The organism is Bernardetia sp. Wsw4-3y2 (assembly GCF_037126295.1).
In the GTDB taxonomy this organism is placed as follows: domain Bacteria; phylum Bacteroidota; class Bacteroidia; order Cytophagales; family Bernardetiaceae; genus Bernardetia.
This window is the reverse complement of sequence record NZ_CP147017.1, coordinates 519,042-634,384: the sequence shown is the minus strand read 5'-3', so window position 1 is coordinate 634,384 and position 115,343 is coordinate 519,042. Positions and strand designations below refer to the sequence as shown.

Here is a 115,343-nt window from a genome sequence, read left to right as displayed (position 1 = left end):
CGACCTGTTCAGGATTGCGACGATACGAATCAATAATTCCAGTTACTTTTCCGATAATATCAGTTGATTGGCTAATACTTCCCACAAAAACTTTTACAAGCCAATTCTTGAAGCCCGATTCTACATTATTTGTAAAGGTTTGGTCAATCAAAATTTCTAATTCTCTTTGGCGAGAATAGAGCCAACCAATGACTTTTACCAAAATGGCAGGAAACTGATGAGCAAAGAATTTTTCTAAAGTTACTTTTGTAGTTGCATCTAAGAGTTCGAAAATTGTTTTCTCTTCTTTTTCTAATGTATTTATCAAGAAATCAGAAAAGACATCAATAATTTTTATTCCTTCTTCGGTTTCTAAAATGGATTGCAAACGCTGTAAAATTTCTTTTACCAAATGCTGTGCTTTTTCTTCTCCTAAAATATCTAGTAAGCGTTTTTTAGAAATTCGTTCAGCTAGATTGGTAACCAGTTCTTCAATTTCTAATTCTTCAAAAGTCTGATTGATAAGATTTTCTATTGGTTTTTTGTGCTGTGCTTCTAATAAAAGATGTAAATCGGCAGTCAAAAAATGCAATTCATCTTTAATCGTTTTTTGTAAATCTTGATGAATAAAAGACGAAATAGATTCATTTCCAATCTCATCTGAAAAATCACGCACCAATTTTTCTAAACTTCTCCATTCCGAAACACCAGCCATCAATTCGCTGACAATATTTTTACTTACACTTTGCCATTGCTCGTCTGAAATAGCATCGCCTAAAGTCGTTTCTTTTGAAAGATGAAGTAAAAAAGGTTCTAGCATTTGAGGCAAATTACTTTTTGCTTGTTCTCTAATTACGTTTGTTGTTTCCTTAAACTTAGGAATGTCTTGCAGCGTAAAATTTTCAGAAACAGAACTCGCTAGTTTGGTTTCAATATAGGTTTGAACTGTTTTTTGAAGTGCTTTTTTAAATTCTTCGTTTTCTACTTGTGGCAGCAGCGTTTTATGATTCAAAATATCACGTTCGACGAGTTTACTGATATTCAAGACAAATTCATGATGCGTTTTTAGGAAAATTCCTCCCAAGCCAAAACGTTTTCTAAAAAGCATCTGAATTGCCAAATCGTTTGTGATATATCCCACAAATGCGCCTGTGAGTGCTTTTGCTGCGTAAGTAAGTCCGACCATATAAATGTATCAAACCTATAAGGTTTTTAAAAACCTTATAGGTTTAGGTTAAAAAATTATTTTAATATAATAAGAACGTAAAAAATAGATTTGTGTTTTTTTTGAATGAAAATGATGTCATTGGTGGGGACACCAACAACGGCGAGAGAAAGTTATGTCGCTCATAAGCATACAAGCAACAGTGCATTATTTATGAAAATAAATCATCTTTATTAGCTTCTATATGTTCTTTTGTAAATTCTGTAACAATTATCTTATCAGGCTCATCATTCATACCCACAAAATAGACTTCTAATTTTTCGCCTAAATTATAAATTTTATCATCCATATAATCAGAATATTTTCCAAAACATATATTTTTTATAGCTGGTAATCTAAGCAAAGCAGGAAATTCTTTTCCAATATCCAAAAAAACACCAAAGGGAGCTTTTATAAAAATAGTTCCTATAAAAGAATCGTATTCTTGAAGTTCATTTTTAATTTTATCCCAAAGAATTTGTTTTTCTTCTTTAGTATAATTTTCTACTCTTGCATAGACTTCTTTTGCTAGTTCTTCGTCTATTTTCCATTGATTACTCATAATATTTTATTTTACCCAAAATTTACTCAAAAAAAAACTCTCTACATAATTTTTTGATTTTGTAGAGGTTTAAATAGAAATTATGGTAATCAATAAAAATAAACTGTCTTTAACTCTATTCCTTATCAATTTTTTTGATAATCTTTATATTCGGATTGATAGCTGAGACTGAAACTTGTTTTTCGCCTTCCAAAACATAAAATAAATAAGAACTGTTTTGCCCAACTACATAAAGTTCTTTTACCATATCATTCGTAAAAGTAACACTATAATTTGCTTCAATATCTTGTGTTTGTATTCTCTTACTTATTTTTTGCCCTCGCCCTACTCCCAATCCTATAAACATACAGAATACAAACATAAATATAAAAGGTATTCCTTTGTTTTCTTTTATTGAATCAATTCCTTTATCAGCTTTTTCTATATTACCTGTTAAATTATACCATTTTTTTAGTCTATATTTTTGATGAAACTTTGGTAGAAACTTTGTTACATAGAAATAGGAAAATACAATTACAACAATAAATACAGAAAATAATAACAAACTGTTAGTAAGAATATTTATAGGACTCAAAAGAATATCCGAAATATCCGAATAACTTAGAATATCTACATCCAAAAAACGAAAGTAAATCACATCACTAATTATTCCCAAAACAATCAGATAAATATAACCAAGTGATAAATATTCTTGTAAAGTAAGTTTTTCTTTTAGCATAATTTTTAGATTTTAAAATGAATTTTGAAACTTAAAATTAAATATAAAAACCCTAATTCCCTGTATTAATAAAACAGAAAATTAGGGTTTATTTATCAAAACAAGAAAATAGCCTTACTTATCCAAATACTTCGCATACGTACTCAAATCTTTATCTCCTCTACCTGAAAGATTAATAATGACTATTTTTTTATCAAAATCTTTATCGTCTTCTTTCAAATTATTTAAGACTGCTAAGGCATGAGCTGATTCTATAGCTGGAATAATTCCTTCTAAGAGAGCTAATTCTTTGCCTGCTTGCATCGCTTCATCATCTGTAACGGCATAAAACTTTGCTCGCTTGCTATCTGCCAGATGTGCGTGTAACGCTCCAATACCTGGATAATCCAAGCCTGCTGAAATAGAATAAGGTTCTACTACTTGTCCGTCTAAGGTTTGCATCAAAAGTGTTTTGCTTCCATGAAGAACTCCTAATGTTCCACAAGCTATTGTTGCAGCCGTTTCTCCACTAGAAATTCCCATTCCTGCTGCTTCTGCTCCAATAAGTTGAACATCTTTTTCGGCAATATAATGATAAAATGCTCCTGCTGCATTGCTTCCACCACCTACGCAAGCAATGACATAATCTGGGTTAGGTGTTCCTTCTTTTTCTGTAAGTTGATTTCTCATTTCCTCACTAATCACAGACTGAAACCAAGCCACCATTTCAGGATATGGATGAGGACCAACAACAGAACCAATAATATAATGTGTATCTACTGGATTATTTATCCAATAACGCATTGCTTCATTTGTTGCATCTTTCAATGTTTTGCTACCTGAAAGAGCTGGACGAACTTCTGCACCCAACATTTTCATTCGTGCTACGTTGGGTTGCTGTCTTTCAATATCTATTTCGCCCATAAAAACGATACATTCCATTCCCATTAGAGCGCAAACTGTTGCTGTTGCTACTCCATGTTGTCCTGCACCTGTTTCTGCTACGATTTTATTTTTACCTAATTTTTTAGCTAAAAGAACTTGTCCGACAGTATTATTTACCTTGTGTGCGCCTGTGTGATTGAGGTCTTCACGTTTTAAATAGATTTTTGCGCCATATTTTTCTGACAAACGTTTAGCAAGGTATAAAGGTGTAGGTCTACCTACATAGTCTCTTAATAGGTATTGAAATTCCTTCTTAAATTCTTCATCAGATTGTAGAGCATAATAGGCTTTCTGAATTTCTTCGATATTTGGATATAACATTTCTGGAATATATGCGCCTCCAAATTGCCCATAATATCCACGCTCATCAGCTATTTTGGAGCGTAAGATGGTTTTTTCTATATTTTTATTTTCTGTGTTTTTTATGCTAGATTCTGCTTGATTTATCATTATTGCGTATATTCTTGGGGAGAAAGTAGGTTGATTTTAAAATAAATTGATTGTCTTCCTAAATCGTTTTCTATTAAATTTTGTCAATCTTGACCTAAATTTACAAACTATTCTTTACTTTATTTTCTTCTATAAGCAATCTGTTATCAATTTATGTTTGGAGGACACTGATAATTATTTCTTATGATACATTTTTTTGCAAAAATGATGAAGGTAGGAATTATTCTTCTTCTGTAATCTCTTCTTTCTGATTTCTTTTCTGACGAATTTCTTCGACCAATTCTTCTATAATAAGAGGATAATAAAGATGTTCTAATGCATGGATTTTGTGAGCAAGTATTTCGGCTGTGTCTTTGGGTTCTATTTGTACTTTTTCTTGAAAAATAATTTGCCCTTCATCGTACTCTTCATTTACCATGTGAATCGTAATTCCCGATTGCGTTTCCTTATTTTTTATAACAGCTCTATGTACATTATCTCCATACATTCCCTTTCCTCCATATTTTGGCAAAAGAGCAGGGTGAATATTAACTATTTGGTTTGGAAAAGCCTGTACAAAACTAGAAGGGATGAGCCACATAAAACCAGCCAACACAATTAAATCAATTTCTTTACACTGTAAAAATTGAAGTACACTTCCTGTTTTATAAAGTTCATTTTTTTCAAAAACAGCAACTTCTACGCCTAATCGTTTTGCTCTTTCGATAACAAAAGCATTTGCATTATTGGACAAAACCACAAAAGACACGTCTTTTTGTAATTTAAAGTGTTCGATAATTTTTGCAGCATTTGAGCCATTACCTGAAGCAAAAATAGCAATTTGAATCATAAAAATTAAAAGTGCAAGCTAGTATAAAGTATAAACAATACGAAGTAAAGTTATTTAATAAATTTGAGAAGTCGTTTTATATTAGTGAGCTGAAAATAATGAGCCAAACTATAAAATAGAACCAAGCAATGAGTGTGTCTTATTGGTTACGGATAGAATTAGTTTTTGTTTGATTTTGAAACTACAAAACTATAAAAAAAACTTGTATTTTATGATTATTATTTGACTGAATAACGTATTGATGAAAAAACTAAAAAAAAGAACAAAAAAAAGTCTTGTAGAAAACTCCACAAGACTTTTTTAATAAATGGCGGTCTGGACGGGACTCGAACCCGCGACCCCATGCGTGACAGGCATGTATTCTAACCAACTGAACTACCAAACCATTTTTTGACTTTACTTTTTAAAGAAATTCTAAAAAAAATAAAAAAGTAACTAGTTAAAAACTATTCTGAATTAGCGGTCTGGACGGGACTCGAACCCGCGACCCCATGCGTGACAGGCATGTATTCTAACCAACTGAACTACCAAACCGTTTGTGTTTGCTTTTCAGAATATCTCTTGTTTTTAATTAGAGTTCAAATATACAAACTTGAATTTTAAAAAAAAAGTTCATTTGAAATTAAATTAAAAAATGTTTTTATTAGTTTGTTTTGTATTCTTCTTTTAAGAATTGTCAAAAACACCTCGTTCTTTTCCCGAAGTGCGATGCAAAGGTAAGACAGTATTTTTGATTTTACAAGTGATTTATATAAAAAAAAGTGTTTTTTTTAATGAATTGAGAATGATTTTAATAAAAGGTGTTGATAATCAATAATTTATAAATTGATATTTTTTGTTTTTTTTTAATCTCAAGCTGAAATTACATTTTAAATTGCTTTCAAACTCATATCTAGACTTTGATAAGAATGTGTAAGTGCACCAACAGATATAGAATCTACTCCTGTTTTTGAAATTTCTCTTACTGTTTCTAAAGTAATTCCACCAGAAGCCTCACTCATTATTTTTTTGTTGGAAGTAGCATTAAAATCATTTATTAATGAAATAGCTTCTTTCATCATTTCATTAGACATGTTATCTAACATCAAAAAATCAATTGGCTTATCTTTTTTACTAACTTCTAAAACCTGTTTTACTTCTTCTAAATTTCTTGTTTCGATTTCTATTTTTAAGTCTTTATTATTGATTTTACAATAATTTTGAGATGATTGTATTGCTTTTTCAATTCCTCCTGCATAATCTACATGATTATCTTTGAGCATTATCATATCAAAAAGTCCGTACCGGTGGTTTGTTCCTCCTCCGATTTTGACAGCCCATTTTTCAGTAATTCTAGAATTAGGAGTAGTTTTGCGAGTATCTAAAATTTTGGTTTGACTGCCTTTTACTGCTTCCACAAATTGATTAGTTAATGTAGCAATTCCACTCATTCTCTGCATACAATTTAAAACTAATCGCTCTGCTGTTAAGATAGATTGGGCATTTCCTTCTACAATAAAAGCAATATCTCCATGGTTTATTTTGTCTCCATCATTTAAGAATATATTTAATTTTAGATTTTTGTCTACTTTAGCAAAAATAAGTTTTGCCAGTTCTATTCCTGCTAAAATTCCATTACCTTTGATAAGCAAGTGGGCTTTTTTTTGTGCTGTGGAAGGAACAGAAGAAAGTGTAGAGTGGTCGCCATCTGCGATGTCTTCTTTTAGAGCAAGTGTTATGAATTGATCTAGAGATTCTGGAGTAAGATAATTGTACACTGTATTTATGTTTTTTTGGAGAAAGAAATTTTATAAAAATAGCTTCGTGTATTTTATACACAAATAAAGCTATTTTTCATGACATAATCAAAAATAGGTAAGAATTAATTTTATGAATCCAATAATTTGTTGATAATCAATTGTTTTGACCCCATAGTTTATTGCGATTTTTCTGTAAAATATTTTCTTTAAAAGAAAAATTCACAAAAAAATAAAATCATTTTAGGTTTTTGTTCGTTTAATAAATACGATTTTGTTTTAAAGAAATTCGTTAGTTTTACTGTTTACTAATTTATGTTTTAAGTATTCAGATTATTTTATAGCATTTAATTTTACGCTCATGAAAACATTTATATTTTCTTCTCTTTCTAAATTTACAACATCTAAAAAAATTATAGGCACACTTGCCTGTTGTGTATTTTTAGGGTTAGGAGGAAATTCTGTGTTTGCTCAAAATAATCTACATATAAAACTCCCTTATGATCCTCATGATAATCCTGTGATTTGGGCGCAATTGCAAAAAACTCCTTTAGATTCTTTGTTATGGCAAAAATATGTACACAAACAATGGACAGATATGCCTTTGAAGCAGCGTTTGCAAGTAAAACTATGGATTCAAGAAATGTGGTTAAATAAATTGAATGGAAACACAAATGAATTGATAGCAAGTACAACACAAACAAAGCCTGAAAAGAGCAAAAAAGAAAAAACAGAAATTAAAAAGACAGACAACACGACTGCTACTCAAGTTACAAAGGTTGAAAAAACAATAGCAGAAGAAAAAGATGAATCTATTTCTAAAGAAATAACAACTTCTACCAAGTCACTTAGTAAGTCTCAAAAAATAAATGAGTTGCTTGCAAAGCCAGAAGTAAAAAGTTTTATAAAAGATTTAGAAGAATCATTTTTGGCAGAATCTACAGAAATGGAAGAATTAAAAGAAAATCTATATGAAAATTTCTTTATTTTAGAAGCTGTCTTGGCAGATGAATTTGAAGTATTGGGAGCTGATTATGTTTTTTATAAACAAAAATACCCAAAAGGAAATTATAGTGAGTCTCGTTGGATGATGGAAAAAGAACAGGAACTCAAAGAGCTTAAAACTCAAAAACTTGAAGAAGTCAAGCAGGCTTTCTTAGAACGACAAATCAATTAGACTACACCAAAACAGCATAAATAGTACAATTTCTTATTAGAATAAGTAGATTTTTAATTTATTTTTTAATAAAAAACCTGATTAATTCATTATTTTTCAGGTGTTTATGTAATTTTTGGTTTATTACATAAAAATAATGCAAATGTGTAAAATAGAGTAGCAAAATAGAATTCTGTGTCAAATAGTTTGTTTGCTAACTTTTCTCTCTATTTTCTGACATGGGGATTTTCAGTCCTTTATTGTTTTATCAAAAACATTCTGTACTTTTATAGTTGTATAGACAATTGTTCTGCATTTGACTGTATAAACAAATTAATCTATCCTAAATCTATTACTTTTTATATTTTACCACTATGCCTATACTTAATTCTACCTTAGACCCTAATTTGAATGCTTTTTCAAAGTTTATGTTTTCTTTCACATTTTTAGTTTTGCTTTTTTTAGTTGGAGCAGTAGATGCCCAAAATGTAGAGAAAGACCCAATGAATAAACCAGATGTTTGGCAAAAACTTCAACATAATCCTAACGACCAAGTTCTTTGGGAAATGTATATAGGAAAAAAAATACAAGATTTTACAGACGAAGATAATGATAAAGTGGCTACTTGGCAAGAACAATTAATGGTTTTACAGTCTGAACATGCAGATGTAATCATTACTTCAAAAGCAGATACAGATGCTGCTGATGAGGAAATATTAAGAGATATGCAAGTAAGTGATTGGAAAAATTTGGAAGAGGTAGTGATGAGTACAGGTTCGGAAATACAAGAAATGCGTCAGAATATAGATGCTAATTTTGCTCTTTTAGAAGATTTATATGCAGAGTCTTTTGAAGAACAAGGATTAAAATATGTTGCTTATAATGAAGTGCATCCAGATGGAAAATATTCAAAAACAGCTTGGGTAGAAGCACAAGAAGCAAAACTACGTGAGGCTAAAATGGTGGAGTTACAAGCTCTACGCAAACAAATTAAAAAGAACTAATTATTTTGTTTACACTTATTTGATTTCTTATTGATTTAGTAATTTTTGAAACAAAAACAGTTAATAAATAGTAGTAGTAGTGCATATTAAAGTTGAAAAACTTAATTTTGCATACCTACTAACAAAAGAGTAATAAAAGTATTGTATTAATTTTTAATTAATTACTTCAGATACTGCTTATTTTTAAGTTAGTGATAGGTAAATTTGGTGATTCAAAAACATCGGTAATCTTTTACCGATGTTTTTTTTTGTTCAAATTTTATACTTCCAAAAACCTCAAAATCTCTTCATAAACTATATCTAATTCTTGGTCTGTAATAATATAAGGGGGAATTATATAGATAACATTTCCTAAAGGACGAAGCAAAATATTTCTATCTAAGAAGTAATTATAAATATTTTTGCGCCATTCATTAAAATAAGAAGTTTGTTCTTCTGTTTTGAGTTCTAAAGCGAAAATTGTCCCACAAGTTCGAACTTCTAAAACTCTGCTTTTTAATTTTTTATTGGAATTTGTTTGTTTTGCAAAGTAAATATGTTTTTCTGCAATTCGTTTTCTATTTTTAAAGCATTCATCACTCAACAAAATCTCTAAACTAGCATTTGCAGCAGCACAAGCAATCGGATTTCCTGTATAAGAATGACCGTGAAAAAAAGTTTTTAAAATATCATTATCATAAAAAGGTTGTGCAACTTCTTTGGTGCAAAGCGTAACAGCCAAAGGTAAAAAACCTCCAGTAATTCCTTTTGAAAGACAAATTAAATCAGGTTTTTCTTTTAAATATTCAGAGGCAAAAAGATAGTCTGTTCTGCCAAAACCTGTCATTATCTCATCAGCAATACAAAATGTATTTTTATTGTGGGCTAATTTTATAAGCTCGTCCAAATGTTTGGGAGAATAAGTTTGCATTCCTCCTGCGCCTTGAATAATTGGCTCAAAAATAAAAGCAGCCACTTCTTCACTTTCCAAAATCTGTGTAAATCTTTCTTTAACTTCTGACCAGTTTTTTTGTGTGGGGCGTGGAATAAATTCTACATCAAAAAGCAAAGGATTGAAAGGAGCATTAAAAGGCGTTCTGTCACAAACTGCCATTGCACCAAAAGTATCTCCATGATAAGCTCCTTCTATAGCAATTATTTTTGTTCTATTTGCGTCTTTATTTCTATTATGAAAGTGTTGCAGACAAATCTTTAAAGCGACTTCAATAGCCGTTGAGCCATCATCTGAAAAAAATACTTTATTCATTGAAGGTAATAAGTCAATCAAACTTTGGGCTAATTTTTCGGCTGGTTGATGTGTAAAACCTGCAAAAATAACGTGTTCCAAACTATGCGCTTGCTCTGAAATAGCAGTTGCAATTTTTTTGTTTGCGTGTCCGTGAATATTTACCCACCACGAAGAAACGGCATCAAGAATTTTGCGCTCATCTTTTGTATAAATATAAATTCCATCTGCTTTTACAATCTCTAAAGGGTCGTAGCCTTCGGCAAGTGGCGTGAAAGGATGCCAGATATTATCAGTCATTGAATTAGTAATTTGTGTTTTTATACAAAACTACTCATACTGTTTTAGAAATGCGATATAAATTTGGAATCAAATTGTACGATTTAAAATTTTAGACTATCTTTAATCTGAATTTAGATTGAAAAATAAGTCGTTTATAAAATGGATAAGGTTAAAAAGCTTATTGAAGCAAACTTAGATAATAAAAGTCAAGAATTAAATCTCACTTGCTGTAATCTTACAGGTAGGGAGAAAGTATTAGAAGCTTTAAAATATTTAGAACACTTGAAGAGTCTTAATTTGAATAATAATCAGATTTCAGATATTTCATTTCTTAAAGAATTAAAACAAGTAAAAAGCATTTATTTAAGCAATAATCAGATTGTGGATATTTCAGTTTTAAAAAAATCAAATCAAGTACAAAATTTAGTTTTAAGTAGAAATCAAATTTCAGATATTTCAGTTTTAAAAGAGCTAAAACAATTAAAAGTTCTTAGTTTATGGGATAATCAAATTACAAATATTTCATTTTTGAAACCATTAAATGAATTAGAAAGGTTATACTTGAATAATAATCGAATTTCAGATATTTCAGTTTTAAAAGAGTTAAATCAATTACAAAGTCTTGACTTAGGTAAAAATCCAACTTTAAATATTTTTGTTCTAGAAGAGCTAAAAAAACTACAAGATCTTAACTTACAAAGCAACCAAATTTCAGATATATCATTTTTAAAGGAACTAAATCAATTACAAGAACTTTACTTAGATGAAAATCAAATCTCGGACATTTCAGCTTTAAAAGAGCTAAGACAATTACAGTATTTATATCTACAAAAAAATCAAATTTCACATATTTCTCTAGATGTTATTAATCAACTGTTTAAATTGAAAGAACTAAATTTGAGTAGAAACCCAATAAAAAATATTCCAAGGAAAGTATTTGATAAAGAGGAAAATGTACTTGAAGAAATAAAAGATTACTTAAGGTTTATAGAGGAAATATAGATTTTTATAAAAAAATAGAAATGAGTCTTACAAGATCAATTAAAATAAAGCTACTTACAAATCATTCTTGTTTATCCAAATTTATGAAAGATTTTTCTGAAAATGTTTGGACAATGAAAAGTTGGAATAACACATATGTTTCTACTCCTTTAAATGATAACGGGATGTTTGACTATCAAGAGTTCGAGACAATTCAAGAAGTATTTGAAATTTTGGATGAAAGTGAAAAAAATAAGCAAACAACAGCTTTATCTGTCTATCATCCAATAACTCAAGAAGATTTTGGTTTACATATCAATTTTATAGATTATAAATACAGTTCTCAAAATAGTTACGAGTTAAATTTTGTTTTTGCAGCAGAAAAGCGATTAAAAGATTCTCCAAGACACACAGACTTTAGTTATTATTTGAATGAGTTACTTCCAAGATTAGAAAAAATAGGTTGTGGTATATATGAAATTGAATGTTCTGACTTTTAAAAGTTAAATAATTTATCTACTCCAACAGTTTGCAAATCAATAAAAATACTCTTACCTTTGCAGTTCTGAAAAAAACCATAGTTGATTGTAAATGAGGATAGAATTGTATCAAATTCACTACTCAAAAAACTACAACTATCTTTTTCAGACGTTGCTAAACTTATTTTAAATTTTATTCTAGCACGCTGCTTAAATTCCTCACCTACGATATAGTTCATATTTTTATAAATATAGATAATACTAGGCTTAGGAGTGTTTGAAGAACAGACTGGCAGAGTTTCAGTTTTGTTCCAATAGACTTTTAGAGAAGAACAGTATTTAAGTGGTCTAAACATTTGTTTCAGAAATGCCTACTATTCAACAATTAGTTCGCAAGGGACGCAAAGAAATCATTAAAAAATCGAAATCTCCAGCGTTGGACTCTTGTCCTCAAAAACGTGGAGTTTGTACTCGTGTTTATACGACTACACCAAAGAAACCAAACTCAGCAATGCGTAAAGTTTCTAAAGTTCGTTTGTCTAATGGTATCGAAGTTATTGCATACATCCCAGGCGAAGGACACAATCTTCAAGAACACTCAATCGTACTTGTACGTGGTGGTCGTGTAAAAGACTTACCAGGTGTTCGTTATCATATCGTTCGTGGTGCTTTAGATACCTCTGGAGTTCAAGGTCGTAAGCAATCACGCTCAAAATATGGTGCAAAACGCCCTAAACCAGGTGCTGCACCAGAGCCAACTAAAAAGAAAAAATAATTTGAGTAATCAATAATTGAAAGAGATATTTGAAATTAGAAATATACTGTATTTCGGTTTTAATTTATCACTTATCATTTATCACTTATAATTATTATTTCAGATTGTTTCCTTTTTTAAAATTTTATAAAAACCTTGAGATAACTCATGAGAAAGCATAAACCAAAAAAGCGAGATATTCTTCCTGACCCAAAATTTGGCGATACAGTAGTAACTAAGTTTGTAAATAACTTAATGTACTCTGGAAAGAAGAGTTTAGCTTATGATATTTTCTATGGCGCATTGGAGCGTATAGAAGAAAAAATGAAAAAAGAAGATCCATCTGTAAATGGATTAGAAATTTTCAAAAAAGCATTGACTAATGTAACACCAGGTGTTGAAGTTAAAAGTCGTCGTGTAGGTGGAGCAACATTCCAAGTACCGACAGAAGTTCGTCCAGAGCGTAAAATGTCTTTGGGTATGAAATGGCTTATCAATTTCTCTCGTCGTCGTAACGAACGCAACATGACTGACCGTTTGGCTGCCGAATTTATGGCTGCTGCAAAAGGTGAAGGTGCTGCTGTTAAACGTAAAGACGATACACACCGTATGGCAGAAGCGAACAAAGCGTTCTCTCACTTCCGTTTCTAAACTAACTGATACTTTTGAAGTATCGTTTGTTTATAACAAAATGGAATTAAAGCCATTTACAAATGGTTTGGATAATTACGAATTAAAAATTAAAAATTACGACTTTATTATGATTGATGGTTGGTATTTTTGTCTTTTAATGAGATTACGAAACATTATATTTTGTATATCTGAATTAGACTAATTTATCTAAACTAAATCTTAATCCGTAATTTTTAATTCATAATTCGTAATTTTTTATAACCATTTGTTAATCAACTACATCAAGCCTTTAGAATAGTGATAATTGAAATAAATTTCGTACTTTTGTGCGAGCTTATTCAAACAGACTTATTTATTCTCACTTGATATAGCAATACTACTAATAAATAGAAGTTTTCTATCTCATTATACATTTAGTTACAATGTCTAAAAAAGACCTAAAATTCCGTCGAAATATTGGCATCATGGCTCACATTGATGCTGGAAAAACAACCACTACAGAGCGTATTCTCTACTACACAGGTATTAGCCACAAAATTGGTGAAGTACATGATGGAGCTGCGACTATGGACTGGATGGAGCAAGAGCAAGAGCGTGGTATCACTATTACGTCGGCTGCTACAACAACAAGCTGGAAATACCCTACTGACGATAAAAGTTTGGATATTGATGGTTTGACAAATTCGTATCAAATTAACATCATCGATACTCCTGGTCACGTTGATTTTACTGTAGAAGTAGAACGTTCACTTAGAGTTTTGGATGGTGCAGTTGCTCTTTTCTGTGCAGTTTCTGGGGTTGAGCCTCAATCTGAAACTGTTTGGAGACAAGCAGATAAATATGGTGTTCCACGTATCTGTTTTGTAAACAAAATGGATAGAGCTGGCGCAGACTTTTTCAATGCTATTAAAGATATCAAAGCTACTTTAGGTGCAAATGCAGTTCCTCTTCAAATTCCAATTGGAGCAGAAGACAAATTTGTAGGTGTAGTAGATTTGATCGAAAAGCGTGCTATCGTTTGGGAAGACGAAACTCAAGGTATGTCTTTCCACACTATTGATATTCCTGAAGATATGAAAGCTGATGTTGAAGAATATCGCAACAATCTTTTGGAAGAAGTAGCTGTAATGGATGAGGATTTGTTCATGAAATATGATGAAGATCCAGATTCAATTACTCCTGACGAAATCCGTAGAGCAGTTCGTAAAGCTGTAATGGCAATGACGATTTTCCCTGTATTCTGTGGTAGTGCTTTCAAAAATAAAGGTGTTCAGGCTGTTCTTGATGCTGCGTGTGCTTATCTTCCTTCTCCTCTTGATTTGCCACCAGTTACTGGTACAAATCCTGATACAGGAAAAGAAGAAGTACGTCAGCCAAATGAAGACGAGCCTTTTACAGCACTTGCATTTAAGATTGCTACTGACCCTTTTGTAGGTCGTCTTTGTTTTATGCGTGTTTATGCAGGTTCTTTGGACGCAGGTTCTTATATCTTGAATAACCGTACAGGTAAAAAAGAGCGTATTTCTCGTTTGATGCAAATGCACTCTAACAAACAAAATCCTATTGATAGAGTAGGTGCTGGTGATATTTGTGCAGGTGTTGGTTTTAAAGAAATCAAAACTGGTGATACACTTACATCAGAAAAAAATCCATTAGTTTTGGAAGAACTTACGTTCCCAGAACCAGTAATTGGATATGCTATTGAGCCTAAAAAACAAGCTGACCAAGACAAACTTGCTTTAGCTATTACCAAACTTGTTGAGGAAGACCCTACTCTTCGTGTAAATACAGACGAAGAAACAGGACAAACTATCATCAGAGGAATGGGCGAGCTTCACCTTGAGATTATCATGGACAGAATGAAGCGTGAGTTTAAAGTAGAAGTAAATCAAGGTGCTCCACAGGTTGCTTATAAAGAGGCGTTCACTAACAATGTTGAACACCGTGAAGTTTATAAAAAGCAGTCAGGTGGTAAAGGTAAATTTGCTGATGTTCAGTTTGAAATCGGACCAGCAGAAGATCCAGAAAACCAAAAAGAAGGTGTTCTTGAATTCGTTGATGAGATTAAAGGTGGTGTAATTCCTAAAGAATTCGTTCCTGCAATCAAGAAAGGATTTGAGGAAGCAATGAAAAATGGTGTACTTGCAGGCTTCCCAGTTGTGGGTATGCGTGTACGTGTATTCTTTGGTTCATTCCACAGTGTCGATTCAGATGCTATTTCTTTTGAAATGGCAGCTCGTATGGGTTATAAAGAAGCAGGTAAAAGAGCAGGTGCAAAAATTCTTGAGCCAATCATGGACGTAGAAGTTGTTTGTCCTGAAGAATTTACTGGTTCTGTAATCGGTGACTTGAACCGTCGTCGTGGTATGCCTAAAGGTCAGCAAATGAAAGGTACTGGCGTTGTAATCAAAGCAGACGTTCCATTGTCGGAATTGTTTGGTTATGTTACTTCACTTCGTACAATCACTTCTGGTCGTGGTGCTGCTTCACTTACGTTCTCTCACTATTCAGAAGTGCCAAACAACGTTGCAGAAAAAGTTATTGCAGATGTTAAAGGCATGAAAGCTAACTAAAGAATAATTACGAATTAAAAATTACGAATTACGAATATAAATATTGATTACCAATTAATTAAAAGTTGAAAGGTAAAAGGTTATTTAATTGGTATTCCTAATCCATTTTAATTTGGAATCTATATATTTACTATTTCAGTAAAGATTTGGTTTAGACTTTAAAGCAATTACGAATTATCAGTTAAAAATGAAACTACTAATTTGTATTCATTTTTAATTGATAATTAGCTTCGCTGCTTTTGCACATCGTAATTGAATAAGGTTTGAATAATGAAAAATAACTTTATTTTTATACAAGTCTTTCAAAACAAAACGATTAAACTCCTACGAGTATGTCACAAAAAATTAGAATCAAATTAAAATCTTACGACCATAATTTGGTTGATAAGTCAGCTGAGAAAATTGTTAAGGCTGTCAAAAATACAGGTGCAGTTGTTAGTGGGCCAATTCCATTGCCTACTAAAAAAGAAAAATTTACTGTACTTCGTTCTCCTCACGTAAACAAGAAAGCTCGTGAGCAGTTCCAACTTTGTACTTACAAACGCCTTATCGACATTCATTCTAGCAGCCCAAAGACGGTTGATGCTTTGATGAAATTAGAACTAGCTTCTGGTGTTGATGTAGAGATTAAAGTGTAATTTTTGACTTGGCGTTTATGGAAACATAACCAACAAGATAAGATTTTATAAAAAAGCATTTTCTTACTAAATTTAGGTTTGGTTGGGAAATGCTTTTTTTGCATATGAAATAGAATTATGGGTAAACAAGAAAATATAAATAGAATTTACGAAGTTTTTGAAAAATATACACTTAATGGAAAGTTAGATGCTTGCCCTTGTGGCTGTATTTCTGAAAAGGATGAAAATAAACTGTATTCAAGGAATTTAAAAAAACTCACAGAAGATGATTTAGCTTATTATGCAAGAAAAGCAATAACTACTTGGGGAAATATATTTGACTACAAAGACTTTTTACCTAGAGTTTTAGAAATTTATAGTCAAAAAGGAAATTCTGGTTTGATAGATTTGGGAGCGATTTATAATAAATTAGAATATGGAAATTGGAGAGAATGGGAAGAAGGAGAGCAAATCATTATAATGAATTTTGTAAAGAGTTGTTGGATAGAATCTGTAAATCAAAAATTAAATAATGACATATATTCGGATCTAACTGATTTTTCATGTTTTTTTAGTCAACAAGAACTCATAGAGTTATGGAATTACCCAACTAATAAAATTGCATTAAGAAATTTTGTAAATTATTTTTATCATAATGGAAATTATTTTATTAGAAAGCATTGTGAAACAGAATTAGCACATCTTTTAAGCAAGCCCAATTTAATAAAAGAATTAGAAAAAGAGTTTTTTAGAATAGAATCAAAAGATGAAGAATATTCTAGTGAAATATCGGTTGTTTTACAATTGATAGAAAGTATAGGCAATTAATTTAAGAGTTAGGAAATACTTTTTGTTTCAACAATTTTAACATTACAATCAATGACAAAATCTGAAAGATTCGAAGGATGTATAATTGGGGGAGCAATTGGAGATGCTTTTGGAAGTGGGTATGAGAATCAATTTAAAGAAAAAGAAGATGTTATTTATTTTTATGGAAAACCAGAAGTTAAAGAGCCTAAATGGAGAATAACTGACGATACACAATTAACTTTGGCAACTATCGAAACTATGACTGCAAATGAAAAGCTAACACCTGAACTATTAGCAAAGCAGTTTCTCAAGTATTATAAGCAAAGAAAAATAAGAGGAATTGGGGCAAGCACTTTGAAAGCATTAAGAGAATTAGAAGTTGGAGGGCATTGGAGTCAAGTAGGACGAAGAGGAGAATATGCAGCAGGAAATGGAGCAGCTATGAGAATAGCACCCATTGCATTCAAAGAAAATGTTACAAATCTTGAAATTAGAGATCTTTGTATAATTACTCACAACAACGATGAAGCATATATTGGAGCAAAAAGTGTGATAATTGCCATTAGAGAAATACTAAATGGAAATTGGATAGGAGAAACAAATTTGATTGAATTGATAATAGAGCAAATTCCAGATACAAGAGTTAGAGACAGATTAATTGAAATCAATGGAATAAAGAATCTTAAAGAAATTGGGCAAATTGGTAACAGTGGATATGTCGTAGATTCAGTTCCTTTAGCTATCGCAGCTGCAAATAAAGTTCAAGAAATTGGAATTGAAGAAATGTATTTGCAACTAATTGAAATTGGAGGAGACACAGATACAAATTGCTCAATTGCTGGACAAATTGCAGGTACACTAATTGGGATAAATGGAATGCCTAAAAAATTGATAAATAACTTAAAACAGTTGAATGAATATGAATGGATTGAAACGACAATCAATAAATTAATAAAAAAAGAAAATTGGGTCTGATAATCTACAAAAAAATAAATTATAAACTACAAGAAACTAGTTGCTGTTAATATCAATAATCTTTGCTAAATTACAAATACACTACGAAGTTGTTTAAGAATGTTTTTTTCTAGTTCTGGCAAATATTAAAGTAAAGGCTAAATAGTGTAAACTTTGCCACGTATGAATTTTAGTTTCGTACCTCATAATTAAGGCTTTGAAAGCATCTAACCACGCATTAGTTCTTTCAATAACGAATCTCAATTCATACATTTCTTCATCTTTAAATGGTTGATTATCAAGGTCTTTTTTATTTCTTTTATTAAAATCTATATTATCTACAATATCTAAATGATTACAAAAAGAACGAAAGGCTTGTGTATCAAAGGCTGCATCAGCATTGAGAAAAATTCCTCCTTCTCTAATTTGAGAAGCATTCAAATCATCTATCATAGATTGCATATTTTTTTCAAGTTCAAAAGCATCGTGATGATTGCCTGCTCTTGGAACAGACATCGCTACTGGAATACCATTTTTATCCGTTAGAAAAAGTGCATTGGTTGTTTTTCCTGCTTTTCTTTTGGAATATCCAATACCTTCTCCTCCTCGTTTAGCTGAAGTGTGGCTGCCGTCTAGCTGACAAATAGAAAAATCTAATTCTCCACGATAATCTTCTAAATACTTGATCCATAATTTCTTCCAACTTCCTAATTTTGACCATTTATTATAATGGTAATATACTGTATTCCAGCGAATTGATAAGTTTCCGAAAAATTGTTTCATAGGAAGTTCTCGCCATTGACTCCCTGATTTTAAGCGATACACAATGGCTTGGATAATACGCCAAAGAGCTACTTTTATACGACGACCTTTTGTAAATTGATGTAAATAAGGTAAAATATTTTCGGTTATAAATTTTTTTGATAAGTTTACGTACATAGAGGGAAAAATAGTTAGATTGAAAATGTGATGATTTACAAGTATAACTATTTTGACCTCTTTTTAAAAAAATAAATCACCATTCTTAAACAAGTTCTACTAAAAAAACAGAATGATGGAACACAAAACAAATGTCAATTATAACAAAGAGCTTATAAGATTACAAAGAGAACTCGTCAAACTTCAATTTTGGGTAAAAGAAAAAGGCTTAAAAGTAGCCATTATTTTTGAAGGAAGAGATGCAGCAGGAAAAGGAGGAGCAATAAAAAGAATTTCGCAAACTCTAAACCCTCGTTTTTGTAAGGTAATAGCATTAGACAAACCCAACGACAGAGAAGTTACACAATGGTATTTTCAACGATATGTTTCTCACTTGCCAGCAGCAGGAGAAATTGCTTTATTTGATAGGAGTTGGTATAACCGTGCAGGAGTAGAACGTGTGATGGGTTTTTGTACCGAAGAAGAATACCAAGAATTTTTGCGTTCGTGTCCAGAATTTGAAAATATGCTGATTCGTTCAGGTATTATTTTGATAAAATATTGGTTTTCGGTAAGTCCAGAAAAACAAAAAGAACGCTTCGAAGAACGCACCGAAACACCTAGAAAAAGATGGAAACTAAGTGGGATGGATTTGAAGGGACGAGAAAGATGGCACGAATACTCACAGGCAAAAGATATAATGTTTGCTCACACAGACACCAAAACCTCACCTTGGAATGTTATTGATTCTGACCATAAAAAATCAGCTCGTCTGAATTGTATCAGTCATATTTTGAGTCAGATAGAATATGAAGACGTTTTGCCAAAAGCTGTTCCGATTCCAGATATTGATGAAACAAGTAATTATGTAAGAACGCCGATTGATGAACAGAAATTTGTACCTAAGGTTTATGTGAAGGGGAGTTTTGAGTAAAAGAAATATTGTGCAGATTTGAAATGACAACAATATTATAGTTTTAACAAATTCTACAATAGTTTGTGTTTTTGTGTAATTTTATTCATAATTCATCATTTACCATTCATAATTTTAAAATGCCCACTCTACCACAACAAATTCTAAAAAAATATTGGGGTTACGATGCTTTTCGTGCTATGCAGGAAGAAATTATCGATTCTGTTATAGAGGGAAAAGACACGCTTGCACTTTTGCCGACAGGTGGAGGAAAATCGATTTGTTTTCAAGTTCCTGCCATGGCTTTGGAAGGAGTTTGTATTGTTGTTACACCACTTATTGCGCTGATGAAAGACCAAGTAGAACAGCTTTCTAGGCGTGGAATTTCTGCAAAAGCTATTTATTCGGGAATGTCAAAGCGAGAAATTGATATTACTTTAGATAATTGTGTCTATAATAAAAATGTAAAATTTCTCTATCTTTCTCCTGAAAGGCTCAAAACAGATTTGTTTCAACAGCGAGTAGCAAGAATGAATGTTTGTTTGTTGGCGATTGATGAGGCGCATTGTATTTCTCAATGGGGTTACAATTTCCGTCCTGCTTACTTGGAAATTGCAGCCATTAGAGAACGCATTCCAAATGTTCCTTGTATTGCCCTTACAGCTACGGCTACTCTACAAGTTCGTCAAGATATTCAAGATAAGTTAGAATTTAGAGAGGGAAGTAGTAATAAAAGTCAAGTTTTTACAAAGAGTTTTGCTAGAGAAAACTTATCGTATTCGACTTTTTTGGAGGAAAACAAAAACCAAAAAATGCTACAAATCTTGAATAATGTAAAAGGAACAGGAATTATTTATGTCAGAAATAGAAAAAAATGCAAAGAAATTGCGCTTTGGTTACGTAGCCAAAAGATTTCTGCCGATTTTTATCATGCAGGACTCACACACGCACAACGTAATCACGTACAAGAATCTTGGATAAACAATAAAATTCGTGTCATTGCAGCAACAAATGCTTTTGGAATGGGAATCGATAAACCAGATGTTCGCACTGTTATTCATACCGATTTGCCAGACTCATTAGAAGCCTATTATCAAGAAGCAGGACGAGCAGGAAGAGATGAAAAAAAGGCGTATGGAATTGCGCTTTTTGATAAAAGTGACTTGATAAATTTAGAAAAACGAACAAAACAAGCGCATCCAGAAAAAGAAATTATTAAAAAAGTCTATCAAGCCTTAGCCAATTATTTCAAAATTGCTGTGGGAAGTTTTCCAATGGAAAGTTTTGATTTTGATATGGATGAATTTTTTCGTCGTTTTTCTATTCCCTACATAGAAACCTACAATTCTATCAAAATACTAGAAGAACAAGGCTTTTTGCAGCTTTCGGAGAGTTTTTATACACCTTCCAAAATTTGGATAAAGGTAGATAATGCCACGCTTTATAACTTTCAAATTGCAAATCAAAAATCAGATACAGTTATTAAAGCAATTTTGAGAGCCTATGGAGGAGCTTTTCAGCAGTTTATTTCTATTTCTGAACAAAATTTAGCTAAGTTTTTGAATATGTCAAAAATGGATGTTACAGCACAACTCAATTATTTAGCTCAGCAAAATATTATTGATTATCAACCTCAAAAAGATGTTCCTCAGCTTTCTTTTCTGACAGCTCGGCACAATGCAAATGATTTGCCTTTAGATTTGGAGCTTTTGGAAACACGAAAAAAGGAAGCTCTGCAAAAAGCCTATTCAGTTATTAATTATGTTAGCAATGACATGCGCTGTCGAACACAAATTTTACTTCATTATTTTGGAGAAAAAACTGATGAAATTTGTGGAGTTTGTGATAACTGTATTCAAAACAAAAAAGCATTAAGTTTTTCAAATCAAAATCAGAAAAGCGAAGATTTAAAGACACAGATTTTAGAAAAAATAGCTACTGATTCAGTTCCTATTTACAAACTAACAAATCATTTTTTGAATATTGATGGAAAAGTGCTAGGAAAGACAATTCAAGAAATGGTAGCTGTTGGAACAATTGGATATGATAAAGTGGGGAATTTGGTTAGGAAATAAATAGCAATTACGAATTAAAAATTACGAATTGAAAGTTTAATTCATTGATTTTTAAAGACTTGCCGATTAAAGAATAGTAATTTAATTTCTATTCCTAAGACGTTTTACCTCAAAATATAATTTATTTCTACTTCAAGGCTAGGTAAGACGGTAGAAGAAACTGTATCATTTATACCATAAAAACCTTCTACTTCGTACTTTCCTTTAGAAGGATTTAAAATATTTTTCTGAATTGTTTTTTCTGTTGGTCGTATAAGCCAATATTCTAACACTCCGTTTTCGGCATAAATTGCATATTTTTCAATAACATCACGATTTGCATTGGCTGCACTTTTTTCAGATACAATTTCAATAATTAGCTCGGGTGCGCCATTACAACCTTTATCATCTAGTTTTTCTAAATCACAGATTACGCACAAGTCTGGCTGCACAACTGTATAAATTTCTTTATCTGTTTTGCCTATTCTTTTCTCTAAACTCTCATTCGGATTTCTCAAAAGACGTACATCAAAAGGTGCTGCATACGCCTTACATTCCAAATGATTATTTTCTATACAATCTATCAAAACTTTGCTGAAAAGAATAGAAATTTCTTGATGCGAACGAGAAGGCGCAGACATAGGCATAATTTTACCTTTTATCAACTCTACAAACTCCTCAAATTGCCACGTCAAATAATCTGCATACGAATACGTTTTATTAAAGTCTAGTTGGTCAAGTGAAGTAATCATAATCTATTTTGTTTATTCTAGTTATTTTAGAGAATCATAATCTATCAAAAATACGTAATTTAAAGTAATTCTGTTATTTACTTTACCAAACAATACTAAACTATCTTCTTACAAAGGTTCAAAATCAACTCTTCCATTCTTTCATAACAACCAAACTCTGTAAAATTATAATTTTCTTTTGGTAGTTCTAATTTATTCTCTTCCAAAAAAGTAATATTAAAGTCATTTTGAGCCAATTTTATTAAATATAAAACAAATTGACGCAAACGCTCATCTTTCGAATCTTTTAAATGACGCTGATAATAATTTCTAAAATTATTTGATTCTGAAATAAAATCTTCCATTCCAGTATAAAACAAAAACAATAATTTTATCCAAATTCGGATGATATTATATCCTGTTTTATCTTTTGTAATTGGTTCGTCGGGAAGTTGTAAGAGTAGATTTTTTCTATAAAAATTAGGTGTGAATTTTTTTACTAGTTTTGGGTCTTTGTCTTCTAAAATCAAAAATAAATAGGCTTCACGCAATCTCCACGAAGATTTGTCCCATTTATCAAGCCTTTCAAATTGTGGCGTTTCAACAACTTCTAATAAAATAAGAGCAGCTTGCTTGTAACCGTGTTTGGGTTCGTTTATTTTTAAAAGTGTATCAAAATAAAGCTCTTGAATCTTAAATTTATTAAAGGCTTGATACGTTGTGAGTTTGGTTGCCTTTTTTATTAATTGTAAGGCTTGTGAAAATTCTCCTGCATAACGATAAGTATAAATTTGGGCAATCAAAAGTTCTAAATTGCGTGTGGGCGTATTTAGATGAGGATAAGTCTGAAAATGTTCTTGCCAATCGTTTGTGTTTTTTTGCAAATCTTCTAGTTTGGGTTGGCTTTGTAAAAGACGAGTATTTCTAAAGCGAAAACCATATAATTTGGCAAGTGGATGTGTGTTTTTTTCGTTTTGCTCAGATTTTTTATAATATTTTTCAGTTAGTTTTTCGGCTGCGTATGCTTCTGCTTCCCATTCAGAATATTGTCCGATAAAAAATTTGGTTTTAGCCTGCATCACTTCCCAATAGCTTTTTAGATTATCCAAAAAAATCATTTCTTCTCTCAACTCTTGGGCTTCCAACGTATATTTTTCGGTTTCATTGGCAAATCCTTTTAAGGCATAAATAGTACGAAGTTTACGTACACATTCCCATTCTGTTTCTATCAAATGATATTCTTTTGCCTTTTGGCGAACTCTTTCAATTATTTTTTCGGCATTATGATATACATTTTGAATGAGTAATTTATCTGCAATAATCAAATACTGATTTGCTAAAAACTTGGTTTCTTCTTGATTAAAAATATCTTTTCGTTTGCTTTTTCGTATCTTTTTTTCAACCTCCAAGTCACTAGAAAGCAGAAGCTCAAAAAGTTTGTTGATTAAATTTCTTTTGAGCATCAGATAACGCTTATCAGAAGGCGAAGTTTCATATAAAAAATGAGAAGCCTCTTCATCACTTTGAATAATTCCTTTTGAGACAGCATCAAAGAGTTTTCTCATTTTGGAATCTCTAGGCAAAACTTGGTCTAAAGATTTGAGAGGATATTTGGAAAGAATAAAAGCGAGTTCAAGGAGTAAATCCATTTTTTTTTAATTTCTAGATTGCTTGTAGAGATACAAATATTATCAAAGTAGAGTTGATTTTAGGGCAAAATTAATGAATATGAATTCTGAATTAATTAAAAAACACAAAATTAAATAGTTGTTAATGTTAAAATCGCTTTACTATTATGTTGTTTTTTATCAAAATTGAAAAATAATAATATGCGATTTAATTAACAATTTGTTCACACAAAATTCAGTAATTATTTTCTATACTAATTAAAAAAAAAGTTACTTGAAGTCTTTTGAGTGTATTTTAAGCTATTTTTTACTTTACAAAGTTCGCATTAACTTCTTAGTAATCAACCCTTTTACTATGAACAAATTAATAACAAAACTTTACGAATTTATCTCATACCTCTAATAAAATATTCAAATTCTTACATAAAAATCACTTTACTATCTTAACTGTTTTTTGATTGCAAGCGCAAAGCAAAGGGACTAGTTTTGGGAATATTAGAATTACAAAAAACATTTTCATAATTCTTATATCCCTTTTACTATAAAAATTTATTTACAAAGTTCCCTTTCCCTTTTCAAAAATGACTAAGAATTTACACTTTCAATTTATCTCTGTTTTATTAATTTTTATTGGCTTTACTTTTTCTGTACAAGCACAAACACCACCTCCTTCTAATCTATCTGGTTCTGCTTTAAGAACTTGGTACAAACAAAATTATCATGATGGAAAACACAATACTTTAGGCTATTCTACAGCAAGAAGATATATGTACAACAATATTGATAATAAAAATAACTCAATTACCTGTGTTTATTCAGGTTTTGTACAGCCTTGGACGTATGGAGGAACAGGCACAAACCCAATGCCTATCAACTGTGAACATACAGTGCCTCAAAGTTTCTTTGGAAAAGCTGAACCAATGGTTTCAGATATTCATCATTTGTTTCCTACTTATGTAGATTGGAATGGTACACGCTCAAATTATCCGTTTGCAGAAATAAATGATTCTCAAACTGAAAAATGGATGTATAATTCTTCACAACAAACTTCTGTTCCCAACTCAAATATCAATGCGTATAGCGAATATGCAAATCAAACATTTGAGCCTCGTGAAGACCAAAAAGGAAATACTGCTCGTGCAATTTTCTATTTTTATACCATGTATCCAACACAAGCAGGTTCAATGAGTCAAGTTGCAGATATTAATGTTTTGTATCAATGGCATTTGTCTGACCCAGTTGATGCTGCTGAAATAGACAGAAATAATAAAATCGAACAATATCAAGGCGACCGTAATCCATATATTGATTATCCTCAAACAGTAGCAATTGCTTGGAATTTATCTGGTGGTGGAACAGGTGGAGGAGACACAGGTGGAGATACTGGAGGTGGAACGCCACCAACAGGTTCAGAACTGTTTATCTCTGAATATATTGAAGGTTCTTCTAACAATAAAGGTTTAGAAATCTATAATCCAACTTCTTCTTCGGTTAGTCTTTCTTCTTATTCTATTCAAAAACAATCAAATGGTTCTGGAAGCTGGGGTTCTCAACTTTCATTAAGTGGTAGTTTGGCAGCAGGTCAGACGTATGTAATCGTTTATTCTTCGGCTTCTTCGACACTTAAAGCAAAAGCTAATTTAGTGACTTCTTCCAGTGCAGTTACTTTTAATGGAAATGATGCTGTTGCACTCTTTAAAAATAATTCTTTGATTGATGGTGTTGGTGTTTTTAATAGTTCGGCTACTTTTGGAGCAAATGTTACTTTGGTTCGAAAACCTACTGTAACAACTGGAAATACAACTTACACGACTTCTGAATGGACTTCATATTCACAAGATACATTTACTCATACAGGAAATCATACTATGAGTGGTGGTTCAACTGGAGGAGGAGATACAGGAGGTGGAAATACTTCTGCTCCAACAGGTTATTGTTCATCAAAAGGAAATAGTGTTGCCGATGAATGGATTCAACGAGTAGTTTTTGGTTCAATCAATAATACCTCGGGTTCGAATGGTGGGTACAGAGATTATACAAATCTTAGCACAACAGTAAGCAAAGGTAGTAGTCAAACAATTACTATTTATCCTGCTTGGTCTGGAACAATTTATAATGAGGCTTATACAGTCTTTATTGACTGGAATAGAGATGGCGATTTTAATGATAGCAATGAAACAGTTTATTCTCGTTCGGCTGGAAATGCTTCTTCTGTAAGTGGTACAATTAGCGTTCCTTCAACGGCTTCAACTGGAACTACTCGTATGCGTGTTGCGATGAAATACAATGCAAATTCTTCTTCTTGTGAAACATTTAGTTATGGCGAAGTAGAAGATTATCATATCCATGTTACAGGAACGGCAAAAATTTCTGCTGGTAATAATAATGATAAAAAAAATGAAGAAACGACAATTCAAAATACAGTAAATGAATTTAAAATCTTCCCAAATCCGACTACTCAAGACGCAAAACTTCAAGTATCAGTTATTGAATCTCAAGATGTAGTTGTTCGTATATTTAATACGCAAGGAAAAGAAGTTTCATTTCAAACTATTTTTGTAAATGGAAATGAAGAAATTACTTTACCTACCAATCGTTTGAAAACAGGACTTTATATTGTAGAAATTACAGGAAAAGATTTTCGTTTCACAAATAGAGTGGTTAAAAATTAAGTAATAGCAATTAATTTTAGTGGATTATAAACGCCTTACTTTTTTGAAGTGAGGCGTTTTTCTTGTGCTATTATTTTTATTGAAATTTTTTTTTCAAAAAATAAGGTTTGAATTTCTGCTAACAGTCTCTTATCTTGCCTTATTATTTTAGATCTATTTCATACAACAAATTTTAATTTCTTTTTTGTGGGTCAGCGTACTACTATTATTACTATTTTGAGTGTTTTTGGGCTTACACTCTTTCTTATTTTTCTTTTTTTGATACAAAAAGCTGCTTGGCAACAAGAAAATGAGGCTTTAAATTCAGAATTAGATAGCCTTAGAACCAGTAGTCAAAATTTGGCTTTGGAGTTTGAGGAAAAAGTAGAACAAAGACGCATTTCAGATTCACTGATGCACCGAAAAGTATACGATAATTATTTTGATGCCTACGATGCTCAAAATTTTAGATTGTATGCACTCTATAAAGATTCGGAAAGAAGATATGGTTCTTCGTCTAATTTGGCTCGTGCTTTTAATATTGAAAATTCGGAATCTATAAAAAGTAGTTCTGTTTTGGGTGAAATGTGGTATATTGTTCCTATCAAGGGCGTGCATTTTGTAGAAAAAAAACAAACTTGGACAAGCATTGCCAAAAAATATTATCACAATTTAAACGATTCTAGCCTACTCAAAACGTTTAATAAGGAACTGAAGCCCAATCGTTTTGTAATTGTGCCTTTTAATTAACTAAATAGAGTTTTGAGACTGTTTATACGTAATTTTTAATTTTTAATTGGTTCTAATGGATACGATTTATACCGATAATCAAATTATTTTTATCTCTTCTCTTGTTCCTGCTTATGCAGTTATTGGAGTAGGTTTTTTTTGTGTCTTTATAGGACTTATATTTTTTAGGAAAATATATAAAAAAATACGTTTTTTTTGGTTGATTTTTGGTCTTACTTTAATGGCTTTAGGAGTAATGGATTTGAAAGTGGGCAAAACAAAGAAAGTAATAATAGACAAAGAACAGTCAGCACTCATAGTTTTGGAACGCAAATATTTTGGTGAAGAAGTCAAGACATCAATTCCTTTCGATAACTTTAGTCATATTGAAGTGATGCGTGATTGGACAATCCGACAAGGAAAACTATTTTCTAGAGAAGAACTTACGCTCAGTATTTCGCTAGTCCGTTGGGGATTGCAACCCATTGAATTAGGAATTTATAGTGAAAAAACGGTTTTGAAAGATTTAGTGAACAAGCTTCGAACAACTGTTTCCTTTCCTGTCCATTTGGTTAGCAATCCAGAAGATAAAAGTTATGCAAATTTTTCTAGGCAGTTTCTCAATGCTGATAATGTCGAAATTGCTTATGCATACCCACTCATGGAAATCTCTTTATTGCCAGATTCTGTGCAAATAACAGAGCCTACTTATGATCTTCCACGTCCTATAAATATCAGTATTGTTAGACAAGGAAACGATGATATGGCTATTTGGAACAACACCTATAATGTCTTTTGGATTGCTTTGGTAGGTATTCTGACTTTTGGAGGTTTATTTTTATTACAAAATTGGGTACTTCCCAAAAAAGGATTTGGAATTGCCTTTGCTCTTTTTTACTCCTCTTTTATAATTGCTGGTGTTGTTTGGATAGGTTTTGTTTTGTCAGCCTCATTTAGTAAAACACAGATTGAGTTTAGGGAAAGCAATATTTCATATTCTACTCGTCTTTTTGGGATAAAAGCCTTCGAACAAATAACGCCTAAAGCAGATATCAATGAGCTTTTGCCTATCATGAATTCAGTCAATCCAACTGATGGACAACTAACCATGGTGACAGCACAAGGTTTGGTTTTGATAATGAGTAATATTGTTGAACCTATAGATGCTGTAAATACACTTTTCAAAAAAGCACAAGGCGCACCCATGGATTACCGTATCTTGATTGATATAGAATCATTAACAATGGGAGAACGATTACTATTAGAAAAAGAAATGAGAAGATACTTGACAGGAGAAAAATAATATATTCACCTATAATTTCAAAATCCATTAGAATATCAGTTTTTAGAAATTAGATTGAATCAGTTTTAGATGAAAAACAGTTTTTTTTACATTTGCAAAATTTAGTTTATATTTGTCTTTGATAGATTATTAATTTTAATGTTCAGAGATACAGAAAAGTGATTGTATTAGCATTTGCTTGAACTCATTATTTATTTACTATTTATTTTGATAGATTATGGAAAGAATACACATCAAGAATTTTAAACAGATTAAAGAAGCAGACCTTTATTTGCGTAAGTTTAATGTCATTGTAGGCGAACATACTTGTGGGAAAAGTACACTTATGAAAGTAGCTTATTTTATGCATCACTTACAAGACGAAATTATAAACGAAGTTTCTGCTAATGCACCACAGATTTTTAGACACAATTTCTTTGGACGTATGAAACAAGCTGTCCGAATTGCTTTTGTTCATCATTTTGGTTCTACAAGACACTTAGCAGATTTTACAATTGATTATTATACACCTTCTGGCGAGTTAGTTTGTTTTTATATCAATGATAATAATGATTTAGATTTATTTTTTGTAGATGATTTTGGAGATAAAATATTAGATAACTCTTTTGCTGCTGTTGAAGAATTAGTAGAACTCAAAAATAAAGGTTTAGATAGCACTTCGACAGAATGGCAAGAAGTTTTAGATGCGCTCAGAGCTAGATTAAATATTGTTTTTGGAGATAATACACAAGAACTTTATATTCCAAATAATAGAAGTGTTTGGTTTGCTATCGGAAATCGTGTTCAAACGCTTTTTGATGAAATGGAACAAACACTTAAAAGCAAAGGATTTTTACGTTTCGATTCCGAACACGAACTTTTTCATTTGCGTTTTGTACAGCATATCAAAAATAATGTACTTCCTGTTTTTAAAAGAAATGCAACGCTAAAAGATGTATTTTTTGATGTTATGAAATTTAGTACAGATGCAAATCTGACAATAGATTCGACAAGCACACAAATTGCTCAGCTTCTTCAAGGAACATATCAGACAGATACTTTTGGAGAAAAAATATTTTATGAGCTTCCTGAAAAATACGTATATCTTCAAAACGCTTCAACGCATCAACAAGAACTTATCCGTATGATTCAAGATTTGTTTTTGGCTGCTCTTCGTCAGAAACCTGTTTTGCGCTTTATCGAACACCCTGAAGCACAAGTACGAACAGATTTACATGAAACTCTTACTGAGTTTTTGGTTTGGTTTGCTACTTCTCATCCTGAAAATCAACTTGTTTTCTCTACACATTCTTCTCAAATGGTAGATACACTCAACAAAATTGTAGGAAAAGGAAAACTTCTCAAAAGTGAAGATGTAAATGTTTTGACATTAGATGATGGAAATCTAGTTACACTTTCGAACCAAGAAACTGGAAAAGTAGAAGATACTTTGACAGAAAAATATTTAGTATAAGTGTAGAAGATCAAGGCTTTCTTATAAAAACAGAAAAATGCCGTTGTTGGTGTTTTAGCGATAGCGACACCAACAACCACAAAATCCTTTTAAAATAGTTTTGAAAGGATTTTTAGTTTTTATGGAACACAGATTTTACGGATTATACAAGATTAATAAACATTATCACGGTTAATTTAGTAATGTTCATTTTTCCATAGCGACAGGTTTGCAAACCTGTCGCTATGGAAAAATAAGAGTGTTTTGTTTTTTTATAACTAATTGATTATTAGACCTGTAAATAACCGTGATAACGTTTAATACAGATTTTTTTAATATTATCAACAAGCTTTTGTTGGAATTTTAGCTTACATTTTTAGTTATCTATAAAAACAGGGTTAAAACCCTGTCCAATTTATAATTCATAGCCTATTTTTGAAAATACATCTTTATAAAAAACACAAAAGGTTGTTTTTTAATTGAACGGGGTTTCGCCCCTGTTTAGTAATGTGAATTTATTCATTTTACATTCCCTAACATAACGATACCAACAAATATTTCTACTTCTATTTATGAAATTCACTGATTTTTCTGATACTATTATTGCTCTTTCTACACCTGCTGGACGTGGTGCAATTGCGCTTGTTCGTCTTTCTGGGGCTGATGCTATTTTGCATACACAGACATTTTTTAAGGGTAAAAATTTAGTAGAACAAAAAACGCATACCGTTCATTTTGGAACAATTAGAAATCCTGAAAATGAAATTTTGGATGAGGTAGTAGTAACTATTTTTAAAGCTCCTAATTCGTTTACGAAAGAAAATGTAGTCGAAATTTCTTGTCATGGTTCTCCTTTTATTGTTAAACGAATTGTTCAGAATTTTTTAGATAATTCGCCTGTTCGTTATGCAAAAGCAGGAGAGTTTACACAAAGAGCTTTTTTGAATGGTCGTTTTGATTTGGCACAAGCTGAAGCTGTCGCTGATTTGATTGCAGCAGATTCGGCAGCATCACATAAAGTAGCTATTTCTCAACTTCGTGGTGGTTTTTCTTCTCAAATAAAAGAACTTCGCCAGCAACTTCTTGATTTTGTTTCTTTGATAGAGTTAGAATTAGATTTTGGCGAAGAAGATGTAGAGTTTGCCGAGCGTGAAAAATTGACAGCCTTAGTAAAAACAATTCAAACAGTTATAGAACAGCTTTTAAGTTCGTTTGAGCTTGGAAATGCTATCAAAAATGGAGTTCCGACTGTTATAGCAGGAAAGCCAAATGCAGGAAAATCTACTCTTTTAAATGCTCTCTTGAATGAAGAAAAGGCTATCGTTTCAGAAATTGCAGGAACGACAAGAGATTTTATAGAAGATGAAATAAGTATTGAAGGAATTGCTTTTCGTTTTATAGACACAGCAGGTTTGCGCTACACAGACGATAAAGTAGAATCAATTGGAGTAGAGCGAGCAAGAAAAAAAATGAGTGAGGCATCGCTAATTTTGTATGTAATTGATTTGTCTGAATTGTTTAATGGAAATATTACAAAAGAAGAGTTTTTTACAGAAATAAAGGAAATTGAGCAGCTGAATATCAATACACTTTTTGTTTTGAATAAAGCTGATTTTTGGTCTAAAATTGAACAAGAAAACAACTTTGAGTGGTACAACAAACTCAAGGAATGGATAGAAAAATCAGCTACTATTTTCACACAAGCCAACAATACAACAGACAAAGAAGATATTGAAAAGCTAAAAACAAAAATTTTGGAAGTCATTCAAGCTGATAGTTTCCATGCAGGCGATACGCTCGTTACCAATACACGCCATTACGAAAGTCTGAAAGGAGCAAGTTTTGCATTAGAAGATGTTTTGAATGCCTTAGAAATGGGTTTCTCAGGCGATTTGCTTTCTTTAGATTTGCGAACAGCCTTAGAACATCTAGGAGCAATTACTGGCGAAGTTTCAAACGATGAAATTTTAGGAAATATATTTGGTAAGTTCTGTATAGGAAAGTAAGAGCATGAAAAAAACGATTTGAGAAAAGTATAAATTCTCAAATCGCTTTTTAGAATATAGAACATGATTAGCAAATCTTATTCAATAAGAAACTTTCCATAAAGAGGAAAATGGTCGGAGTCAAAACTTTCTAATCGTTCAAACTCTACAACTGAAATTTTTTCAGTAACATAAAAATGGTCTAAAGGCCATCTCAAAAAATAAGAAGTTGCATCAAAAGTATTATATAATCCTCTACCAATTCTGACATCTTTCAGTTTTGTGTTATCTTTTCCAAACAAACGTTCTGTTCTGCCCCAAGCCAAATCATTAAGATCTCCTCCTACTAACGACGGATAGTTATCTTTCTCTACTAAATCTGCTATTCTAAGCAATTCTTTTTCTTCTTTCTTATTCTCCTCTATCATTTTCATTTCTCCTACATTATCAGGGTATTTGTCGCTTGGCATAGGAGCTACTGGATGTACTCCATAAAACTTAAAAACTTTTCCTGATGGCAGTGTTACAAGTGCATGAAAAGAAGGAACTTTAGAAAGATTCAAATATTTTATTTCAGAATCTTTCAATGGAAATTTTGAATAAAGAGCCATTCCATAGGCATTATCTAATGGTATCTTCATCGTATGAGGGTATTCTTTTTCTAAACTTTGTAGTTCTTTTACCCACCAATCATCTACTTCCATAGCCAATATCATATCTGGGTCTGCTTTTTCTATTATTTCTAAAAACTTAGAAGAGTTTTTGTTAGTAATAAGGACATTTCCCAAAAGTATTCCTACTGTATTTTTTTCATCAACAGATATAGTTTCTACACTTGGAACTTCCTTAGACCACAATAGATAGGGAGCCATTACACTAAGTTGAATCAAAACTGCTGAAATAAGTCCTGTAAGTAAAAGAATAGTAGGTTTGTTCCAACGAAGTTTTATAATAACGAAATAGATAAGTATGATAATAGATAAAATAAACTGTATCATTCTAGGAAAGTCCAATACCTTTAAATACCACCTTGGAATATCATAGATTAAAGATAAAATGCTAGAAATAATAATGAGTACGCTAAGCACAATAGCTATGTAAAATGCTCCTTTTCTGAGGTTACTGTATGTTTTGTTCATATTTTCTGTAAAGAAGATTAAAAAATAAAGGCAAATTGGAATGAAACCAAGTATCTCTAAAAAAACTTTTTTACAAAAAATAGTGAATAGGTAAAAAGTAATTTAGATTCTGAAGTTTGCCCTATAAAGTCATAAAACATACACACTACCCATAATGTTGTTGATTTTATTTTTTACAAAAAAAATGACTTGAGAAAAATATAACTTCTCAAGTCGTTTATATTTATTATTACTATTTATCGTTCTCTTTTTATTTTGGTAATAATGTAAATTTTGTTTTTTTGTTGGCATTCATTACTCCTTTTGCTTCTAAAGACATAATTCCATTATACGAAATCCATCTTCCCTTATCTATCGAAAATTCAGCAATTGCTTGATGATTAAATCTCATCATTGTATCTTTTTTTCCATCACTTTCAAAAAAACTAGGAGAATTAAAAATGCCATTTACATATTCTTCTACGTTATATTTTAGCACTGCAATCCTTTCTCCATCTATCATTTTTATATCTACTAAAGTAACTTCGTTTATCTTATAAGCACTATCACACTCAAAATTTTGATCATTGGTAATAAAATTTACATCAAGTTTCCAGGTATCTCCTATACTTACAGGTTTATTGGGCAATTCAAATAAAACAGAGATTAAATTCTTTTGTCGGCTTTGAAGCCAAAAACTATGAATTTCTCCTGTTTCAAGTACAGAGCCACGTAATACAACACCTTTATTCATCGCACTCATCATTCTAAGAATAGTCTTTGTTCCTCTGATCGTATCATTTTCAATTTCTGAATCAGATTCTCTATTATACATTTTCATCTGAATGTCTATAACTCCTTTTTGTTTTTTATGTAAAGTTGTGATATAATCCATATCAGCTACTACCTTATTTAATTGATTAAATAATTTTTGTGATTCTGAGAATCCTTCTTTCTTATTAGAAGAAAGAGAATTGAAAAGACTTCCAAAATCCATTTCCATATAAGAACTATCCATTTCTTTCATAGCTGTCTTATAACTGAGTTCTTCATTTTCTTGAATTTTCCATCTCAAATCAACACTTTCTTTGTCTTGAGCAAAAGCTGTAATTGTTATGAGAGTAAGTAATACTATTAAGATATTTTTCATTTTTCTTAAAGTTTAATTGCAGTATTTAATTAATAATTGATTGACTTCTTTTCCATAATTTTTTTCAAAATTTAATGATTTGGCTTTATTCAAATATTCACACCCCTTCTCCATATCTTTTTCATCAATGGCAATTATTGCAAGGTTACGATATGCGTATGAGTTAGTAGGCTTGATAGCTAAGGATTTACTAATAATCTCTTTTGCTTCTTCACTATTGCCCATATTATGCTTATTCAACCCATAATTATTTAAAAATAAAGCATCTTTACCATCATAAATTACTTGAAAAACTGAATCAGCTTCTTCATATTTTTTCAACATAGAATAGCAATAAGCCAAATTCATTTCATTCTGAGCTTTTGGATTTAATGCTTTCACTTTTATCAAATCTTTCAATGCACATTCAAAATCTTGTGAAGCAAAACATACCTCAAGTCTTTTCTGATAATACCACCAATTATTAGTTTCGATTTCGATAGCTTTATCAAAGTTATTTTTAGCTTCTTCAAATTTGCTTTGGCTATAAAGAAGTTGTCCTTTATTAAAATAACCACTTGCCATTTGAGCAAACTCTTTAATTGCTCTATCATAATAGAAATGAGCACTATCAACTTGTTTTAAAGAAACATAACAATTAGCAAGATTTACTAATGCCATACCTAGTTCTGGTGCATCTGTAGTTGCAATTTCTAAAAAAAGTGGTTTTGCTTGTAAAATATCTTTCATCTCTGCATAGGTATTAGCGATCCAAAATTTTACTGCTATAGAAGGATTTTTCTTATACTCTTTCTGAAACTTCTTTAATGCTTTGTCATACTCTTTGTTAGCAAAATAGCTTTGACCTTCTTGCATAGTTTTGCTTGCCTGTTGTGCTTTAGCCGAAAAAGCAAATAAACAGATAAACAGTAACAACATATAGAAAACGAAATTATATTTTTTCATTTTATGAAATAGAGTTTGATAGGTTTTGACTTCATTATAAAAAACAAAAATACTATTTAAATTCTACTTTCCATTTTTTAATAAATGAAAACACCTTTTTAACCTGTAAGAATATCTATTTGAAACTGAACCAAGCGTTTTGAAATCCTTTTTAATGAGTTCTATCAAATCCTCTTCAAACTCTTTATTTTCAATATAAGCACAATTCATTTTCACAATTTCAACTATTTTTCATAGCTAACGATATATAATCAGAGTAAATTTAATCAAAAGGAAAATATAGAGAAAATGTCTACAAAAAAACCTTCACTCAAAGAGCAAAGGTTTTGTATAACTACTTTATATTTAAAACAAACCATCTATTGAATAATAATTGATTTTGAATAGGTAGCACCATTTTGATTGAAGTGAATGAGATACATTCCTTTCGGTTGATTGGTAAGATTTATCTTCAACTCATTTTTTCCTTTTTGAAATTTTTGAGAGCTTACTTTTCTACCAATTCCATCAAAAACAGTTACTTGTGTATCTGCTACTAAAGCAGTTTCAAAACGTACATTCACTATTCCTGTACTCGGATTTGGATAAACACTGAATGTATCTTGTTCAAACTCATTTTGATTTGCTTTTACTTTTGTTGCAATTCTAGTAGCAGGAGTAGCACAGAAGGATACTTTGTAACTCCCTGCATTTCCATTTGGTGTATAAATAGCTATATCAGCAATCAATTCTTCACTTGCATCTATACTTTGTTGTGTTATTTCTACATTGTTATGGAAATATTTTATTACACTGGCTACTCTCTCTACACGTAATTTATCTCCTACTTGATAGTCAATAATTACCCCAGAAGAAGGCGTATATCCTGCAATTGCCTTTCCATTTGCAAGTACATACCATCTGTATTTAATAGAACTGAAATAAGGAGTTGTATTCTGAGTCGTTAATCCAAACATATAAGATATATTTTGAGCCACTGTATTTTCTACAAATCCGTCTTGATTTGCAGCCAAGGTATTGGTTGTATGTACTCCTGCATCCCAAGCAGTAGTGCCTGTGGTTTTGTTTACTGTTGCCCCACTTGTTGTTACATCTGCTTCCACTACAAAACTAACAGGGTAACTTAGAACCACATTTTTTGTAATACTACTAAATGCTCCACTTGCTGTAACTGTATAATATCCAGCAGGTTGGTTGCTCAGTGTATTTGTTGTACTTAGAGTGGTATTGGCATCATTTTTCCATACATAGGTAGTAGCAAACGTTCCTCCTGTCACTGTAGCAGTAGCTGAGCCAGTAGAAACTCCACAATCCAATAAAGGAGCTGAAATACTTAGATCTAAAGCACAATTGATAAATAAAACTTTAGGAAGTGTGGTATTTGCTGTGTATAAACCAGCATCTACGACTAAATCCTGTGTTGTTACACCTGTGCTAGTATAAAATACAGAGCCATTTTTACTATATTCTATAGTTGTTCCTACTCGTTCAATTTTGAATCCATCTCCTGTTTGATAGCTTCCAAAATCCCCTTTATTACCTCCTTTTTCAACTACATATACTTTTCCACTAGAAGTAGTGTAGATCGCATATTCTATAGAATTAAATGCAGTTCCATTCTCTTTTTTGGACAGTCCAATCAAAGAAGAAGTAGTTGCATTATCTACATTGAATACAATTCCACCATTTCCGATTACTTTCTGAGTAGAGTTTGCATTAGTGTTCCATCCTGTTGTGCTTGTATGGTCTAATTGTCCATTTGCATTTAGGGCTAGATTTGTTAGGTTTGTCCACGTTAGAGGTGCGCCAATGAGATAAGAAGCGTTATAGGTGATTCCATCTTTGGTCAATTCTAATTGGTAAGTTCCTGCACTAAGTCCAGTAATATTTGCTGTATTAGCTCCGTTTGACCATACATAAGTTGCACCTGTTGCTGTAATATCAATAGTACCAGCAGTTCCTCCAGTTCCACAGTCGATTCCTGTAACGGCTGCTGTATAAGTTTGACTTCCACCTGTTGCTCCACAAAATGAAACTTGTACTTCTCCTGTACTGCCTGAATTAATAGCTACATCAGCGACTAATGTTTCAGTAGCATTAATAGTATATTGGTGTACTACAGTTCCATTTTTATAGAATTTCATTTGACTTCCTTCTCTTGCTACTGTAAATACATCTCCTTTTTGGTAGGCTACTGCTGTACCAGGATTTTTATTATAGCTTGGAACTGCATTAGAGTTTCCTACAAAGTACCACGCATAATCAATAGAAGTATAAGAGGCAGCTGTATTTGGTTTTGCTAAACCTATCATATAAGAACTTGTATTGCTGGTGATAGTATTACTTACCCAACCATTGGCAGTAGCAGCTAATTGTTGTGTCGAAGCAGAGTTTGCTCCACTTGTCCAGCCTGTAGCATTTGTTTTTGTAAGAACATTACCTGCACTACTTACGTTTGCTTGGTTCTCAAAATCTACTTCATATCCGATAGCTACGTATTTTGTACGAGTTCCATACACACCTGTTGCTGTTACTGAATAAATGCCTGTGTTTTTATTTGAAATACTTGCTGTATTTTCTCCACTAGACCAAGCATAAGTAGTAGCAAGTGCTTCACCAAGTAGAGTTGCTGTTGCAGCACCAGCCCCATCGGTAGGACAAGTATTAGAAGTAAATGAGGTAATTTCTAAAGCAATAGGACAACTTGTAAACTGAACTTGAGGAATACGTCCATTGGGTGTGTACATAGTGGCATCAGCAATTAAATCACCTGCTGCAACGCCCCCAACTGTTCTAAATGGAGTGCCATTTTTAGAATATACAAAGGTTGTTCCTGTACGCTCTATTCTGAAAATATCGCCATTTTGATAGGTACCAAAAGTACCTCCAACACCATATACAACACCATTTTCATAAACCACGATACTTCCAGCATTTGTAAGATAAATAGCATAACGAATACTAGCATATCCGACAGCTCCTTTGTAGTAAGAGAGTCCGATCATATAGTTATAAGCATCTTTTTCTTCTGCTGTAAAGGCAATTCCTCCATTAGCAATTATTTTTTCTTCAGAAAAGGCTTTGCTTGTCCAGCCAGTTGTAGCTGTAGATTTAGTAAGTCTTTTATCTACTAGAGTAAACTCAGTGAAATCTGTCCACGTTAAATCATAGCCTACTTCATAAGTAGCTGTATAATCTGTTCCTCCATCAGTAATAGTAACTTCATACTCCCCTGCTGAAAGTCCAGTACGGTTTTGAGTAGTAACTCCACCATCTGACCAAGCATACGTTTGGCTACCACTAAACTCAGAAACATCTAAATCAATTGCTCCTGTACTTCCTCCTGAACAACTTATGCTTGTAATAGTGGCAGCAAGTAATGGAAGTGTAAGGGTAGTTCCTGCTTCTCCAGTACCAGTTGTTTCAAATGTATTTGTTCCTGCACAATCATTGTAAGCATAAACTCTAAAGAAATATTGTGTACTAGGGTCTAATCCTGTAACTACAATGTTAGGGTTAGTAGAAGTACCTGCATAAATAACCTGCTCTCCTGCATCATTCCAACTCAAATCTGCTGTTGGGAGAGAAGCTGCATTAGTAGGAGCTGTAAAGCTATTTGTACTATTTATTTTAATGACATAACCTGTTGCTCCTCCTGCTGGTGCATCATAACTTACAACATCTAATGTACTAACTGTAGGATTATTTCCTGCTAATAAAGTAGAGACTTGCCCTGTGGGAGCTGAACAAGCAGAAAGCGTAGTAAAACTAATTTGATTTCCATAAGAAGTTCCTTCACTATTAATAGCATACGAACGAACAAAAACAGTAGTAGCAGAAGGTAATCCTGTTATATTTTGATTAAAAACTCCTGTTCCTGTTCCTATTTGTACTTTATTGTTTGAAGTAGTAGGTGTTGTACTTGTTCCCCAAACAATTCCTCTGTCTGTTACTGTTGCACCTCCATCATTGGTTACATTTCCTCCTAAATCGGCTGTGGTAGCTGTTACGTTGGCTTGGACTGTGGTGGTTACTGTGGGAGGAGTAAAAGCTGCAAATTCTAAATTGTCAATTCCTACATAACTTATACTTCCTGTAGTTTGAAATTCTAGTTCATCAATAGCGAAGCCTGCATAGATGTCCATATTAATAAATGTAAAACCTTCATTTATAGATTGTTGGTCATTAAGTTCAGCAGATAAAATGGTTCTTGTAAATTGAGTTACACCATTATTCTTTCCTCGCACAATAACAGTTCCGTTAGTTCCATTGACAACACAAGTTTCTGAAGGAAATAACCAAAAACTTTGTGTGTAAAATACACTACTTCCTCCAATTAATAAGCTGGCTGTTAAGTTACCTGTTGAATTACAATTTGCTACATTATCAAAAAGTTTATCACTTCCTCCAATTCCAAAACCAGCAAATTCAGTTATTCTGAATGTATTTGATGTAAATGAAAAATTTTGGTTTGTGGCAGCATTCGTAAATGTTAAGTCATTATTTGTAAAAGATTCGAAGGTTTCAGTTGTGGAAGTAGCTGTTGATGGATAAACTCCTATCACTATACTAGAAACTCCTGATGATACCGTTCCATCATTTGTATTTATGGCAATCGTATGTTGTCCTATTGATGAGGAAGGATTAAAACTAGCTCCATTGAGTGCAGCATTAATATTTACCAAAGAACCACTTAGGGTTAAACTTGCTGTATTATTACCTGAAACAGTCAGTCCAGATGTAGTAGATAAAGAAAATACTCCTCCTCCTGTTACATCAATAGTAACAGTTTGGGTATTTCCTTCTCCATCTGAAATACTAATTAGATTACTATTGCCACTATTAAATGTAATAGAAGTCGCACTGTTAGTAGATAAATCTGTATCTTGTAATGTAATGCTAGGTGCTGTGTTAGGAGCAAGTGTCGTAAAACTAATCTGATTTCCATACGAAGTTCCTTCGCTATTGATTGCATAAGCACGAACGAAAATAGTAGTAGCAGAAGGCAAGCCTGTTATATTTTGATTGAAAACCCCTGTTCCAGTTCCTATTTGTACTTTATTATTTGAAGTAGTAGGTGTTGTACTTGTTCCCCAAACTATTCCTCTTTCTGTTACTGTTGCACCTCCATCATTAGTTACATTTCCTCCTAAATCGGCTGTGGTAGCTGTTACGTTGGCTTGAGCTGTTGTGGTTACTGTAGGGGGATTATTTACAAGTATAGCCCGAAAATTCAAAGTGGTTGGTTGATTTCTTAAAGAAACTGTAATTTCACTTTCAGTGTCTATTACAGCACCTGCATCTATATGAATATACAAATCTATACCAGTAGGTAGATTACTTGCAGGATTAATGGTAAGTTGAGTTGCCCCTAATAATGTAGTAGAAGTAATATCAATAGCTTCAACAACACTATTGTCATTTACTCTTCTAATTTCTATATTTCCAGTACCTAAAGTTACTGTTTCATTAAAGTTGAGTACCAAATCTGCATTTTCTGGAAAGTCTGTTGCTCCGTCGGTAGGTGTGCTTGAAGATAGAGCTGGGGGAGAGTTAGTATTTTGAAAAATAGCAGCTTGACCATCCGTTCCTTTTACGGGGTCATAAACATCTATATCCCAATCACCATCGTAATCAAATGTAAGAAATTCAGTAGCATTAGCTATGCTTAGACTGATAGTTGTTCCTGTTTGTTCACTAAAACTCCCTCCTCCATCATTTCTAATTAAATGCCAAGTAGATGCTCCAGTATTAACAGCTAAAAAATCCATATCTCCATCAACATCATAGTCTATGGGAAAACTTGTACGAAAATCACCAAGCTCAAATAAAGTATTTGAAAAATTAAGAGGAGATGTTCCTCCTGCTGTGAGTTCTGTAAAAGTTCCCCCACCATCATTACGAAAAATAGCAGCTTGACCATCTGTTCCTTTTACAGGGTCATAAATATCTGTATCTCCATCACCATCGTAATCAAATGTAAGAAATTCAGTAGCATTGGCTATGCTTAGACTGATAGTTGTTCCTGTTTGTTCACTAAAGCTCCCTCCTCCGTCGTTCCTAATTAAATGCCAAGTAGATGCTCCAGTATTAACAGCTAAAAAATCCATATCTCCATCAACATCATAGTCTATGGGAAAACTTGTACGAAAATCACCAAGCTCAAATAAAGTATTTGAAAAATTAAGAGGAGATGTTCCTCCTGCTGTGAGTTGTGTAAAAGTTCCCCCACCATCATTACGAAAAATAGCAGCTTGACCATCTGTTCCTTTTACAGGGTCATAAATATCCGTATCTCCATCACCATCGTAATCAAATGTAAGAAATTCAGTAGCATTAGCTATGCTTAGACTGATGGTTGTTCCTGTTTGTTCACTAAAGCTTCCACCTCCGTCGTTCCTAATTAAATGCCAAGTAGATGCTCCAGTATTAACAACTAAAAAATCCATGTCTCCATCAACATCATAGTCTATGGGAAAACTTGTACGAAAATCACCAAGCTCAAATAAAGTATTTGAAAAATTAAGAGGAGATGTTCCTCCTGCTGTGAGTTCTGTATATTGAGCTTGAATACTTTGAGTAAAGAAAATAAAGCAAGAAATAAATAGAATAAATTTGTATACTAGATTCTTTTTAATCTTTTCCTTTTCGGGTAAATAATAACTTGCAATGCTAAAAATTACTTTTTGCTTTGCTTTTACAGCTTCAAAAAATAAAGGTTGTTTCATGATATTTAAAGAGGTTTTATGTGAAAGAAACTAAAAAAAAATATTTGTATGAACAAAGAGGGTGCTTAATTCTCCTGTATTCCAAATTGTTTCTAGTAATTTTGTGTTAGAATAAGTAAAAGTGCAAAATTCCAAAAACTTGTAGTAATCTTATTAGTTTCATATTTAAAAATAGGATTTATAAGTGATAGAAAATGAATTGCTTAGTTGCCATGGTTAAGAAGCTAACAACTGTTTATAATTTAAGTAAAAAAAAGTGTTTTTCTAATTTTTTTTACTATCAATTCAACATAAAATCAATATTTCTTTTTTTAGTGATAAAAAAACTTTTTTTTAAAATATGAAAGTAAAATTTCAGTGATTTTGAATTTTATATAGGTTTTTGATTTTTTTTATAAAAACTGATTTATTATCACCAAATTTTATTTTTTACAAAATTATTTATGGAATAGAGAGAGCTATTTCATCTAACTGATAGAAAACCCAAAAAGAATAAGGTTGTATTTACCAATTTATTTAATCTTATTGTTTTTATTTTAATAGAGCTTTTGTTAAAATCATTAATCAAACTACTACTTTCTTATGAAAAACTCCAAATTATGTCTATCCCTCATTCTAGTTGCATCAATTTATTTTCTCAGTTTACAAACAAATTTTGTATTCTCTCAAAACCTAAATTCTCAACCTGTAACCAGCAAAATTGAAGCTGTAACTGCATTTAGAAGCAGAGCGCAAATTACACGCTTGGCAAAAGCAAATCTAAAAGCAGGAAAAAACGAAATTATTTTTACAGGACTTTCCCCCAAACTTATCGAAAGTAGCTTTCAGCTTTCAGCTAATTCTAGTCAAGTAACTATTTTTTCGGTTCAGCCAACTATAACGAGTCGTAGAAATCCACAGGCATGGAAAATATCTGAAAAAATTAGAGATTCACTCCAAAATGCAAGAACTTATCAAAAAGAGCTTTCTGATAACTTACAAATTTTACAAAATGAAGAAAAGTTGTTAGTAAGTAATCAAAAAATCAGTAGCCAAACACGTCCACTTACTCCTACTGAACTAGCTGCAATGGCAGATTTTGTTAGAAAAAGAATTTCGACAGTTCGCAAAGAAATCAGAGAAACAAATCAAGAACAAGCTGAAAATAACTTGCTTATAAGCCGTCTGCAAAGTGATTTGTCTCGTATGCTAAATCAAAGTACCAATTCTAGTTTTGATTTGTCAGTTGATATTCCTTCAGGAGAAGTAATTGTGAGTTTGGAAGCAAAATCTGCTGTCAGTGTAGAGTTTATGTTACAATATTTAGTTACACATGTTTCTTGGAATCCAATTTATGATTTGAGAGCAAAAGAGGTGGGAGAGCCAATGGAAATTTCGTATAGAGCGCATGTAAGCCAGACCACAGGAATTGATTGGAAAGATATAAACTTGACTTTATCAACAGCCGACCCAACCCAAAGCACACAAACTCCTGAATTTTATGCCCAACATTTGAAAATTTATCAGCCTGTTGTAGTTACTGGATATGCTAGTGGTGCTTCTCAATCCTCTCGTAAACGAAAAGAATACAAATCAGCAGATGCAGCTTGGGGAGATGGAGATTATGAGGATATAGAAGTAGAAGAATCAGCCTCTATTGCAGATTATACTACAGTTAAAGAAACGGCTTTAGCTTCCGAATTTGAAATTAGTTTGCCTTATACCATTCTTTCTGATGGAAGAAAACAACTTGTAGAAGTTTCGAAAATGGAAGTAGCAACCGATTACCAATATACTGTTTTTGCAGGAAAAAATAAAGAAGGTTTCTTAATGGCAAATCTTTCAGACTGGCAGCAATATCAACTTGTTTCAGGCGATGTAAATATTTATTTTGAGAATAAATTTGTAGGCAAAACGTATCTTGATACTCAAAATTCAGGCGATACATTAGCTGTTTCGTTAGGAAAAGATAGCCGAATTGTCGCTGAAAGAATTACACTCAAAGATAAAAACAAAAGAAAATTCATAGGTTCAAATGTAAGAGAATCTAAAGCCTTTGAAATTATTGTAAAAAATAATTTGAGTCGCAAAGTAAATGTGAAAATCATTGACCAAATTCCTCTTTCTATGGATAGTCGAATTGAAGTAGAAACAGAAAATATAAGTGGTGGAGAGCTAAATTCTAGAACTGGTCAAGTAATTTGGAATACTGAAATTCCTGCTTCTGATTCTAAGAAATTCAAATTGGAATATACTATCAAATATCCAAAAGGAAAACAACTGGATACAAATTTTGTGGAAACGAATTAAATAAAACTCTAGTTTTTTATGATTTGTGAAAAATCAAAAAAGTCATTCTATTAGTTTAGAATGACTTTTTTGATTAAAAAGAATTGCTAAACTATCTTCAATTAACTTTTAACAATTTTCTTTGTATGTGTAATTCCATCTACTGAAACTTTGACAATATAAATTCCCGAAGTAAGGGTAGAAACATCTACTTTTCTAGAACTATCTAAAGTTCCTTGTTTTACTACTTTACCTAAAGCAACTTCATAAATTACATATTCAATTGGATTCTTGGAAAATATATTAAAACGTAATTCATTCTGAACAGGATTCGGATAAACAGTAACTTCAAAATTCTTATTGTCTTGTGTAATAGCAGCTATTTTAGAAACTGGATTGCTTGGTACAACAATATAAAAGTTATACAATTCGGGCGCACGATTCAAATAACGCAAGGCTTGATACATAACCACAACAGCATTTGCACGGGTACTACTCCAATTTGGACGGTAATAATTTTTATCAGAATGATTAGCTACAAAACGATTTCCAACAGCATTACTAATTGATGTAGTTGCCCAAGCAGGAATATCAGCTTTATCTGTAAATAAATTTAGCATAGAAGAAGTTCCTCCACTTAATCCTAATCCATTAGAGATAGATAGGTTTACTTGCATCTTAGTTATTTTGTCATTAGGTAAGAATGTTCCATCTGGATAGCCTGATAAATAACCAGCACGAGCTGCTTTCAAGATATTTTGTTCTGCCCAGTGTCCACTAATATCTGTAAAACTACGGTTTGCAATAGTAGGATTACTAGAAATTGGGGGATTGATTACCTTTACAATCATAGTGGCAAATTCTGCACGAGTAAGGAAATTATCAGGTTTGAATGTTCCATCAGAATAACCAGCCATAAATGCATTATTTATCATATAACGAATTTCATTTTCTGCCCAGTTTCCAACTACGTCAGCAGGAATAGGTATAGTTTTGAATACATCACTTGTAAATATTCCTCTTCCATGGGTTGCTACAGCTACTGTTCTGTCAGATTCTTTATAAACGAGCATATCACAACGTACATTGGCTAATCCAGCACTGCTCAATCCCCAAGTAAGATTAGCAGATTTGAAATTATCCGAAGACCAAACCCCTGTTTCAGTTGCCAAAAGAACTTCATTTGTATTGTTTGGATTGTACAATGCCCAACGTACAGGAAAATCAGGAAGGTTTGCTTCTTTATTTACCCAAGAAGTTCCTCCATTTGTAGTTTCAAAAACAGATGCTACACCATAGTTAGATAAAGTAATCAAGATTTCATTATCAGAAGTTCCTAGTTCTATACACGAAATATATCCAAAAGGAATATTTGATTTAGAAATAGTAAGTATGGTAGGGCTATTTGTATGTGCATTATCAATACGAATGACTTTACCAGCATCGTCAGCTACAAAAATACGATTATCTGTATAAGGAGAAACCTTTATAGCTGATATTTGAGTTCCTGCAAGAGCATTAACAGCAACATTTGTAAGTGTTATAGTATTAATCGCATTAGTCAAATTATTTATTCTCATATACTGATTTGAACCTGATGCCGAATAGAGAATATTCGTATTGTCATCATAATCAGTAGGATTTATAAACCTACCTGAATTATTTCCTACTACAAAATTGAAAGAAGAACCTGCATCTTTAGAAATACTATAATTGTTATTAGTAAAGGAAGTAATTTGAAAGCTAGGATTATCTTTATCAATGTGTGGAAAACCACCATCTCCTCCACTTGCAGTTACTCCTCCACTAATTCCTGAGCTATTTATCTTGATAGTTCCGTTATCTTGCGCTCCAGCTAACATATAATTCGAATTTGCAATACTACTTGTAGCTATTCCATAGAATTGAGTTACATTATAGCCATTATTACGAGTAGCAAATGTAGGGTTTGTATTCCAAATATTAGATGAATAAGAAACTCCTCCATCGTGTCCGAAAAGAGCTACATTGGAATCTTGTGGACGGAAAGTAATTGTATGTTGATCTGCATGAACAAAAGGTTTATTACAGCCCCCTGTCCAGTAAGATATTAACTGCCAAGTAGAACCTGCATCTGTAGTTCTGTGTAAATCAATTCCTCCCACTATTACACTATTTGGGTTAGTAGGGTGTACTGCCAAACTCAAATCATACCAAGCCTGTCCTCTAGTAAAATCATTTGTTCCTATCTGACAATTCTGTTCTAAATAAGAAGGAATAGTAACATTTGACCAAGAACTTCCTCCATCAGTAGATTTTCTAAACCAAGCTACACTATTATTACTCCCACTTGCTACAGCATAGATTACATTATTATCAGAAGGTGCAACAGCAAGTTCTATACGTTGTCCACCTGTTGCAGGAGTAACAATTGTCCAATCCTGACCAAAATTAGTAGATTTACGAACAATACCTGTACTAAAAATTCCTGTCGCAGCATATACAGTTCCATTTGATGTAATTTCTATATCAGAAGCATTTCCACTAACTAGGAATGACCAAGAACTTCCTTTATCTTGTGATCTAAAAACACCTGTTCGTGTAGCTACAAATACAGAGCCTCCAGAAGTGATAGCAATCTTTTGAATATAGTGAAAGTTAGAATTATTTGTACTTGCTAATTGATTCCAAGTTTGTCCTCCATCAGAAGTTTTCCAAATGCCAGCTCCACGTACAGCATCAACATTAAAAAAACCTTCTCCCGTTCCTGCATACATAATTTGTGTATTAGAAGGGTCATAAGCAATAGAAGTTACTGCTAAATTTGCCCAAAAATCATTTATATTTTGCCATTGAGAAGTAGCATTTGTAATATCATTATTATACCACAATCCTCCAGAAACAGCACCAGCCCACACTTTTTTGCGATTTCCATCATTTGGGTCAAACATAATAGTACGTGTTCTGCCACCAATATTGTTAGGTCCTCTTTCTGTCCATGTTGTTCCTGCAATGGCTTTAGCCAAACGACGAGTACGAGACATTTCTTGTACTTCTTTAAATACTTGGATTCTTCGTTGAGAAGGAACATAACCCAATGCTGGATCTTTTGTCATTTCAAAATCTCTTAACATTGCTTCCTTAGGACGATCTTGTTTAGGAAGTGCTTTGCGTTGTTCTACACTCATTTTAAGATAAGCTGATAAACGTTGAGCTTCTTGTTTTTGAGCATTATCATCCGTTGCTTCAATGCCATTTTTAGTGAAAATAGAGAAGGCAGAGGATTTTTTTAAAAAAGAAAAGCCCATTCCAATTAATAAAACAATTAAAACTAAAGCAAAGGTAATTTTCACTTTCGTGTTCATATAATTTTTGTGTCTAAAAATAAAGGGATAAAATTTAGTATGAAATGTAATGGGAGTAAAATTTAGTTAATTAACTAATCTATCTCAAAGATAATAATTTTACAACTATTAACAACTTTATTTTTGTATTTTACTGAGTGATTTTTGTTATTTCTTTGTTAAATTTGTTTTTTAAAAATGCTATATTTTCTGTAAAAATGTTTTTTTACTATCATAACTTTAAGTTTATAACTCAAAAAATGAAAGTTTTTCAATAAAATGTATTGCTTATTGAATTTATTGTTATGCAAGGCGAGTATTTTTGTTTAAGTTATCTGACTTAAGTAACAAGTAATTTTTTAAAAAAAATAATAGTAATGGTTACTGTGATTCTGATTTATCTCTCTTTTATCTCTCTCCAAAAAATGACACAATTAAAATAGACTAATTGAGGTTATTTTACTAAATTATCTCAAAAACTACTTATTCATTCTCTAAAAATAGAATTATGAAAAACCACAACTTACTTTTAGTATCACTATCAATTCTCTGCTATTTCTTTTTTTTACAGCATAACTTTGCTTTTTCTCAAAGCCTAAATTCCCAATCTGTAACTAGTAAAATTGAATCTGTAACCGTTTTTAGAACAAGAGCGCAAATTACACGCCTCGCAAAAGCAAACTTAAAAGAAGGAAAAAATGAAATTATCTTTACAGGACTTTCTCCTAAACTTATAGAAAATAGTTTTCAGCTTTTGGCAAATTCTAATCAAGTAACTATTTTTTCTGTTCAGCCAACCATAACAAGCCGAAGAAATCCGAAAGCGTGGGCAATTTCTCAAAAGATAAGAGATTCATTACAAGAAGCTCGTTTAATAAAAAAAGAACTTTCAGACGATTTACAGATTTTACAAAATGAGGAAATTTTATTAATAGATAATCAAAAAATCAGTAGTCAAACACGCCCACTTACGCCTACTGAACTTGCAGAAATGGCAGATTTTATACGAAAAAGAATTTCGATAGTTCGTAAACAAGTTAGAGAAAATAATCAAATGCAAGCTGAAAATAATTTGCTTATTAATCGTCTGCAAAATGACTTATCTCGCATGCTTAACAAAAGTACAAACTCTAGTTTTGATTTATCAGTTGATATTCCTTCTGGGGAAGTGATTGTGAGTTTGGAAGCAAAATCTGCTGTACCTGTAGAATTTATGATGCAATATTTAGTTAAAAATGTTTCTTGGAATCCAATTTATGATTTGAGAGCAAAGGAAGTAGGCGAGCCAATGGAAATTTCATATAGAGCGCACGTAAGCCAAACTACAGGAATTGATTGGAAAGATATAAATCTGACTTTGTCAACAGCAGACCCAACTCAAAGCACCGAAACACCTGAATTTTATGCTCAACATTTGAAAATTTTTGTTCCACAAGAAGTATATAATGAAGAGGTGCAACTAACAGAAGAAGAAATTGCAATGGGATTTACTAGTGATGATTTAGGTGGTTTTGGAGGAGGAGATGACTGGGGAAGTGGTGGCGATTGGGGAGGAGAAGACGAAAAATCTGAATCTATTGCAGATTATACCAAAACAAAAGAAACAGCTCTAGCTTCCGAGTTCGAAATTAGTTTGCCTTATACCATTCTTTCTGATGGAAGAAAACAACTTGTAGAAGTTTCAAAAATGGAAGTGGAAACAGATTATCAATATACTGTTTTTTCAGGAAAAAATAAAGAAGGTTTTTTGATGGCAAACCTTTCAGATTGGCAGCAATATCAACTTGTTTCAGGCGATGTAAATATTTATTTTGAGAATAAATTTGTAGGTAAAACTTATTTGGATACGCAAAATTCGGGTGATACTTTAGCCGTTTCATTAGGAAAAGACAGCCGAATTATAGCCGAAAGAATTACATTAAAAGATAAAAACAAACGTAAATTTATAGGCTCAAATGTAAGAGAATCAAAAGTTTTTGAAATTGTAGTGAAAAATAATTTGAGTCGCAAAGTAAATGTGAAAGTCATTGACCAAATTCCTCTTTCTATGGATAGTAGAATTGAAGTAGAAACCGAAAATCTAAGTGGTGGAGTGCTAACTACTACAACTGGAAAAGTAATTTGGAATACTGAAATTCCTCCTTCTGATTCTAAGAAATTCAAATTAGAATATACTATCAAATATCCAAAAGGAAAACAATTGGATACTAATTATGTGGAAACGAATTAAGATATTCTATAATTATAATTAGAAGTTCAATTTTCTAGAAGATTACTCAAGGTCTAAAATCAGTATTTTTTATCAAAAACTTTTGAGATACGAATAATAAATACTACTTTTGCAGTTAAATTAAATACGCTTCTATATCTTTATAGTTAAGAAGCTATCAAGAAAAAACTAAAACGTTTAATTGATTTAATCATCATAACGAAATAAATTACGATTATAATTACTCGTAATCCATAATTAGCTTCGCTGAATATTCATTTCGTAATTTGTAATAAATAAATATGGCAACAACAGGCAAAATCGTTCAAGTAATTGGTCCAGTAGTGGACGTGAGTTTCGTAGATGGTACTTTACCTCATATCTTAGATGCTCTTCAAGTAACAAAAGAAGACGGTACACTCGTTGTACTAGAATGTCAGCAGCATTTGGGTCAAGACCGTGTTCGTACTATATCTATGGAAGGTACTGAAGGGCTTAGACGTGGAATGGTTGTTACAAATACAGGTCAGCCAATTTCTATGCCTGTTGGAGACGATATAAAAGGACGTTTATTTAACGTAGTTGGAGAAGCTATTGATGGTATTCCTCAACCAAAAGGCGAACAACGTCTTCCTATTCACCGTGATCCTCCTGCTTTTGAAAATCTGTCTACTTCAACAGAAGTTCTTTTTACAGGTATCAAAGTAATTGACCTTTTAGAGCCATACTCAAAAGGTGGTAAAATTGGTCTTTTTGGTGGTGCTGGTGTAGGTAAAACAGTTCTTATTCAAGAGCTTATCAATAACATTGCAAAGGCTTATGCTGGTCTTTCTGTATTTGCAGGTGTAGGTGAGCGTACTCGTGAAGGAAATGACCTTCTTCGTGAGATGTTAGAATCTGGTATTGTAGATTATGGTAAAGACTTTTTGCACTCTATGGAAGAAGGCGGATGGGATTTATCTCTTGTAGATCAAGAGAAAATGAAAGATTCTAAAGCTACTTTCGTTTTTGGTCAGATGAATGAGCCTCCTGGGGCAAGAGCTAGAGTTGCTTTGTCAGGTCTTACACTTGCAGAGTATTACCGTGATGGCGACGGACAAGGAAAAGGACGTGATATTCTTTTCTTTATCGATAACATTTTCCGTTTTACGCAAGCAGGTTCGGAAGTATCAGCACTTTTAGGTCGTATGCCTTCTGCTGTAGGTTACCAACCAACACTTGCAACTGAAATGGGTGTAATGCAAGAGCGTATTACTTCTACTAAGCGTGGTTCAATTACATCTGTACAGGCTGTTTATGTACCTGCAGATGACTTGACTGACCCAGCTCCAGCAACTACTTTCTCTCACTTGGATGCTACAACTGTACTTTCTCGTAAAATTTCAGAGCTTGGTATCTATCCTGCTGTAGATCCTTTAGACTCTACTTCTCGTATTTTGAGTGCAGAAATTGTAGGTGATGAGCATTATGATACAGCACAACGTGTGAAGAACATGCTTCAACGTTACAACGAACTTCAAGATATCATTGCTATCTTGGGTATGGATGAGCTTTCTGAAGAAGATAAATTAGTTGTAACTCGTGCTAGACGTGTTCAGCGTTTCTTATCTCAGCCATTCCACGTAGCAGAGCAGTTTACAGGTCTTCAAGGGCAGCTTGTTGATATCAAAGACACAATTCGTGGCTTTAATATGATTATGGATGGCGAACTTGACCAATATCCTGAAAAAGCATTCCTACTTAAAGGAACAATCGAACAAGTAATCGAAGCTGGTGAGAAACTTCTTAAAGAAGCAAACGCTTAAAAATAAAGTTAGAAGTTAGATTTTAGAAGTTAGAATTTAATTAAACTTCCAAAATCTAACTTCTAAATTCTAAAATCTAAATTAGTATAAATTATGTTTTTGGAAATTATTACTCCAGACGATAAAGTATTTTCAGGACAAGCAACAGGTGTTTTAGTTCCAGGTTCGGAAGCAAAAGGTTCTTTCGAAGTGTTGGACAATCACGCTGCTCTTGTTAGTTCTTTGCAAGAAGGAAAGGTAAGAATACGTACCCAAGAAGGAAAAGAAGTTTTCTATACTATTAGTGGTGGCGTAATTGAAGTGCTTAACAACCACGTTATTATTTTGGCAGAGTCTAGTCAATTAGATCAATTTGCTAAGTAAATAATCTGTTGTTAAAATAAAATTCTAAAAAACCGTTTTATTCATTTTTTGAGTAAAACGGTTTTTTTGTTGATAAAAATGATTGAAAATCTTGTAAAAATTCTTTTTAAAGAAAGAAAGATTTCACCTCATCAAAAAGCCGTTGCACCTGTAAATCTCCAAAACCATAAATAGATTCTCTTTTCGAAAATTCTCTAAAAACAGGTTCAAATTCTTCACTTTTGAGGTCTTTCATTATCTGAATGAGTGATGCTTTGGGTCTTCCTAACTTCTCTTCACTTGTTGGAAAGCGTTGAAGATGTGCATCTATGGCAGGAAGCATAAAAGCATAATTTTCACCCAGTTCTTTAGCTATTTGCACTAATTTTTCGGTGTCATTATTTTTGTAATGTTCCCAAAGGAGAGCAATTTTATTTAGCTCATTCTGACCAATAGACAAACGATTTTCATAAATAGAAATCAATTCAGATTCATTCAAGCCACCAAAACCGTACTGCGTATGTTCTTTAGGACGAACTAAAAAAATAGAATTTTTCTGACCATTTTTATTCAAAAGATGCACCACAAACCAAAAATTTACTTGGCAAAACAAATCATCTTCAAACCATAAATTAATATCTACCTCACTAGGAATAGCCTGTATTTTCTCAAATTCAGAAACCGTTTTTTCAAAATAATCTTCTTTGCTATATTCTGCGTAATGGCTACTAATAAATGTAGCTCTCGTTTCATAAAACTCTTCCAAACTCTCTCCTTCTACATTTCCATCTACCAAAGCCTCTCTAGCAACGATAATTTTGCCTTGAATAGATTTTGGAAATTGCTCTTTTAAAGAATCTCCGTTTAGAATGTGGTAGTTTTGGGGTTTCATATTTTTTGAGGGAAATTTATTGTAATAATCTTTCATAATATTTTTTTACTATATCTCTTTTAAGTTTAGACAATGGTCTTTTATGAAATTCTTCAATATCCATTACACCTAAAATCATTCTTAGAATAGTTTTTCTTTCTATCTCCTGCATATTATCAATTTGATAAGGAGCTTTAAGATTAGGATACTCCTCACAGAGATTTAATAATTCTCTTACCTCTTCCTTATGAAGATTATACTGTTCATTTAGATAAAAATCTTTAATATTTCTTTGACCTTTTGTTGCATCATTAAGATTACTTCCTTGTACTGGCTTTAGAATAATATCAAAATCAGTATTTGTATAGCCTATTAATTCATTTACATCAGCATCAATAGTAAACTCTAAAATATTTTCAAATCCTTCATTGTAAGGATGTAAATGTGTGGTTGTACAAAAGGGAATAGTACCTTTTAAAGAACTATTACAAGAATGACAACTAAGAACAAGGTTATAAAATGACAAAGCAAAATAAGGATGAGTTCCTTTATCATAAAAATGATCAAGTGTTATTCCATATCTTTTTTTACCCTTAAAACTATGACTTATATAATGTCTATTACAATACAAACAAGTATTCACATTTAGATTCTTAACTATACTTTCTACAAATTCTTTCCTATATTTTTTATAATTAAAACACTTAAATATTTTTTCTATATTAGAAAAATGAGTTATTATTATAGGAATTACTACTCTATTTAATTCATTATTAAGTTGTTGAAGTTCAGGAAGTGCATAATCAATAATATACTGTGGTGTTTTTATAATTTTTTCATTAATTAGCTTTGATAAATCAGTAAGTGGTAGAGAGGTTATATCAGAAATCATTTTTTGAGCAGATTCCTTTTTACTTCCATTTTTGTTTGTAATAATATCTAATTGTCTAACTAGATTATCTATTGCAGTTTGACAAACATATACTTTAAAAAATGATTCAATATTGTAATAAACACTCTGAGCAGGAGGATAGTTGATAAATGTTGATGTGTTTTGTAGAATTTCAAAACTACGTTTATCAATCTCATAAATTAAATTTCTAAAGTGTATTATCTCCAATGAAAATATTTTTTCATTATCTATATAGTCTGTAATAAACCAGTCTATTAGCGAGTTATAGCTTGGATATGTTGCTTTAGCAGTATTTAAACTTGCTTTTATATTAGAGATTATGCTTTTTTGTCTTAGAGTCTTTACAAATTCATTAGCATGCAAACTAAGCTCTTGAATAGAATGATGTATTTTTATCATTGGTTACCTCCTTCGTTATTTAGTTCATCAATTTTTCTTTGATAGTAGTTTTTTTGTGTATCTCTACTCATTGTATTAACTAAAATTTCTAATTTCATTTTTAAATGAGTACGAATAAGTTTATCTCCGATAAGATTTATAAAATGGTCTATCTCTTTGATTTTACTTTGTGCATCTTCTGTATTATCAAATTCATTGATTTTTTTTACGTAAGAATTAATCTTATCTAATGCAAAATCTCCAACTACGCCATCTTCCAAAAAAAATGAATCTGATAATAAAGTATGTATATTCTGTCCAAATGTTTTCTCTTGTTCAATTAACGGTTCAACTTTGCATAAATCATTATCTCCTTTCTTTAAAAAAACAATATTTTCTTTAGGTAAATCAGAAACAAGAAATGAAGAATGTGAGGTTAAAATAATTTGCGCTTTTTTTCTAGGAAAAATTTTTGGTAAAATTTCTAATAAATTTTTTAAATATTTTTTTTGCCATTGTGGGTGCATTCCTAATTCACCCTCGTCTATAATTATTATTAGATTATCTGATAATTCATTTTGTGCTAAATAATATAAACTTGAAAATAGACGTAAAAAAATATTTTCTCCAGAACTGAAATAAAATGGTTTAGTATCTTTATACCAAGAAAATGTAATTGGAGAGGTCAATTTATTAAAAGTGTTTAATTTTTCAATCATTTCTTCTCCTTTATCTATATTTATAAATGCTTTACCCATTTCCCAAGAAATATTTTCTCTTAAAAAAATCATAAACTCTTCTAAGTTTCGTTCAAGTTGTTGAATATCATAGTAGTTTTGTTCTTGTTTGTTCAAAGTAAGATATACTCTTATAGCCCTCATTGCAGATTTCATAGGTAAACTCTTGGCAGAAGATATAGCATTATTAATATCTCCCAAATCATTTGTTGTTGCATTAAGCAACAGGTTTTGAAAAAATACATGAGTGAATGATGAATAGAAAATTAACCATTCCAAGGCTGTAAAAAACGAATCTTCATTTCCAACAAAAGACGGTTTCCAATCGAAATTTAATTTTTTATCGTGTCTATGTTGCTCTTTAGGAAATCGCAGTTTATCATCATAAGGAGCATTTTTATACACCCTATGTATTCCATCATAATTCAGTTTTATACGAAGACGATTTGGTAGTTTAAATGGAAAGACATCATTATTTGTAAAGTCTTTTATTAAGTTCATTTTAGAGATACTTTCTCTATACTTAAAGTCATTCCATGCTCCTTCTTCGTGTTTATGAAACCTGTGAAAAAATGAAATATCTTTAACCTCTTTTACTAACTCTAAATTTTCTTTTATTTCATCATAATAATCAGAATAGAAGATAATGGAAACTTGCTTTTCAGTTTCAGAAGGAAAAAGGGAATAGTTAGCTGAATTGGAGTTTAAACACTTAAAAATATAACTTTTATCTGCTTTTTTTACCTCTATAACAGTTTCTCCTTCCTCATTATTAGTATTTATAGACTTTCCTTCTATTTTAGAAATGAGTATCTCAGCATAATAGCGTACTATATATTGATATTTATTCTCTTCATTTTCTAAACTTACTTTTTGTTTAAATACAAGAATACAATTTCCTTCTTTCGGGGCTAATAAACATTCAAGAACTGAACTTTTACCTGAACCGTTTTGACCAATAATGGCAGTAACATTTGTTATATGCTCTCCAAAAAAACTTTCTTGATATAAAATTACAGTTTCATTTTCTACAAATTCAAGGGTGTTAGTTTCAGATATATATTCAAAATGATACTTTGGGCTAAAATTAAATCCCTCATTTTTAATATTTTTATATTTTTCAACCCAAAGATATATCAGTTCCATAGATAATAGTTTAGCTAAAATTAATAAATATATTTCTCTAAATAATCGAACCTACCCCTCCAAAAGCTCATCCAAAATTTTCATAGCAGCCTTTGCAATGACCGTTCCCGGACCAAAAACAGCCGAAACCCCTTTTTCATACAAGAAATCATAGTCTTTCGGAGGAATCACACCACCAGCCACAACCATAATATCTTCTCTACCAATCTTTTTGAGTTCTTCAATAAGGGCAGGAACGAGCGTTTTGTGTCCAGCAGCAAGGGAAGACGCACCTACAATATGCACATCATTTTCGGCAGCTTGTTTGGCTACTTCTTCAGGCGTTTGAAAAAGTGGACTTATATCCACATCAAAACCCAAATCTGCAAAACTGGTCGCAATTACTTTTGCGCCTCTATCGTGTCCATCTTGTCCCATTTTGGCAATCAAAATACGTGGGCGACGACCTTCAATCTCTGCAAACTCATCAGAGCGTTTTTGAGCCAATGCAAAATCACTATTTACATTCGTTCCATTTTCATTTCCTTTATCCATTTCATTAGAGTACATTCCTGCAATAAGTTTGGTTTGCGCTTGATAACGACCAAAAACAGTTTCCATCGCTTGCGAAATTTCGCCTAAAGTAGCTCGTTCTCGTGCAGCATCTACGGCAAGTTCTAACAAATTTCCTGTTTTGTTTTGTGCTGCATCAGTTAGTTTTTGAAGAGCCATTTTGACTTTTTCATCATTGCGCTTTTCTTTTACTTCTTTCAACCTCTTGAGTTGAGATTCTCTTACAGCCACATTATCAACATCCAAAACATCAATTTCTACTTTGTCTTCCTCATTTTCATCAACTATATATTTATTTACACCCACAATCGTATCTTTTTGTCCGTCAATACGTGCTTGTTTTCGTGCAGCAGCTTCTTCAATGCGTAGTTTGGGAATTCCTGCCTCAATCGCCTTTGTCATTCCTCCTAAAGATTCCACTTCTTCAATGAGTTCCCAAGCACGATTTGCAAGCTCATAAGTCAAGTTTTCTACATAATCCGAACCTGCAAAAGGGTCAATGGCTTTTGTAATATCAGTATTATTTTGAATAAATAATTGCGTATTACGTGCAATACGAGCCGAAAAATCAGTCGGAAGTGCAATCGCTTCATCTAGTGAATTGGTATGCAACGACTGTGTACCACCAAAAACAGCAGCCAAAGCCTCAATAGTTGTACGAGTTACATTATTAAAAGGATCTTGTTCTGTCAAAGACCAACCCGAAGTTTGGCAATGCGTTCTGAGAGCCATGGATTTCTCACTTTTCGGATTAAATTCTTTTATCATATTTGCCCAAAGCCAACGCCCTGCACGCATTTTGGCAACTTCCATAAACGTATTCATTCCAATTGCCCAAAAGAACGACAAACGAGGCGCAAATCCATCAATATCTAATCCTGCTTCAATTCCTTTTTTGACATATTCTAAGCCATCAGCAAGCGTGTAAGCAAGCTCAATGTCAGCCGTCGCACCTGCTTCTTGCATGTGATAACCACTAATACTGATAGAATTAAATTTTGGCATTTTATCGGCTGTATATCTAAAAATATCGGCAATAATTCGCATACTTGGTTCAGGTGGATAGATATACGTATTACGAACCATAAATTCTTTCAAAATATCATTCTGAATAGTCCCACTCAGTTTTTCTGTTGCGACACCTTGTTCTTCTGCTGCCACAATAAAAAATGCCATAATCGGCAAAACTGCGCCATTCATAGTCATCGAAACTGACATTTGATCAAGAGGAATTTTATCAAACAAAATCTTCATATCCTCTACCGTATCAATCGCTACACCAGCTTTTCCAACATCTCCCACCACACGAGAATGGTCAGAATCATATCCTCTATGTGTTGCAAGGTCAAAAGCCACAGAAAGTCCTTTTTGTCCTGCTGCCAAATTACGACGATAAAAAGCATTTGATTCTTCTGCCGTCGAAAAGCCTGCATATTGCCTAACCGTCCAAGGACGAACAGCGTACATAGTCGGATAAGGACCACGTAAAAAAGGTGCAATACCAGCCTGATAATTCAAATGAGGAAGCGAAGCAGAATCTTCTTTTGTGTAAAATGGCTTTACAGCAATTTTTTCAGGTGTTTCCCAAACAGGAAATTCTTTTGGAAGTTCTTGTGTATTTTGTTCTGCTTTTTTTGCAGCTCTATTTTTGAGGTCTTGAAGAGTAATGTTTTTAAAATCCATATATTTATAATTGGCAGTTTTTAGCTGATTTATTGTGCTGAAGCGCATTTCAAAAATAACCTAATTTTGCTTTGCTTTGAAATTTATTTCTTACTAAGAATCTATAATTAGACATTTGTAATAGGAATTAAAATTATATTGTTCAAAGTTTGTTTAACAAATTAGGTTTTCTTATTTTGGTCTATTCTAATTTTTACTTAAAATTGAAAAAAAAATAGCGATTTAAAAAATCTATTGTCTTATATCAAATTTATTTCAAAAATAATCCTATTTTCATTCAAAAAATGGTTGAAAAATCCGTATTATTGTGTTAAAATGATAATTGGATATAAAAATACTACTCAAACAAATAGTTCCATTCAAGATAGACATTGACTTACTTATGGCAAACTCAACTCAAAATACAGACAAAATCAGCTTAGTTATGCTTGTAGATGACAACGATACTGATAATTTTATTAGTAAACGCATCATCGAACTTACAGGCTTTGCAAACGAAGTAGTTACAAAAAATTCAGGAAAAAGTGCATTAGAATATTTAAAAGAAAATAAAGACGATGAGTCAAAACTTCCAGATTTAATATTTTTGGATATAAACATGCCTATCGTTGATGGTTTTATTTTCCTGTATGAATTTGGTCAAATGCCAAAGTCTGTACACAAGAAATGTCGTATTTCAGTGCTTTCTAGCTCTGACAATAAGCGTGATATTGATAGAATTGTAGGAAACGAATATGTAATTAAATTTACTACAAAACCTCTAACAGAAGATGCCCTAAATGCTGTAAAAGATGTTTGGTTGAAGCAAAAATAAATTTATTAAGACTAATTTCTTTAAATTTTTACTTTTTGTAAAACTTTTATTCAGTTTTTAGCGTTTTGTTTTTGCAACTGAGTTGCATTTACTATATTTGCATATAAAATAATCTGCAAGAAATTACGCTATGAAAAAATATTTGTATTTAAGCAAAATAAAAAATATCAATTCCGACTTTATAGGAGCAGTGAGTGCCTTTTTGTGCATAATTCATTGTGCTATTGTACCTATTCTAATGGGAGTTCACTCTATTTATTATGCAGGAGATGTGTTAGCTTCTACTTCGCATACTGAACATTCTCATTCTTCTTTAGAATTTTTTAGTCTTTTCGAAGGTTCGCATTGGCATTCTTTAGATTATTTTTTCATTCTGATTACGCTGATAGCTGTTTTTTTTGCTACTCGTAAAAGTTTCGTTTCTTGGATTAAAGTAGGTCTCTGGAGTTGTGCAAGTCTTTTTATAGTTTCTATTTTGTTAGAAGAATATGTTATTGGAATAGAATATTTAGCTTATTTAGCTTCTGCCTTGCTTATTGTTTTTCATGTTTTGAATCAACGTTTAGGAAAAAAGATAAAAACTAACACAATGAAAAACAATGAACTAAATTTTGAGAGTGTACACTTACCAAAAGAAAATCAACCTAAACAAACAAATAGAGTTAGTTGTGTTTGCTAAACAGAAGTTAATTATGTTTTGAAGAAAATAAATAAAGAACTTGTTTAAGAATGGTGATTTATTTTTTTAAAAAGAGGTCAAAATAGTTATACTTGTAAATCATCACATTTTCAATCTAACTATTTTTCCCTCTATGTACGTAAACTTATCAAAAAAATTTATAACCGAAAATATTTTACCTTATTTACATCAATTTACAAAAGGTCGTCGTATAAAAGTAGCTCTTTGGCGTATTATCCAAGCCATTGTGTATCGCTTAAAATCAGGGAGTCAATGGCGAGAACTTCCTATGAAACAATTTTTCGGAAACTTATCAATTCGCTGGAATACAGTATATTACCATTATAATAAATGGTCAAAATTAGGAAGTTGGAAGAAATTATGGATCAAGTATTTAGAAGATTATCGTGGAGAATTAGATTTTTCTATTTGTCAGCTAGACGGCAGCCACACTTCAGCTAAACGAGGAGGAGAAGGTATTGGATATTCCAAAAGAAAAGCAGGAAAAACAACCAATGCACTTTTTCTAACGGATAAAAATGGTATTCCAGTAGCGATGTCTGTTCCAAGAGCAGGCAATCATCACGATGCTTTTGAACTTGAAAAAAATATGCAATCTATGATAGATGATTTGAATGCTTCTCAAATTAGAGAAGGAGGAATTTTTCTCAATGCTGATGCAGCCTTTGATACACAAGCCTTTCGTTCTTTTTGTAATCATTTAGATATTGTAGATAATATAGATTTTAATAAAAGAAATAAAAAAGACCTTGATAATCAACCATTTAAAGATGAAGAAATGTATGAATTGAGATTCGTTATTGAAAGAACTAATGCGTGGTTAGATGCTTTCAAAGCCTTAATTATGAGGTACGAAACTAAAATTCATACGTGGCAAAGTTTACACTATTTAGCCTTTACTTTAATATTTGCCAGAACTAGAAAAAAACATTCTTAAACAACTTCAAAAAAAACTTTTCTTGTTAAGCTATTGAAAATCAATCATTAAGAAATAATTAAGGAATTATTTATAAAAAAAGTTAGTTTAGCTATTGAATATTAAAAAAACAGTAGTATCTTTGCATCACAATTAAGGGAAAGAAGGTCTGATAAATAGCTCATTTTGTAATTCAAAAAGTAAATCATCAAAACGAGTCAAAAGTCAAAAAAAAATCTTCGAGTACTAACAAGCGAAAGTAGCTCAGTTGGTAGAGCGCAACCTTGCCAAGGTTGAGGTCGCGAGTTCGAGCCTCGTCTTTCGCTCAATTTTTACGGACTTTACATGGAGAATCAATTCTTTGGTTTTAATCAAAAATTAAACTTCAAATAAAATTTGTAAAAATGAGTGAGAATTTAATCTTTAAAAGTAAAGGTTAAATCATAATATGCTGGAATGGTGGAACTGGTAGACACGCAGGACTTAAAATCCTGTGCCTTAATCGGCGTGTGGGTTCGATTCCCACTTCTAGTACAAAAATCGACAAAAAAGCATATCTTAACTGATATGCTTTTTTTTTGTAAAATTTTAAAAACGAATAAAAATAAGGTCAGACCGATAGGTCAGTTTAATAATCATCACTCATTAAATTCAACTATCTAAAAAATATATCCTAAAGTCAGATTTATTTCTTTAAAATCTTGTGTCGTTTGGCGATAGGAAATTGCTGTATGAATTTTTCTTTTGAAGTCTTTGCTTAGATTTGCTTCCCACGCCCAGTAGTCTTGCCAGTAGAATGATTTTGCTGAAATATTTCCTATATATTTGATATTTTTTGATAACCCTAAATGGATTCCATAATTATCGGTTTTGATGTTTTCTATTCCTGTTTTAGAAAATGTTTGATGACTAATTCCGTATGAAATGCCAGTTTTGATGAATTTTAAGTAACTGCTACTTTTAAAAAGATGTGTAGTAATTCTATTTTCTATTTCTGATTTATAAAAAGTAGTTTGTTGAAATTTATAATAGATAGTTCTTTTAAATAGCTTAGTTTTTAGTTGTCCATAAAAGTCTGAGTTGTGTTCAAAATTGCTACTATATCCTCCATCTAATCCAACTCCACGTTTTAGAAAAGAATAATCCCAAAACTTACTAAGTGAAATACCATAAGGATTATAAAAAATACCACTCCAATAATTTATTTTTAGAGGGTAATAAGGTATTCTACAAACTGCATCTTCTAAAATTACTTTAGATTGAAGGATAATAGTTTGAGTAGTCTCTGAAGCTATTATTTCTAAGGAACGACAACCTATACATCTAAAGACTAAAATATCATTTTCATCTTCTACCTCAATTTCAAAATTTCCATCAATGTCTGCCATAGTGCCTCTAGTAGTCCCCTTGATTTGAATAGTCGTACCAGGTGAAGTTTGTCCAATACTATCAATAAACACTTTACCACTCATCCTAATCTGCCCAAAAACAGAACAAGAAACAGAAAAAAGAAAGAGTATAAAAAGTATAGATTTTTTCATAGTTTTTTAAGGTTTAGATTAGAAAATGTAGCCTAAAGCGAGATTGATTTCTTTAAAGTCTTGTGTGGTTTGGCGATATTGAATATCTGTAGTGAATGTTAATCTCTTTTTATATCTTGGTTTATAACGAAAATCTTTATGCAGACGAATATCCCACGCCCAGTAGTCTTGCCAATAGAGAGATTTAAAGTAAAGATTACCTACATATTTTATATATTTTGCAATTCCTATATTCGCACCCCAGTTTTTTTTCAAGCTATTTTCTATACCTTTTCTTTCAAACTGTTGATAGCCTATTCCGTACATAATACCAAAATATTTGAATCCTGTACTGCTTTCTAGAAGATGTGTAGTTATTTTATTTTCAGTTTCTGATTTATTGACAGTTGTTTGTTGAAAAGTATAATAAATATGCTGTCCCAGTAGGTCTGTTCCTGCACTACCATAAAAATCTATATTACCTTTAAAATTAGTGCTATATCCTGCTCTGAATAAAAAATATTTTCTGTTCTCTTGTTCTTTATTTGAGTAGAAACCTTTGCTTATCCTTATTCCATAAGGATTATAAAAAATTCCACTCCAATAATTTATCTCTAAAGGTTCTACATAGACAACTATCACACGTAAAGTACATACATTTCCTGATTCTAATGTAACTATCGAATCATTTATAATTTTATTTGCAATAAATTTTTGAGCATCACGCCCAGCAGAAGAAAATATAAGAGAATCATTTTTGTTCTTTACTTCTATCTCAAAACTTCCAGTATTAGTAGTAGTTGAATAGGTAGAATCAGAGTTTTTAATAGCTACTGGACGTAAAATAGGTCTTCCTCGTGCATCGATAATTTTTCCCTTCACACTAACCTGCCCAAAAACAGAATAAGAAACTGATAAAAGAAAGAGCATAAAAAGTATAGATTTTTTCATAGATTTTTGGCTTGTAATTGTCTGACACTTTGAAGTGTCTGGATAATTTTTTTGTTAAGATTTACTAATAGTTTTCCTAGATTACGCAACTTTAACCTCAAAACGCTGCAAAATTATTCCTAAAATGGAATTTTTTTGTTACTACTTGTTGTTTTTTGATAACTTTGTTATTGCTTTATAGTAATTCAGACTTCCTAGTCTGAATACAATATTTTTCGAACAGACTGGGAAGTCTGTTTTACTTAATACTTTAGTCAATGAATCCTGAAAAAGACCTTCTCATCTATAATACGCTTACTCGCAAACGAGAAAAATTTGAACCTTTAAATGCGCCATTTGTCGGAATGTATGTCTGTGGTCCTACGGTTTATAATGATGTACATTTGGGCAACTGTCGTACGTTTACATTTTTCGATGTCGTTTATAGATATTTGAGTTATTTGGGATACAAAGTGAGATACGTGCGAAATATTACTGATGTAGGTCATTTGACTGGCGATAGCGATGAAGGCGATGATAAAATCTCTAAACAAGCTCGTTTGGAACAAATTGAGCCGATGGAAGTCGTTCAGCGTTACACGAATGGTTTTCATGATGTGATGTTGGAGTTGGGAAATATTCCACCAAGCATCGAACCTACTGCAACAGGACATTTATTAGAACAGATTGAAATGGTTCAGAAAATCTTGAAAAATGGATTTGCGTATGAATCTAATGGTTCTGTTTATTTTGATGTAGTGAAGTATAACGAATCCCACAATTATGGGAAACTCTCTGGTAGAAATATCGAAGAGCAACTAGAAGGACAAGGAACACGAAAATTAGACGGACAAGAAGAAAAGAAAAATAGTGTGGACTTTGCTATTTGGAAAAATGCAGACCCTTCGCATTTGATGCAATGGGACACACAATGGGGAAAAGGCTTTCCAGGGTGGCATTTGGAGTGTTCTGTAATGAGTACAAAATATTTGGGCGATGAGTTTGATATTCACGGTGGAGGAATGGATTTGCAGTTTCCTCATCACGAATGTGAAATTGCACAAGCTGTAGCCACAACAGGAAAAGAGCCTGTAAAATATTGGTTGCATTCGAATATGCTGACCATGAATGGAACAAAGATGTCAAAGTCTTTGGGAAATGTAATTATGCCAGATGAGCTTTTTACAGGAAATTCAGAGCTTTTGACAGAATCCTATTCGCCTATGGTTTTTCGCTTTTTTATGTTTCAAACGCATTATCGTAGTACGATGGATATTACAGATGATGCTTTGAAAGCAGCCAAAAAAGGCTATTTTAAGTTAATGAATGGAATCAAGAATGCTAAAAACTTAGAATATCCATCTGAATCAGAATTAAACTCAGAATTAAGCATAGAGGAAAAACAGGAAAGTGATATTCAAAAATCTATAACTTCTGTTTTTAGAGGAATCAATGATGATTTTAATACAGCCAAATCTATTGCAGCTTTATTTAATCTTGTCAAGAAAATAAATATGCTTCATGCAGGACAGCTTGATTTTTCTCAAATCTCTAAGGAGTCTTTTGATAAACTGAAAAGTACATTGATTGATTTTACTGAAAAAGTTTTGGGAATAAAAGAAGAGTTGCCACAAGGCGAAAAAATGCTCAAAGAAATGATAGCTACTTTAGTGGAAATGTATAAAGAAGCAAAAGAAGCTAGAAACTACGAAAAAGTAGATTATTTGAGAAGCAAAGCTAAAGAAATCGGTATTGTCTTTAAAGATATGAAAGATAGAATTGATTGGGCTTATGAGGAATAATTTTTAATTACGAATTACGACCTGTTAAAGCAGCGTAGCTAATTACGAATTAAAAATTACGTAAAAAACGGCTTCAAAATATTCATGTTTTGAAGCCATTTTTTATGAAATACTGGAAATATGTAGGTTAAAGGCTTGCCTTTGACAGATTGATAGGTATTTCTAATTTCTTACTTCACAAGTCAAAGGCAAGCCTTTTGACCTACAAATACGTTATGCAATTTTATTTCCCCACCAATTCAATTTCTACTCTTCTACCATAAAAATCTTCTCCATAAGGATTGTTTGTATCTATCCCAAAAGAACCTTCTACAATACGACTTTCAGAAATTCCTGCATCTAAAAGCAGTTTTTTGACGGCTTCTGTTCTTTGTTTTGATAAATTTTGGTTAAAGGCAGCACTTCCTTTTGAATCTGTAAAACCATAAATACGAACACTTAGATTTGTATCATTTCTCAAAACCTCAATTAAAGGAGCAATTTTTTCTTTATCCTTCGGAACGATTGTATAAGAACCTGTTTTAAAGAAAATTTCTACTTTCTTGATTCCAATTACTTCACTTGTCGTTGGTGTTTTTTGTTCTTTATTCATTACTACAACAGTATCATTTCTAGTATTAATCAAATCAACTTTTTTGTTTTGTTTCTGATTTGCCAAAAGTTCTAATTGTGTTTGAAGAGTAGATAGTTGATTAGTTATTTTTGCTAAATCTTCATTTTGAGTAGAATTTGAAGTTTGATTATTGGCTTGATTTTCCAACTGATTTTCTAAAGCTGCCATTCGCTGTTGCATATACAAAAACTGCAATTCCATCAATTTATACATTTCATCATTTGATTTTCCAGTAGATTGTGTTTCTGCTGTTTTGATAGAATCAAGCTGATTCTGAAGGTTTTGCATCTCTAATTTTGCGAGTTCTTGCGCTTCTTCGTCGGCTTTTAACTGTGCTTTTATCTTTTTTACTTTCTTACTATCTTCAATTTCTCTCAAACGATTTTCTAAATCTTGGATAGTTTTTTCTTGTTTTGTTGTATCTGAATTTGTAGTTTCAGAAGCCAACTTTTGATAATTAGAACCATTCACAATCTGTCCGTTTTGAGGAACAACTACTACATTGGTAACTGTGCTATCACTTCCCGATTTAGTTGTTGTTACATTGACATTGATATCAAGTTTGAGCGTCTGAACAGGGTTAGGGTTTTGATATGGATATTGTGAGTTCTGATTGTAATTGTACGGATTTTGGTTTTGTCCGTTTTGATTTTGGTTATATGGATTTTGATTGTTTTGTGTTTGATTTGTTTCTACTTGTATTTCAGAATTTTTGCTATAATCTGGAATTCCATCAACGGTTACCGTTTTTAAAGAATCTGGATTGAGTTCAAAAATACTTTTCGGTTTGTTGGCAGCATATAACGCAGGCGCACGAAAAGCATGTTTTTTTGCAGAAAATGACCAACTAATTCCAAAAGAAGTAAAAATAAAAGCATCATTTTTCAAAAATCCTTGATTTGTATTTCCTCTACTTCCTTGTCCGTTATTGTAATTGGCAGGATTGGCAACATAACCTTGTTCTGCACTTTCATACGATGAGCGAAAATCTCCACTTACATCATCTAAAAAATCACTTGTTAGAGAATAATTAACAACAGACTGCACATGCAAACTAAGACGATTTAGAAGGCGAAGTTTCAAACCCACACCAACAGGAACATTTAAAGAATAGGGCGAATAACTGGTTGAACTTTCTGTATTAAAATCAGAAAGGCGAGTTTCGAAGTTTCCATCTTGTTGAATGATTTGTCCACTTCCACTACTTCCTCCACTATTTTCGGAAGCATTACGAATCGTATTATCTGACCAATAATAATAAGGAGATTTTACATCTTGAGAATTTTGATAATACAAATCTCCATAGTTTTCAAAATACGTTCCCCCTATTCCAGCCATAAAATAAGGCGATAAAAACGCATTTTCTCCCAAAAGCCAACCATTATCCGTATAAAAAGTGAAGATATAAGCAGCCGAATAAATTTTGGTCTGCACATTTAGAGAACGCTCCAAAATTCCTGTGTTTCTATCGTTTGCTGTAAATTCTCCATAGGTTAGTTGCAGACGATTTGAAAGTGTTTTGTTAGGCGTATTTTCGATGCTCAGACCAAAAGAAAATTGATTAAAATCGGTAGCGAACATTTCTTTTTGTTGCCAAAATTTTTCATTCAAATCTCCACGATAAGTCATATTTCCTGTTTGTAAACCAACACGCCAATTAAAATTGTTTTGTTGAGAAAATGCAAACGGAATAAATAAGAAAATTGAAAGAATTAGGAAGTATATTTTTTTCATTGTAATTTGTATATATTTATAGCAACCGTCAACGAGGCTTTGCCGTCGTTGAGGTAAAATAATTTTATAAACTAACCTCGTTGACGGCAACGCCTCAACGACGGTTGTAAAGTATTTAAAATGAATTGCACTTTATGCCAAACGCTTTTAAAAACTAAAGCAGACGAGTTTTATTTCATCTGTGATACCTGTGGCGCATACCTAAAAGACCAAAAATTTTACTTGAATCATCTTCAAGAAAAAGATATTTATGCAGAACACAAAAACGATGTAAACGATATACGCTACCAAAATTTTACTTCGCCGATTACAAATACAATTTTAGAAAAGTTTAGTTCAGAACACTTAGGTTTAGATTATGGCTGTGGCACAGGTCCTGTAATTTCCAAAGTATTGAACGAGAATGGTTACAAAGTCGAACTCTATGACCCTTATTTTTATCCCAATGAAAATTATCTCAATTATAAATACGATTATATTTTTAGTTGTGAAGTTTTCGAACATTTCTATCAACCAAAACAAGAACTAGAAAAACTTTTAGCTATTCTGAATCCAACTGGTTTGTTAATCGTAATGACACATGTTTATGATTTTGAGATAGATTTCAAAGACTGGTATTACAGAAAAGACCCAACACACGTTTTTATTTATACAAAAAAGACAATTCAATTTATTGCTCAAAATTATAATTTGAAATTTGAGATACAGAATAATAGATTGATAGTTTTTGAAAAAATATGAAACCGTCTTTGAGGTCAAGACCGTCAACGAGGGCAATGATTTTACTTCTCAAGGTCAATCCAAAAACGAAATTCAGCACTAAAGCCAACAAATGGACGTATGTAAACTTGGTCAGCTAAAGAATTTCCTCTTGATGAATCTTCCAAAAATGTTGCACCTGCATTGAAGCGAATAAAACGAAAAACTCTATATCCCAAACCCAAATAAGTTGGACGTTTGAAAATAGGACCTGAAATTTCTTGTCCTGCATCGTCTTCAAAATTATTCCAAAAGAAACCTGCTGAAATCGAACTTCTACTCCAAAACTCTCCTGCAAACCCTTTTTTACCCAATGGTAAAGACAAACCTGCATAAGGCGAAGTTCCGAAAGTGCTATTTTCAGAATTTGTTCCTGTCAGATGAACACCTCCATAACCTACATTTAAAGGAATTTCGGTACGAGTTTTTTCGGTTGGATAATCATCCATAAATTTACGGTCTTGTAAGACTAATAAATCTACATTCAAAACTTGTCCTAGTTCACTGGCTAAAAGTTGTTTTAACTCTGTCATCAATTTTTCTCTATAATCTGCACGAGAATCTTTTTTCTTTCTTTTGGAGAAAATAAATTTCCCTTTTTTGAGGTTGGCTTTATTAATTTGGTCAATTTTAGAAACTACTAAATCTGAAAATCCTTCAAATTGTAATTGGCTTCTATTTCTGTATAGAGAAAGTCCTTTTCTAGCAATTTCATTTAAGTTTCTGACAAGTTGTGCCGTTCCTCCGATTACTCTAGCTCGTTTTCTTTCAACAGTAAATGATTGTTCTGTATAAGCAAAAAGATTATTATATAGGTCTTGGCGAAGGTTTTCTCTTTCCATATCCGTAATTCGTCTGTAATAATCAATCTGTAAATCGTATTTTGAAGAACCACGCAGCTTGTAATTTACGGGGACGGTAAAAGTACCAATAGACGAATAGGGAGGACGCACCCAAGTAGCAACAAATAAAGGTTTGGGTTCGTCTTTTCGATTACTTTTATCATCTAAAATTGTGATTTCTACCAAAACAGTTTCTGGCTGTGCTGCTCCACTAATCATTAAATTTTCTTGTGCAGGGAGATTTTGACTGTTATTAAAAGATGATTTTTCATATTCAAAAACGGCTGTTGCATATTGTGCCTTTACATCATTTTTTGAAAAGATAAGAAGAGAAAAAATAAGGAAATTAGAAAGGAAAAGTAAATTTTTTTGCATTATGTGATTTGAAAAATGGAAATAGATTTTTTTTAAATAAACTAAAAATATCTTAAAACTCCAATGATAATATTTAAAATTAGTTTGATTTTTGTAGGTATATATTTTTAAGTCAATTTTTTATTCAAAAATTTATACAATCTAATGAAAAAATTTAATACAATCATTTTTAGTTTTGCTTTTCTATTTTTTATGGGAGCTGGCTTTTCTGTTGTAGCGCAAAATGTAAGTGAAAAAGCGATCAAAGTAGAAAAGAAAAAAACGTTGAATGGTTTTGAAATTCAATTTGATGGAATTTCTGGAGATGCTGAAAAAGCTCTTGAAATTGCTATTGAAAAATGGTTAGACACTCAAAAAATTAAATACAAAGAAAAAAAAGGTAATTACCACGCAGAAGAAGTAATCGTAAAACAATTTTCTGACAAAACTTCTGATTTGCATATTTTTATGGAAGAGAAAAAAGGCAAGATTACCTTGCAAGTTGTCCAGACTTTAGGATATGATATGGCTGTGAGTAGTAAAGACCAGCCACAAGAAGCACAAAATATTCGTTCTTGGCTAGAAAATATGGTTAAAGAAGTTCGTTTAGAACAGATTAACCTTCAAATTGCTGCACTACAAGATAACTTAAAAGATGCTGAAAAAGAGGTTGAAAAAAATAAAAAGACAGATGAGAGCTTAAAAAACAGCATTGAAGATTATAAAAAGAAAATTGCAGATGCTGAAAATGACATTGAAAAAAATGCAGCAGAGCAAAAAGAAAATGAGCAAAAAAGAGAAGAACTCAAAAAGAAAATTGCTGAATTGGAGAATATGAAATAAATAATAGCGATTAACGATTAGTTTTTAATGGTTAATTAAATACAAAATGCCTTTACTTTTTTATGAGTAAAGGCATTTTTGGTTTTTAGAATTTGATTAATAAATATTATCATGGTTAATTTAGTAATGTTCATTTTTCCATAGCGACAGGTTTGCAAACCTGTCGCTATGGAAAAATAAGAGTGTTTTGCTTTTTTCTAACTAATTGATTATTAGACCTGTAAATAACCGTGATAACGTTTATTCAAATAAATTTACTCTTCTATCACAAATTTACGGAAAGCAATTCCGTCTTTAGTTTGAATTTGAAGGTAATAAATTCCTCCAGCCAAATTATTAGTCTTTGCTTTATAACGAGTAGAAGAAATTTGTTCTGTTTTTACATTAATTATTCTTCCTATTGCATCAATCAAAATAAATTTAGAGTCTCCATTTGGAGTATTCGTTCCAAAATCTATAAAGAAAGAACCATTATTTGGATTAGGGAAAAGGGCTAATTCTTTCAACTCTTTTGGTTCTTCTATTCCTGTTGTTATATCTGTAAATATAATAATTTCAGAAACTGAGCTACAGCCTGATTCTGTCAAGACAAGTAAGCTGTATTCGCCTGTTTGTGTAGGAGTATAAGAACTTTCAAACCCATTTTCAATTGGATTTCCATCTTTTAACCACTGATAGGTTACTGTTTCTTGGCTATTAATTGTACTTTCCAATACTTTTTCATTGATTAATAAAATACTAACTTCTGGATTTGGAAGGGTTGTAATTTCTATTTTATTTGAAAGAGCTGTACATCCATTAGCTGTCAATACCTCGGCTGTATATGTTCCTGCTTGGGTGACTGTATAGGTTTTTTCATTAGCAAAAGCTAGAACAATTCCATCTTTTCTCCAACGAATCTGATTATTTGCTGTAAAATCTGCATTGATTGTTAGTTTGATACCAAAAGGTTGTTCTTGACAGAATACAGTTTGTAAAGGTTGTTTTATTTCAAAACTTAAGCCTGACTGACATTCTATATTTAGGCGAACAGAACGACGTTTTAAAGTTAAATCTGCTAAATTAGGATTTGTAATCAAAGCTGTATAAATTCCTCTATCCGTATTTTGGACTTGATTTAGTGTAAAATTTTGAAGCGTAGAAATAGGATTTCCATCTTTCAACCATTGATATATATTTCCATTTCCTTGTGTTTGAATGGTAAAGAAAACAGAAGAATTGGGAAGAGCTAAAATATCCATTTCCTCATTAATAGGAGCTTGAGGCGCATAATCAAATACATTAAAGTTAGAGTTTGCAAAAGGTAATAAATCATCAAATTCTAATTCATTCTCAGCTACTCTTAATTCTTTCAAATTATTGAGTTGTAACAAGCCTATATCAAGTGAATTTAGATTATTTATATTTATCTCAAAAGTTACTAAAGAATTGAGATTTTCTATTCCTGTAGGAAGAACACTAATAAAATTTTGATTAGCATAAAGCTGAATTAGTTTTGCAAGATTTGTAATTGAATTTGGTAATTCATTAAGGTCATTATCACTTATATTCAAGACCAAAAGTTCACTCAAATTTCCTATTGTCTCTGGAATTGTAGCAAAATTATTTTCGTTGAGGTATAAGTTTCTCACTTTTGCTAAACTTCCAATTTCGTCAGGCAATTCATCCAAATTATTTCTTGACAACCAAAGAGCTTGAAGATTTATTAGATTACCAAAAGAAGCAGGAACAGCACCTTCAAAGTTGTTTTTATCTAAGTCTAAATAAGTCAGTGTTGTCAGATTTCCAATAGTTGAAGGTATTTGTCCCTCTAAATCGTTATCAAAAAAGCTCAAATAACGAAGTTCTGAAAATAATTCAGCATCAAAAACATCAGGCAATGTTCCTATCATATTACGAGAAGACAAATCAAGTTCAGTCAGTTTATTTCCTGAAAGTGTTACGCCTTCCCATGTAGCGACAGGGTTTGTCAAATTCCATTTTCTATTCCAAGTTGTGTTTCCACCTGTTTCATTAAAAATGGCTACTAAGGCAAGTGAATCAGTTTCATTTAAAAATCCTTCAACAATTAGTTTAATTGAATGACGTTCTAAAGTAAGCTGATTAGATACTGAATTTTTTATTGTACAAAAATATACTCCTGCATCTGAAGGAATTGCATTTGTGATGGTAAATGTTTCAGCGTTTGCTCCATTTATAGGGGTTTGGTCTTTATACCATTGATAAAAAGTAAAATCTCCTTCTGTAGCAGAATTGAAAGTAATAGACTCTCCTTCTGAAATAATTTCTGTAGTAGGAGAATAAATTTTGGCTTGTGGCGAATAGGTGAAATTTGGAATCTGACCAACAAAGTTTTCTGATGAACCAAAACTAAGTCTATTTCCTTGTATTTTTAGAGAAAAACTAGGAGCATTGATTTGAGATAAACCAAGAATAGAAGTTGGAAGTGTTCCTACCAAATTATTATTTGATAAATCAATGGAAATTATTTGTCCACAACCTATTTCTATACCATTCCAAGTAGAAACTGGCGTAGTCAAATCCCAACTAGTAACCCAATTTTGTCCACCTGTTTGATTATAAATATCTACCAAAATAAGTGAATCAGAAGGAGAAACAAAGAATTGCTCTATAATCGTAACTACTTGCTCATCAGTTGCTGTATTTCCTGCCGAATCTATGGCAGTCCAAATTACAGTTGTTTCTCCAAGAGGAAATAATGCAGGTGCATCATTGAAAATTCTAACCAAACAGTTATCCGAAACGATAGGGTTTCCAATATCTAATCCTGTGCTATCAGCCGTACAAGTATATAAATCGGCATTTATTGAGATAGAAGAAGGAGCTTCAATACTAGGAATTTTGTTATCTACTACTGTAATAGTAAATGTATTTGGACTTGCTGTATTTCCATTTTCATCTCTTGCTGTCCAAGTAATAGTTGTGATTCCTGTATTAAATTCAACATTTTCTAGTGAAGTTACACTACCCAATGTAGCACCGCTCAATAAATAATTATAGGCAGAAACTCTACAGTTATCGCTTGCTGTTCCATTCGGAATTTGCTGTGTCGTAGATGTAGTTTGATTAGTATAGAAACAATCTGTTGGATTAGTATTTCTAGTGAAGTCTTGCATAGCTACCAAGCTAGGTGCTTGTGTATCGTTTATGCCTTCTGCTTGAATGTTAAAGTTATAAGGGTTTTCATCAATGTCATTATTCTCTATATTAACGAGAGCTATTTGACTTCCTGTAACTGAAGGATTAAAAACTACATCAAAAGAGTAGCTTTGGGTAGGAGCAATAACAAGAGGGTTAGAAGGAAAATCAGTAGGCAAATTAGATAATGTAAAGTCTCCAGTAGAAGTATTTAAAGTTATATTATCTATCGTTAAATCCGTTGAACCAATACTCTCAATAGTATAGGTACGAGTAGAAGAAGCACTTCCACAAGTTAGGGTAGTAGGGAAAATAGTATGGTCGCTTGGGGCTGGTGTAATATCTCCATCTGCGATGGTAGTTCCGTTTCCTGTTAGATTTATTTCTTGTCCTACTACTCCCTGTCCTTGTATGTCAAAACTATATGTTCCGTCTTCACAGTCATTACTACTTATTACTATAGTATTGGTGTATGAATCTATGGTAAGTGGGGTAAATCTAACATCAAAAGTTTGAGAACTTCCTGCTGAAATAGTAAAAGGAGAAATAACATCTGTTTCAAAACCCAAAACTGTGTTTAGAAAGCCAATAGAAGAAATATTCAAATCTTCTGTTCCTGTATTTTGAATGGTATAAGTTACTGTTTTTGTAGAAGAAATCCCTACATCTCCAAAGTCTGTATCATCACTTGGACTAGGAGTAACATCATTATTTGAGATTGTGATATTATTACCTTGTACATTTATTTCGACAGGGTCAATGACAGTTACTGTGAAAGTATTAGAAGGATCATTATTTATATTTGTTCCATCACTTACTGTATAGTTTACAGTTGTTACTCCTAGATTAAATACTTGGTTAGTTAAATCATTTACTGTTTGTCCATTAATAAAATAATTATAAATAAGTGTTCCGTTACAATTATCTGTTGCTGATACATTTTGAATTGGACTAGAAGCAATATCATTATCAAATGTACAACTAGATGTATTTACACTTACAGTTTGGTTTGCTGGATTATTTACAGTAGGTACTTCTGTGTCATCTAACCCTTCTGCTATTACTTGAAAAGTATAAGGTTCTTCATCAGGGTCATTAGTGCTTATCTGTATCATTGCCGTTTGTGTACCTATATTTTCTGGGTCAAATGTTACTACAAAAGTTGCCTCACTTCCACTTATAATGGAAGATATAGAAGAAGTTACTGCAAACTGTATATTATCTGTTGTTATACTACTAATTGTCAAATCTGCATTTCCATCATTTCGTATTACAAATGTTTTATCAAGGGAATTATTGCTACATTCTTCTACACTTCCAAAATCTGTATTTCCTCCACTCATAGCACTACTTCCATTTACTACTTCTGTATCAGAGTCTTGCTCTTTTACAAAAATATCTGGTTTTAGTCCTGTACCTTGAATATCAAATGTGTAAGAAGGCGTTTCACAATTATCTGTATTTATGATAACAGTCGCATTACGAGTTCCAAAGTTGGTAGGTGTGAAAGTAATTATAAAATCTTCACTATCAGAATTAGCTATAGAGGTAGGAGTAGAACTTATTGCAAAATCTCCTGCATTTGTTCCACTAATAGCAATAGAAGTAATATTTAATGGTGTGCCTCCATCATTAATAATAGTATATGTTTTTGCTAAATTAGTAGAAATACTTCCAAAGTCTGTATCATCGGTAGTAGAAGGTGAAGTATCTCCATTTACTATATCTGTACTATTTCCTTGTACATTTATTTCTGAATAATTAGGAATATATTTTTTGAGTGTTCCTGTATTATCTATATTATCTTGATAGGCAATATGTAAAACTCCATTTGTATTAAAATCAATTACAGGAGAGCTAGTTGATGTTCCTGTGTTAATAGCAAGGTTTGTCCAGTCTGAGCCATTATATTTTTTTACACGAACATCATTTGTAGAACCTACATTTTCTATAAGAGTTAAATAGGGGGTTGCTTCTAAATCTACTAGCAGATTTCCGACAATAGAATTTAAAGTAGGTAAAGAAGAACCAATTTCAATCCATACTCCTTCATAAAATGCCACTTTTGTAGCTCCTGATTCATTGTAAGCTACATAAATATAGTTGTTTTTATCAATACTTATACTTTGCATGGTTGATGTTTGTGAAGAAAAACCTGGACTTCCTATGTATCCCCAACCTCCATCTCCATTGTATTCTCTTACAGAAGTCTTTAATCCATTATTGAAATCTCTAAATGCAATAATAGGGTTTCCATTATTATTTATAGCTAGACTAATAAAATTTGCTTGTCCATCCGAAGCATCTCCACCTATATTTTCCCACTGTTGGTCATCATATTTAACTACTTGTGCTTTTATGCTATTATCTTGATAGGCTAGGAATAAATCTTCTTCTTTGTCTAATGCAAGTTGTAACGAACTAGAACTAGAGCTAATAAAAGCACCTCCATCACTTATATTTGTCCAAGTAGTTCCATCAAATTCCATTACAATTACTTCTGCTACAGAATTATTATAAGCCACATAAATAGTTCCCTCTCTAGTGATAACCATACTTTGATTAATAGCAATATCAGAAGAAATTTCTGTTCCTGCTACGTCTAGCCAGTTAGTGCCATTGTATTTTCTGACACTTGTTGTTCCACTTGCATTTTGAAAAGCTACATAGGGACTTCCATCTTGTGCTATTTTCAAGTCATAAAAAGGAGTAGTGCTAGTAGAAAAACTCTGTTCTGCTTCTATCCAGTCGTAATTGGGATAAGTACCTGTGTTTCCTGTTCCTTGTACTTGGAACATAAAAGGATTTGTATCTTCATCATTACTATAAATAGCTACTGTAGCTCTTTGTTGAGCTGCTTCAGTAGGTGTGTAAGAAATTGTGAATGTTGCCTGTGCCACACCATCAATAACAGATATAGTAGGCTGACTTGTAACTTCAAAGTAAGTATCTCCAGATATTTCTACATTTCCACTTAACTCAAGAGCTGAGCCTCTAATATTTTCTATTGTAAATGTTTTTGTAATTGTATTACATCTATTTATTGTTCCAAAATCTACTGTTGATGAGCCACTTGAAATAATACCTACATCATCAGAAATTCTTATTTGTGGAGTAGCTATTGCTTTTATATTGAAGGAATAAGTGTTAGTTATTCCTCCGTCATTGCTTTCTATGGTTACAATAGCTGTTTGCTCTCCATAATTTCCGTTAATAGGGGTAAACTCTATATCTAGAGACAGAAAATTGCTACAACTAGCAAGAATATCTATGGGAGGAGTAGATATAGTGGGAGAAGTAAGAATAAACTGCCCTGTTCCTCCATCATTAATAGTAATATTATTAATAGTTAAATCATTTACACCCAAATTTTGAATAGTATAATATCCAAATGCTATTCCATTTACTGTCCCAAAATCTGTATAGCTTTCTTCAATAGGCGTATTTCCCTCTGGTATATACAGACTATTACCTGAAAGAAATAATTTAGGGCTACTGTTAGGAGTTATTCCAGTTATGATAGAATTTCCTGTTACCCAGTTTGAGGTTGTTCCACTTAATGCAAAGTTAGTTAATATTCCTTCTCTATTATTAGCCGAGTAATCTATAAGATTATCTACTGCTGGTGTTATGCTGTTATCTCCTTCTGGTGTTCCTTGATTAAAAGTATAATATGCTATTAAGAAAGATTCTGAAAGAGGATCAATCTCATTATTTATGTTAGAATAAATAGCATCACAAGAGCGTGATATATCCCAAATGCGTAGTTCATCTAATTCTCCTTCAAATGAATCTAAAGGATCAACAGTAGAATTATCTTTTCCTAAAAAAAATGTATTTGAAGTTTGTACAAAATCATTAAATGTAATTTCTCTATCAGATTGTGGGATTCCATCTACCCAAAGGGTAAATTCATAGACTGAAGAGCCTTTTTTTGTAATTGCTATATGATGCCAATTGCCATCTGCAATAACATTATTACTTTCTATGAAATAAGAGCCTTCTCCATCAATTTCCATAGCAAGACCTAACTTTCTTTCATCAGTAGTATGTATATTAAATACTCCTTCTTTAGACATAATAGTCTGTTCTGTACCACTTGTTTTTACCCAAAACTCAATTGTAAGAAAACTACTAAAAGCTGTAGGGATAGAAAAATCACTATGCATCTCTACAAAATCATCTGTTCCATCAAAATTTAAGGCATTACTTTGAGCTGTTAGATTGTTTGATATAAATAGAACAAACAAAAAAAGTAAGAGAATAATTTTTTTCATAGAAGTAAATGGATAAATAGTGGTAACTTGTTGATTATGAGTGTTTATATTTTTCAGATTTAACTAAAAATTAGTACGCAAAGATACAAATTTTTAGCTTAAAAAATAGGATGCACATTGTTATAAAAATGCCTTTAGAAGAATAAAATTAGATTTTAGAATTAAAAAATGAGGTTTTGTGGAGCTTTATGAATTTAGTTACAATTAAAGTTATTGTTGAGCACACCGACAAGAGCTGTTCATGTGTATTTGTACTTTTTTTTGTTTCTACTAATGATAAAAGCATTTTTTATATTTTGAAACTAAAATCATATAGAAGCGATTTTTTTTATAAAAAAACTCCTTCACTAATTTTTAGTAAAGGAGTTTTTGAATGAATTTTTATCTAACTATTTTTATTCAACAATAATCTGTTTTGAATAGGTAGCCCCATCTTGATTAAAATGAATAAGATACATTCCTTTTGCTTGGTTGTTTAGATTCATTTTAAAATCTTGCTTTCCTTTTTCAAAAGTCTGTGTCTTTATTTTTCTACCAATTCCATCAAAGATAGTTACTTCAATGTCTTTGGTAAGAGTTATGCCAAAATGTATGTTGAATGTTCCATTATTTGGGTTAGGATAAACACTAAAATTGTCTGAGAGACTATCTATATAAGTATACTTTTTTGCTGTTTTATTAGCGATTCTACCTGTTGGAGAGTCACAAAAAGATACTGCATAACTTCCTGCATTTCCATTTCCAGTATGAATAGCAACATCAGCAATAAGTATTTCATTAGGGTCTGCATTCTCTTGATAAACTTCTACTTGATTATGGAAATATTTTACAACATTTCCAATACGTTCTACACGTAATTTATCTCCCTTTTCATAATTAACAACTACACCTGAAGAAGGTGTGTAACCTGCAACTGCGCTTCCATGAGATAATAAATACCATCTGTATTTAATAGAAGTATAGTAAGGATTTGTATTAGCTGGAGTTAATCCAAACATATAATTTGTATTTTCAGAAGCTGTATTGACTACAAAACCATCTTGATTAGCTAATAAAGTATTGGTGGTATGAATACCTGAAGACCAAGCATTAGTAGAACTTGTTTTTACTACTTCTGAACCACTATTAGTTGCTTCTGCTTCTATTTCAAAATCAATGACGTAGCTCAAAAGAACTAGTTTTTCCATACTACTAAATGAGCCATTTGCTGTTACAGTATAATAACCTAATGGTTGATTACTAAGTGTATTTGTTGTGCTAACAATAACATCATCTGAATTTTTCCATATATATGAGGTTGGAAAATTTCCTCCTGTTAAACTTATTGTTGCAGAACCTACAGAAACACCACAATCTACTAAGGGAGCTGAAATACTTACATCTAAAGCACAATTGATAAATAAAACTGCTGGTAGGGTTGTCCCTGTTGTTTGTAAAGAAACATCTACTAACAAATCATCTGTAAGTACATTTGTACTTGTACGAAAGATTACACCGTTTTTGCTGTATTGTATAGTTGTGCCTACTCGCTCTATTTTGAATCCATCTCTTGCTTGATAGTTTCCAAAAGAACCTCTATTAATTCCTTTTTCAAACACATATACTGTACCTGTGGCAGTTAGATAAATAGCATAATCTATAGAGTTAAAACCTGTTCCACTCTCTTTTTTAGACAAACCAATGGCAGAATTAATAAGATTGTCTACTTTGAAAACAATGCCACCATTACCAATTACTTTTTTGGTAGAATTTGCACTTGTATTCCAACCTGAGCTAGTATGATCTAATTGTCCATTGGCGTTTAATGTTAAGTTGCTTAGGTTTGTCCAAGTTAAAGGTGCACCAATTAGATAAGAAGAATAAGAGACAATTCCATTTTTAGTTAATTCTAATTGATAAGTGCCTGCATTTAGTCCAGTAATATCTTGTGTCGTTTCCCCATTTGACCATAAATAAGTTGCGCCTGTTGCTGTAATATTGATATCACCTGCACTTCCTGCATTTGTACAATCAATTCCTGTGACTGTTGCTGTATAAGTTGGATTTCCACCTGTTGAACCACAAAAGGATACTTGTACTTGTCCTGTATTTCCTGAATAAATGGCAACATCAGCTATCAAAACTTCATTTGTATTGATAGGGTACTGATGAACCACAATGCCATTTTTATAAAATTTCATTGTACTTCCTTCTCTAGCAACACTAAATACATCTCCTTTTTGGTAAGCTATGGCTGCTCCTCTTTGTCCATTATAACTTGGAATGGCATCAGAATTTCCTACAAAATACCATGCATAATCAATAGAAGTATAACTGGCAATTGCATTTGGTCTAGCCAAACCAATCATATAAGAACCTGTATTGGTAGTGATTGTATTACTGACCCAACCATCTACTCCATTAGCAAGTTGTTGTGTAGAAGCAGAGGTTGTACCACTTGTCCATCCTGTAGCATTTGTTTTGGTTAAGACATTTCCTGATACACTTACATTTGCTTGATTTTCAAAATCAATTTGATAGCCAATAGCTACATGTTTAGTACGTGTTCCGTAATCTGTTCCTGTTATTGTAACTGAATAAATACCTGTATTTTTATTTGAGATATTTGCAGTCGTTTCTCCACTTGACCAAAGATAAGTAGTAGGAAGAGTTTCTCCTAGTAAAGCAGTTGTAGCTGCTCCCAAACCATCAGTAGGACAATTGTTAGATGTAAAAGAACTAATTTCCAAAGTAATAGGACAACTTGTAAACTGAATTTGAGGAATTTTACCACTTTCTGTATACATCGTTACATCAGCCATTAACTCTCCTGCTACTGCATCATTAATGGTACGGAAAGGAGTTCCATTTTTAGAATATTGAATCATTGTTCCTAATCGTTCTATTCTAAGAATATCTCCATTTTGGTAAGTACCAAAACCTCCACGAAGTATTCCTTTTTCATAAACAGCTATACCACCTGCATTTGTTAAATAAAGAGCATAACGAATACTAGTAAATCCAACAGCTCCTTGATAATAAGAAAGACCAACCATATAAGCTGTATTATTTTCTTCTGCTGTAAATATAATTCCTCCGTCTGTAATTATCTTTTCTTCTGAAAAAGCTTTACTTGTCCACCCATTAGTAGCTGTAGATTTGGTAAGTTTCTCTTCTGTATCAACAGAAAAATCAGTCAAGTTTATCCAGTTCAGGTCATAACCTACTTCATAAGTACCTGTATATGTAGCTGATCCATCAGTAATTGTAACAGTATATTCGCCTGCTGACAAATTAAATATATCTTGTGTAGTTGCTCCTGTACTCCATAGATAAGTAGGACTTCCACTTCCTCCTGTTACTGTTAAGTCAATTATACCTGTAGAACCTCCTGCACAGCTTACTGGGGTAATAGCAGCTGTGAAAGTAGGAGGAGTAACACTCGTTCCTTGCACTGCAAAATCATAAGCAGCTTCATCAGTATCATTATTATTGATAGTAATGGTAGCATTTCTAGTTCCTAAATCAGAAGGCGCAAAAGTAACATCAAAGGTAATATTATTTCCTGCTGTAATAAGCGTATTAGGAGTAAAGCTACTCACTACAAATTCAGTGTTATTTATACCACTTACACCAATAGAAGAAATAGTTAAGTCTGCATTTCCTGTATTTTGGATAGTGTATGTTTTTATTACAGAGCTGCCATTTGACACAGTACCAAAATCAGTATTATTATTTACATCTGTAGAAGTTGTTCCACTTATGATATTATTTCCATTTCCTACTAGATTGATTTCTGGTGTAGCCATAACAAAACGCTTTACAGTAGTTCTACCTCCGTTTTCTATATCATAATATGCAACATAAGGTTCACCTAAAATAGGATGAAAAGCCAAACTTTGGTAACTGGCTCGTCCGTCTGAAAAGCCTCTAATATTTCCTATAGCTTGCCAATTTGTGCCATCAAATCGTATTAATGCAGTTTTTTGTCCATTTCCGTTATTTCCTCCATCACTATAAGCAACATAGGGTTCATTCGAAATAGGATGAAAAGCTAAACTTTGATTTCTTGAATAATTTGCTGCAAATGCTACATTTCCTACTGCTTGCCAGTTTGTACCATCAAAACGCATTATAGCAGTTCTTTGATTGTTTCCACTACTATAAGCTACATAAGGTTCATTCGAAATAGGATGAAAAGCTAAGCTCTCATAATCTGCTCTTTCTGCTGAAAACCCAGCAGTTCCTACTAGTTGCCAGTTTGTACCATCAAAACGCATTACAGTAATTTTACTTCCATTTCCTCCATCTTTATAAGCCACATAAGGTTGATTTGAAGTAGGATGAAAAGCTAAACTGTGGTAGGTAGAGAATCCTGCTGAAAACCCTGTATTTCCTACTAGTTGCCAGTCTGTGCCATCAAAACGCATTACAGTAGTCTTACCCCCATTTTCATTATTACTATAGGCGACATAAGGCTCATTTGAAATAGGGTGAAAGGCTAAACTTTGATAGCTAGAGGATCCTGCTGAAAATCCTGTACTACTTCCTACTGCTTGCCAATTCGTGCCATCAAAACGCATTACAGTAGTTTTATATCCATTTGACTCATCACTATAAGCGACATAAGGTTCATTTGAAGTTGGATGAAAAGCTAAACTTTGGAACTCTGATCTTCCTGCTGAAAATCCTTTACTTCCTATACTAGTCCAGTTTACTCCATCAAAACGCATCACCGTAGTCTTTCTATCATGTGCATCATCACTATAAGTAACATAAGGTTCATTTGAAACTGGATTAAAGACTATATCTTGATGGAATCCAATTCCTTCTGCTAATCCTTTATTATTTAATTCTATCCATTCAGTATCATCAAAACTTATTAATGTGTTTTTATTTGAATTTGCAAAATCGCAATACGAAATATAGGGCTTATTTGAAGTAGGATGAAAAGCAAAATCTAGATAGATTGCACTAGCTGATGGAGCACTCCCTACCATTTGCCAACTAGTACCATCAAAACGCATTAAAATAGCTCCATTCATATTTTCATAATTACTATATGCAACATAGGGCTCATTTGAAACAGCATGGAATGCTAGGCTTTGAAACTCTGCCTTATCTATTGAAAATCCAGCAGATCCTACTAATTGCCAGTTTGTACCATCAAAGCGCATCACAGTAGTTTTGCGTCCATTTTGAGAATCACTATAAGCAATATAAGGTTCGTTTGTAGTAGGATTAAAAGCCAAACTTTGATAGGTACCTGTTGGTACTACACTTCCAACCATTTGCCAACTAGTACCATCAAAACGCATTATAACAGTTCCAGTCCCAACGAAATTTCCAGTTCCATCATCATATTCTCCAGTATCATTATAAGTAACATAAGGTTCTCCCGAAATAGGATGAAAAGCTAAATCTTGATAAGAGGTAGATCCTAATGAGAATCCAGCAATTCCTACTAATTGCCAGTTTGTACCATCAAAACGCATTACAGTAATCTTGTTTGCATTTGCGCCATCTGGATAAGCTATATAAGGTTCGCCAGAAATAGGATGAAAGCCTATTTTTTGATATAATCCATTTGATCCAGCAGAACCTATACTTCCTACTAATTGCCAACTAGTACCATCAAAACGCATTACAGTATTTTTATTAAAATTCACATCATCACTATATACTACATAAGGCTCACCCGAAGTAGGATGAATAGCCATGTCATGGTAGCGTATTCGCCCAGCTGAAAAACCAGAGTTACCTACTAATCTCCAATTTGTACCATCAAAACGAGCTACAGTTATTTTATAACCCTTACTTCCATCATGATAGGCTACATAAGGTTCGCCAGAAATAGGATGAATTGCTAGATTCTGTCTAATAGAATTTGCTTTTAAATAACCAATATCCCCAACATCTTCCCATTGAGCTAATAAAGAATTTGTATTGAATAAGAAAGTAATAAAGAATAGCAAACTCAAAACAAACAGTGTTTTTGTGTTACTTAAAAGTGATAGAAGAATATGCTTCATTAGAATTGAAAGGAAAAGTGAAAATAAAATAAAAGAAGATCAAAGTCTATATTATGCTGATAGTTAGATTTTTATACGGCTGCAAAGGTAAAGCAGAGTTTTTAATAAAACAAAATAATTGCAGTTATTTCTTATTTTATTACACAAGTGACTTTAAATTTTAATAGAGGTGATTTTATTTTTGTAGCAAAATGTAATCTCATTGTGTCTTTAACTATTTTTCTAATAAATTAGTAGCTAAGGCATTAGTAAAATAGGAATTAGAACAATTTATCTCTTACTTTTTTTGATTTAAACAATTAAGAAACCTAACTTTGGAAAGTAACTCAAATACATATAAAAGCACAAAAAAAATAGCTAAAAACAAATGTTCGCAACCTCACACATAGAAATCAGTAAATCAGCCCTTAAAAATAACTATGATTTTTTAAGAAAATTAATAGGCGAAAAAACAATACTTTCTTCTGTAGTAAAAGGAAATGCCTACGGACACGGATTAGAAAATTTTATTCCTTTAGCAGAATCGTGTGGAATCAATCATTTTTCTGTTTTTTCAGCAGATGAAGCATTTTATGTTCAGAAGTTGAAAAAAGACGATTCAGAAATTATGATTATGGGAATGATAGGTAATGAAGAACTAGAATGGGCAATTCAGACAGGCGTAGAAGTTTATATGTTTGATTTGGAAAGACTTCAAGCAGGATTGAATATTGCTCAAAAAATACAAATTCCTATCAAAATTCATTTAGAAATGGAAACAGGAATGAACCGTTTGGGTATTGCAAAAAAAGATATTCCTAAAGTATTCGAACTACTTACAAAATACAAAAACTGTTTTGTTTTGGAAGGAATTTGTACACATTATGCAGGTGCTGAGAGTATTGCCAATTATGTACGAGTAAAGTCACAAATTATCAATTATAAAAAAATTGTAAAGCGTTTCAAACGCAAAGAAAATCCTGATTTTATTCCCAAAAAGTATCATACAGCCTGTTCTGCTGCTACAATTGCCTATCCACAAACGCAAATGGATATGGTAAGAATTGGTATTTTACAGTATGGCTTTTTTCCTACTCAAGAAACACTTATTCAATACTTGAAAGATAACAAAACTCATATTGACCCACTAAAGAGGGTTCTGTGTTGGAAAAGTAAAATAATGACAATCAAAGATGTAGAAGCAGGTGAGTTTATAGGATATGGTACATCATTTTTAGCTTCTCAGAAAATGAAAATAGCAATTGTTCCTGTGGGATATGCACATGGATATAGTCGCAGTCTGAGTAATATGGGAAGGGTTCTGATTCGTGGTGAGCGCATGGCTGTGGTAGGAGTAGTAAATATGAATTTGATGATTATTGATTTAGAAAAAATGCAAGGCGCAGAAATAGGTGACGAAGTAGTTTTGATAGGCAAGCAAGGAGAGCAAGAAATTAGTGTAGCTAGTTTTGGAGAGATGAGTAATCAACTTAATTACGAATTACTTACTCGTCTGCCTGTGAATATTCCTCGTAAAGTGGTAGAGTAAGTATTTTTGCGTTATAAATGCAACTCTGTTGCATAAAGTGCTTATCTTTTTCTATCTTTGCAGAAGTAAAAATTCTCTTCCCTTATTTTTTTCTTTTTTTAATCATGCAAAGTCAATTCTTAAAAATAGCTTTATCTCTATTTTTTATCTTTTTATTTCTTTCTACAAATGTATTTTCTCAAAACTGTAATCTATCTGTAACAGGTTTTATCATTGATGAAAATACAAATAGGCCTTTAGAATTTGTCAATGTCTATAACAAAGAAACCCTAAAAGGAACTGCAAGTAATGAAAAAGGATATTTTGAATTAAAGAATATTTGTAAAGGCAAACATCATTTTATTTTTAGTCATGTAAGTGGAGAAAATCACAGTATTTTTTTGAATGTAGATAAAGATACAGTTTTATATGTAGAGATTCATGCGCTCAATACAGTTTTGGAAAGTGTTGTAATTAGTGAAAAAACAGGTGTTTCTACTCAAAATATCCAAATTCTCAATCATCAACATATTTCAGATAACTCAAATCAAAATCTTTCCAATATGTTGGAAGAAGTTTCTGGAGTCAGCACTATCAAAAATGGAAATGGAATATCAAAACCAGTAGTACATGGACTTTATGGAAATCGTCTCACCATACTAAATAATGGAATTACACAAAGTGGACAGCAATGGGGAAATGACCATGCGCCCGAAATTGACCCTTTGGTAGCCAACAAAATCAGAGTTGTAAAAGGAGTAAGTAGTTTAGAATATCAAGGTTCGAATCTAGGAAGCGTGATTTTGGTAGAACCTGCAAAAATAGAACGAGAACCACATTTGCACGGAAATACAAGTTATTTTTTCGAAACTAATGGAAGAGGACATGGAATAAACTTACAACTAGAACAATACAATTCATTAATAGCTTGGAAAATAAATGGAACACTAAAAAAAAATGGAGACAAAAAAACAGCTGATTATTTTCTAAACAATACAGGAAATCAAGAAGCAAATATTGCCATTCAATTAGAAAAACAGTTTACAGAAAATTTCTTTACTGATGTTTATTTTAGTTCATTCAATACAGAATTAGGTGTTTTGCGTGGTTCTCATGTCGGAAATCTGACTGACTTACAAAATGCTTTTGAGCAAAAGCAACCTTTTTTTACAGAATCAACTTTTAGTTATGATATTGATGCACCAAAACAAAAAGTAAATCATCATTTATTCAAAATCCATTCAAAAAAGTATTTTAATTCTAAAAATGAAAATATAGAAGAACAATTTCTAGATTTTACTTTTGCTACTCAACTCAATATCCGAAAAGAATTCGATGTCCGTAGAAGTGGACGTTCAGAAGTGCCTGCACTAAACCTAAAACAATATTCTTATTTTTTAGAAACAAAATATCAAAAAGAATTTGAAAATAATCTGATATTCAAAGTAGGAGTTCAATCTACTATTACAGATAATACCAACGACCCAGAAACAGGAATTTTGCCATTGATTCCAGATTATTTGAGTTATGAAACAGGGGTTTTTACTGTCTTGACAAAAAAAGTAAATCGCTGGTTTTTCGAAACAGGTTTACGCTATCAAAACACAATTCAAAATGCTGTTACGATTAGTAATTCTGTGCCTAGAAAAATTATTCGTTTTGATAATAACTTTACTAATTTTAGCTCTTCTTTGGGAATAAATTATCAGTTGAGTGAGGCTATTCAAGTTTCATATAATATCGGTTATGCAACTCGCAATCCTGCTGTTAATGAGCTTTTTAGTAACGGACTTCATCAAGGTGTAAGTGGTATAGAAGAAGGAAATCCAAATCTAAAAACGGAAAAATCTATCAAAAATACGCTTTCGCTAAGTGGAAAAATTAAAGAAAAATTGTCCTTCGAAACACTTATTTATTATCAAAATATCAACGATTATATTTATTTGAATCCAGAAAAAGAAATCCGTTTGACAATTCGTGGAGCTTTTCCTGTCTTCAAATACAAACAAACGAATGCTCAAATTTATGGCTTAGATGTTTCTACTCGTTATCAGTTTTCTAAGTCATTGGATTTGAAGGCAAGTTATAGTTTTATAAAAGGAGATGATGTATCAAATAATTTACCTCTTATCAATATGCCTTCAAATAATTTACAGGCAAGTTTGCGTTATCAGATTCAGAAACCAATTTCTATTGGAAGTAAGGAAACAAAACGACCTAAAAAACTTACAAATACACAATTTGAAATCATAAATCGGTATGTTTTTTATCAAAAAAATCTTTTAGAAGAACAAGATTTTACACTTCCTCCCAAAGCCTATAATTTGGTAGGTTTGAGAGTTTCTACTACTATTCAAGGACAAAAAACTCAATTGCGTATTTTTGGAAAAGCAGATAATTTATTTAATGTTGCTTATAGAGATTACCTAAACAGACAACGTTATTTTGCTGATGATTTGGGAATAAATGCTGTTTTGGGTGTAAAATTGGATTTTTGAAAGATAGCGAATCGTAGAAAAAGTTTGTTTAAAAATAAAAAATAGTTATTTTAGATAAAAAACTAACTATTTTTTTAAAAACACATGAAATCATCTCTACATAATTCAGAACTTATTTATGACACAGAAGAAATTTCAGAGGCTTTATATCTCAAAAGGTATTTAATAAAAGTACAAACTAAAGCTGATAAAATATCGGATAAGTTTGTAATGATATTTTTTGTAGTTGGAATTTTTTTAGCTCCTATTTATGAAACATGGCTTTTTAGCTTCATTACAGGGGGGGCTGCTTTGGGCATTTATTTAGTTGCTCGTTTTTTATTGAGTAATAAGTTTTATGCTCGTATGCTTATTAGTATTGTTTATGCTGTTTTTATGTTGCAGTTTATTGGGCAGATGCATGGCATGGCAGAAACTCATTTTTTCTTTTTTGTAAATGCAGCCTTACTTATTATTTATCAAGATTGGCGCATCATGATTCCTTATGCTATACTTACTGTTGGACATCATAGTATTTTGGCTATTTTGCAAGTAGCTTACGGAATGGAAAATCTTGCTTATTATTTTATTAGTTATAGTGGAATAAAAATCACTGGAGAAACAGTACCCTATGTAACAGTTTTTCAACTTGTTTTTCATTTTACAATTGTTTCTATTATGGCTGTTGTATGTGGTTGGTGGGCAATTATTTTTAGACAGAATAGTATTTTTCTGATAAAAAACAAAATGGAAGTACAGGATAAAAATAAACGTTTACTAGTTACTGAAGAAGAATTAAGACAAAATATTGAGGAACTAGAAACAATACAAAACAAGCTAAGCCTAGTAAATAGGGAAATGACTTACAGTATTGCAGCTTTGGAGGATAAAAATAGAATTATAGAAGAAAAAAATAGCAACATAGAAGAAAAAAGTAAAAGTATTACAGCAAGTATCAATTATGCTAAACGTATTCAAGAAGCTATGCTTCCTAAGATAGGAAAAATTAAAGAAAGTTTGCCCAACTCATTTGTGCTTTTTAAGCCTAAAGATATTGTAAGTGGAGATTTTTACTATTTTCATAAAGTAGAATCAAAAATCATTATTGCTGCTATTGATTGTACTGGACATGGCGTTCCAGGTGCGTTTATGTCTTTAATAGGAAATGAGTTGTTAAATGCAATCTTAGATAAAAATATTTTTACTCCTTCTCAGATTCTTACACATTTAAACCAAAAAATAGACAAAGCTCTTCAGCAAACTGATCTCTCTATTCGTTCTACAAGAGATGGAATGGATGCAGCTATTTGTTTGATAGATTCTGAGAATAATACACTAGAATATGCAGGAGCAAAAAATCCTTTAGTTTATATTCAAAATAACAAAATGCATGTTGTAAAAGGAGATAGAACTTCAGTAGGAGGAAATTTAGTTAAAAAGCAACAAAAGCAGTTTACTAATCATACTATTTCTATTGATTCTACTACCTCTTTTTATATTTATTCAGATGGCTTTCAAGACCAGTTTGGAGGAGAAGAAGATGTAAAATATAACACAATGAGATTTAAACAAACCCTTTTAGATATTTCTACTCACCCTTTTTCTGAGCAAAAAGAAGTGCTGACAACTATTTTTGAAGACTGGAGAGAACAACAAGACAGGGAGCAGATGGACGATGTTTTAGTAATGGGATTTGAAGTTAGTCCTTCTTAAAACTGACAAACTATACTACCTACTTCATTTCTTTTCTTTTTTCCAACTCCCAACGGTCAAGAGGTGTTTTTTCTTCAATAGCTTCTTTGATTGCCCAAATAATACGGTCAAGGTCTTTTATTTCTTTGTTACAAATTTGTAAGTAAAACTCTATTTCACTAGTATCTTTTGAAAGCTCAATAATCTGCATAATTCCTAAAAGGCGAGCTACAGGCGCACGTAATTTGTGAGCATTTATAAACGCATATTCTTCTAACATTTTATTTTTTTCTATCACCTCTTGATTGCGCTGATTGACAATGTACTCCAAATTATCATTCATGGTTACAAGTTCTTCGTGCGAAGACTTTAGTTCCTCAGATTGCCTAGTGAGTTCTTCTGCTTGTTCATGAAGAGTATGATTTTGCTGTATTATCTCAGACTGAGATTCTGAAAGTTTGTAATTTGTGTTTTTTAGTTCTATACTATATTTTTTATTTATCCAATAAGCTCTAATTATGACAATAAAAATGATTAATAAAGCAATCAAGACAAGTAAAAAGTATCTTTTGTTTTGTTGTTCTTTTTCAAGTTCAGTAATGTATTTTAGTTTTTCCAATTCATTCTCTTTTTTTTGTAGAAAAATCCGTTGGTCTACTTCTTTTTGATAAATATCTTGCTCTAGTTTTTTGTTATAGGTGTTTTTATATAGAGAGAGATATTTTTGAGAATGATAATTTGCCTTTTGATAGTCTTTTAAAAACATGTAGGTATAAGAAAATAATTCGTGCATAGTCATGCGATTAATAAAATCATCATTACTTTCTATAGATATTTTTTTCTCTACCTCTTTTGCATAATTGTGCGCTGTTAAAGTATCTTTTAGTTGTAAATGAGTTTTGGCTTTTAATAGTAATAAATTACGATAGGCTTGAGGTTTGGAATCTAAGAGTAAAGAATCCAATATTTTTATTTTTTCTAAAGCTTTTTTAGGTTCTTCTATTTCCAAAAACAGATTTACATATTCCAAATGATATTCTATTGCCATGTTTAATGATGTTTTGAGAGCCAAAGGGGTATTTTTATCTAAAATAAGAAGGGCTTTTTTTGTATTTCCTGTCCTGTAATAGCATTCAGCAATATTTAATGGAATGATAGAAGCTGTTGTTTTGTCTTCTCTATGTCTATTAGCTTCATTAAAAAATGGTAACGCTTTTTCATACATATACATCTGTAAATACGTATGTCCAATGTTATTGGCAATGCTAGAGAGGGCTTTTTTATCCTTTATTTCATGAGCAATTTCCCGAGCTTCCAAAAGTAATTGAGTAGCATCTAGATAGTTTCCTTTATCCATTAATAAAAAAGAAATAGCTTCTAGGTTTTTAATTTTTCCATACTTGTAATCTAATCTTTTACTTTCTTGTAGGGCTTTTTGAAAAAATAATAATGCAGAATCTTTATTATAAACTCTATTTTTATAAATAAAACCTTTCAGACGTAAAACTTCTATTTTGGTTTCATTATTCTTCATTATCTCTGCCAAATCAAGAGCCTTATCTATATAAAAAAAAGCACTATCTTTATTTGCTTTCTCATAAAAAATAGTAGCTGTCAAATGGTATGCTTTTAATAAATACTCTTTGTTTTTTTGTTTTTGACTTTCTGATAGAAGTTTTTTAGTGAAAAAAGATTGTTTTTCTAAATCTTTATTTTTATAAGATTGTGCCGAATCATAATAAGTAGATAAGTCTTGAGCAGAAGTAGAAAAAATACTAAATGCAGATACACAGAAAACTAGGAATATTATTTTGTTATAAAATAATACTCTTCCAAAAAAACATTTTTGTGTAAAAAAACGAGTTTGCTTCAAGGTGTAATAAAGTATAGTAATTAGCCTATCAATTTACAAAAAAAGTGAGAAATAGTAAAACTATTTAACTTATTTCGACAGAGAAAGAAATTCTAAGGATAGAATACCATTTTTTTTAATTCAATTACACTATCAAAAAATTAAATTGTAAATTTGACACTATTTTCAAAACTTACTCTCTCGTTTTTGGTGGTTACGCCAAATAACACAAATATATCTTAAATGCTCGTCTTGAAATTCGGAGGAACAAGTGTTTCCTCAAAATCCAATCTTGAAAAAATAGCTGCTATTCTTTCTTCAAAAACTGAAAATTTTATTGTTGTAGTTTCTGCTTTTTCAGGAATTACCAATAAACTAGAACAAATTGCGAGTCTTTCTTTAGAAGCAAAACATACCGTTTTATTAGAAGAGTTTAGAAATTTTCATTTTGAATTTATAAAAGAACTTGTCAGCGAATCACATCAAATTGACCTTTTTGTAGAAGTGCAACAAAAATGCAATCAATTAGAATCAATTTGTGAAAGTGTAGGAACTTTGAAAGAACTCTCTGACCGAACACGAGCAACTATTTTGAGTTTTGGTGAAGCACTTTCTTCTATCATTGTTCAAAAATATCTTTCTGTTAATTTAAAGAATCCTATCAAGCTTGATTTATTAGATAGCAAAAAATTAATTTCAACTACTACAAACGAATCAAAAGATTATCTAAATGCAATTTTAGATTTAGACAAAACAACAAGAAATATTCTTGCCGTTATTGGTAAATCTGATAACTCTGCCATTGTTAGTGTTCCCACCGACGACATAAAAAACAATAAAAATTATATTGCAGCAGGTTTTGTAGCTCACAATCAAAAAGGTGAAACGGTTACTTTAGGGCGTGGAGGTTCAGATTTTTCGGCTTCTATTTATGCAAATGCTGTTGATGCGACATTTTTGGAGATTTGGAGTGATGTTAACGGAATGCAAACAGCAAATCCTAGAAAAGTACAAGCAACGCATTCTTTACAAAAATTGAGTTATGCAGAGGCTTTCGAAATGGCTTATTTTGGGGCAAAAGTTTTGTATCCACCTTCTATTTTGCCAGTAATGGACAAAAATATTCCATTGTATTTGAAAAATACATTTTTTCCAGAGCAAGAGGGAACATTTATCAGTAGCGAAAACCAACTGACGGACAACAAAATTCAAGGTATTTGTTCGCTAGATGAAATTGCAATTATTACCGTTTCAGGAGTTGGATTAGCCAAACAAAAAGGAAGTGCAAGACGAGTTTTTCAGATTTTGGAAGAAGCAAATATCAATATTATTCTGATTACTCAAAGCTGTTCTGAACAAAGTATTGGAATTGGAATCAACCAGTCTGAACTCAAAAACGCTCAAAATGCTCTTAATTCTGCTTTCGAAAAAGATATTAAAAGAGGCTTAATGAATGAAGTAAAAGCAATAGAAAATCAATGTATTGTGGCTCTTGTGGGCGATAATATGAAAAATGCGATTGGCTTGGCAGGAAAGATTTTTGGAGCAATAGGCGAAAATGGAATTAATGTAACGGCAATAGCACAAGGGGCATCGGAGCGTAATATTTCTATTGTGATTGATAAAAAAGATGAAGAAAAAGCATTGAACGTAATTCACGAAAAATTCTTTGCTTCGGCTGTTAAAAATGTTCACGTTTTTATTGCAGGAATCGGCAATGTAGGAACGGAATTTATAAATATTTTATTCAATCAAAAACAAAAACTCATTGAAGAATATCAAATCAACCTCAAAATAATAGGTGTTGCAAATAGTAAGCAACTGCTTTTCAATCATTCTTCCGAAACGTTTGAAAGAGTAGAAGAACTTACAAAAGAAGAAGTTTTGAAGTTCAAGCAAAAGAAGGAAAATAAAAATGCAAAAAAATATTCTTCGCTCAATGAATATTTTGAAATTATCAAAGAATTGAATCTTAGAAATAGCGTTTTTATTGATAATACGGCTTCTGATATTGTGAGTGAAGGCTATGAGTTTTTACTAAAAAACAGTATTTCGGTAGTTACTTGTAACAAAATTGCTTGTAGTAGTGAATACTCAAAATATTTAAAACTCAATAAATTAGCGAAAGAAAGAAATATTCATTTCAAATATGAAACTTCTGTAGGTGCAGCTCTACCAATTTTGAAAACGATTTATGACCTCCGAATTAGTGGTGATAAAATCAATCAAATTGAAGCTGTAATTTCGGGAAGTCTGAATTTTATTTTTAATAATTATAATGCAGAAAACAAATTTGCTGACGTTGTTCTGCAAGCAAAAGAAGAAGGATATACCGAACCAAATCCATTAATTGACCTTTCTGGATTAGATGTAATGCGAAAAATCTTGATTCTTTCAAGAGAATCAGGACTTAATAAAGAACTTTCAGATATTACTTTTAATAGCTTTTTACCAGATGAGTGTACCAACTCAAAAAGCGTAGAAGAACTCTTCGAAAATCTCAAAAAACACGAAAATCATTTTAAAACGCTCTATCAAAATGCCCACAAAAACGGCAATAAATTAAAGGTTGTTGCCAAAATGCAAAAGGAAAATTTATCAGTTGCATTACAAGAAATTCCGTCGAATAGTCCATTTTATAATTTGGAAGGAAAAGACAATGTTGTGGCAATAAATACAAATCGTTATGTTGATGAGCCATTGGTAATCAAGGGGGCAGGAGCAGGAGCAGTCGTTACGGCAAGTGGCGTTTTTGCTGATTTGATGTTTATAATGAACAATTAAATAAATTTAGAACTTAAATTATTTGACTACTCAAAAAGCAAAACGATTAAGAGATTTGAAACGTTAGAAAAGTATAAACCTAAAAAACAAAATTATGAATACAATAAAAGAAGAAACACAAATAAAATCTATTTCAGAAACTAAATTAGAATTGATAGAATGGATTTTGACAGTAAATAATCTTGATGTTATTCAAATTATACTAGAGAAAAAAAGAGAAGCTGAAAAAGCAGCCTATAACAAACTGTTTTGGGAAGTTGCTGGGTCTTGGCAATCCGAAGAAACAGGAACAGAACTAGCCAATCAATTATATGAAGACAGAAACGATTACTCACGAGAAATAGACGAACTATGAAAAAATACCTATTAGATACAAACATTTGTATTCATTATCTAAAAAATGAATTTGATATTCCTCAAAAGATTTTTGATGCAGGAGCAGAAAACTGTTACATTTCTGAACTTACAGTTATGGAATTGCTTTACGGAGCTGCAAGAGGAAATGAGAAAAATAGAGAAAATAATATGCAAAAAGCGTATTTGATAGAAAATAAAATCTTTAAAGACCGTGTTATACCTGTTCGTGTAGCGTTTGAACGTTTTGCTATTGAAAAGGCAAAATTAAAATCTAGTGGAAAACAAATAGGTGAGGTTGATACATTAATTGCTTCAACTGCACTTGTACATGAAATGATTTTAGTTACTCGCAACGTAAAGCACTTTGAAAGAATTGAAGGATTAGAAATTGAAAACTGGATTGATGTAGGTTAAAGGCTTGCCTTTAACACAATATATTTTGCATAAAAAATGAAAAAAATAACAGCCTTTGCGCCAGCCACAATAGCCAACTTCAATGTTGGTTTTGATATTTTGGGACTTTCTTTGGGAAATATGGGCGATGAAATTACGCTCACTCCAAACAGAACAACAGAAAATAAAATTCTACAAATTATAAATGGCGATAATCTGCCAAAAGAAGCCGATAAAAACTGTTCTTCTGTCGTCATCAGAAAGATGCAAGAAGCACAAAATAGCTTTATTGGTGTCGATATTATTCTCAAAAAAGGCTTTTCTTCGGGAAGTGGTTTGGGTTCTAGTAGTGCCAGTAGTGCAGCAGCAGCTTTTGGTTATAATCAGCTTATCGGAAAACCATATTCCAATAAAGAACTCGTTGCTTTTGCTGCCGAAGGCGAACGTGTAGCCTGTGGAAGCGCACATGTAGATAACGTTGCACCTTCGCTTTTGGGTGGAATTATTCTTTCAAAAGGAAACAGACAAAGCGATATTTTACAGCTTCCTGTTTTGGAAAATCTATATGCTGTTACGCTTTATCCACATGTAAAACTCAATACGTCTGACTCTCGTAAGATTTTAAAATCTACACTTTCAGTAGCTACTTTTAGCCAGCAGGTCGGACTTATGGGTGCTTTTGTGGTTAGTTTGTATGAAAAAGATTATGATTTGTTTTCTGATTCGTTACAAGATTTGGTCATTGAACCTATGCGTAGCCTTTTGATTCCAAAATTCAAAGAAATGAAACAAGCAGCTTTAGAAAATAAGGCGTTAGCTTTCGGAATTTCGGGTTCAGGTCCTTCCGTTTTTGCAATGGCAAGAGGAAAAGAAAACGCAGAAATTATCAAAAATGCCTTAGAAAAAGTCTATCAAAATGTAGATATTTCGATTCAGACATATATAAACCCTGTTTGTGAAGGAAATGGTGCTAGGATAATTTTGTAATGTAAATAAATTATGAAAAATATATCTATTCGAAAAGCTATTGGAATTTGTTATTTGGGGTTGAGTCTAATATCTGCATCTGCTGCATTTTCAGTAGATAAAATAATAGTAAAATTAGGTTCAAGTCCATTTACTCTATTATTTGTAGTAATTGTGATTTGTGCTGCTCTATGTTTTTTATCTTTTACATTATGGACAATTACTCGTTCATTAATAACTAGATATTTAGGTTATATTATTTCGTTTTCTATATTTTTGGTGTATATCGGAGCTGCGTTTAGTAATGAATATGCTCATTCTTTCAAAGATTTAGAAGCAATTCCTATTTTTCTTAGCCCAGTTACTTTTTTATCTTTGTTTTCTTATTCTAAAATAGGTTTTTTAAATAAAAAAAGAAAAGATGAAAATATTGAAATATTAGATTCTGAAATGCTCCATGAAGAAGAGGATTATTCCAAAAAGCATTTTTACTTTTGGTCAGTCAGTCGTATTTATGCTACAACAATCTTTGTTTTTGCACTTCCATTATTAGTGATTTCTATTTTTTCTCCAAGTATTATAAAAGGTGTCGCTACTTCGGAAATAGCTTTATTATTTGTGAATATAATTGCCACTCTATTTTGGTTAAAACCTAAATGGGCAAGAATAATATTTATAATACTCTCTAGTATAGCTTTAATTGGGGGAGTAATTTTTATTTTTGCAGCTATTTTTGGTTCAGTAGGTATGGGAGTAGAAGGTTTGATAACTGCTTTTGGAATGTGTGTATTACTTTTAGGTTTAATATTAATTCTTATAAGCAAAGAAGCTAAAGCAGAACTGATAGAATTTGAGAAGAAGAAAAGTTAATCAAAAATAATCCAAACCGATTTTCCATATTTTATTTTTTCTGTTTTTAAATTATATTCCAAAGGACAAGAATCAATACTGATTGTTTGGTGTTTTAAACTATCTATAGGAGTTTTGAAATGATGATAATCAAAAGAACCATTACTTAAAGTATCTTTTCCAAAATCAATATCTTGAGACAGATTGGTTTTTTTATCAATATTTGTAATTGGATAAATAGAAAGAGAAGTCAAATTCAACTTATTCATTTCAACAGAATCTTTAGAAAAAACATATTTCATATTTCGCTCTTCATTTAGAAAAGTATCTTTTTTGAAAATAGCTATTTGATACAAATACATAGAATCAAAATTTTTCATGTAATTTCCTAAATACTCTGTTTTTACACTAGGAAGAGATTCTCTTTCACAATTATTATAATTTGTATCACTTAAAGATAAGTATTTTGCTTTTTCTGCTCGTGTATAATACATTATTTTTCTCAAATTATTTTCGGTATCATAATCATAGATAATCTCTTCAAAAAGTGTGTTTTTCGAAATAGGCATTTGATTTAGAATAGTTAAGTTTGGTGAATTACCTATATTTTCAAAACCATAGTAAAATCGTTTTGAATCAATAATTTTTCCATCAACAATAGAATCTACAATACGATATTTCTGTCCATACTCCGAAACCCCATATTCTTGATAGATATTTTTGAGTGAATCGTATTCTTTACAAATCAAATAATGCTGTTTGTCTAGTCCTCCACAAGAAGCATCTATATTTTTAAAACCTGCTTCTATTCGTTTTGAATAGTTTGATTTTTGGATATTTTGTAACAGAATAAATGCAGGGTCTTCTGTAATTTTCTGTTCTTGATTTGAACTACAAGAAGAAAGAAATAATAAAAATAAATAAAAATAATTTTTCATAAGCATAAAAATAGTTACATCGGTAACTAAAGAGAAACGATTTTGAGCATAAAAAGTAACCATAAGAAGTGATTTAACGTATTTTAAAGAGTATATCATAAAGAAAGATAGCCATAAAAAATTACTAAAACTCTACTGCTTATGTTTCATGACCACCTTTTAAATAAAAGGCAACACGCCGATTTCTTATCCGAAAACAGAATCGACCCTATCACAGGCGATAAAATCCAAGTAGGCGACCGAATAGTTATTTGTGCTGCCTGTAAATCTGCTTTTTTGGAAGAAAGCTGGAATTATTTACGCCAACAACACTGCGACCAATACGGAACACTCAATAAAATTCCTAAAAGAGAAAAAATTTATTTTAATGAAGAGCCACTTATTTTATTACCTTTTGATGTAAGGGAAAGTGATTCTTTTTCGGATGATTTTACCTACAAGATTTTACAAAACTCTACCAGTGCTTTTATGGCTTTGTTGCCCTTGATTTTGATTATTTTTGCGTGGATTGTTGTTCCTTCTTTTGGTAGTGAGGGTTTTCAGATGCTATTCAATATTTTTATTATGCCTCTTGGTGTGGTCGTTTTTTATACCGTTACCAGTACACTCTCTTCGCAACCAACCACTATTTTGGGAAATATAATGATGCGAAAAAATCAGTATTTTATTCAGAATGTTCGTCAGAATTATAAAAAAGGAAATTATTTTGGTATTCATCTCAAAAATAAAAATATCGTTTCAAAGACAGAATTAGGCAAAAAAACAATTCCTTTCTCAAATATTCAGAAGTTTGTCTATAGTTATTATCCTGATAGAATGATGAAAAAACACGGTTATCTGGTTTTACAACTTCGTGTTACGACACAAAAAGAAACCATAAATTATGAATCTATTTTTAGAGCTACAGAAGCAGAAAAATTAAACGTCTTTTTGGATAGATTGCCTCAAAATTTAAAAATTTTTAGTAGAAAATCATTATAGCCAAAAATGCATCACTCTCACCAACTAGAAAAACAAACTCACAAGGATTTTTTATTACAACAAAGAGTCGATCCAATTACAGGCGAACTTATCGAAGCAGGACATAAAATAGTTATTTGTTCGGCTTGTAAGTCTGCTTTTTTTGAGGAAAGTTGGGAGTATTTGGGTGGAAAACACTGTAATCAAGAAAAGACGCTTATTCAAATTCCTATCAATGAAACACTTTGGTTGAAAGCAAAACCATTGCAGTTTTTACCCTTTGATTTTGTGGGGTTTGATAAGGGATTTCATTATCAAGATGTTGTCTTTGGTTTTATAGGTTTGATTACAACTGGGTTTTTTGGAATTTCAATAATGCTTTGCTTAATGGCTTTAGGAAAAGAAGAATTTAAGATATTTTTTATCTTATTTCCAATATTTGCATTTGCGTTTTTTTTATTTTTGAGTAGTGAAAAAAACATTAAAAAACTACCTCCCTCAATCTACAAACATATTCTTAATATTCATAAGGAACACAAATTAGCCATAGACATAAAAAAACAAATGCTTATTTTTAGAAACGATTTTAAAGAATTGGAACTTCCATTAGATACAATTTCAAAATTTCAATACTCTTTCAAATATGTAGATGGAGATACTTCAAGATATAAAGATATGTGTAATTTGAACCTAACTTTAGGATTCAGTAAAAATGGAATCTATAAAGAAAGAAAAATAAATGCACAGCTTAGAAAGTTGTATTTTTATAAATGGGAAGAGTTTTTGCAAAAACTCCCTGATAGAATAAATATTTATACGCAATGAAATTAAACCAAACTGTTTGTCGAATAAAAATACACATTCACCTAAAAAAACAGCATTCTTATCGAAAAAAACTTTAAATTCGATGCAATTTTGAAATACATTCAGCGTTAGATAAAAAAAGAAAGCCACTAAAAGTAGTATCTTTATTGACAAAGACTAAGTGAAATTAGTAAAATAGTTAATTCAAATAGCTAACTTTAACCTTTCAAAATAAGAATTATTTTATCATCTCTATAAATTTAGAATCACTTTTATAACTATGAAGAAACAAAACACAAATTTATTAAACTTTCTTACGAAGGGGATTATCGGAATGGCAGCACTTATTTGTGGTGTTACTTTTTCGGCAAATGCTCAAGAGTTCGGAATGGAGTATGCTCAAGATGGATACAACCACAACTCAATCCGTCCTTTGCACGAATCGCATATTATGTATAAAAAGACACTTTGGTTCAGAATGTCTTTAAAAGAAAAGCAAAACTTGCCTTTCTTTGCAATGGAAAATCAAATTACAAAAGTAATTATTGACGCTGTAAAATTAGGAATTATTCGTCCTTACAAAAATGATTCTTTGCGTACTCGTATGTCTCAAGAAGAATTTTTAGAAAATCTTACTATTCCTTCAGAAGAAGTTCAACTTACAGAAGAAGAAATTGCGATGGGCTTTACACAAGACGACCTTGGTGGTTTTGGTGGTGGAGGAGATGATTGGGGTTCTGGTGGTGACTGGGGTGGCGACGGTGGAGGCTCTGCTGAAGCTGAAACAGTAGCTAACGAGTTTTATCCTAAACAACTTCACTTATTAGAAATTAAAGAAGATTTATTGTTTGATAATAAGCACTCTCGTATGAAGCACGATATTCAAGCAATTACAATCATTATTCCTGCTGAAATGAATCCTTCAACAGGTTTAGAGAAAAAATTAGCTGCATTTTCGTACAAAGAATTGGTTCAAAACCTTTTCCGTGATAACTCACAAGCAATTTGGTACAACGAGCGTAACAATCGTCATCACAGAAATTTGGAAGAAGCATTTGATTTGCGTTTATTCAATGCTCGTGTTATCAAATATGACAATGCTAGAGATAACATGATTGTTGATATTTATGAAGACCAACGTTCTGCACTTATCGCAGCTCAACAATACGAACATCAATTAGTAGAATATGAAAGTAACCTTTGGGAAAACTAAAAGTTGATTTCTATTCTATCACAAAAGCCTTTCTTACACAATTGTAGGAAAGGTTTTTTTGATTTTTGAATCTATAAAGCAAACAATTCTAGTATTTATTGCTTTTTAACGTATATTTGAATTTTAGAAACAAAAAGAGTTTTTTATAAATTTCTAATATTAATTTTTTAACTATCATTTTTTTCAACTCAATCTCTTCAAAATGAACACAAATTATTATTCATTACTTATCGCATTTTTATTTTTTGTAACAGGTTTTGTAGCTTGTAAAGGTAAAGAAAACAAAGAAGGAACAACAGACGCAAAAACATATACAGTAGAACAGCTTATGGATGTTCGTTGGAAAGCAACTTCTGGTGTAGAAGGAGGCGAAGAATTAAACTTTGCCAAAGATGCTCAAAAAAATGAGTTATCTTATCAAAGAATTTATGGTGAAGGAACAGCAGCCAAAACAGTAACAGGATACTGGAAATTAGAAGATGGAAACAAACTTATTTTAGAAGATTGGGACGAATCTACTCAAGCTGTAAAAGCTGCCGAAACTTATACCATCGAATCTATTACAGATACACAACTGGTTTTATCAGGCAATGGAGGAACGAGAACTTATACTAAATAATTTCTCTATAATTATCATTTCATTTCAAGGCTTTTATCTAAAAACTACGTTTCTTTGTAAGCGTAGTTTTTTTATGTACTTACAGCTTATACTTTAACCATTTCAATTAATCTAACTAAATAATGATTCCATTTCCAAGTTCAAGCGAATATGCTTCCTTTTATGCTAATTATATACGGCTCATTGGTGAATATATTGCAAAAAATGAAGTCGAAAATATTGTAGAAATCCTCTCAGCACAGGGAGAAGAAACCAAAAAGACTTTTTCTCAATTCTCAGAACAAGAATCTCTTTTTAGATATGAAAAAGGAAAGTGGAGTATCAAAGAACTTTTGGGACACATGGTAGATACTGAACAAATTATGTCGTACCGTGCTTTATCTTTTTATCGTGGTGAAAAACAATCTTTAGCAGGTTTTAATGAAAATGAATATGTGAGAGAAGCCCACTTTGATACAATTCCTTTTTCAGATTTGTTAGAACGCTATGAAATTGTACGCAAATCCTCAGTTGCTCTTTTCAAAAGTTTTGATGCTGCACAGACAGCAAGGATAGGAGAAGCAAATCATAATGAAATGTCTGTTCGTGCGCTTGTGTATATGATTGCAGGACATGAAATTCATCATTTACAGATTTTAGAAGAACGTTATAAAGCTTAAAACTAAGCTATATCAAATATTTAGTAAACATAAAACTAGAGTAGTATTTTAACAAAAAGACTCTTTTTTCTGTTTTACTATTTCATTCTGTTACTTATTATTCATTTTCGTTATTTAATTAACTTATTTTTTATGAAAAAAACTATCCATTTTTCGTTTGCATTTTTTGTGCTTCTATCCTTTATTTTTTCAAGTTGCGATTCTAAGAAAAAAACAGCTACCAATGAGTATTTAGTAGAAGGAAGTATTAATAATTTATCTCAAGATATGAAATTGGTTGTTTCTGATATTAGTACAAAAGATATTGTTCCTCTATATGAAGTGGGAGTCAAGAAAAATGATAAATTCAAACTCAAAGGAGAAATTACTGAACCAACACCTTTTTACCTCACTTTAATTAGAGAATCTGATAGTACATTTTCGCCTTCCGATAATTTAGTAGTGTTTTTTGAGCCTTCACACATGGAAATTCAAGCTGATGCAGGCAAACTTTCAGAAGCAAAAGTTACAGGTTCTCGTTCACACTCTCATTTTGAGATGTATAGAAAAGGAACAATTGGATATGAAAAAAGCATGAAAGAATTAACCGCAAAGGCAATGAGTAGCTCACAAACTGGCGATACAGCAACATATCAGGCTGCCATGTCAGAATATGAAACACAATATGAAGAATGGAAAAATTATAACAAAAAATTTATTGCAGAAGATTCTATCGAATATGCTGTACGTTCATTTCTAGCTGTTAATTATATGTTGGAGGAAGATTATGCAACAGAATTAGAAACATTGATACAGGGAAAAAGTTCTACTTGGACAAATCAAATTAAATCATTTGTTAATCAAGTCAAAAAAATATCAATAGGACAAAATGCTCCCAATATTGCTACACTTCAAAATATAAAAAGTGAATCAATTTCTTTGGATAGCTTAGAAAACAAACCTACTATTCTTTATTTTTGGGCTTCTTTTGAACCAAAAGCTGCTTCACAAGTGCAACAATTTGGACTTTTAAATGCTTCTAAAATGAAAAAAGAATATCAGTTTATTGGTATTTCTTTAGATTCAGATATTGATGCTTGGAAACAAACTATCAAAGAGTTACCTCAAAATCATATACAACTTATCGATATTTCTGCTGACCAAAATGCAGCTGTTACCTATCATTTGACAAGTTTACCTTTATTTGTTGTGTTGGATGAAAATAAGAAAATGATTTATAAAGCAAATTCGATAGAAAAATTGAATTCTTTTCTAATGAAATAAATCCAAAATATAAGTACACTTCAAAATAGTAGAAATTTGTCTGATACATTTTTATAGTGTCAGACATTTTTTATTAAAAAAATGAAGTTCTATCTATCTTCATATCATAAAAACTACTTACTAATAAGTTACAAGAAATAGTATTTAAAAATGAAAAACGAATTTGATTATTTAATTATTGGACAAGGCTTGGCTGGTTCTATTTTAGCATATACTCTTCTTGAAAAAGGAAAAAAAGTAATGGTTTTAGATGAGCCTAAACTACAAAATTGTTCGAGAATAGCAGCAGGAATTTGTAATCCCATTACAGGAAGAAATCTTGTCAGGACGTGGAAGAGCAAAGAGTTATTTACTTTTCTGAATGATTTTTATCCAAAATTAGAAAAACAATTCAACCAAAAATTCTTTTTCCAAACACCTATTTATCGTCCTTTTCAAACTTTAGAACAACAACAAGATTGGTCAGCACAAGAAGATAAAGCGACTGAAGAAGTAATTTATCCTAAAAATCGTTTTCTAGAAGAAAATGTAAATGATCCGTTAGGTGGACTTTTAATAAAAAATGGTGGACATCTCAGGACAGATGTTTTTTTAGAAGCCATTAAAAAATATTTGATAGCAAAAAATGCCTATCAAGAAAGGTTATTTGATTTTGATGAATTAATATTAAATAAGGATAGTGAAAATGAAAAAGTAGCTTATCAAGATATTAAAGCTAATCATATTATTTTTTGTAGAGGGGCAGCTGATAAAACAAATCCATTTTTTAAAAAACTACCTATTCTACCAGCAAAAGGCGAAATTTTGCACATTGATTTTGATAAAGATGAAAAAATAATTAAAAAATTGAACCAAATTATTCTTAATAAAGGCTGTTGGCTTGTTCCTTATCATAATTATTTGAATGGCAAAGCAATAGAGACTTTTACAACAACTTTTCGTACAGGTTCTACTTATAATCACGATGATTGGACATTAGAATCTACTCAAGAAGCTAAAGATGAGATTGAAACCAAACTTCAAGCTGTTTTGAATCTGTCCTATAAAATTACAAAACAAGAAGCAGGCATTCGCCCATCCACACGCACCCGCTATCCACTCATGGGAACACATAAAGATTACCCTCAAATGAGTATTTTTAATGGTTTTGGTGCAAAAGGAGTTTCCATGATTCCTTATTTTGCTAGTGAGTTTGCTGAATATTTATTTACTGGAAAAGAATTGGATAAAATACTTAGAATTAATAAATGGTTGTTGAAATAGAAATTTAGAAGTGTTAAATTAGGAACGAATCTTGAATATTTTATCACAAAATATAAATACCCCAACTAAATACATTGTTTCAAAAGTTGTAATTCTTGTTGTGTATTCACCTCCTCAGAGTTGAACGAAACGCTTTTTTAGAAGCGTGATGCAGGCGAATAAATCACGCTTCTGAGGAAGCAAAACATTCGTTTTTGGGAAAACGAATGCACAGAAATACTTGAATATTATATGATAAAACTTTTGAAACGCTATACTAAATTATGTTGTTCCTTGTCTATGGTGACAAAAACAACCAAATAAAATCTATGAAACAAAATAGTTTATTTTTAACCTTATTTTTACTCCTTTTCTCAATTGCTTCATTTGCTCAAAACACAGAAACAGCAGAAGTAATAGAAAAAGTAGAGTTTAGAAACATTAGTAAAGACAGAGCAGGTTTTCCAGAAGGACAAATTAACTCTATCGCCATTGATGGTAATGATACAAAATGGATAGCTACCGAAAATGGTTTGGTTGCTTTTTATGCTGATTCTACTGTCCGAACATTTAATAGAGCAGATAAATATGACTCTTTGATAGACAAAGTGAGTTCTATTCGTTTTGATAAAAAAGGAACGATTTGGCTTGGTACTTTTTCGAATGATATTGTAAGTGTTGTCAATTTAGATGCGTATGGAGAGTACATTTGGCATACTGAAATACCGACTTTTAGTAATAAGAGTTTTTATATTAATGCAATTGATGTAGATTCGAAGGGAGGAAAATGGATTGCTACTGCACAAGGTGGACTTTGGCATATTGCAGCAAATAATAAAAAGACAATTTATAATAGAGAAATTGAGCCAAATATTCCTAGTGATGCAATTAATGCTGTAACAGTAGATAATAATGATGTTGTTTGGGTAGGAACAAGTGCAGGAATGTTCAATATTCAAAATGGAAAATTTAAGGATGCTTTTGATGTAACTAATGATGGCTATGGCTATGACAATGTTCTACATATTGATTTAAAACCTGATGGGAATTTGTGTGTAACAGCTCTTAATCGTAAAGGAAAGCAGTTTTTGGTATGTAATCAAGAAATGTTTCAAATGTCCAAGAGGGTTACAAAGTCTAAGTTTTTTAGATTTAATGATGTTTTGGTTACACCAAATGAAAATGTTTGGATAGCAGGTGTCAAAGGAGTTATTAAATTTGCTAAAGAAGAAGATCCTATTTTTTATGATCAAGACTCTGGTTTGGTGGTAAGTGCTGTAACAGCATTAGCATGTGATATTAATGGTGATATTTGGCTAGGAACTCCACAGGAAGGATTATTTAAAATGCAATTCAAAAAAATAGAAATTCCGAAAGAAGCTGAAATTGAACCTATAAAAGAAGTAATTGCTCTAGTAGAAGTAAAAAAAGAACCTGAAATAAAAGTAGAAAAGGAAATAGTAAAACCAACTATCGAACTTCCTAAAATAGAAGTTCCAAAAATTATTTTTAATCAAAAAGAGATTAAGAAAGGAGAAGCTATTAGCTTAGAAAATATCGAATTTAATATTAAAAGTTATTCTCTTAATAATGCAGAAGGTGTACAGGCTTTAGTTGATTTTATGAAGGAAAATCCAAAAGTAAGAATAGAAATTGCAGGACATACTGATAAAGATCCTCACCCTGCACATCCAAGTTATGCCAGAATAGCGAAACAGCAATTAGACTTGTCTCGCCAGCGTGTAGAAACTGTATATAGATATTTAACAGATAGAGGAATTGATGCTTCAAGAATAGAAAAGAGAGCTTATGGAGGAACAAAACCTCTTGTTAATTCTAATTCTGGAGTAAATAGAAGAGTAGAAATGAAAATTATAGATGTAGAATAATTTTGTTATAAATTTTTTAATAAAAAACTCTTCATAATTATATCGTTTACTGATTAATTATGAAGAGTTTTTTATTATTTTCTTTCTGTTTTCCTAAATTGACTGATTTAGTTTAAAGGAAAAGTAAGACCTAAGTTTACAGATAATACTCCATTACGAGCAGTAAAATCATCGCTATCATAAATATTAGAAAGACCTAAGTTATAACGAACATCTGGAACTAACCACATTTTTTCTCCTACCTTTATGTGTAGACCAGCACCAAAAGCAGCTCCAAAGTCTGTTCCTTTAAATGTATCATCTGGGTAATCTTCAAAATCACCACTTCCTGATTTAGCTTGTGAATTAAGTAAAAATCCTAAATAAGGACCAGCAAATAATTCTGGACGAATATTCATCTCACTACTTCCCATATAGTAATTAAATAGAAGGGTTGTACGTAAATAGTCTACCTTAACAGTAGCATCATCAGTAGTTATATCTATTCCACCTACATTCATAGTGCTACCTTTATTGACAGCACCTTGAGAAGAATAATCAGCTTCTAGAGAAAGTCCTACACTCTCTGCAACACTATAATTTAGAACCAAACCAAGATTGAAAGCTGTTCTGTTATCAGCATCTTTTACATCTTCACCTCTAAAGTTGGCTATATTTACACCACCTTTTACTCCTAAAGAAGTAGTAGATTGTGCATAAGAAGAAAAACTGATTGAGAAGCTAATAGTTGCCACAAGAAGAAGGGCAAAGAAAAATTTTGAAAATGATTTAGTGATTGTTTTCATAAAAAAATAAGGTTAAAAAAATTGAATAAATAAAAAAAATGATTCAGGTATAAGAACGGCTATATTATATTTTTGTTTCAGTTTTTAGAAATTAAGTATTTTATAAACATAAAAAAACACCTCATTTTGATTTTAAATGAGGTGTTTGTGCTTGATTACCAGCGTTTAATAAATTATTTAATAATCAAGGTTTTTGTTCCTACAGTTATTCCATTATTAAATCTCAAAATATATTGTCCTGCTGGAAGAGCTTCCACTTTTAGTATAGTTTGTTCTTTAGTAAGAGTTGTTTGAAGAACTTGTTGCCCTAAAATATTCAAGAGTGTAAATTCAATAGGTTGATTACTATTTAAAGCACTAACGTCAATATTTACTTCATTAGATGTAGGATTTGGAAATACACGAATAGCTCTTGTAAGCTCATTTTCGTACTCAATTCCTACTGGCTGTACCTCTTGTACTGCAATGGAAGGTGTATAGAGTTCGTTTGCTTTTGTGATAGCTTCTTGGATAGTAGATTCATTATTTCCTGCTGCTAATACTAAAGCAATAACAATTCTTTCTCCTGCTGGAATTGTATAAGGACCTGCTGAAATAGTTGCACTTATATCTGTTCCTGTTGTAACTCCAATGCTTTTATTAGAAGAACCTAATAAAGCTCTTCGTTTTTCTTGGTCTGTAAATCCATCAAAGACTCCATAAGGTGTTCCTGTATATGCAGGGTCATTAGATATTAATGAATAAGTAGCACCAGTAGCAAACAAATCTAATACTCCCACTCCCACACTAGGTATATTAGGTTTTTTTGCAGAAATAATGGCAGCATTCAGGTTATCTTTCCAAATAGCTTGATTGTCACCTGATTCATCTCCACCTCCAATATCCCAGTCTCCATATAGACCAGCATAGAAATTACGAATATCTTGACTTGTGGTGTTTTGAAAAACATATTCTACTATTATGAAATTTTCTGCTCCTGCTGTATTCCAAACTTGTACACTTTGAGTTGTATTTATAGAAAGTTTTGAGCTTCCTGCACCATTATCATTAAATGTGGTTTGCCAAACTGATTTTTCAGGTTCATTTTCATCTGTTGGTAAAGCTACAATTGGTGTAATAACTCTAAAATCTTCATCATAAACATCATCAACAGAACGTACTGCATTTGATAATTTATTTCCAGAGCTAAACATCAGACCTAATTCGTAGAGCATATCAATTCCTTGATATACAAAGCCATTTCCAATTTGAGTTGGAGCATCTTTTGTTTTGTCATGCCATCCAATTGTGCCTTTACTATCTACTGATGTAGTAATATTATTTTCCTCAACAGTAACAAATGCAGGATTGACTACAAAAGACACAAATTCTTGTGTTTCATATCCATCTTGAGTATAAGTAATGCGAAGAGTAACAACACCAGAATTTTCTAAAGTAGGACTAATCTGTACTTTGATTTGATCTTGTGTAATTACAGATTGATTTGTATTCATTACACCCTCATAAATAATATCACCTTCTATTATAGATAAAGTATTGTCGATAGTTTCAATTCTGATTTTAAAATCAGATTCACTAGGAGCTAAATAACTAAAAAATTCAGCATTAAAAACAGCGATATCTCCAGCATAAGGTATTTTTCCATCACTAGCTCTTACTAAATCAAAGTTTTTCATACGTACAGCCACAGGAAATTCTGTTAATGCACGCTGCATATTCAAACGACCCTGTCCTACTTTTCCTTGATATTTTGGAGGAAAACGGCTATCAAGAGGATCAGAGGTAATACGTAAAAGTTCTCCTATCTGAACAGGAGTAAGTTCGGGACGATGCGACCAAGTAAGTGCTGCTGCCCCTGCTACAATAGGAGCTGCGAAAGAAGTTCCAGATGTACTTTGATATTGTCCATTGTTTGCCTCATTATGAACAGTTGTATAAATATTACTACCAGGTGCAAGAATATCTACACTATAATCATAATTACTGAAATTTGATATATCGTCTATTGCAGTAGTAGAACCTACTGACAGAACTCCATTATAACTAGCTGGAAATTGAGCTAAATTTTGTCCATCATTACCTGCAGCCACTATTATTAGACATCCATAATCCTCAATTACACTTTTTATAATGTCTGATGCAATTTGACTATAAGTATTTCCACCCCACGAACAGTTAATAATCTTTACACCTGTTTCTGCCATATAAACAATTCCTTTGTATCCTTCGTATATTGTTAATCCATCTACTTCATCATCAGGAGTATGTTTTGTCGCTACAATTTTTACATTAAAACCAGTACCTGCAACACCTAAGTTATTATCAGTAGAAGCTGCTGCACAACCTGCTACCGAAATTCCATGGTCTATACCTGCTGTAAAAAGTTGAGGATTATTATCTTGCACAAAGTTAAAGTTAGCTGGAGCAGTTGAACCAGTAAAATCCCACCCATAATGATTGTCAATATATCCGTCATTATCATTATCTATTCCATCAATAGGATCATTCTGATTGTAATATACTTTGTCTTTTAAATCTGGATGATTAAAATCAAATCCTGAATCCACAATACCCACTAAAACGGTAGAATCTCCTTTTGTAATATCCCATGCTTCAAAAGCTTTAATTCGAAACAGATAGTTTTGCTGAGCAATATTAGCATCATTAGGTGTATAATACATCTTGTTAACAGGAATAGGCTCTGCTGTTTGAATCATTCCTGTTGCCATTAGCTTATCAATCATTTCAAAAATATTAACTTCTTCTTTTAAGTTGACTTGATAAATCAAGGAAATATCTACTCCAGAAATGTTTTTATTAGCTTTAGTTTTGGTAAGTTGTTTTCTATGTTCTGTTTGTGGGAAAAGCTGGTTTACATTAGCACTTGCTCTTTGATTAATAAGCCTAGAAAGTGCATTACTGCTCTGAAATGCTGTTCTGTATTCAGGTTTTAATGTAAACCAAACACGATTTGCTTCAATATCATTTTCTGTAATTCCTTTTGGAAGTTTATAGTTAGATTTAGTAGAGAACTGGGCATAAGCTGTTTGGATAAATACATTCGAAGAGAACATAAATAAACCAAGTAAGCAAAATCCCAAATAATTATGTATTATACTACGCATTGTGTATTAATTTGAAGTGATATATATTATAAATAGATTGTGTTATTTTTGGCTCTTAATAGACTTTGAACTGATACCAATAAAAAGTTGATTAATATTTTTACAGAGTAAAATGTGGCAGGTACAAGACTTATTTATTATCAGTACAATATTGAAATATTAGATAAGGAGGCTTATTTTTAATAGTTTTGAAATCAACATTTTAAGTTGTTTCGTCTAATATATTAAAATAATTTTACAAAGATATTAACTTTAGAACCTCAATAATAATAATAGTTGAATTTTTTTGAGATAAAATTAAATTATCATTGTTTTTTTTGAGAATTAAATTTTTCTTTTTGAAAAAAGCTAAAAATGATTTTTTAGAAACTAATTTATTTTTCAGACCTTTGAATACTTTTGCTGTTTCGTTTGATACATAAATTACTAATGGATAAAAATAAACCTCGTATTTCTTCGTTTTCATTTGCTTCTTTTTGGACTCCTTCTCGCACGCTCAAAGTAGCTCTTTTTGCCACAGGGCTTTCAGGAATTGTAGCCGAATATATTTTATCTACTTTGGCTACTTATTTTTTGGGTGATTCTGTCAAACAGTTTACACTTATTGTTTCGGTAATGCTTTTTTCGATGGGCTTAGGAAGCAGATTAAGCCAATTTTTTAAGAAGAATCTTATCGAACTCTTTATTGCTTGTGAGCTAATATTATCTTTGTTGGTTTCCTTTTGTTCGTTGCTTACCTACGGAATTGCTTCTGTGAGTGAATGGATAGGGTTTGTAATTTATACTTTAAGTATTTTGATAGGTCTTTTGATTGGTTTTGAAATTCCTTTAGTTACTCGTATCAATGAAAATTATGAAGAGTTGCGCTTTAATATTTCCTCAGTGATGGAGAAGGATTATTATGGTTCTTTGTTAGGAGGAGTATTTTTTGCCTTTATTGGATTGCCTTTTATTGGTCTGACTTATACGCCTTTTATTTTAGGAATCATTAATTTTTTGGTGGGTGTTTTAGTTCTTTTTACTTTAAAGCCTCTTTTTTCAGGAGGCTGGCAGGCAAATTTAAAAGTAATAAGTTTGGCTGTTTTGGGTGTTATCGTTTTTGGATTAGTGGGTGCAAAACCTGTCGTTATGTATGGCGAGCAAAAACGCTATAAGGATAAAATTGTATATGACGAACAAAGTCGTTACCAAAAAATAGTAATGACTCAGTACAAAAATGATTATTGGTTATACTTAAATTCTCATCTTCAATTTAGTACATTTGATGAATGGTTATATCACGAACCACTTGTACATCCAGTTATGCAACTTGCTACACAATCTGGAAAAGATCAGAAACAAGAAGGAAAATTAGATGTATTGATTTTGGGTGGAGGAGATGGCTGTGCTGCAAGAGAAGTTTTGAAATATGACAATGTCAATAGTATTACCTTGGTAGATTTAGACCCTTCCATGACAAAATTAGGAAAAGAAAATCCTGTTCTTAAAAAAGTAAACAAAAACTCTCTAAATAACGAGCGTGTAAAAGTCTATAACAATGATGCCTTTAATTTTTTAGCTGATAGTATGGTTTTTTATGATGTCATGATTGTAGATTTTCCAGACCCAAAGACAATTGAAGTAAATCGTCTTTATACATTAGAGTTCTATCAACTTTGCTATCAACATCTGCGACCACAAGGAACAATTATCACACAAGCAGGAAGTCCTTATTATGCAGCAAAGGCTTTTGATTGTATCGACAAAACAATGCAAGCAGCAGGATTTAAAACTCTTCCCATGCATAATCAAGTGCTGACAATGGGAGAATGGGGTTGGATTGTTGGAGCTAAAACTATGAGCAGTAATGAGCTAAAAAAGGAAATGCAAAACCTTCAAATCAAAAATATAGATACAAAATGGCTCAATCATGATGCTATGCTACAAATTACTTCTTTTGGTAAACAATGGAAAATAGGGGAAAAAGAAATGAATGAGTTAGAAATAAATACGATTCATAATCCTGTTTTGTATCGTTATTATCACGAGGGAAATTGGTATGTATATTAAAAAAATAAAATCACAGCAATAATTCATTAAAAAGCATTACGAATGAACTAATTTTGTAAATGTTGTTTTGACCTATTGTAATTCTTTTCTCTCCTTGTCGTTTGTGGTACTTGAATGTAGCCATAACAAAACTACCTTGCTTTCTATGAAAAATTATCTTTTCTACTTCAAAAAACATATTCGTCTGTCTTCACCAATCGTTTTAGGACAAATCACAACGGTTTTGATTGCACTCTCAGATACGATTATGGTAGGAAACTATGATACTGTTGCACTTGCTTCCTCAGCTTTTGCAAATAGTGCCATTTTTACTTTTGCGACCTTTGGAATTGGTCTCACTTATGGTCTGAAGCCTCCTGTTGCTAATGCGTATGCAGCTAAAAACTTTCCTCTTTGTGCCAAATATTTGCAAAATGGAATGGTGCTTTATGCACTTGTAAGCTCACTCATGTGGTTGGGTTTTGAAATGGCAGTTCCATTTTTGGATTATCTTGATCAACCCCCTTCAGTAGTAGTTTTGGCAATTCCATATTATCGTTTGGTAGCACTTTCTATTATTCCTTGGTTTTTGTTTTTGGCTCTACAACAGTTTTCAGAAGCTCTTACGAAGACAAAAGTACCCATGACTGTCAATATTCTTTCCTGTGTAGTCAATATCATACTCAATTATCTTCTTATTTTTGGAAAATTTGGCTTTCCAGAACTTGGGCTTGTTGGAGCAGGAGTAGCAACACTTGTTTCTCGTGTTTTACTTTTATTAGTAATGCTAATTATATTTTTTGCTTTGCCTTTTTTTAGACAATTTATTGATTTTACATTTTCGATTTCAGTCTTTTCAAAAGAAATTTTTAAGAAATTATTAAATATTGGAGTTCCTATTGGTCTGCAAATGGTTTTTGAAAGTGGCGCATTTGGTGTAGCTGCAATTATGGCAGGCTGGATTAGCAAAGAAGCTCTAGCAGCGCACCAAATTGCACTTAACATTGCATTTACTACTTTTATGGTGGCTGTCGGAATTTCTCAGGGAACAACTGTTGCTATAGCAAATTTAGTAGGAAAAAATAATCTAAGTGAAATCAAAATCACAGGAAGAAGTGCTGTTTATTTGATTGTCATTTTTATGGCAGCCATGGCAGGACTAATATTTTTATTTAATGGACAAATTCCACTTTGGTACATCAATGAAGCTGAACCCAATGCTGCACAGATTGTAGAAATAACGATGCAACTTCTTATCATTGTAGCTGTTTTTCAGATGACAGACGGAATACAAGTAGTTTCAGCAGGAAATCTTAGAGGATTAGAAGATATTAAAGTTCCGACAGCCATTAGTCTTTTTGCTTATTGGGTAGTCGGAATTGGTGGTGGATATATTTTAGCTTTTCCTCTTGAAATGGGTGTTACTGGCATTTGGTGGGGATTATGTCTAGGACTTATTACTTCTTCTATCTTGCTTACTTGGCGTTTTGAGAGAAAAAAGTTTTAGATGATTTTTATCTAAAAAATACTACAAAGCGTAATTTTTCATTATTGAAAAATTACGCTTTTTTTCTGAAAAAAAAATAGAAATTTATCTCAGTTTTTAAACTTAAATTTACTCATAAATAGCTATCTTGAGTTCTACCATTTTTACTTTACAAAACGAATATGGAGCATATTTTCGAAGCTACATTGCCTCTGACAAATCCTGTTTTGAAGTTTTTGATTCTTCTTTTGGTAATGCTTTTTGTTCCTATTTTATTTAGTAGAATTAAAATTCCTCCTTTGCTTGGGCTTATCATCGCAGGTGCATTTTTAGGTCAAAATGGAACACATCTTTTAGAAAGAGATAGCAGCATTATTCTTTCTGGAACGGCAGGACTTCTTTATATTATGTTTTTGGCAGGATTGGAAATTGACCTTAAAGAATTCAAAAAAAATAGTCAGAAAAGTATTGTTTTTGGTCTTTTTACCTTTCTGATTCCTATGATTTTGGGTTATTTATCTGCTTTTTATATTCTTCATTTTTCGGTTCTTACCTCTGTTTTGCTTGCTAGTATGTTTGCTTCTCATACACTTATCGCCTATCCAATGGTCAGTAAGTTGGGAGTAAGTAAAAATAGAGCTGTTACGGTTACCATTGGTGGAACTCTCATTACTGATACGCTTGCTTTACTTGTCTTGGCACTCATTGTGGGTATGACGAAAGGAAATGTAAATGCTACTTTTTGGATAAAATTAGTAATCTCGTTGATTATTTTTGGGATTATTGTCCTCTATATTTTTCCACTAATTGCTCGTTCATTTTTCAAACGTTTTCATGACAATGTTTCCCAATATATTTTTGTTTTGTTAATTGTTTTTTTAGGAGCTTTTTTATCAGAATTGGCTGGAATTGAACCAATTATAGGGGCTTTTCTTTCAGGCATTTCTTTAAACAGACTCATTCCTTCCACTTCTCCATTAATGAACCGCATTGAATTTGTAGGAAATGCCATTTTTATTCCTTTTTTCCTTATTGGTGTCGGAATGCTCATTGATTACAGAGTTTTTTTTAAAGATTTTAAAACAATAAAAGTGGGAATCATTATGATAATTGTAGCTACTTTATCCAAATATCTAGCTGCCTATTTGACTCAAAAAACTTACAAATTTACATTGGATGAACGAAGAGTAATTTTTGGATTGAGTAATGCACAAGCTGCAGCCACTTTAGCAGCCGTTTTGGTAGGTTATAATATTGAAATAGGCAAAACAGTAACAGGTGAAACCATTCGTTTACTCAATGAAAATGTACTGAATGGAACAATTTTGATGATTTTGGTAACTTGTACAATTGCTTCTTTTATTGCACAGAAAGGAGCTACAAATATAGCCTTAGCTGAAAAAGAACAGACCCATAAAAAGGAAAAAACACCTAATCAAATCTTGAAAAAAGTAGCGTTACAGCAAGAAAGAATTTTGATTCCTGTTAGCAATATCGATACAACTGATGAACTTATTAATTTGAGTGTTTCGATTAAATCAACTCAAAATAAAAAAAATCTCTATGCTTTAAGTATAATCACAGATTCGAATTTAATACATGCTGACGATACAGATAATGCAAATAAAACAGCCAATAAAGTTCTTCAAAAAGCAAGTGTTGCAGCCTCAGCAACAGATACTTTTTTGCATGAAATTTTGAGATATGATATAAATGTTGTCAATGGAATTTCTAGTGTCATCAAAGAAAATAGAATAACAGATTTGATTTTGGGGTTGCACCATAAAGGAGGAGTTTCA

The 115,343-nt window shown here is 31.8% G+C and carries 77 protein-coding genes and 4 tRNA genes (2 of these 81 cut by a window edge); 48 read left to right on the top strand and 33 right to left on the bottom strand.

Translation table 11 applies throughout. The annotated features are described in order from the left end of the window. The 8 genes from V9L05_RS02500 to nadC all read right to left on the bottom strand — a co-directional run. Positions 1-1,165, bottom strand: the 5' end (the start) of a protein-coding gene (locus V9L05_RS02500; RefSeq protein WP_338814256.1) for a DUF445 family protein. The gene continues 3,029 nt to the left of window position 1, outside the view; the window shows 1,165 of its 4,194 coding nt (coding positions 1-1,165); it begins with the start codon at positions 1,163-1,165; the stop codon falls past the left edge of the window. Positions 1,166-1,355: 190 nt separating this feature from the next. Then, a complete protein-coding gene (locus V9L05_RS02495; RefSeq protein ID WP_338814255.1) occupies positions 1,356-1,745 on the bottom strand; it encodes a hypothetical protein in 390 nt (129 codons plus the stop codon). A 115-nt stretch (positions 1,746-1,860) separates the two neighbouring features. Continuing rightward, positions 1,861-2,463 carry a hypothetical protein gene (locus V9L05_RS02490; protein ID WP_338814254.1) on the bottom strand — a complete coding sequence of 201 codons (603 nt, stop codon included), beginning with the start codon at positions 2,461-2,463 and terminating at the stop codon, positions 1,861-1,863. Positions 2,464-2,577: 114 nt separating this feature from the next. After that, positions 2,578-3,708 carry a tryptophan synthase subunit beta gene (trpB, locus tag V9L05_RS02485; protein WP_338815407.1) on the bottom strand — a complete coding sequence of 377 codons (1,131 nt, stop codon included), beginning with the start codon at positions 3,706-3,708 and terminating at the stop codon, positions 2,578-2,580. 349 nt (positions 3,709-4,057) lie between these two features. Continuing rightward, complete coding sequence (locus V9L05_RS02480; protein ID WP_338814253.1) at positions 4,058-4,666, bottom strand: phosphoribosylglycinamide formyltransferase; 609 nt, start codon at positions 4,664-4,666, stop codon at positions 4,058-4,060. Positions 4,667-4,974: 308 nt separating this feature from the next. Then, a tRNA-Asp gene (locus tag V9L05_RS02475) sits at positions 4,975-5,051 on the bottom strand. A 75-nt stretch (positions 5,052-5,126) separates the two neighbouring features. After that, positions 5,127-5,200 (bottom strand) — tRNA-Asp (locus tag V9L05_RS02470). Between the two features lie 335 nt (positions 5,201-5,535). Further along, positions 5,536-6,423 carry a carboxylating nicotinate-nucleotide diphosphorylase gene (nadC, locus tag V9L05_RS02465; protein ID WP_338814252.1) on the bottom strand — a complete coding sequence of 296 codons (888 nt, stop codon included), beginning with the start codon at positions 6,421-6,423 and terminating at the stop codon, positions 5,536-5,538. A 340-nt stretch (positions 6,424-6,763) separates the two neighbouring features. Here nadC and V9L05_RS02460 point away from each other — a divergent pair, with 340 nt between their 5' ends. After that, the gene (locus tag V9L05_RS02460; protein ID WP_338814251.1) at positions 6,764-7,579 is read left to right on the top strand and encodes a hypothetical protein; all 816 of its coding nucleotides are present in this window, start codon (positions 6,764-6,766) and stop codon (positions 7,577-7,579) included. A gap of 353 nt (positions 7,580-7,932) precedes the next feature. After that, positions 7,933-8,562 (top strand): hypothetical protein, encoded by a 630-nt coding sequence (locus tag V9L05_RS02455; RefSeq protein WP_338814250.1) that lies wholly within the window; start codon positions 7,933-7,935, stop codon positions 8,560-8,562. A gap of 259 nt (positions 8,563-8,821) precedes the next feature. On the opposite strand, the gene bioA is transcribed toward V9L05_RS02455, so the two are convergent. Next, positions 8,822-10,099, bottom strand: coding sequence for an adenosylmethionine--8-amino-7-oxononanoate transaminase (gene bioA / locus V9L05_RS02450; RefSeq protein WP_338815406.1), 1,278 nt, complete (start codon positions 10,097-10,099; stop codon positions 8,822-8,824). A 129-nt stretch (positions 10,100-10,228) separates the two neighbouring features. Between bioA and V9L05_RS02445 the strand changes: the two genes are divergently transcribed. Beyond that, positions 10,229-11,071: a leucine-rich repeat domain-containing protein gene (locus V9L05_RS02445; protein ID WP_338814249.1), complete on the top strand. Its 843-nt coding sequence runs from the start codon at positions 10,229-10,231 to the stop codon at positions 11,069-11,071. A gap of 83 nt (positions 11,072-11,154) precedes the next feature. Continuing rightward, positions 11,155-11,550: a hypothetical protein gene (locus tag V9L05_RS02440; RefSeq protein WP_338814248.1), complete on the top strand. Its 396-nt coding sequence runs from the start codon at positions 11,155-11,157 to the stop codon at positions 11,548-11,550. Here the strand turns inward: V9L05_RS02440 and V9L05_RS02435 are convergent. Next, complete coding sequence (locus V9L05_RS02435) at positions 11,547-11,768, bottom strand: hypothetical protein (RefSeq protein ID WP_338814247.1); 222 nt, start codon at positions 11,766-11,768, stop codon at positions 11,547-11,549. The two genes, V9L05_RS02440 and V9L05_RS02435, sit on opposite strands and share 4 nt — an antisense overlap. 128 nt (positions 11,769-11,896) lie before the next feature. Between V9L05_RS02435 and rpsL the strand changes: the two genes are divergently transcribed. The 6 genes from rpsL (at position 11,897) to V9L05_RS02405 (ending at position 17,891) form a co-directional block, all read left to right on the top strand. After that, positions 11,897-12,304, top strand: coding sequence for a 30S ribosomal protein S12 (rpsL, locus tag V9L05_RS02430; RefSeq protein WP_338790521.1), 408 nt, complete (start codon positions 11,897-11,899; stop codon positions 12,302-12,304). 147 nt (positions 12,305-12,451) lie between these two features. Next, positions 12,452-12,934 (top strand): 30S ribosomal protein S7, encoded by a 483-nt coding sequence (rpsG, locus tag V9L05_RS02425; RefSeq protein WP_338790522.1) that lies wholly within the window; start codon positions 12,452-12,454, stop codon positions 12,932-12,934. Positions 12,935-13,338: 404 nt separating this feature from the next. Beyond that, positions 13,339-15,489, top strand: coding sequence for an elongation factor G (gene fusA, locus V9L05_RS02420; RefSeq protein WP_338814246.1), 2,151 nt, complete (start codon positions 13,339-13,341; stop codon positions 15,487-15,489). A gap of 332 nt (positions 15,490-15,821) precedes the next feature. Beyond that, the gene (rpsJ, locus tag V9L05_RS02415) at positions 15,822-16,127 is read left to right on the top strand and encodes a 30S ribosomal protein S10 (RefSeq protein ID WP_338790525.1); all 306 of its coding nucleotides are present in this window, start codon (positions 15,822-15,824) and stop codon (positions 16,125-16,127) included. 117 nt (positions 16,128-16,244) lie between these two features. Continuing rightward, positions 16,245-16,934 carry a hypothetical protein gene (locus tag V9L05_RS02410; RefSeq protein WP_338814245.1) on the top strand — a complete coding sequence of 230 codons (690 nt, stop codon included), beginning with the start codon at positions 16,245-16,247 and terminating at the stop codon, positions 16,932-16,934. A 51-nt stretch (positions 16,935-16,985) separates the two neighbouring features. Next, positions 16,986-17,891: an ADP-ribosylglycohydrolase family protein gene (locus V9L05_RS02405; protein WP_338790527.1), complete on the top strand. Its 906-nt coding sequence runs from the start codon at positions 16,986-16,988 to the stop codon at positions 17,889-17,891. 93 nt (positions 17,892-17,984) lie between these two features. Here V9L05_RS02405 and V9L05_RS02400 read toward each other — a convergent pair whose 3' ends face one another. Continuing rightward, on the bottom strand, positions 17,985-18,809 hold the full coding sequence (locus tag V9L05_RS02400) for an IS5 family transposase (RefSeq protein WP_338812380.1): 825 nt from the start codon (positions 18,807-18,809) through the stop codon (positions 17,985-17,987). Between the two features lie 112 nt (positions 18,810-18,921). Here V9L05_RS02400 and ppk2 point away from each other — a divergent pair, with 112 nt between their 5' ends. Beyond that, complete coding sequence (gene ppk2, locus V9L05_RS02395) at positions 18,922-19,722, top strand: polyphosphate kinase 2 (RefSeq protein ID WP_338814244.1); 801 nt, start codon at positions 18,922-18,924, stop codon at positions 19,720-19,722. A gap of 119 nt (positions 19,723-19,841) precedes the next feature. Continuing rightward, the gene (locus V9L05_RS02390; protein ID WP_338814242.1) at positions 19,842-21,776 is read left to right on the top strand and encodes an ATP-dependent DNA helicase RecQ; all 1,935 of its coding nucleotides are present in this window, start codon (positions 19,842-19,844) and stop codon (positions 21,774-21,776) included. Between the two features lie 104 nt (positions 21,777-21,880). On the opposite strand, the gene V9L05_RS02385 is transcribed toward V9L05_RS02390, so the two are convergent. Continuing rightward, on the bottom strand, positions 21,881-22,507 hold the full coding sequence (locus tag V9L05_RS02385; protein ID WP_338814241.1) for a Uma2 family endonuclease: 627 nt from the start codon (positions 22,505-22,507) through the stop codon (positions 21,881-21,883). Positions 22,508-22,602: 95 nt separating this feature from the next. Then, positions 22,603-24,135, bottom strand: a complete 1,533-nt coding sequence (locus V9L05_RS02380) for a hypothetical protein (RefSeq protein ID WP_338790532.1) — start codon at positions 24,133-24,135, stop codon at positions 22,603-22,605. A gap of 560 nt (positions 24,136-24,695) precedes the next feature. Here V9L05_RS02380 and V9L05_RS02375 point away from each other — a divergent pair. The 5 genes from V9L05_RS02375 (at position 24,696) to mnmE (ending at position 32,235) form a co-directional block, all read left to right on the top strand. Next, complete coding sequence (locus tag V9L05_RS02375; protein ID WP_338814240.1) at positions 24,696-26,786, top strand: endonuclease; 2,091 nt, start codon at positions 24,696-24,698, stop codon at positions 26,784-26,786. A 186-nt stretch (positions 26,787-26,972) separates the two neighbouring features. Beyond that, complete coding sequence (locus tag V9L05_RS02370) at positions 26,973-27,515, top strand: hypothetical protein (RefSeq protein WP_338814239.1); 543 nt, start codon at positions 26,973-26,975, stop codon at positions 27,513-27,515. Positions 27,516-27,570: 55 nt separating this feature from the next. Next, positions 27,571-28,797 carry a hypothetical protein gene (locus V9L05_RS02365; protein ID WP_338790535.1) on the top strand — a complete coding sequence of 409 codons (1,227 nt, stop codon included), beginning with the start codon at positions 27,571-27,573 and terminating at the stop codon, positions 28,795-28,797. Positions 28,798-29,014: 217 nt separating this feature from the next. Then, entirely contained in the window at positions 29,015-30,250 is a 1,236-nt protein-coding gene (locus tag V9L05_RS02360) for an AAA family ATPase (protein WP_338790536.1), read from the top strand. 551 nt (positions 30,251-30,801) lie between these two features. Continuing rightward, complete coding sequence (gene mnmE / locus V9L05_RS02355) at positions 30,802-32,235, top strand: tRNA uridine-5-carboxymethylaminomethyl(34) synthesis GTPase MnmE (protein ID WP_338814238.1); 1,434 nt, start codon at positions 30,802-30,804, stop codon at positions 32,233-32,235. 77 nt (positions 32,236-32,312) lie between these two features. On the opposite strand, the gene V9L05_RS02350 is transcribed toward mnmE, so the two are convergent. The 5 genes from V9L05_RS02350 to V9L05_RS02330 form a co-directional block, all read right to left on the bottom strand. Next, positions 32,313-33,353, bottom strand: coding sequence for an endonuclease/exonuclease/phosphatase family protein (locus V9L05_RS02350; RefSeq protein WP_338814237.1), 1,041 nt, complete (start codon positions 33,351-33,353; stop codon positions 32,313-32,315). 250 nt (positions 33,354-33,603) lie between these two features. After that, positions 33,604-34,482, bottom strand: a complete 879-nt coding sequence (locus tag V9L05_RS02345; RefSeq protein ID WP_338814236.1) for a hypothetical protein — start codon at positions 34,480-34,482, stop codon at positions 33,604-33,606. Positions 34,483-34,494: 12 nt separating this feature from the next. Beyond that, complete coding sequence (locus V9L05_RS02340) at positions 34,495-35,427, bottom strand: tetratricopeptide repeat protein (RefSeq protein ID WP_338814235.1); 933 nt, start codon at positions 35,425-35,427, stop codon at positions 34,495-34,497. Positions 35,428-35,490: 63 nt separating this feature from the next. Then, positions 35,491-35,637, bottom strand: a complete 147-nt coding sequence (locus V9L05_RS02335; protein ID WP_338814234.1) for a hypothetical protein — start codon at positions 35,635-35,637, stop codon at positions 35,491-35,493. Positions 35,638-35,786: 149 nt separating this feature from the next. Then, complete coding sequence (locus tag V9L05_RS02330) at positions 35,787-42,155, bottom strand: FG-GAP-like repeat-containing protein (RefSeq protein WP_338814233.1); 6,369 nt, start codon at positions 42,153-42,155, stop codon at positions 35,787-35,789. Between the two features lie 582 nt (positions 42,156-42,737). Between V9L05_RS02330 and V9L05_RS02325 the strand changes: the two genes are divergently transcribed. Further along, the gene (locus V9L05_RS02325; RefSeq protein ID WP_338814232.1) at positions 42,738-44,444 is read left to right on the top strand and encodes a DUF4139 domain-containing protein; all 1,707 of its coding nucleotides are present in this window, start codon (positions 42,738-42,740) and stop codon (positions 44,442-44,444) included. A 101-nt stretch (positions 44,445-44,545) separates the two neighbouring features. Here the strand turns inward: V9L05_RS02325 and V9L05_RS02320 are convergent, their stop codons facing one another. Then, positions 44,546-47,767 (bottom strand): S-layer homology domain-containing protein, encoded by a 3,222-nt coding sequence (locus V9L05_RS02320; protein ID WP_338814231.1) that lies wholly within the window; start codon positions 47,765-47,767, stop codon positions 44,546-44,548. A gap of 487 nt (positions 47,768-48,254) precedes the next feature. Between V9L05_RS02320 and V9L05_RS02315 the strand changes: the two genes are divergently transcribed. The 3 genes from V9L05_RS02315 (at position 48,255) to atpC (ending at position 52,123) form a co-directional block, all read left to right on the top strand. Further along, the gene (locus V9L05_RS02315; RefSeq protein ID WP_338814230.1) at positions 48,255-49,976 is read left to right on the top strand and encodes a DUF4139 domain-containing protein; all 1,722 of its coding nucleotides are present in this window, start codon (positions 48,255-48,257) and stop codon (positions 49,974-49,976) included. Positions 49,977-50,257: 281 nt separating this feature from the next. Beyond that, positions 50,258-51,760, top strand: a complete 1,503-nt coding sequence (gene atpD, locus V9L05_RS02310) for a F0F1 ATP synthase subunit beta (protein ID WP_338814229.1) — start codon at positions 50,258-50,260, stop codon at positions 51,758-51,760. A gap of 93 nt (positions 51,761-51,853) precedes the next feature. Continuing rightward, positions 51,854-52,123 carry an ATP synthase F1 subunit epsilon gene (gene atpC, locus V9L05_RS02305; RefSeq protein ID WP_338790546.1) on the top strand — a complete coding sequence of 90 codons (270 nt, stop codon included), beginning with the start codon at positions 51,854-51,856 and terminating at the stop codon, positions 52,121-52,123. 106 nt (positions 52,124-52,229) lie between these two features. On the opposite strand, the gene V9L05_RS02300 is transcribed toward atpC, so the two are convergent. The 4 genes from V9L05_RS02300 to scpA are packed head-to-tail and all read right to left on the bottom strand — an operon-like array spanning position 52,230 to position 58,382. Further along, positions 52,230-52,994 carry a DUF1835 domain-containing protein gene (locus tag V9L05_RS02300; protein WP_338814228.1) on the bottom strand — a complete coding sequence of 255 codons (765 nt, stop codon included), beginning with the start codon at positions 52,992-52,994 and terminating at the stop codon, positions 52,230-52,232. Positions 52,995-53,010: 16 nt separating this feature from the next. Beyond that, positions 53,011-54,285 carry a hypothetical protein gene (locus tag V9L05_RS02295; RefSeq protein WP_338814227.1) on the bottom strand — a complete coding sequence of 425 codons (1,275 nt, stop codon included), beginning with the start codon at positions 54,283-54,285 and terminating at the stop codon, positions 53,011-53,013. Further along, positions 54,282-56,147, bottom strand: a complete 1,866-nt coding sequence (locus tag V9L05_RS02290; protein WP_338814226.1) for an AAA family ATPase — start codon at positions 56,145-56,147, stop codon at positions 54,282-54,284. Before V9L05_RS02290 ends, V9L05_RS02295 begins: the two co-directional genes overlap by 4 nt. Positions 56,148-56,198: 51 nt before the next feature. Continuing rightward, positions 56,199-58,382 (bottom strand): methylmalonyl-CoA mutase, encoded by a 2,184-nt coding sequence (scpA, locus tag V9L05_RS02285; RefSeq protein ID WP_338814224.1) that lies wholly within the window; start codon positions 58,380-58,382, stop codon positions 56,199-56,201. 382 nt (positions 58,383-58,764) lie between these two features. Here scpA and V9L05_RS02280 point away from each other — a divergent pair, with 382 nt between their 5' ends. The 5 genes from V9L05_RS02280 (at position 58,765) to V9L05_RS02260 (ending at position 61,346) form a co-directional block, all read left to right on the top strand. Continuing rightward, positions 58,765-59,196 (top strand): response regulator, encoded by a 432-nt coding sequence (locus tag V9L05_RS02280; RefSeq protein WP_338790554.1) that lies wholly within the window; start codon positions 58,765-58,767, stop codon positions 59,194-59,196. A gap of 130 nt (positions 59,197-59,326) precedes the next feature. Then, positions 59,327-59,875, top strand: coding sequence for a MerC domain-containing protein (locus V9L05_RS02275; RefSeq protein ID WP_338814223.1), 549 nt, complete (start codon positions 59,327-59,329; stop codon positions 59,873-59,875). Positions 59,876-60,008: 133 nt separating this feature from the next. Continuing rightward, positions 60,009-60,833 carry an IS5 family transposase gene (locus V9L05_RS02270; RefSeq protein WP_338812380.1) on the top strand — a complete coding sequence of 275 codons (825 nt, stop codon included), beginning with the start codon at positions 60,009-60,011 and terminating at the stop codon, positions 60,831-60,833. Between the two features lie 232 nt (positions 60,834-61,065). Beyond that, positions 61,066-61,138: transfer RNA gene (locus V9L05_RS02265), tRNA-Gly, on the top strand. A gap of 124 nt (positions 61,139-61,262) precedes the next feature. Further along, positions 61,263-61,346 (top strand) — tRNA-Leu (locus tag V9L05_RS02260). 125 nt (positions 61,347-61,471) lie between these two features. Here V9L05_RS02260 and V9L05_RS02255 read toward each other — a convergent pair. Both V9L05_RS02255 and V9L05_RS02250 read right to left on the bottom strand, forming a co-directional pair. Continuing rightward, complete coding sequence (locus tag V9L05_RS02255; RefSeq protein ID WP_338814222.1) at positions 61,472-62,353, bottom strand: carboxypeptidase-like regulatory domain-containing protein; 882 nt, start codon at positions 62,351-62,353, stop codon at positions 61,472-61,474. Positions 62,354-62,371: 18 nt separating this feature from the next. Beyond that, positions 62,372-63,283, bottom strand: a complete 912-nt coding sequence (locus V9L05_RS02250) for a hypothetical protein (protein WP_338814221.1) — start codon at positions 63,281-63,283, stop codon at positions 62,372-62,374. A 257-nt stretch (positions 63,284-63,540) separates the two neighbouring features. Between V9L05_RS02250 and cysS the strand changes: the two genes are divergently transcribed. Further along, positions 63,541-65,064 carry a cysteine--tRNA ligase gene (gene cysS / locus V9L05_RS02245; protein ID WP_338814220.1) on the top strand — a complete coding sequence of 508 codons (1,524 nt, stop codon included), beginning with the start codon at positions 63,541-63,543 and terminating at the stop codon, positions 65,062-65,064. 223 nt (positions 65,065-65,287) lie between these two features. Here the strand turns inward: cysS and V9L05_RS02240 are convergent, their stop codons facing one another. Continuing rightward, a complete protein-coding gene (locus tag V9L05_RS02240) occupies positions 65,288-67,411 on the bottom strand; it encodes an OmpA family protein (protein ID WP_338814219.1) in 2,124 nt (707 codons plus the stop codon). Between the two features lie 120 nt (positions 67,412-67,531). Here V9L05_RS02240 and V9L05_RS02235 point away from each other — a divergent pair, with 120 nt between their 5' ends. Continuing rightward, positions 67,532-68,152, top strand: coding sequence for a class I SAM-dependent methyltransferase (locus V9L05_RS02235; RefSeq protein ID WP_338814218.1), 621 nt, complete (start codon positions 67,532-67,534; stop codon positions 68,150-68,152). 41 nt (positions 68,153-68,193) lie between these two features. Here the strand turns inward: V9L05_RS02235 and V9L05_RS02230 are convergent, their stop codons facing one another. Beyond that, positions 68,194-69,387, bottom strand: a complete 1,194-nt coding sequence (locus V9L05_RS02230; RefSeq protein ID WP_338790562.1) for a hypothetical protein — start codon at positions 69,385-69,387, stop codon at positions 68,194-68,196. Between the two features lie 144 nt (positions 69,388-69,531). On the opposite strand from V9L05_RS02230, the gene V9L05_RS02225 reads away from it, so the two are divergent. Then, positions 69,532-70,209: a hypothetical protein gene (locus V9L05_RS02225; protein WP_338814217.1), complete on the top strand. Its 678-nt coding sequence runs from the start codon at positions 69,532-69,534 to the stop codon at positions 70,207-70,209. Positions 70,210-70,463: 254 nt separating this feature from the next. Here the strand turns inward: V9L05_RS02225 and V9L05_RS02220 are convergent, their stop codons facing one another. Together V9L05_RS02220 and V9L05_RS02215 are read right to left on the bottom strand one after the other, a co-directional pair. Continuing rightward, the gene (locus V9L05_RS02220) at positions 70,464-77,645 is read right to left on the bottom strand and encodes a choice-of-anchor D domain-containing protein (RefSeq protein WP_338814216.1); all 7,182 of its coding nucleotides are present in this window, start codon (positions 77,643-77,645) and stop codon (positions 70,464-70,466) included. A gap of 395 nt (positions 77,646-78,040) precedes the next feature. Then, positions 78,041-83,656, bottom strand: a complete 5,616-nt coding sequence (locus V9L05_RS02215; RefSeq protein ID WP_338814215.1) for a choice-of-anchor D domain-containing protein — start codon at positions 83,654-83,656, stop codon at positions 78,041-78,043. Positions 83,657-84,023: 367 nt separating this feature from the next. On the opposite strand from V9L05_RS02215, the gene alr reads away from it, so the two are divergent. The 3 genes from alr (at position 84,024) to V9L05_RS02200 (ending at position 89,353) form a co-directional block, all read left to right on the top strand. Beyond that, positions 84,024-85,184, top strand: a complete 1,161-nt coding sequence (gene alr, locus V9L05_RS02210; protein WP_338814214.1) for an alanine racemase — start codon at positions 84,024-84,026, stop codon at positions 85,182-85,184. A 104-nt stretch (positions 85,185-85,288) separates the two neighbouring features. Then, positions 85,289-87,661: a TonB-dependent receptor gene (locus tag V9L05_RS02205; protein ID WP_338814213.1), complete on the top strand. Its 2,373-nt coding sequence runs from the start codon at positions 85,289-85,291 to the stop codon at positions 87,659-87,661. Positions 87,662-87,745: 84 nt separating this feature from the next. Further along, on the top strand, positions 87,746-89,353 hold the full coding sequence (locus tag V9L05_RS02200; protein WP_338814212.1) for a SpoIIE family protein phosphatase: 1,608 nt from the start codon (positions 87,746-87,748) through the stop codon (positions 89,351-89,353). A gap of 19 nt (positions 89,354-89,372) precedes the next feature. Here the strand turns inward: V9L05_RS02200 and V9L05_RS02195 are convergent, their stop codons facing one another. Then, positions 89,373-91,205 (bottom strand): tetratricopeptide repeat protein, encoded by a 1,833-nt coding sequence (locus V9L05_RS02195; RefSeq protein ID WP_338814211.1) that lies wholly within the window; start codon positions 91,203-91,205, stop codon positions 89,373-89,375. A 222-nt stretch (positions 91,206-91,427) separates the two neighbouring features. Between V9L05_RS02195 and thrA the strand changes: the two genes are divergently transcribed. The 5 genes from thrA to V9L05_RS02170 all read left to right on the top strand — a co-directional run bounded on the left by thrA (position 91,428) and on the right by V9L05_RS02170 (position 96,554). Further along, entirely contained in the window at positions 91,428-93,968 is a 2,541-nt protein-coding gene (gene thrA / locus V9L05_RS02190; RefSeq protein ID WP_338814210.1) for a bifunctional aspartate kinase/homoserine dehydrogenase I, read from the top strand. A 94-nt stretch (positions 93,969-94,062) separates the two neighbouring features. Next, positions 94,063-94,323, top strand: coding sequence for a hypothetical protein (locus V9L05_RS02185; RefSeq protein WP_338814209.1), 261 nt, complete (start codon positions 94,063-94,065; stop codon positions 94,321-94,323). Further along, complete coding sequence (locus V9L05_RS02180; RefSeq protein ID WP_338814208.1) at positions 94,320-94,739, top strand: PIN domain-containing protein; 420 nt, start codon at positions 94,320-94,322, stop codon at positions 94,737-94,739. The genes V9L05_RS02185 and V9L05_RS02180 overlap by 4 nt, the downstream gene beginning before the upstream one ends. A 36-nt stretch (positions 94,740-94,775) precedes the next feature. Beyond that, positions 94,776-95,705, top strand: a complete 930-nt coding sequence (locus V9L05_RS02175) for a homoserine kinase (protein WP_338814207.1) — start codon at positions 94,776-94,778, stop codon at positions 95,703-95,705. Positions 95,706-95,717: 12 nt separating this feature from the next. Next, positions 95,718-96,554, top strand: a complete 837-nt coding sequence (locus V9L05_RS02170; RefSeq protein ID WP_338814206.1) for a hypothetical protein — start codon at positions 95,718-95,720, stop codon at positions 96,552-96,554. Here V9L05_RS02170 and V9L05_RS02165 read toward each other — a convergent pair. After that, positions 96,551-97,534: a hypothetical protein gene (locus tag V9L05_RS02165; RefSeq protein WP_338814205.1), complete on the bottom strand. Its 984-nt coding sequence runs from the start codon at positions 97,532-97,534 to the stop codon at positions 96,551-96,553. The two genes, V9L05_RS02170 and V9L05_RS02165, sit on opposite strands and share 4 nt — an antisense overlap. Before the next feature lie 78 nt (positions 97,535-97,612). On the opposite strand from V9L05_RS02165, the gene V9L05_RS02160 reads away from it, so the two are divergent. The 8 genes from V9L05_RS02160 (at position 97,613) to V9L05_RS02125 (ending at position 106,120) form a co-directional block, all read left to right on the top strand. After that, positions 97,613-98,452 carry a hypothetical protein gene (locus V9L05_RS02160; RefSeq protein ID WP_338814204.1) on the top strand — a complete coding sequence of 280 codons (840 nt, stop codon included), beginning with the start codon at positions 97,613-97,615 and terminating at the stop codon, positions 98,450-98,452. A 6-nt stretch (positions 98,453-98,458) separates the two neighbouring features. After that, positions 98,459-99,256: a hypothetical protein gene (locus tag V9L05_RS02155; protein WP_338814203.1), complete on the top strand. Its 798-nt coding sequence runs from the start codon at positions 98,459-98,461 to the stop codon at positions 99,254-99,256. A 259-nt stretch (positions 99,257-99,515) separates the two neighbouring features. Next, on the top strand, positions 99,516-100,448 hold the full coding sequence (gene gldN / locus V9L05_RS02150; RefSeq protein WP_338790576.1) for a gliding motility protein GldN: 933 nt from the start codon (positions 99,516-99,518) through the stop codon (positions 100,446-100,448). Positions 100,449-100,650: 202 nt separating this feature from the next. After that, entirely contained in the window at positions 100,651-101,067 is a 417-nt protein-coding gene (locus tag V9L05_RS02145; protein ID WP_338814202.1) for a hypothetical protein, read from the top strand. Positions 101,068-101,189: 122 nt separating this feature from the next. Further along, positions 101,190-101,726 carry a DinB family protein gene (locus V9L05_RS02140; RefSeq protein ID WP_338814201.1) on the top strand — a complete coding sequence of 179 codons (537 nt, stop codon included), beginning with the start codon at positions 101,190-101,192 and terminating at the stop codon, positions 101,724-101,726. Between the two features lie 132 nt (positions 101,727-101,858). Then, positions 101,859-102,989: a TlpA disulfide reductase family protein gene (locus tag V9L05_RS02135; protein ID WP_338814200.1), complete on the top strand. Its 1,131-nt coding sequence runs from the start codon at positions 101,859-101,861 to the stop codon at positions 102,987-102,989. A 150-nt stretch (positions 102,990-103,139) separates the two neighbouring features. Continuing rightward, complete coding sequence (locus V9L05_RS02130) at positions 103,140-104,252, top strand: FAD-dependent oxidoreductase (RefSeq protein ID WP_338814199.1); 1,113 nt, start codon at positions 103,140-103,142, stop codon at positions 104,250-104,252. Positions 104,253-104,560: 308 nt separating this feature from the next. Continuing rightward, the gene (locus V9L05_RS02125; protein WP_338814198.1) at positions 104,561-106,120 is read left to right on the top strand and encodes an OmpA family protein; all 1,560 of its coding nucleotides are present in this window, start codon (positions 104,561-104,563) and stop codon (positions 106,118-106,120) included. A 107-nt stretch (positions 106,121-106,227) separates the two neighbouring features. On the opposite strand, the gene V9L05_RS02120 is transcribed toward V9L05_RS02125, so the two are convergent. Continuing rightward, the gene (locus V9L05_RS02120) at positions 106,228-106,905 is read right to left on the bottom strand and encodes a porin family protein (RefSeq protein ID WP_338814197.1); all 678 of its coding nucleotides are present in this window, start codon (positions 106,903-106,905) and stop codon (positions 106,228-106,230) included. A 173-nt stretch (positions 106,906-107,078) separates the two neighbouring features. After that, positions 107,079-110,030, bottom strand: a complete 2,952-nt coding sequence (locus tag V9L05_RS02115) for a S8/S53 family peptidase (protein ID WP_338814196.1) — start codon at positions 110,028-110,030, stop codon at positions 107,079-107,081. Positions 110,031-110,459: 429 nt separating this feature from the next. Here V9L05_RS02115 and V9L05_RS02110 point away from each other — a divergent pair, with 429 nt between their 5' ends. The 3 genes from V9L05_RS02110 to V9L05_RS02100 all read left to right on the top strand — a co-directional run. Continuing rightward, positions 110,460-112,079, top strand: coding sequence for a polyamine aminopropyltransferase (locus V9L05_RS02110; protein WP_338814195.1), 1,620 nt, complete (start codon positions 110,460-110,462; stop codon positions 112,077-112,079). A 145-nt stretch (positions 112,080-112,224) separates the two neighbouring features. Further along, complete coding sequence (locus tag V9L05_RS02105; RefSeq protein ID WP_338814194.1) at positions 112,225-113,565, top strand: MATE family efflux transporter; 1,341 nt, start codon at positions 112,225-112,227, stop codon at positions 113,563-113,565. A 161-nt stretch (positions 113,566-113,726) separates the two neighbouring features. Further along, positions 113,727-115,343: the 5' portion of a cation:proton antiporter gene (locus tag V9L05_RS02100; protein ID WP_338814193.1), read on the top strand. The gene runs 618 nt beyond the window's last position; only the first 1,617 of its 2,235 coding nucleotides appear in the window; the start codon lies at positions 113,727-113,729; its stop codon lies beyond the right edge, outside the window.

Excerpts from the sequence above, each read along its gene's own strand:
- V9L05_RS02320 (WP_338814231.1), bottom strand. The coding sequence starts at position 47,767 with ATGAACACGAAAGTGAAAATTACCTTTGCTTTAGTTTTAATTGTTTTA.
- V9L05_RS02235 (WP_338814218.1), top strand. The coding sequence starts at position 67,532 with ATGAATTGCACTTTATGCCAAACGCTTTTAAAAACTAAAGCAGACGAG.
- V9L05_RS02365 (WP_338790535.1), top strand. The coding sequence starts at position 27,571 with ATGGATACGATTTATACCGATAATCAAATTATTTTTATCTCTTCTCTT.
- thrA (WP_338814210.1), top strand. The coding sequence starts at position 91,428 with ATGCTCGTCTTGAAATTCGGAGGAACAAGTGTTTCCTCAAAATCCAAT.
- V9L05_RS02140 (WP_338814201.1), top strand. The coding sequence starts at position 101,190 with ATGATTCCATTTCCAAGTTCAAGCGAATATGCTTCCTTTTATGCTAAT.
- gldN (WP_338790576.1), top strand. The coding sequence starts at position 99,516 with ATGAAGAAACAAAACACAAATTTATTAAACTTTCTTACGAAGGGGATT.
- V9L05_RS02105 (WP_338814194.1), top strand. The coding sequence starts at position 112,225 with ATGAAAAATTATCTTTTCTACTTCAAAAAACATATTCGTCTGTCTTCA.
- V9L05_RS02120 (WP_338814197.1), bottom strand. The coding sequence starts at position 106,905 with ATGAAAACAATCACTAAATCATTTTCAAAATTTTTCTTTGCCCTTCTT.
- V9L05_RS02240 (WP_338814219.1), bottom strand. The coding sequence starts at position 67,411 with ATGAAAAAAATATACTTCCTAATTCTTTCAATTTTCTTATTTATTCCG.
- rpsG (WP_338790522.1), top strand. The coding sequence starts at position 12,452 with ATGAGAAAGCATAAACCAAAAAAGCGAGATATTCTTCCTGACCCAAAA.
- atpD (WP_338814229.1), top strand. The coding sequence starts at position 50,258 with ATGGCAACAACAGGCAAAATCGTTCAAGTAATTGGTCCAGTAGTGGAC.
- V9L05_RS02145 (WP_338814202.1), top strand. The coding sequence starts at position 100,651 with ATGAACACAAATTATTATTCATTACTTATCGCATTTTTATTTTTTGTA.
- V9L05_RS02490 (WP_338814254.1), bottom strand. The coding sequence starts at position 2,463 with ATGCTAAAAGAAAAACTTACTTTACAAGAATATTTATCACTTGGTTAT.
- cysS (WP_338814220.1), top strand. The coding sequence starts at position 63,541 with ATGAATCCTGAAAAAGACCTTCTCATCTATAATACGCTTACTCGCAAA.
- V9L05_RS02445 (WP_338814249.1), top strand. The coding sequence starts at position 10,229 with ATGGATAAGGTTAAAAAGCTTATTGAAGCAAACTTAGATAATAAAAGT.
- V9L05_RS02130 (WP_338814199.1), top strand. The coding sequence starts at position 103,140 with ATGAAAAACGAATTTGATTATTTAATTATTGGACAAGGCTTGGCTGGT.
- V9L05_RS02215 (WP_338814215.1), bottom strand. The coding sequence starts at position 83,656 with ATGAAGCATATTCTTCTATCACTTTTAAGTAACACAAAAACACTGTTT.
- V9L05_RS02315 (WP_338814230.1), top strand. The coding sequence starts at position 48,255 with ATGAAAAACCACAACTTACTTTTAGTATCACTATCAATTCTCTGCTAT.
- V9L05_RS02290 (WP_338814226.1), bottom strand. The coding sequence starts at position 56,147 with ATGGAACTGATATATCTTTGGGTTGAAAAATATAAAAATATTAAAAAT.
- V9L05_RS02495 (WP_338814255.1), bottom strand. The coding sequence starts at position 1,745 with ATGAGTAATCAATGGAAAATAGACGAAGAACTAGCAAAAGAAGTCTAT.
- V9L05_RS02410 (WP_338814245.1), top strand. The coding sequence starts at position 16,245 with ATGGGTAAACAAGAAAATATAAATAGAATTTACGAAGTTTTTGAAAAA.
- V9L05_RS02350 (WP_338814237.1), bottom strand. The coding sequence starts at position 33,353 with ATGAACAAAACATACAGTAACCTCAGAAAAGGAGCATTTTACATAGCT.
- V9L05_RS02375 (WP_338814240.1), top strand. The coding sequence starts at position 24,696 with ATGACTAAGAATTTACACTTTCAATTTATCTCTGTTTTATTAATTTTT.
- V9L05_RS02300 (WP_338814228.1), bottom strand. The coding sequence starts at position 52,994 with ATGAAACCCCAAAACTACCACATTCTAAACGGAGATTCTTTAAAAGAG.
- fusA (WP_338814246.1), top strand. The coding sequence starts at position 13,339 with ATGTCTAAAAAAGACCTAAAATTCCGTCGAAATATTGGCATCATGGCT.
- V9L05_RS02160 (WP_338814204.1), top strand. The coding sequence starts at position 97,613 with ATGTTTCATGACCACCTTTTAAATAAAAGGCAACACGCCGATTTCTTA.
- V9L05_RS02480 (WP_338814253.1), bottom strand. The coding sequence starts at position 4,666 with ATGATTCAAATTGCTATTTTTGCTTCAGGTAATGGCTCAAATGCTGCA.
- rpsJ (WP_338790525.1), top strand. The coding sequence starts at position 15,822 with ATGTCACAAAAAATTAGAATCAAATTAAAATCTTACGACCATAATTTG.
- alr (WP_338814214.1), top strand. The coding sequence starts at position 84,024 with ATGTTCGCAACCTCACACATAGAAATCAGTAAATCAGCCCTTAAAAAT.
- V9L05_RS02280 (WP_338790554.1), top strand. The coding sequence starts at position 58,765 with ATGGCAAACTCAACTCAAAATACAGACAAAATCAGCTTAGTTATGCTT.
- V9L05_RS02125 (WP_338814198.1), top strand. The coding sequence starts at position 104,561 with ATGAAACAAAATAGTTTATTTTTAACCTTATTTTTACTCCTTTTCTCA.
- V9L05_RS02200 (WP_338814212.1), top strand. The coding sequence starts at position 87,746 with ATGAAATCATCTCTACATAATTCAGAACTTATTTATGACACAGAAGAA.
- trpB (WP_338815407.1), bottom strand. The coding sequence starts at position 3,708 with ATGTTATATCCAAATATCGAAGAAATTCAGAAAGCCTATTATGCTCTA.
- V9L05_RS02380 (WP_338790532.1), bottom strand. The coding sequence starts at position 24,135 with ATGGATTTACTCCTTGAACTCGCTTTTATTCTTTCCAAATATCCTCTC.
- ppk2 (WP_338814244.1), top strand. The coding sequence starts at position 18,922 with ATGATGGAACACAAAACAAATGTCAATTATAACAAAGAGCTTATAAGA.
- rpsL (WP_338790521.1), top strand. The coding sequence starts at position 11,897 with ATGCCTACTATTCAACAATTAGTTCGCAAGGGACGCAAAGAAATCATT.
- V9L05_RS02295 (WP_338814227.1), bottom strand. The coding sequence starts at position 54,285 with ATGATAAAAATACATCATTCTATTCAAGAGCTTAGTTTGCATGCTAAT.
- V9L05_RS02250 (WP_338814221.1), bottom strand. The coding sequence starts at position 63,283 with ATGAAAAAATCTATACTTTTTATGCTCTTTCTTTTATCAGTTTCTTAT.
- V9L05_RS02225 (WP_338814217.1), top strand. The coding sequence starts at position 69,532 with ATGAAAAAATTTAATACAATCATTTTTAGTTTTGCTTTTCTATTTTTT.
- V9L05_RS02170 (WP_338814206.1), top strand. The coding sequence starts at position 95,718 with ATGAAAAATATATCTATTCGAAAAGCTATTGGAATTTGTTATTTGGGG.
- V9L05_RS02115 (WP_338814196.1), bottom strand. The coding sequence starts at position 110,030 with ATGCGTAGTATAATACATAATTATTTGGGATTTTGCTTACTTGGTTTA.
- V9L05_RS02135 (WP_338814200.1), top strand. The coding sequence starts at position 101,859 with ATGAAAAAAACTATCCATTTTTCGTTTGCATTTTTTGTGCTTCTATCC.
- V9L05_RS02405 (WP_338790527.1), top strand. The coding sequence starts at position 16,986 with ATGACAAAATCTGAAAGATTCGAAGGATGTATAATTGGGGGAGCAATT.
- scpA (WP_338814224.1), bottom strand. The coding sequence starts at position 58,382 with ATGGATTTTAAAAACATTACTCTTCAAGACCTCAAAAATAGAGCTGCA.
- V9L05_RS02440 (WP_338814248.1), top strand. The coding sequence starts at position 11,155 with ATGAAAGATTTTTCTGAAAATGTTTGGACAATGAAAAGTTGGAATAAC.
- V9L05_RS02340 (WP_338814235.1), bottom strand. The coding sequence starts at position 35,427 with ATGAAAAAATATAATTTCGTTTTCTATATGTTGTTACTGTTTATCTGT.
- V9L05_RS02460 (WP_338814251.1), top strand. The coding sequence starts at position 6,764 with ATGAAAACATTTATATTTTCTTCTCTTTCTAAATTTACAACATCTAAA.
- V9L05_RS02230 (WP_338790562.1), bottom strand. The coding sequence starts at position 69,387 with ATGCAAAAAAATTTACTTTTCCTTTCTAATTTCCTTATTTTTTCTCTT.
- V9L05_RS02255 (WP_338814222.1), bottom strand. The coding sequence starts at position 62,353 with ATGAAAAAATCTATACTTTTTATACTCTTTCTTTTTTCTGTTTCTTGT.
- V9L05_RS02175 (WP_338814207.1), top strand. The coding sequence starts at position 94,776 with ATGAAAAAAATAACAGCCTTTGCGCCAGCCACAATAGCCAACTTCAAT.
- V9L05_RS02330 (WP_338814233.1), bottom strand. The coding sequence starts at position 42,155 with ATGAAACAACCTTTATTTTTTGAAGCTGTAAAAGCAAAGCAAAAAGTA.
- V9L05_RS02335 (WP_338814234.1), bottom strand. The coding sequence starts at position 35,637 with ATGAATTGTGCTTATATTGAAAATAAAGAGTTTGAAGAGGATTTGATA.
- V9L05_RS02180 (WP_338814208.1), top strand. The coding sequence starts at position 94,320 with ATGAAAAAATACCTATTAGATACAAACATTTGTATTCATTATCTAAAA.
- V9L05_RS02390 (WP_338814242.1), top strand. The coding sequence starts at position 19,842 with ATGCCCACTCTACCACAACAAATTCTAAAAAAATATTGGGGTTACGAT.
- mnmE (WP_338814238.1), top strand. The coding sequence starts at position 30,802 with ATGAAATTCACTGATTTTTCTGATACTATTATTGCTCTTTCTACACCT.
- V9L05_RS02455 (WP_338814250.1), top strand. The coding sequence starts at position 7,933 with ATGCCTATACTTAATTCTACCTTAGACCCTAATTTGAATGCTTTTTCA.
- V9L05_RS02360 (WP_338790536.1), top strand. The coding sequence starts at position 29,015 with ATGGAAAGAATACACATCAAGAATTTTAAACAGATTAAAGAAGCAGAC.
- V9L05_RS02385 (WP_338814241.1), bottom strand. The coding sequence starts at position 22,507 with ATGATTACTTCACTTGACCAACTAGACTTTAATAAAACGTATTCGTAT.
- V9L05_RS02345 (WP_338814236.1), bottom strand. The coding sequence starts at position 34,482 with ATGAAAAATATCTTAATAGTATTACTTACTCTCATAACAATTACAGCT.
- V9L05_RS02270 (WP_338812380.1), top strand. The coding sequence starts at position 60,009 with ATGTACGTAAACTTATCAAAAAAATTTATAACCGAAAATATTTTACCT.
- V9L05_RS02220 (WP_338814216.1), bottom strand. The coding sequence starts at position 77,645 with ATGAAAAAAATTATTCTCTTACTTTTTTTGTTTGTTCTATTTATATCA.
- V9L05_RS02325 (WP_338814232.1), top strand. The coding sequence starts at position 42,738 with ATGAAAAACTCCAAATTATGTCTATCCCTCATTCTAGTTGCATCAATT.
- V9L05_RS02400 (WP_338812380.1), bottom strand. The coding sequence starts at position 18,809 with ATGTACGTAAACTTATCAAAAAAATTTATAACCGAAAATATTTTACCT.
- V9L05_RS02205 (WP_338814213.1), top strand. The coding sequence starts at position 85,289 with ATGCAAAGTCAATTCTTAAAAATAGCTTTATCTCTATTTTTTATCTTT.
- V9L05_RS02165 (WP_338814205.1), bottom strand. The coding sequence starts at position 97,534 with ATGGTTACTTTTTATGCTCAAAATCGTTTCTCTTTAGTTACCGATGTA.
- V9L05_RS02275 (WP_338814223.1), top strand. The coding sequence starts at position 59,327 with ATGAAAAAATATTTGTATTTAAGCAAAATAAAAAATATCAATTCCGAC.
- V9L05_RS02110 (WP_338814195.1), top strand. The coding sequence starts at position 110,460 with ATGGATAAAAATAAACCTCGTATTTCTTCGTTTTCATTTGCTTCTTTT.
- V9L05_RS02435 (WP_338814247.1), bottom strand. The coding sequence starts at position 11,768 with ATGAACTATATCGTAGGTGAGGAATTTAAGCAGCGTGCTAGAATAAAA.
- atpC (WP_338790546.1), top strand. The coding sequence starts at position 51,854 with ATGTTTTTGGAAATTATTACTCCAGACGATAAAGTATTTTCAGGACAA.
- V9L05_RS02155 (WP_338814203.1), top strand. The coding sequence starts at position 98,459 with ATGCATCACTCTCACCAACTAGAAAAACAAACTCACAAGGATTTTTTA.
- V9L05_RS02185 (WP_338814209.1), top strand. The coding sequence starts at position 94,063 with ATGAATACAATAAAAGAAGAAACACAAATAAAATCTATTTCAGAAACT.